Here is a 115,343-nt window from a genome sequence, read left to right on the forward strand (position 1 = left end):
TCATGTAGAGGAACTGCACAACAAAAACCCCATCCTCCCGCAAAGCTTCCCGAATCCCTTCAGTTACAGAATGTAGTTCTTCGAGATGAAAGAAAACTCCAGCCGCGTTAATTACATGAAATTTGCGGTTTAGTCGCTTAACTACATCCAGATTGAAAAAATCGTTTAAAGTTGTAATTCCTGCTTCGTTAGCTATCTTCGCCGTAGTTTTGGAAGACTCTACACCCAAAACATCATAACCTAGTGCTTTAAAATGCTTAAGTTGAGTCCCATCATTAGAACCAATATCAAGCACAGATTTGTTTTGGGTATTCTGAAAAAAGCGGCTATCAACTTCCTCGGCTACATTCCTAAAATGTTCACTTAAGGAGCGAGTCACACCTGATAAATAGGTGTGATCACCAAACATGATTTCTTTTTTCACGGTGTAATCTAGCTGGACTGTACCGCAGTTGTGACAATATAAAACTCGCAGGGGATAGAAAGGTTCTTTACCAATTTCCTCTGGCTTTAGAAAGTGATTACACCAAGGCTGCGAGCCTAAGTCAACCGCAATTTCTAGATTATTAGAGTCACAAACACGACATTGCATTACGGAAAGCACCTTATAGTTCAATTTTCCCAGCGATCGCCGAGAGTATATGCCGAGAGCATATTCAGTATTAGTGAATAGCGATCGCTCCAGTCTCTCACAATTATGCAGTGTTTTTGTCCTTTGTGTAATTGTTTTCCTTCTGAGCTAAAAATTTTCTGTGGAATGAGTCAGTGAAAAATCTAGCTATGATTTTTCTTTTTATACAATTAATTTTATGTAAATTTAATTAAACTTGTAGCAATAAATTATAAAAATTTTATTGACATTTTAGTAAATAACTACAAGATAATACTGGTAAAAATATTTTTCAATCAATTGAATCCAAGTATAGAATAAAGGATTTTTTTATGACTAATCCTGCTTTTGATCTAATTGGTCTGACCCAACTACGTAACGACCCACGGTTTGTAGGTATTGATGGTAGTGGGATGACGGTAGCCGTAATTGATACAGGTTTAGATCGGACTCACTCCCTGTTAAATGATAACTATGTTGCTGGCTGGGATTTCTATTACGGAGATGATAACCCTAACGAGGGAGTAAGTAGACACGGTACTCATGTATCAGGTACAGTTGGGGCAGAAGATCCCAATATCGGAGTTGCACCTGATGTAAACCTCATAGGCTTAAAGGTATTTCCTGATGATGCAAGCGGCTCTCCTTTCACAGTTACTGAAGCTGCTTTACAGTGGGTAATCGCAAATAAAGACCGTTACAACATTGTTGCTGTTAATATGTCGCTGGGAAGCGGATTTTATACGTCTCTATCTCAGGCGGCTGGTTTTATATACTTGGATGAAGTCAGAAGACTGGAAGAATTGGGAGTAGTTGTTGTCTCGGCTGCGGGTAACTCCTTTAAAAATAACGAGTATCAGAATGTAGGCGCACCAGCTATTTTTAGTACCTTATCTGTAGGTGCTGTTTGGCAAGATGGGGTTAATCGCAATTTCCAACTAAGTTCAGGATCAATTGATTACACCACAGGTGCTGATCGCATAACTAGTTTCTCTCAACGCTTAGTTGCGCCAAATACTATATTTGCACCGGGTGCAAGGATTACCAGTACAGTACCAGGGAATCGTATTGAGCAAATGCAAGGAACTAGTATGGCATCTCCTATAGTAGCGGGAGCAGTAGCTCTGATACAGGAAGCTGCTATGCAATTTGGCGGACGGCTTTTGAGTCCATCAGAAGTTGTAGATATCATGCGCTCAACCGCAGATACCATCTTTGATGGTGATGATGAAGACGATAACGTTGCTAATACGAATGTTTCTTACCCTCGTTTAAATATATATAAAGCAGTTCAAGAAATTCAAAGGAGATTCCAGCAAACTGCTCCTAGTGGCGATCCAAATGGCACAATTCAAGGAGCGTTCATTGGGCCGATATTAGATGGTACTACTGCCGTTAATCCTATTTTGGGTAGCATTGGTACTGATAGTGGTTCGACAAATGTCGGCAATAAAGATGTTGACATGATCAAATTTGAAGTGCGATCACGTGGCACGGTCACAATACAACTAAGTTCTCATCCCACAAATCGTGCAGATTTTGATAGTCTTTTACGCCTGTTTAACTCTTCAGGTCAAGAACTAGCTTTTAATGATGACTCAGATAATAATGTATTTTCTACCATTACAACCACCCTCGATCCAGGCACATATTATGTAGGAGTAAGTGGCTACAACAATCGTAACTATAATCCTAATGTTGCCGCTAGCGGTGTAGATGCCGCCACAGGTACTTATTCCCTACAATTTCAACTCAGCAACTCTGACCCGAATGGCATTCTCAGTGGCGCATTTCCCGTTAATCTGGGTACAGATTTAGCACCTTTAACCTTCCCGGGAATTTTAGACTCAGATCCCATTGAAAACTCTGACCAACGAATTACTATTGGCCCAGCAGATGTAGATATTTTTAAACTGATTGTGCCAGATAACGGCATTTTACTAATTGATATTGATACGCCATACGAAAATAGCTTTGTTGATTCACTTTTGAGAGTCTTTGATGCTAGTGGCAATGAGTTGTTTGTCAGTGACGATAACTTAGCTTTCGATAGCACATTAAATTACACAGAGTTTACAGACTCCAGATACCCGAATTTAGTTTTTGAAGATCCTAGCGATCGCGCCTTCTACAATGGACACACTACTGATAGCTTCATTGGCTTAAGAGTAGAACGAGGAGAAACTCTTTATATTGGTGTTTCTGATTATCACAACAACTTCTATAATCCCAACGAGCTAGGTGGACGTTCCGCCACTGGTACAGGCGGTTTGTATCAGTTAATTGTACAATTCTTCAATAATGACCAAAATGGTAGTATTTCTCAGGCATTGGATAGTGCTGTTAGACCGCTTCCCAGCATTAAAGCACCAGGAATAATTGGTGGTGATAGTAACTTTACAACTGGGGAATTTATTCAAGTAGGCGATCGGGATGTAGACTTTATCAAAATCAATTCTCCCACCGCAGGTATTTTAGAAATTGATATTGATTCCTACAGCGATTCCACCATTACAGATAAAGTTGATACAGTCGTGTTTATCTTTGACAAAGACGGCACATTATTAGCTTTTAATGATGACGAAACAGAGTCATCTTTCGATCCTCTTGTACGTTATCAAATAGCAGCAAATACAGATTACTTTGTGGCCATAGCAGGCTATGGCAATGACTCTTTTAATCCTTTTCAACTCGGTAGTGGTTCATCAGGAGATACAGGAGAGTATAAATATACGAGCAGACTCTTACCAGTATCACAGACAGCAATCTTATCCAATAATACATTCACTAGTGGAAGTATACAAAATATCTCCCTTGGCTCAACAATTTTTGCCAATATCGGCTATGACGATGGCTTATTTATGGGAGCTAGTGATATTGATATCTATCGCTTTACTCCTACGACCAGTAGACAAGTAACTATTCAAGCTAGAACAAATGACACTTTTAGTGCTGATACATTTCTACGAATCTTTGATACTAATGGTACGGAAATCGGTTTTAATGATGATGAAAATACTTTCACCAGAGGCAGTGCTGTTCAACTAAATGTAACTGCTGGTACTCAATATTTAATAGGTGTCAATGGTGCAAGTCCTCAAGCCAGAAATTATAATCCCCTCACAGGTGCTGGAGCAGCAAACGGTAGCCAAGGTAACTATTCTTTATCGATTGTTAGTTCCACTGGTGCATGGCAAATCAACGGCACAGGAGATTTCAACCGCGATGGAAATATAGATATCCTGTGGCACAACGCCGCTACCAACCAAAATGGCGCATGGTTAATGAACTCCGGTGGCGCAAACATTGGTTGGCAAGGCATGGCCGGCAACCCCGCAGGTTGGGAAATCAACGGCACAGGAGATTTCAACCGCGATGGAAATATAGATATCCTGTGGCACAACGCCGCTACCAACCAAAATGGCGCATGGTTAATGAACTCCGGTGGCGCAAACATTGGTTGGCAAGGCATGGCCGGCAACCCCGCAGGTTGGGAAATCAACGGCACAGGGGATTTCAACCGCGATGGAAATATAGATATCCTATGGCACAACGCCGCTACCAACCAAAATGGCGCATGGTTAATGAACTCCGGTGGCGCAAATATCGGTTGGCAAGGCATGGCCGGCAACCCCGCAGGTTGGGAAATCAACGGCACAGGAGACTTTAACCGCGATGGTCATATAGATATCCTGTGGCACAACGCCGCTACCAACCAAAATGGCGCATGGTTAATGAACTCCGGTGGTGCAAATATCGGTTGGCAACCTATGGCTGGCAACCCCGCAGGCTGGGAAATCAACGGTACAGGAGACTTTAACCGCGATGGAAATATAGATATCCTGTGGCACAACGCCTCTAGTAACCAAAATGGCGCATGGTTAATGAACTCCGGTGGTGCAAATATCGGTTGGTTGGGTATGTCTCCTAACCCATAAATCTCTCTTCAAATAGTAAAAAGACAAAAGGCAAAAGAAAGAATCTTGATTGTGTAGGATTTCTGACTGTTTTAAACGGTTGCTTTATTTACGCCGTGTTGTACTAAGTCAACCGCAATTTCTTGATTAGTAGAGTCATAAACACTGCATTGTATTACAGAAAGAACCTGATCATTGAATTTTTAAAGAGATCGCCCCCAGCATACTATGACTTTTCACGTTATGTGGAAAAGCTAACATGAAACCTAACCCCCTAACCCCCTTCCCTAGTAGCAGCAGTGTGGTTTCATACAACCAGAGAAAAAAATAAACCTAGCTTTCAAAGCCTCTCCCCCCGTGGGGGAGAGGTTTGGAGAGGGGTCAAAATTTCGGCTACAAAAAGAAAAATCAAAACTTATATATTTTTCTTTTTTCGTATGAAACCACCCTGCCTTTCCCTACTAGGGAAGGGGGAAAAATTAAAGTTTAAAAATACAAAACTTATACGTAAGTATGTGCATTTTGCTGTATAATTATATTACTTGAAAAGCAAATATATAAAATATAAAGGAATCAATTAAAAATGCCAAGTATTGTTAACGCTCGCTACGGTGAAATTGGATTTATTGATTATGCAACTAATCAATTTGCTCAAATAGCAGCCGTAGCCACATCAGTCAGAAATGAAGAAATAACAGATATAGCCGTTCATAGCGATGGAACTATTTTTGCAATTAGTTCTTCTAGGTTATATAAGGTTGATCGTAACGGCGCAACTTCATTAATTGGTACTTTGATCCCTTCAAATTTCCTTGCTCTAGAATTTTCATCAAATGGCAAATTATGGGGTATCAGTGGCAACTCATTTGGCACACTTTATCAAATTAATCCCTTAAACGCCCAAACCGAATTGATATCTAACTTACGTCAGCAATCTGGTTTTTTCGGTGGTAAAGATTTAGCATTTGATGCAGCTAATAATCGTTTCTTTGCTGTAGATGATAACTCTGATCTCCACTCGATTCAGTTATCTGCATCTTTAAATACAGTTACGAGCGTAAACAGAATTGGTCGTGTTGGTTATGTCGTAGAGGGTTTAGCTATAGAAGATGGAGTATTGTATGGATATACTTCACAAAGTCAAGAAATTATAATTAATACTTCTACAGGTGTAGGTAGCTTCAATAAATATATCTATGGGAAAGATATCTATGGGATCTATATTAGAGGGGCTGATAGCTACAGTGGTTGGAAAATCAGCAGTGCAGGAGATTTTAACGGCGATGGTAATCTAGACATTCTTATACATAACGCCTCTACAAACCAAAATGGTGCTTGGCTGATGGACTCCAACAGTACAAATATCGGCTGGCAAAATCTAGCAGGCAACCCCGCAGGTTGGGAAATCAAGGGTACAGGTGATTTCAACCGTGATAATAATATAGATATCCTCTGGCACAACTCTTCCACAAACCAAAATGGGGTTTGGTTGATGAACTCCCAAGGTGCAAATATCGGCTGGCAAGGCATGGCGGGTAATCCTGCTGGTTGGGAAATCGAGGGTACAGGCGACTTCAACCGTGATGGAAATATAGATATCCTCTGGCACAATGCTTCAACTAACCAAAATGGTGCTTGGCTGATCAATTCCCAAGGTGTAAACATCGGCTGGCAAGGCATGGCAGGTAATCCCGCAGGCTGGGAAATCAAGGGTACAGGTGATTTCAACCGCGATGGGAATATAGATATCCTCTGGCACAACTCTTCGACTAATCAAAATGGTGCATGGTTGATGAACTCTGGTGGTGCAAATATCGGCTGGCAAGGCATGGCGAGTAATCCTATTGGTTGGGAAATTATCGGTACAGGCGATTTCAACCGCGATGGTCACATGGACATCCTTTGGAACAACGCTTCCAACGATCAAAATGGGGCTTGGTTAATGAATTCTGGTGGTGCAAATATTGGTTGGCAGAGAATGGGAATTGGTTGATCAACTCCCAAGGTATGAATATCGGTTGGCAAGGTATGTTCCCTAACCCGTAAAATTTCTCTTATTCAACCAACGTGTGTAAACCAGAGAGAACCACCAGATAGCCACACATCAGGAGAACCTTGCCAATTTTGAAGAATCGGTGCTATGGCTTGCTTAAATTCAGAGCTATCTGACATAAATCTAGATGGCATTAATATTTTCACCTTATCTCCTGCTCCTAGCAGGTATGCTGCCAAAATATATTGCTCATTCCAATACCAATCACTAAACATTTCTGAATAATCATAAGGCAACACAATATCATGAAAATGAATGACAACACCAGGCTTGAGTTTTGGTAGTACATCAAGCATAAATACAGTCACATCTGAGTTCATAAATGAGCGATGACTGCCATCCATAAACACAATGTCTCCAGGCTCTAAGGCAAAAAACACAGATAAATCCGTAGTTTCTAGCCCTGCTCTAATTACTTCATCGCAGACAGCATCAACAGCAGATCTGGGTTCTGGGTCAATTGAGACTATGCGTGTGGCTAGGTTATGATCGCGTTTAGCTCGTGCCGCAAACAGTGTAGTGACTCCAGATCCAATTTCTAAATAAGTTCGTGGTTTGAGTTCACTTACGAAGTAATAGAGTAAAGCGGTGTCTATTGCATTGATAGCCCCACCAACCCATCCTGGTTCGCCTGGATGCTCATGGGAAAATTGTGGATTAATTTTTAAGAGAAATGGTTGGAGTTTTACCAGTCTGTGAAATATTTCACAATACTCATGATAATTTTTACTAAAAATGTCTATTAAACCTTGATGTGGCTGATGAGTATAACCCCACCTTGGTCGGTAATCACGGGATGGAGGATAGTCTAATTCCATCAAAAATTTACCGGAATGATCATCAATTTTATAGTAACGATTTTGAGATTCTACTAAACTTTTGGTGAGAGTGGTAATCTGCTGAATTTGCTCTTCTAGCTCTGGTAGGTTTAATGCTCTGCGTAGTCGAGTTTTGATCCAGTTTTTTATCATAAAATGTTAATTATAATTAACTAAATTATTGGCATATTGGGTACGGAATATTAACTTACTTAGGTGTACAATAGAGTGCATGGCCTTCCATTTTCATCTTGTATCCTAGAGCAGATAAAAATGGTTCGACTCCCAACAAAGCAGATTCTCCTGTTTTTACATCCTTGTGAATATCAATACAAAGATAGGGTAAAAACTTTTGCAGTGTATTTTTACCGCCATGCAAAGCATAAAGTTCAAACCCTTCAATGTCTATTTTGATTGCTTTAGGTTTAATTCCTTTAGTAGCGATATATTCATCCAGGGTTGTCACATCTACTGCATAACGTAGATGGTTCATTGTGGGATTAATATTTGGTGATGCTAAAGTGGAAGTATCAGAAGCCCAAGATAAATCATTATCTGAAGTATATTCAATAAACTCTGTAGATCCAGGAAAATCAGCTATTGCTGATTTCACCAAAGTGACATTATGAACATGATTTAGTTCTAAGAGTTTTTGGAGATGATTTTGTGCTGTTCTAGATGGTTCAAAAGAATGAACAGAACCTTGTTCACCAACTGCTTTTGATAAAGCTAAAGTAATGATTCCAAAAGCTGCACCCACATCAAGGGCAACATCACCAGGTTGTAAATGAGAACATAACCATTCAGACTGCTGAGACTCAACCCAATAGTTGAGTTTTTGTGTTGCTTGAGGATTTAAACAGTGAGGGCATAAACGCAATAGTTCAACAGGAGCTAACATATTTATGCCATTGATTTGGCAAGTAAATACTGAACCTGGTTGACTCGTGTCTATCAACTCTAGTAAAAATGAACGTATAGTATCCACTTCTAATGGAAGAATATCGAGATGATCTTCGTTATCTTTTCCACTGCTGGATGAATTTTTTAATTTATGGATTGAGCTTCTTAAAGTCAGTGTGTCTACACGGATCTGACGAATAATTTCTTCTAACTCTGGTAGATTTAAAGCTTTGCGTATTCGAGTTTTGATCCAAGTTTTTATGCCCATAACTGCAATATGTTTGTTAATGTTAACTGATTTTAAATATTAGTAAACCACAAAAATGAGTGCTGTTCGTGACGATTATCATTAAAAATTTTATACATAGGTTCGATCGCTTGATGTCCTTGCTCAATTTCTTTAACCAGACGATTTGTGCTAATAACGGTATTAGCAGGTAAAAGTTTAGAAAGCTGTGGTATCCAGTCTAATGATCTATAAGCATCAAGTAACTTTTTAGTTCCTGGCAAATATTTTATTACTGGGGAATCTGGTACTTGTTGTTGTACAAAACGCCCTACATTGTAGGCGTACTCTACATCTGTACTCCAATGCTGACAGTATGATTTGCGATATCTTAAACAGTGATAAAATAATTCCTCTGCTTCTTTAGGATCATGATTAGCAAAAGCATATTCAACTCCTGCTAGAGTACGATGCAAATACCAAGCGCGTAAATCTTCTATCTCTGCTCTAGGATGTTGTGTAGTACGCTCGTCTGGATAGTTACGAAAAACTCCCAAAGTTTGAGGTATCGCTTTAGTCTTAATAAATGGTAGAATCCGACTCTTAAATTCTGTGTCCCCTGCCGCTCTAAAAGTGGCATCATAGAAGCCAAACCTATCATGAATAGACCGACGATAAAGCGCACCTACCCACGATAAGTAACAGGTTTCTAAATAAACTAAATTTTGTTGATAACCTGTGCGGTCATAAACCATCACATCGCTAACCCATGAGCCATGCTGATCAACATTTGTCACTAAACTGTTCGCTTGTACCCAATCTAGTGTCGGATCTGCATCTAATTCTGCTGCTAAGATTTCTAAACACTCAGGCAGTATGGTTTCATCAACACCCAAAAAAGTCAAATATGGTGAGCGAGCAAGGTCTATTCCACGATTCCAAGCACTTTGTATGGTTTCACGTTCAGCACATCGTGCATAAAGAATAGGAATATCTAGAGATTCCATCACCTGCTCGAACACGCGATATTCATCACCAGGAGAACCGCTATCAACCAGAATTACCTCCGCAACACCAGCTTGAATCAAAGTTTGGAGCTTGAGTGTTTGTAAAAATAAAGGGAGTTTTGCAGCAGCATTATACAGTGAAACGATGATTGAAACCCGGTAGCTGGAGGAAGTCCGCCGATCATCGAGGAATTCGTACTCCCACTTTTTGTTAACTTTATTGTCTGCTAGAGCCTGATTAATTATCCCTCGGCAACGTTCGTGCTGATCTGGATATTTGCCATACATAGCTTCAGCCGCTAGTGCTTCCCGACTAAAGCCATTAGCCTGGAGTATAGATACAACATTTGGCAGATCATTAAAATAATCATAGCCAAGCGATCGCATACATCTTATTTGATAAGTTGCTGCAACAATATCATTACCTCTGAGCATCTCTAATCTGGCTATCTCTTTCCAAACTCGGACACGATCAATCCGATGCTCAGATGATAAATTCCAACAATTACTTATCTTGCCATTTAATTCTTGCTCGCTGCTTTCACCTAAATTAAAGATATACTGATAGTTCTTTAGCAATGTAAAGGCTTTTAGCCCTTGGTCTACAATTTTTAGATTCTCATAATTATCATTACTTAAAACAGAACGGAGTTTTTCTTTGATAAATCCTTGAGGATTTAAACTCAAAGACTTGACTTTTCTAAATGTATGCTTAATTTCTGGTTTAAGTTGTTTCTTGATAACACGTAATACATCATTTTTGATATATTTACTTACAACTATACCTCTGCTTTTACCTGTTTTTTGAAGCTTAATTAACTGAGAGTACCAGCACTCTGTTTCCCGACGTGTAGCTTGATTATATTCTGGCTGACTTTCGTATATTGATTCTACAGATAAGCCAGATATTTCTGGTTTAGCCTGAGATAAATATTCAACTAATTGATATCGATGATCATCGTAGTTATCTAACAGAGAAACAATAGCATTAATAGATGAATAAATATTATTTTTATCTATAGTTATCAAAGGTAAATCAGGATATGTTTCCTTCAAAAATGCTACAACCCCTGCCCCAGTACCTATAACTGTTGGGCAACCAGAGAATAAAGATTCCAAAGCAGTTAAATTAAATGTATCATATTTAGAAGGTAAGAAAGTTACAGATTTGCCAGAAAAAATTTGTTCACATAATTGTTCGTGACTCATGGATGACAATAACCTCATATCATCTTTGAGTCTGTTATTAATCATTTGATAAAGCAGTAGTCCTGAACCTAATTCACCTTTATAATCAAAACTATCAGGCCCAATAATATTGGCTGTCTTAAATTTAGAACGAGGTAGCCACCAAGCTAATTCAACAAAACTATCTGGGCCTTTACGCCTTTCAGTCCGACCAACAAAATTTATATCAGGTAACTCATCGTAATTTTTAGCTAACTTCGGTTTAGGTAGCGATATAACCGACAAAGGATTTAAATAATGAGATTTAAGATTGACAATTTTATACCATTCATTCAAATAAGTTTTACTGATACCATAACGGATATCAACCACACTGTATTGTATTTTCTCTTGCCAAACTAAAGTTTGATCAACTTTTCCACCATAAAACCAGTCCATTTGAATAGATGTGGATATATTACCGTGCATTGACAAAGCAATGATCTCAAAATCTACATTATGGTATTCAAGTGCTGGTCGTAACATAGTACCAAATTGTTCATAGTCTGGTATGTCTACAACATCAAAATGCTGTCCAGCAACTGAAGCCGCTATGTTGCTAGTCATGAGAAAGGATCGATAAATCCATTTTGGTGGTGTTAAATCCAGAAACTCTGCATAATCAGCAACATGATATTTTTCCTGATAAACAATGGGATGTGAATTAATAGGGCGATAGTTTTGTAAATCTTCATCGACTATAAAGTAGTAAAAATCAATATGAGGATTTTTTTCAATAAGACTACGATAGAATGTTTGTCCACCACCTATCTTATTAAATAAGTCGAAGTCAACAATTAAAACTTTCATTGGCTCTTTTGTTTACTTAAGTATATATTTTTTAAGAGAAAATTATTTGTGAACCTGGTGCGTTTGTTTTTGCTATTAAAATTTGGTGATTCGCAAAACATTTTTGTAAATTTCCATGAAATTCTGGTGGGGCAAAAAACAGCATAAATCCACCTGCTCCCGCTCCTAGCAATTTACCACCCCAAGCACCTGCTTCTATACCCATCTGATAAATCTTATCGATTTCTGTATTAGAGATTACCCCATCAAGACTACGTTTAGCTAACCATGCACGATGCAGTAATGCACCAAATTCGGCTAGAGGTCTATTGCTAGTTAAGATATCCCAACCTTCATCAACCATATATCTCATCTCTTTTAATGTTGTTGTGTTATCCCCCATCTTTTGTAACTGCTGTGCTACAACATCAGCAGCTTTACGTCTAATACCTGTAAAAACGATAAAAAGATGTTGCTCAAATTCTTGTAAGCGTTGCTGAGATATAGGTACACGGTTAACTATGATGTCATCTTCTGTTCTAAATTCAACTAAATTAAAACCACCAACTGCTGATAAAACTTGATCTTGACAACCTACTTTGTCTTTGACTAAGTTTCGTTCTACATAAATTGCTTCATAAGCTAACTCCATTGGCTTGATAAATTCACCTTTAAAACTATGGAGAGCCTGTAGCAGAGAAACAGTAAATGCTGAAGATGAACCTAAACCAGTAAAAGCTGGTAAATCAGCTACATTATGTAATTCAATATCTTTGTCTAATCCACAAAACTTTAAACATTCACGATAAACACGGTGTTCAATCTCGTCTAAGGTTTTTACCAGTTCAACTTTCCGGTAAGAAAGCCGAATTGAATAATCAAATAAGCGGCTAAGAAATGGACTAGCAGTAATATAGGAAAACTTATCAATAGCTGTGGCTAATACTGCGCCTCCATGTTGGAGAAAATATTCAGGGTAGTCAGTTCCACCACCAAAAAAACTAATCCTAACAGGGGCGCGAGATATGAGCATTTTTAACTCCTATTGTAGCTCTTAGATGTTGTGATTATAAGATTTTTGTAAATTACTATTCAATTACTCTAATTCTTGAATTTGTTGTTTTTGGATTTTAATCTTTTTTTCTAGCTTGTGGTAAGCAGTATCTAAATCTTGGAAAAAGGTTCTTGGTGGATGCGTAATTAACTGTTTGCGAATATAGTATAATTGGGTCATAAATTATTGATAAAATGATTAAAATTCTGTTTAATAAATGATTCAGCTTGTGGTAAAGATTCGGGAGTGCCTATATCTAAAAAGGGAGCATCAGTAATATATACTTGTAAGCAAAATTTTTTGCTCAGTAATAACGGAAATACTTCATTTTCAAAGCTCGAAGGTAAAATATCTGGAAATTCTCTTAGTAAATTATTTTTTAACAAATACACTCCTGCACTTATTATTCCAGCACCAGGACGCTTTTCTGCAAACTTTTCTAGTTCTCCCCACTGATTACATATTAGAGAACCATATCGTGAAGCATCACTCACAGATAAGCCCATAATTACACCACTAGCTTTCGTATCATAAAAGTGGTTACTCATTAATGCCAAATTGGCAAAAACTAGAGAGTCACCATTGACCACTAGCCAAGTATCAGGGGATTCTCCACTTTGTTGTACAGCGTTTAAAAAACCCCCAGCAGTTCCTAGGGGGGAGGTTTCCCGACAGCAAACAATTTGCATACCATCAACAGGTTTTGTTTGGAAATGTTTTTCTATGACATCTCCCAAATAACCTGTTGAAATAATCACTTTTGTAATGCCTTGCGCTTTTAAATAGTGTACAACCCACTCAACAAAAGGCCTACCTGCAACTGATACCATAGGTTTAGGCACACCATCTAATAAGTGCTTGATGCGTGTGCCGTAACCACCAGCTAAAATTACAGCTATGACCTCGTTTGGGGAAAATGACATTTACTTCCTCTACTAGACGTTAGAATACAAGCTGTTGCGTAAGATTGTATAACCTTTAATTAACTCCTGAATACCTCGACTTAAAGACCAATCTGGTTCAAACCCAGTATTTAAAATCCTAGCGTTCGACACTATGTAATCGCGTTTATCGGGATCTTCTCCAATGGGAGCTTCTAGGTAGACAAAGTTAGGCAAATGTTTTTTAATTTCAGCACATAGTTCTAATTTGGATAAATTCGCATCTTCTAATCCTACATTGTATGGTTTACCCTTCATGGTTTCAAAGTTAACAATACCATGTAAAAAAACTTTAGCTACATCACGGATATGAATATAATTTCTCTTAAAATGTCCCTCAAATACTAGCACTGCTCGGTCATGTACAGCGCGATAAACAAAGTCATTCACTAATAGATCAATTCTCATGCGAGGTGACATACCAAAGACAGTCGCTAGTCTAAAGGTAATGCTATTCTCCCTTTCTAAAACGGCTTTTTCTGCTTCTACTTTAGTGACTCCATACAGAGAAATTGGTCGCAAAGGCGTTTCTTCTGTGCAAAATTTTCCAGGCTCACCAATGCCATAACCACTATTTGTCACTGGCATGAGAATTCGTTGTTCTTTGCTAGCCAGCCGACACAACATTTTGACCGCATCTAAGTTAATTGTTTGAGTGCCAATTGCATCATTTTTGCACAAAGGCGCACCTACTAATGCTGCTAAGGGAATGATTACATCGGCATCTTTTAGCAACAACTTGATAGTATTTTCATCTCTGCAATCACCCCTGACTACTTGAAAACCCTCATATTGACAGCAATCAGCCAAGCTATTTTGGTGAAACATGAAATTATCTAAGACAGTCACCTCATAACCATGAGCTAGTAAAGTTGGTGTCAGCACTGACCCAATATAACCTGCTCCTCCAGTAATTAGTATTTTCATCTTCGTCCTTGATTACTCCGGTTGAGATTGTACATTTAAAGAGCTTTGTAGTAAATTTTTTTTAATTTAAAGTTAGATTATTTAAGCGTTACCATCTCTGACCGCTTGTAAATAATAATCTACAGTTTCTTCAGCATTGCCCATAAACTTGATTTGCCCTTTATGCAACCAAATTGCTCGTTTACAGGAATTTCTAATAAACGCTAAATCATGAGATACTGCCAACACTGTCGCATTCCCATCCCAAAAGTTATCAATTCTCTGTTTACATTTATTTTTAAATTTTTCATCTCCTACGGATAGAACTTCATCTAATATTAAAACATCTGGTTGGACATCTGTAGCGATCGCAAATCCTAGCCGAGCCACCATCCCAGATGATAAACCTTTAACTGGTACTAAGGCATAATCTTCTAATTCTGCAAATTCTAATATTGAAGATGCCCTTTGCAGGATTTCTGCTCTAGAAAAACCTAAGAGAACTCCATACAAAACAATATTATCCATGACAGAAATCTCTGAATCAAACCCTGCACCGAGTTCAATTAAAGGGGCAATTTTTCCTCTAACTCTAACTGTACCGCTTGTTGGCTGTAAAATCGCACAAATTATTTTTAGTAGCGTTGATTTACCTGAACCATTTGCACCAATAATTCCTACTTTTTCGCCTGAATTAACAACCAAATCAATCTGATCAAGGACTAATTTGCGTGCAGGCTGACGATACTTACCTTCAATAATTGATAAAACTGTTTTCTTCAAATCATAAGAAAATTCTTCTTGCGTCCGCCGCCATAGTGAAACTTGATCGAGACGAATAACTTCCATCTATAGTAAATCCATAAACTGATGTCGCCACATATGAAAACAAGCCCATCCCAAGGACAAAATTATTATGCCACTCAGTAAAGCCCCCCAAATTAAACTCAGATCAGGTAAATTTCCAGATAAGGTAATTTGACGTAGACTTTCTATAATTGGTGATAGTGGATTTAATCCTAAAAACTGTTTTACCTGGGGAGGGACAATGGCTGCTGGGTAGAATACAGGGCTACTAATCCAAAGGACAAATACAACTAATTCATAGAAATAAGGTAAATCTCTAAAAAACACATACAGCGCACTAACTAGAAATCCTACTCCAGTACAAACTAAAACCAAAGATAGGAAAGGAAAAAGTAGTGCTAGGACGTTGACAAAACTTTTAGAATTAATGAGAGCGATCGCAGCCAATAATGGAAATGCCCCAACTGCAAACTGAAAGATATTGGCTACTACCATTGAGACTGGAAAAACACTGACAGGCAAGCGAATTTTATTTAATAATGCTCCATTACCTACAACACTGGACAAAGCTTGGTTTGTGGAGGCTGAGAAAAAATTAATTACCACCAAGCCAGTGAAGGCAGCTAGCACGTAGTTCAGTATAGAATTGCCGTAATAAGACGCAAATGTTGCACCGAATATCGCACTGTACAGTCCCGTCATAATTAACGGGTTTAATAGTGACCAATATACGCCTAATAAAGAGCCTCGGTAACGCACCTTCAGATTTCGCATGACCAAGACGTGCAGCAACTCCCAGTAGCGGCGCACTTGTAGCCAACTTAAATTCTTTTGATTTGAAAGGGTCATTCGCAAACACCACCACACACCAGACAGTCCATGCGCGCATTTTCCCGTATTAACTAGTACATTGCTGCATAAGACTAACACTAAAAGCATATTTCTCAAACTTTGACTGAGTATAAGTCACATTGATGCAATTCCTGTCTCCAGTCATTAACATACAATACATCCCAACGACTAGTTTCATCAGTTAGTTCCTTAAAACTATTTGCCGAAATTCAATTATTAATTTCTTTAAACATATAAATTGGTAAAAGTCAACTACAATAGCAAATCTCCTCTGTCTATATAGTTTTACTATAGTTTGTCTGGATCAATTCCTTGAGTACGCAAATACTCAGCTAGTCTATCAGCCCGTTGGCGTTCTTGCTCTGCCCGTTGACGTTCTTGTTCTGCCCGTTGACGTTCTTGCTCTGCCCGTTGATGTTCTTGTTCTGCCCGTTGGCGTTCTTGTTCCACCTGTTGACGTTCTTGTTCTACTTTCTCATTGAACGTTGGTAGCCAACCTGCTGCATTATACCACCGCAACCATAAACCATTTGTCTGCTGATAAATACCCTGCCAAAGCCCTAAACCTAACTCTAACTCTTCCAACCAAAATCGCTTTTCTGTTAAAGGTATGGCTTCATAACGCGTACCATTAAGCTGGAACGCTCGCAAATTATTTTCATAGCGATCATAGACAACATAATAAGGAACGCGCAAAATCTGTTCATAAACTTCCCACTTGCTGGGAGGTTTATTTACTTCTCGTAGTGTTGTCCCTAAATCTTCCTGTTCTGTACCTGGGGAAAGTAATTCCACTATTAAAAATGGCGTAACCCCTTCTTGCCAAATGACGTAACTTAAACGTAAGTTTTGCTGTTGACTAGCATTCGGTACTCCTAAAACCATGTACCAATCAGGACGCTTGTACCACAAGGTATGGCGAGGATCATAGTAAAGGTTTAAGTCACTAGCAAGTAAAATTTCCTCTGGGGAATAGTTAGGAGGCTGACAAGTTTCACTTAGCAAATCTGCTTGTATGCAATGAAATTCGTCTGGCAAGCCTGATTCCCCTACTAATTCACTGGGTAAATCATACATCGTTGGCATAGTTTCTTGTGGCGGACGAGGTGGATTAGTTTGATACATGATTACTACCTCAACGATATCAAGTCCCAGTTTTGAGTTAAGTAGAACAGAGTAAATAATTAAAGGTTTTTAGTGAGAACTTTAGTTCTCAAATCAGGACTAAAGTCCTTACTACGAACTCAATCTTAGTATTTTTACATTACTTAACATAGTTCGTTTTTTTCAACTCGTTTTGACTTGAAAAAGGGGTGTAGGGGTGTAGGGGTGTAAGGGTATAGGGGTGTAAGGGAAAGACTTTTTCATGTGTTCTGGTGTATGTAGTTCATGACGGCTACTTAACTGAAACTATTGATTTAATTTTAAGCTTTTGAGTAATACTCACCTAGGAGTTATTTAATTTTGACCTTTTTCCCCCTGCTCCCTTGCCCCCTGCTCCCCTGCTCCCTTGCTCCCTGCTCAAGAGCTTTTTCATTCCCAATCCCCAAATCCTATAACCGATGAGTACCAGATTCGGCTAAACTAAATCTTGGTTTATTGCGTTTTATGTAGGCATGGAAATCGGACAAAAGGTTAAGGTATTTCGTTTGCGCGATCGCGTTTCTGCTCCCATCGCTAAGAAACTAGGTCAAGTTGGGATTATCGAAGGCTACAAAGTCACTGATGGCCGGGGCATTGGGGTAGTGGTGAAGTTTGATGATAATACTTCTACTTGGTTTTTTGAAGATGAAATCAAGGCAGTATAGTCTCAGCAACTCCAGGTAGAAGCTAAGGTTATCTGCCTAGTGCTAAGTTGGAGTTGAAAAAATCGGCGGTAATTGGAAATCAAGATAATGTCCCAGATATTGACATTTTTGGGGGAAAGCAGTGTTGCTCGGACTAAAATAGCGATCGCTGCTGCTAAGTCATTGGCTACTCAAGGTAAGCGGGTACTTCTAGCAGGATTGGCAGAACCTGTATTATCCACGTTGTTAGATCACCCCCTCACGCCCCACCCCCAAGAAATTGCACCTAATCTAGAAGTAGTACAGTTACAAACTTCTGTACTCCTAGAGCAGAATTGGGAAGAATTGAAAAAACTGGAAGGGCAATACCTCAAAACACCTATCATCCAAGATGTCTACGGTCAAGAACTGGTAGTATTACCAGGCATGGATCATGCTCTGGCTCTCAATGCTATCCGTGAATATTATGCCAGTGGTAAGTATGATGCAGTTATCTACAACGGTACAGGTGACGCATCTACCCTGCGAATGTTGGGTTTACCAGAATCTTTGAGCTGGTATGTCCGACGATTTCGCCAATTAGTAGTCAACTCAGATATAGGTAAAAATATTGCAGAATCAGTCTTGGTTCAACCTCTAATTAACAGCCTATTCAATTTCAACCCAGGAGCAGATAACTTTAGTAACCCTATCAATCAATTTAATAATTTCTTAGATAAGGGAAAAGCGGCTCTAGCTGACCCCCAGCACGTAGCCGCTTTCTTAGTAACAACAGCAGACCCCTTGGCAGTGGCTAGCAGTCGTTATTTGTGGGGCAGCGCGCAACAAGTGGGTTTAACAATTGCTGGTGTGATTCAAATCTCTGCTGAAGCCAACACCAATTTAGCAGCAGAATTTACACCCTTAAATGTTACTGTTGTTCCCGACTTGACAAATGGTAATTGGCAACCACTAATTAATGCTTTACCCAATTTTGTCGAGCAAGCACTACAAGCCCCTGCCCCCGTGACTATCGATGTCCACAACCTCCAGGTACGGTTATTTTTACCTGGATTTGATAAAAAACAAGTCAAACTCACCCAGTATGGGCCAGAAGTCACCGTGGAAGCAGGCGACCAACGTCGCAATATCTTCCTTCCACCTGCACTGAGTGGTAGACCGATAACTGGGGCTAAGTTTCAAAATAATTATTTGATCATTTCTTTTTAGGGGATGGGGCATGGGGCATGGGGCATGGGGAGGGAGTGCGGTCTTGGGGTCTCCCCAAGTGGAGCAACTGCCGTCATGGGGCATATAGAAAGTTACGCCTGATGTGAATTAGAAACGCCTCTTATCCCACAAAGGTTTCAAGACTCGCTCAAAATCACAGTTTTGTAAATATCTACGGAATTACAAGCATTTCAAGACTTAATTCACATTAAACGTAAGTTTTAATTCCCAATGCCCAATTCCCAATGCCCAATTCCCAATTCCCAAATTCATAATTAATTCTTATGTCAGAACTAACTCCCATAACTCCCGATGCTAATTCTGAGGCCAGTGACCGCACTGCTAAAACCCGGCAGTTACTGGGAATGAAAGGTGCAGCACCAGGGGAAACCTCGATTTGGAAAATTCGCTTGCAATTAATGAAGCCAATTACCTGGATTCCCTTAATTTGGGGTGTGGTCTGCGGTGCGGCTTCTTCTGGTAACTACACTTGGAGTTTAGAAAATGTCCTGAAAGCTGCTGCTTGTATGTTGCTGTCTGGGCCATTACTGACGGGTTATACTCAAACCCTGAATGATTTTTATGATCGGGAAATTGATGCTATTAATGAACCCTATCGCCCCATACCCTCCGGCGCAATTTCTGTACCCCAGGTAGTGAGTCAGATTATTTTCTTATTTCTGGCTGGTATTGCCTTAGCTTTTGTGTTGGATTTATGGGCAGGACATGAGTTTCCCAATGTCACAGTTTTGGCAATATTTGGTTCTTTTATCGCCTTTATCTACTCCGCACCACCTTTGAAACTCAAACAAAATGGCTGGTTGGGTAACTATGCTTTGGGTGCTAGCTATATTGCTTTACCTTGGTGGGCAGGTCATGCTTTATTTGGCGAACTCAACTGGAAAATCATCGTTCTCACCTTGATTTACAGCTTGGCAGGATTAGGTATTGCCATTGTCAATGATTTTAAGAGTGTAGAAGGCGATCGCCAACTCGGTCTACAATCTTTACCTGTAATGTTCGGTATTGACAAGGCCGCCTGGATTTGTGTGCTGATGATTGATATTTTTCAAGGCTTGATAGCTGCATATCTCGTCACTATCCATGAAAATTTGTATGCAGCAATTTTAGTACTGTTAATCATTCCCCAAATCACGTTCCAGGATATGTACTTCCTGCGCGACCCCTTAAACAATGATGTCAAATACCAAGCCAGCGCACAACCATTCTTGGTTTTAGGGATGTTAGTAGCTGGTTTAGCATTAGGTCACGCGGGAATTTAAGAAGGGGGCAGGGGGCAGGGGGCAGGGGAGACAAGGGAGACAAGGGAGACAAAGGAGACAAGGTAGACAAGGTAGACAAGGTAGACAAGGTAGAGAATAACTCATGCCCCATTCCCCATTCCCCATGCCCCATTCCCCATTCCCCATTCCCCATTCCCAATAAATTTATACTTCTGTAGCGAGAAGTTAGGTTGAAAGAGTTAGGAGTTAATATACTTCTAGCTCTTCATTTTTGTCAGAAATTGCCGTGTTGGAATTAATATCTTTACTAATTAGAGCCATTCAACCATTTTTAGTACCCATTTGCTTTGTTGGGGCTTGGATGGTCATTTCTCTTGTAATGTGGAGTCTATGGACAGCCGCACGAGACAGTATCACCACAGCTAAACAAATGCACAAAATCCCCTGTCCCGGTTGCCAGTTTTTCACCGATGATTACCGTCTCAAATGTACTGTCCACCCATCGATAGCCAATACAGAAGAGGCTATTCATTGTTGTGATTTTCAAGCTAAAACTAATCCTTACTTGTATTAGGCAACACTCATATCTAACAATACTTTTAAAACTCCTCGCTTTTGGGCTTGTGCAAAAGCCTCTATTCCTTGACTCAGGGGATAAGCTGCATGAATGAGGGGTTTTACGTCTACTTTTGCTGCCGCTAATAAATCCAATGCTGCCGAAAAGGGGCCGCAACGAGAACCAATTAGGGTGATTTCATCTACTACCAAGGCAGAAGCATCAAAACTCAGGTTGCCTGCATAGGTACTTTTGAGTACTAGAGTACCACGAGGACGTAGGGCGCGACGAGCGATCGCAAATCCTTCTGGGTTGCCGGTACACTCTACGGAAATATCAAATGTTCTATCTGTGACTGCATCAACTAAACCCGTTTTGATTCCCCGCGCTTCTAAATTAGCAAGTTTATCTCGGTGACGACCAATAACCAATAGTTGACAACCAGTTAAAGCCAGTGTTTGGGCTACTAACTGCCCTAATTTACCATCTCCTACTACTAGCACACGGTCATCTGCACATATCGTCACTTGCTGTTGAATTTCTAATGCCGCCGCTAAAGGTTCAGTAAAAGTAGCAATATCTGTTGGTACATTTTCCGGTACAGGATGAAGGTTGGCGACTGGTAAACATAGATACTCAGCAAATGCGCCATCACGGTTGACAATACCTAATACTGTGCGGTTCTCACAGTGGGTTGGTTGTCCCCGACGGCAAAAACGGCAATAACCACAAACAGCATTAATTTCACCGACTACGCGCTGATTGACAAGATGTTTTGGCCCCTGTTCAACTAAACCGACAAATTCATGTCCCAAAACACCAGTATAAGGATAGTAGCCCCTAAGTAATTCTAAGTCTGTATTACAAATTCCCGCACGTAAAACCCGTACAAGAGCTTCCCCTGGTGGTGGTTCAGGAATTGGTATATCTGTACGCAGTTGTAATTGGTTATTTTCCAGCCAAAGTCCTTTCATTGTCTTTTCTAATCAAATACTCACAGGCATTTTAACCAGAAACATCAATTTGTTAACTCAGATGTACTGGGTAATTTCGCCTCAAGCTTGCTTAACCAAATGATCAGATCATTGGAATGAACTGCAATCTCACTACCCAAGGTTTTGATATATAAAAGCCCATCACTAATAATTAAGTCTCGAATCGGATACCAGGAATTGCGTGTACGGATCAGTAAATCTAACGGTATACCCAACTGTAATGTATTTTTGCGATATTTCCACCAAGCCCGCCAGAGATTTACTGATTTCGTACAGTGCATACGATATCCTTTTGGCAGTGGGCAGTATTGATAGCGATAGCAATGACGTTCGTCTATTTCCCCGGTGAGAATATAGCTGTAATCTGCCAAAGCTTCATTCATTACTTCCCAGTACGATGAAGTTGATTTAATCGAAAATTCTAGTGTTGTCTGGGTAAGTTGGGCAGTAGCAATTACACCTTCAGCTTTGGCTATGACTTGGTTGGTTTTATAAGCTGTCTGTGCCTGTAAAGAAGTATTGGCTAACAAAACCTCTTTTTTTTGGATAGATTGGTCAACAAACTCTCTTAATAAATCTAAGTTAGATAACATGGCTGTTTTATATGCAATGCACCATTTTTACTGAAGCTATAGCTTATTGTCAGTCAGCAATTACCGTAATATCATCATTACTCAACAATTGCTGTCAACTTAATTATACCCAAACTATTTTTTTTGTTTGTAAATATACGGTGAACTAATTTGAGTCTTCAAAATTGTCTGTTAAAGATAGTAAAGTTTTCATAAACAAGTTTTCTATTTATATATTCAAATGATTTTGCAGAGATTTATTTGCTGGTTTTCTATAGAAAGAATAAAGTTTTTATATTTATTAAGTATAAACACATAAACATTAGCTTGGGTGAGGGAATAGAGGAGCAGCGCGACAAAACTAATTACTATTAAAGATGGAGTCCGTGAGTTTTTTACTATGAATATCTTCTGGAAAACTAGACTCAATTTTGCTCAACCAAAAAACTAAATCATTAGAATCTAATGACATTTCACTGACTAAAGTCTTAATGTAAATTAGACCATCACTAATTGTTAAATCTTTAATGCCATACCATGAGTTCCTAGTTCTGATTAAAATATCTAAGGGAACTTTGATCTGGGAAGCATATTTACGATATTTCCACCAATTTTGCCACAGTCCCACTGATGTAGTACATTGCAGTTTATAACCTTCTGGTATGGAACATTGTTGATATTGGTAGAAGCCTTGTTTATCTACTTCCCCTGTACATATATAGTTATATTCTGCTAATGTTTCGTTGATGATTTCCCAATAGGATGAAGTGGCATAAATCAAAAAATCAGTTGGGGTATGATCCAATTTGGCACTAGCAATCACACCTTGTCTTTTACAACTCAATTGGTTACTTTTATAAACCATTTGTGCTGTTAGATAAGAATTTGCTAATAAAACTTCTTTCTTTTGCATGGATTGGACAATAAATTCTCGCATTAATTCTAAATTTGATAACATAATTTTGATACCCAACAAGCAACTTCTGTTCAACAAGGAAATTCAGTATGTCAGCATTAATTAAGTTGCTATTGACAGTTAAAAATACACAGTCAACAGCGATGGATCTCATTAGTGAATGAAACCATCTAATTACATATACGTGGACAAGCTGTAAGATCCTGAAAAAATACCCAAGTTGCCTGTAAAATTTTTGGCGGTGGCAACTTGGGTTAATCAGAAGTGGTTGGTAACAAAAAAAGCTGAAAAACTGGTTAAATTTTGATCTTTTGAGTAAATGGCGTAAAAAATGGCACTAATTCCGAGCGACTAACAACGAGGGTAGGGAAAGAGCGATCGCTATAATCTTCTCCTGATACCAAGGGAAATGGCTCTGAGTTCAGGGATATCCAACTACCGCCAGCCGCTTGTACAATTACCCAAGCCCCTGCTATATCCCAGACTTTAGGAGTAGCTTCCACACCTCCTAAAACTGCCCCAGCCGCCACAGTGAGAAAATTATAGCTAGCTACACCCAACATCCGAATTTTGCAGGGAAAGCCATTCTGCACTACAGCCAAGCTACGGGAACAAAGATTAAAGAAATGATTGCTACTAGGTGCATCAATACTGGTATGAATGGGATGATGATTGAGAAATGCTCCCGATGGGGTGGTTAACCCAGAAGATCCAGCCCAAAATCCGTGAAAGGCTTGATTTAAAGCTGGAACATAGATATAACCAAAAATTGGTGTGCCTTGATAAAGTAAAGCCAAGGAAATTGACCAAATAGGAATACCCCGTGTAAAGTTGGTTGTACCATCGAGAGGATCAATCACCCAACACCAATCTGTCCCCGGAAACACCCGCTCTCCTTCTTCGCTCAAAATCCCATAACCAGAGAAAGTAGAAGCGATCGCATCCCGAATTTCTTGATCTGCCCATTGATCAGCCTGTGTCACCAAGCTACCATCGGCTTTTTGTAAAGCCTGCACCTGGCCATAATCTTCCATGAGTCGCTTTCCCACCCTGGTAGTAGTGGTTTCGGCGAAATCGAGAACCGTTGTCCAAAAATCATTCATTGATAAATTCTCACCAAAGCCGTTTTAGTCTAAATCACTTTCTAATACAGAAGCGATCGCTTGCTTGGTATTAGTTTGAAATTCTGTGACGTTGACTCTATTCAGCAGGAAAATTGACAGCACCATCCCCACAGCTTCCAACGCAAATACCAGCCCATAGGCTAATTCTAATGTTGGTAGCACTCTCCGGCCTAAATCTAAAACTGCACCCCCAGCTACTACTGCTAGTCCTCTAGAAACAGCCTGTGCTAATCCCCACGCACCAATAAATGTCCCTGCTGTTTCCGCTACTGTCAAATCCAACATCAAACTAACTGCACCTGTGGTTAAAAAACCCGTTGCTAACCCAAATAACACTAAACCGAACTTCAAAAAGTTGGGGTTAGCCGAAAATCCCGACGCACCCAACAACAAAGCTGCAAATGCTACCAACACACAGCCTAAGCGTATAGTTCTACGTTTACCTAAACGCGGTACAATTAAGAACCCAGTCACTGCGTAGGCAATCAAAAGCCCTGTACCATAAAAAACATTCAGTTTAGTACTTTCCGCTAAGGGCATTTTGAACACTTGACCCGCAAAAGGTTCAACAACTGGGTCTTGCATAAATAAGCAGAATGTCATCACTAGTAAAAAAGTGAAAAACAAGGCTGTTTGGGGACTAGCGGTTAAAATTTTCCAGGCTGTACCTAAAGTAATGCTGTCTTCACGGTTAATTAATGTAGAACGGCTACTATATAGTGAATACTTTTTTTCTACACCAAAGGTAGCCAAAATTGACAATCCAAACACAATACTCGGAACTACGATAAATAATCTGTTGATTGCTCCCTGTAAATTAGTGATGTCTGCTTCTGGTGTGATTTGTTGGAGTAAGCCGGAACTAATAACTGCCCCCACAATAATCCCCAGCATCAGCATTGACCAAACCACGCCGACTACTTTAGAACGGTTATCTTCTTCGGAAATATCCACCAATAAAGCGGCGAAAGCTGTACCACTAGCGCAAATTGCTAAACCGTAGATAGCAAAAACTAAACCTAAAATTGCTGTCCAGCCAACGGTAGCTGTTGTCCACACCCAGCCACTAGGATCATTAGCTACACTATTTAACTGCCATATTACTTGTACAGCTAAAAAAGCCGCGATCGCAAATATTGCCGCACCTACCCAAACATAAGCTGTACGGTGATAACCCCACAAGGGTTTGGCATCGGAAATCTGACCAAACCAAATCCGCGAAGGAGAGACAAATGCAGGCAATGCTAGTAGTAATGCTACCAATGTAGCTGGAATTGCGATTTCTTGAATCATGACTCTGTTGAGTACACCCAGAGTCAAAATAGACATCATCGCCAAACCCATTTGAAATAGGCCTAGTCGAAACATTGTCAAGAGATTCACTCTCTTAACTGACTCAGGTTTGATTGAATCAAAATCTCTGGTTGTCATTGATAGTTAACTGAAAACTCTATAGGTTTAGTCGTTCTTTAACTTAAGATAAACCCTGCTCATCCCTAAGCTGTCAATTTTCAATCAGTTTAGGCTAAATCAATAGCAACGGCTGGATGATATTAAAGTTACACTGACAAGGTAAAGTAATGTAAACAACGCAAAATTCACGATCATGGCAACAATTACATTGGGGAAAAATGGCCCATCTGTCACACCCCTTTGCATTGGTACTTGGGCTTGGGGTGATAAATTATTTTGGAGTTATGGCGAAGGTTACGGCAAAGAACAGTTACAAGCCGCATTTACTGCCGCCTTAGAAGCTGGTATTACTTTTTTTGATACTGCCGAAGTGTACGGGCCAGGATTATCAGAACAGTTTTTAGGGGAATTTCTCCAGCAAACACAACAGCCAGTACAAATTGCCACGAAATTTGGCCCTCTACCTTGGCGATTTTCAGGACAATCTGTGAGTGATGCTTTAACTGAGAGTCTCAAACGTCTGCAATTAGAAAGTATTGCCCTATATCAAGTGCATTGGCCTTTTACTTTCTTTTTAAGTCAAGAAACTTTATTAAACACCTTAGCAGAGGAAGTGAAGCGGGGTAGAATTGCTACTGTCGGTGTAAGTAATTACTCAGATGCACAAATGCGGGAGGCTCATCAAATCTTGGCAGCTAAAGGAGTACCCTTGGCAGTTAATCAAGTACGCTACTCTTTACTAAGTCGCCAAGTTGAAAGCAAGGGCATCTTGGCAACTGCCCGTGAGTTGGGTGTAACAATTTTAGCCTATAGTCCTTTAGCACAAGGATTACTCACAGGGAAATATACGCCGGAAAACCAGGAAAATCTTACTGGTGCGAGAAGAATAGACCCCAGATTTAGTAAGGCAGGATTAGAGAAAATTACACCAGTGATTTCTTTATTACGCAGTTTAGGGGAAAAATACGATCGCACTCCTGCCCAAGTTGCTTTAAATTGGTTAATTGCTCAAGGTAATGTGATTCCTATCGCTGGGGTGAAAACTGCTGCACAAGTTAAGCAGAATGCAGGGGCGTTAGGTTGGAGTTTAAGCGATGATGAAGTTGCAGCATTGGAAAAAGTCAGTCGTCCTTGGTTGAATTAATTTCCGGCTTGAAAAATTTGTTGTGCAGTTAAATTCAACTGAGGGAATGTTGGTGATTGGATGTAGTCATCTCCCCGAAATTGGGTAACTTGATACTCATCCTCAACCAACGAATAAATAGAAATAGTAGGTTGCTTAGGATTACCAACAAACTTTTTAGCCCCCAAGCCTAGATAATCAACAATCCAATATTCAGAAATACCAATCCCCAATTATAATTAAAGGTTTGTAGTGAGAACTTTAGTTCTCAAATCAGGACTAAAGCCCTTACTACGAACTCAATCTTAGTTTTTTTACATTACTTAACATAGTTCGTTTTTTTCAAATCGTTCTACTTAGTGATTATTCTGACGGGGTGACAAAGAAGCGGAGAAATTGCGCTTTTAACTTTCAATTTTGTGATTATCTTCTGTTTCCAGCCTAGGCAGAATAAAACCAGTACTTGAATCAGTTATCCGTCCAAGTTTACGGGGACGTACCCAGTTATTGAGTAATCAAATTAAATCCGCAGCGATTTATTCTGAAACATCATCCGATGGTCGCATAACCAGGATATTACCGTCCACCAATTCCATCTGCCATTCTGGATGTTCAGCTTGTAGCTGCTCTAGGAGTGAGATTGTGAACATGATTAATCTATGTTCCTACAAGCTGATCAAAACAGTTAGTTGTTCTTAGTCGCAATTACACAGTCAAATGACTGATGACTAATAAGCTTATTCCTTAGTTGCGGATGAGCCTAACTTTTGATTACCAGAGGAAACAGAAGGCTCACGACGACCTGAGCGTAGTTTGGGCTTGGGTGTACCACGTCTTTCTTCATCGCCGTTGTCGGATCTGTTCCAGTTAGAACGGTTTCTGTCGCCAGAAAATTCACGACGCTTGGCCAATTTGGGTTTAGGAACAGATGCGGTTTCTTCGGGAATTTCAATATCCGAACTTAACCATGCGGGACGAGTTTGATCGTAAGCGATTTGGAGTGCCGCAGCTGCGATCGCCTGTGCGTCGTATTGTTCAATCAGTTCGCTGATAATTGGCAAGAAGGAAGCTAAACGTTCTCCTGCTAGGGCTTCTTTTACTTGTCCTTGTAGTTTTTGGATGTGACGAGCTTCGATTTGCGCCCGTGTGGGAATGGATAGCAATTGCCAATTTTGCCGCACATGACGTTCAAAGATTTGCTGTTTGCGACGCTCAAAGGGTTGTACTAAGGTGATGGCTGTACCTTCTTTGCCGGCGCGACCTGTGCGGCCGATGCGGTGAACGTAGGTTTCAACGCTATCGGGAAGGTCAAAGTTGATCACATGGGAGAGTTGATCAACATCTAAACCCCGTGCTGCAATATCGGTGGCTACTACCCAGCGTACTTGACGGTTACGGAAGCGATTGAGTAATCTTTCCCGTGCTTGTTGGGATAAGTCGCCGTGATATTCATCGACGCTGTGACCAGCAGCTTGCAGTTGGCTGGTGAGTTCGGCGGCTGTACGTCTGGTACGGACGAAGATTAACGCGGTTTCTGGATCTTCCATTTCCAGAATTGGCTGTAAGGCTTTGGCTTTTGTCCAGTGACGGGGAATGAGATAAGCTACCTGATTGATTTTGTTGGGGGTGGCTTTTGGTTGCTCTACTGTGACTGTCACAGGCGATCGCAAAAACTTGTTGACCAACATCCGAATTGATGGTGGCATGGTAGCAGAAAATAAGGCTGTTTGCCGTTCGTCGGGGGCTTGGGAAAGAATCCTCTCGACATCATCAATAAAGCCCATGCTTAACATTTCATCGGCTTCATCTAATACAAACCACTTGACTTGATCTAGTTTCAGGCTACCCCGTTCTAGTAAGTCAATCACTCGTCCCGGAGTACCAACGACAATATGTACTCCTCGCTTGAGTTGTAAAATTTGCCGATCAATTGATTGTCCGCCATAAATCGCTAACACCCGCAAGCCACTGTAACCAATAAATTGGCTCATGGCATCGTGGACTTGAATAGCTAACTCACGGGTGGGTGTTAAAACTACAGCTTGTACGGCTCTTTGCTGAATATCAATCCGTTCTAAAATCGGTAGGGAAAAAGCTGCCGTTTTTCCTGTACCAGTTTGAGATTGTCCTACTACATCCCGACCTGACAATAGTTGTGGAATAGCTTGGGCTTGAATGTTGGTAGGTGCTGTAAAACCAAGTTTTTCTAAGTGGTCAACGCGTTCTTGTGAAATGCCTAGTTCTTGAAAAGAAAGATTCATCAAATCTCCTAGATTGTGTTTTTTTTGCTTTGCGATTTGTAAATTGAAACTTTAATTGGGGCATTGGGCAATTCAATTTTGGATTTTGGATTTTCAATTTTGGATTGGATTTCAATCTAAAATCCAAAATCTAAAATCTAAAATTCTTTTTCCTGCACCCTGCACCCTTGCCTTATGGGACGATTTGGCCAAACAGATCGTACTCATCTGCTCCGTGGATTTTTACGGGTACGATAGTTCCTAACTTGGCCTGGCCACCAACGTAAACTTGACCATCGACTTCTGGCGAAAATCTGCCAGAACGACCGATTAATTTCCCACTTCCAGGGTTTTCTTGCTCAATCAGGACTTCAACGATTTTGCCGATTTCCTGCTGATTTTTTCGCCAAGATATGGGCTGCTGGATGGCCATAATGCGATCGCGGCGTTCATCCATGACAGCTTGTGGCAATTGATTGGCTAGTGTATAGGCTGGTGTTCCCTCTTCTGCTGAAAAGGTGAATACTCCTACATGATCAAATTCATGCCGTTGCACAAATTCTAGTAGATGCTCAAAATGTGCTTCTGTCTCTCCAGGAAAGCCTACTATGAATGTTGTCCGCAAGACTGCACCTGGTATGGCTGTTTTCAACCGCTCAATAATCTCATCATTTACCCGTCCTTGCCAGGGACGGTTCATAGCTCGCAACACTTCTGGGTGAGAATGTTGCAGGGGCAAATCCAAGTAAGGTAAGACGTTAGGTGTCTGTTGAATTGCTGCTATGACATCTGGGGTTAGCCCAGTGGGATAGGCATAGTGCATCCTAATCCACGGTACATCCACTTTCCCCAAAGCCCGCAGCAATTGCGCTAATTTGGGCTTACCGTAAATATCTAACCCGTAGTTAGTGGTGATTTGGGAAATGAGAATGATCTCTTGTACCCCTTGATTCGCTAGTTGCTCGGCTTCAGCCACTATGGATTCTATGGTACGCGATCGCTGATTCCCCCGCAGGTGGGGAATAATGCAAAATGCACAACGGTAATCACACCCTTCGGCAACTCGCAGGTAAGCAACTCCTTCGGTAGTGGTTCGGTAACGTGGTGTGGTTTCATCAGCAATATAGGTTGGTTCAGCACTAACCTGTTTAACCCGCTCTCCTTGCTCTACCCTTTCAATGACATTGACGATTTGATGATAATCTCCAGTGCCAACTACGGCTACGGCTTCCGGCAATTCCTCCAACAGTTGTCCTTGGAAGTGCTGCGCCATACAGCCTGTAATCACTATTTTTTTGTTTGCTTCTGCGAGTTCTACTAATGTTTTAACAGATTCTTCTCTAGCTGCTTCAATAAAACTACACGTATTGACTATCACGTAATCTGCTAATTCTTCATTGGCATCTACACCATATCCTGCTTCTACCAGCAGCCCTAACATATGTTCTGTATCAATTCGATTTTTCTCACAGCCCAAGTGAGAGATTGCTATTGTTGGCTTTTCACCCATATTTTGAAAAAATTTTCCGGTTTTTGCTTGTTGTCAAACACAAACAACGATAATTTCACTGTTTGTGGTTCGCACCCTCACAGTTACCTGATTTCGGTGGCGTATTTCCACTGTCAGTAACTGTCTCAAACCTATGACCTTATTTATATTCAGGTCATGTTATGATGTTTTTATTAGTTGTTTCCCAGGGTAAAACTAAGTGTCTTTGGGTACATTTGACACTTGTAATCTTTTTTAACAAATCGCCTGTTGGTATTTTACACTACCGCAGGGTGTGCGTTGTTAATTTACCCATCGGGAAGCCGCCCAAAGGGCTGTTTATGAGAAGTCGCTACCCTCAGGGAAATCACACTTGCGACTGCGCCCAATGAAGCAGTAATGCTACCCTAATTCTCAGGCTATACTGGCGACTATGCGCTAGCGAGATGCCTAAACTCAGGGAAGCTGCCTTGCGTGTTGTGAGTGGCAAACTCCTCTTGTAGCCAGGTTTTATCTTAACATATCTTATGGTAAGTTTTACCCTAAATTCTGTCTTCAGGCGGAGGCAGTAAAACAACCAAAATAAAACAAATTTAGTGCTAATCAGGGAAACAGGTACTGGGGACTGGGGATTAGGGACTGGGAAGAGGTAAAAAGCAGAGGAAAAAACTAATGCCCCCTGCCCCTCCGCAATTGCTCCACTTGGGCAAAGCCCAAGACCGCATTGCTCTCTGCCCCCCTGCCCCTGCCCTATACCCCATGCCCTCACAATAGTAAAAGACGTGGACTTAGAACAGCTATTTAAAACTCGAACACCAATTATTGGCGTGGTACATCTGCTACCCCTTCCCACTTCAGCCCGTTGGGGAGGTAGCCTCAAAGCAGTGATTGACCGCGCCGAACGAGAAGCAACGGCTCTGGCAAGTGGTGGAGTGGACGGTATTATTGTAGAAAACTTTTTCGACGCGCCGTTTACGAAAAATCATGTTGACCCCGCAGTTGTCAGTGCGATGACTGTGATAGTGCAGCGCATCCAGAATTTGGTGACGTTGCCAGTAGGTATCAATGTTTTACGAAACGATGGTCACAGTGGAATGGCGATCGCCGCTTGTGTAGGAGCGCAATTTATCCGTGTGAATGTGTTAACAGGGGTAATGGCTACCGACCAAGGATTAATTGAGGGAGAAGCTCATCAATTACTCCGGTATCGCCGAGAATTAGGGACTGATGTCAAAATTCTGGCGGATGTTTTAGTTAAACACGCCCGTCCCCTGAGTTCCCCTAATCTGACTGTTGCGGTAAAAGACACAATTGAGCGGGGTTTAGCGGACGCAGTCATTTTATCTGGTTGGGCTACTGGTAGTCCCCCAAATCAAGAAGATTTAGAATTGGCCTGTGGTGCAGCCAATGGCACACCAGTATTTATTGGCAGTGGGGCAAATTGGGAAAATATTGCTACACTGTTGCAGGCCGCTAATGGTGTGATTGTGTCTAGCTCCTTAAAACGCCAAGGTCGGATTGAGCAACCAATCGACCCGATTCGCGTCAGTCAATTTGTAGAAGCTGCCCGTCGGAGTTGGAACTCTAAAGGTGACAGCAAATCAGCAAAACAAGTAAAGTTACATTCTTAGGGCATGGGGCATTGGGCATTGGGCAATTCAATTTTGGATTTTGGATTTTCAATTTTGGATTGGATTTCAATCTAAAATCTAAAATCTAAAATTCTTTTCCCTGCTCCCTGCTCCCTGCCCCCTGCCCCCAATCCCTAATCCCCAATCCCCAATTCTTATGATTCGCCGCCGTTCTACTCCCTGGATTCATCAGTGGTCACGGATAATAATTGCCGCGATCGCTGGACTTGGTGCTTTAAATACTGGCTATTTAACGATTGAAAAATTAAGCGGACGTGCTGTTACTTGCCCTGTCGAGTCTGTTGGTAAAGGTTGTACTGATGTACTAGCTAGCCCTTGGGCAACAGTTTTAGGTCAACCACTGGCCTTATTAGGGTTTTTGGCTTACATCAGTATATTAGTTTTGGCTTTAGCCCCTGTATTCTTGAAAACAGATGGCAACAAAAGCTCTAAACAACTAGAGAACTTGACTTGGTGGCTACTGCTGATTGGCGCGATCGCTATGTCTGTTTTCAGTGGCTATTTAATGTATGTCCTAGCATTTCAACTCAAAGCCGTGTGTCCTTATTGCATTACCTCGGCTTTGTTTTCCCTAAGTCTGTTGGTGATGACTCTGATTGGTCGCACCTGGGACGATATTGGACAAATCTTATTGACTGCGCTGATTGTTGGGATGGTGACAATCATCGGCACTTTGATTGTTTATCAAGATATCCCCAATCCCAATAGCCCCAATACTCAAAACACTATACCACCCGGCAGACTTGCTCCCTTCGTTCCCCAGAGCAATCCTGATCCTAAATTCGGTTGGGAAATCACTACTACCTCTGGTGAGGCAGAAATTGCCCTAGCACGCCACTTAGCTGAAGTCGGTGCTAAGGAATATGTAGCTTATTGGTGTCCTCATTGTCATGAGCAAAAGCAGTTGTTTGGCCAAGAAGCTTACAAGATCCTAGAACAGAATAATGTCAAGGTAGAATGTGCTGCTGATAGTCCCAATAGTAAAGTTGAATTGTGTAAAGCTGCCAAAATCGACGGCTTCCCCACTTGGATTATCAACGGCAAAACCTACAGTGGAGTGCAAAATCTCTCTGAACTAGCTAAGGCCACAGGTTATACAGGCGCAAGTAACTTCAAATACTTTAGATAAGTATAGTCAACATTCTTGAAAACCCCGGTTTCTTTAATAAACCGGGGTTTTGATTTAGCTATTGGCTATAAATCGTTTCTTGACAGTCAACATGAAAATAATTGCTAATAGGTCATAAGAATGAGTCAGAGAATCAGGAAGCGTCTGGTAAAATTAATCTTGGTTTTAAAAGCATCCCTGAGTAAAGTTAACAGAGAATTAATTATTACTGCTGGGGTTGTCATTTTAGTCTTATCTTTACGCTATTTAGGATTATTACAATCCTTAGAGTTAGCAGTATTAGATCAATTTTTTCAGTTACGTCCCTATGAGCCTCCCAATCATCGCATTACTATAGTAGCAATTGATGAAGATTCTTTAAGTAAAGGATTCCCCGTTCCAGATGGTGTGATTGCTAAATTATTGCAAAAACTACAAGCTAATCAACCCCGTGCAATAGGTTTAGATATCTATCGGGATGTACCTACAAATTATGGTCATGAGGATTTAGTAGCAGCATATAAATCAATGCCGAATTTAATTGGTATTGAATTACTATCACCTCATGGTAAACAGACGGTTTTACCTCCAAGAGAATTAAATCCCCAACAAGTAGGCTTTAACAACATCCTATATGACGTTGATGGTAAGGTACGCCGGAGCTTGTTGTATTGGCATATTGGGAATAATCTACACGAAAGTTTTGCGTTAAAACTAGCATTATTGTATTTAAAATCAAAGGAAATTTTTCCTCAAGGCGCAGTTAGTAATCCCAAGTATTTACAGTTGGGCAAAACTGTTTTTAAACGCTTTCAAAGCAATGATGGTGCTTATATCAGAGCCGATGCTAAAGGTTATCAAATTTTGTCAAATTTCCCTAAACCTGGTTGTGATGATAGTCCTCAAAAAAGCTGTGGTTATCACCAAGTTAGCATGGCGGATGTGTTAGCTGATAAAGTCCCAACTAGCTTGATTCAGGATCGCATTGTTTTAATTGGTTCTACGGCTTCTAGTATTCAAGAAGGTGTGTTTATTCCCTATTCTAGTAAGCTGATGGCAGGAGCAAAGCCTGTACCTGGGATTGTTTTACAAGCTTATTTTGTTGATCAATTAATATCCGCAGCTTTAGACGGTAGGCCATTATTAAAAGTTTGGCCAGAATTTTGGGAATATTTGTGGATTTTTGCTTGGTCTTATATGGGAGCAGCAACTACATGGCGAATCCGACAACCTATTCCCAGTATTTTAATTGTCATATTTTGTTGTTCGCTGCTCATACTGGGTGCATATTTGATTTTTTTGTCTGGTTGGTGGATACCACTGATTCCGCCACTACTAACATTTACTGGCTCAGTGATCTGGATTACCTATCATCTAGCTTATATGCAGGAAGAGTTAAAACGCTCTAAAGAGTTTTTGCAGCAAGTAATCAATACGATCGCAGATCCGATTTTCGTGAAAAATGAACAACGTCAGTGGATTGTATTAAATCAAGCTTACTGTCAATTTATTGGTCATCCTGATACTGTACTGATTGACAAGTCTGATGTTGATTTCTTCCCGAAACATGAAGCTGAGGTTTTCCGGCAACAAGATGAGTTAGTTTTATTGACAAAGCTACCCCAGGAAAATGAAGAAGAGTTTACTGACGCTTATGGGAAGAAGCATTTAATTGCTACTAAGCGATCGCTTCATCAAGATGCTGCTGGTAATTTCTTTTTGGTAGGGGTGATTCGAGATATTACTCAGCGCAAGTTGATGGAAGAAGACCTTAGAAGAACTGCGGCGGAGTTATTCCGGTCTAATCACGAATTAAAGCTTAAAGAAGACCGTTTACGTTATTTAGCTTATCATGACTCTTTAACAGGCTTACCTAATCGTAAATTCTTTGCTGAACAACTACAAGAATCGATCAATTGGGCGCACGATAATCATTTATTATTGGGAGTACTGTTTATTGACCTGGATGGGTTTAAGCAAGTTAATGATACCCTCGGTCATGAAATGGGCGATCGCCTGTTAGTAATTATTGGTCAACGATTAAGTAATTCTCTCCGTGCTAGTGATACGGTTTCTCGCTTGGGTGGCGATGAGTTTACAGTGCTTTTACGAGCTATACCTAATCAGCAAGTAGCAGCTACCGTCGCTGAAAAAATTTTAGCCAGTATCACTGAACCAATTGTCTTAGGCGGATATACTACTAAAGTTTCCGCAAGTATTGGCATCAGTATTTACCCTACGAGTGGTCAAGATGCTGATAGATTACTCAAACAAGCAGATACTGCTATGTATCGTGCTAAGAACTTGGGGAAGAATTGCTATCAGTTTTGTTGAGGTTGTAGGGGTGTAGGGGAGCAGGGGGGTGGGGGTGTAGGAGGGCAGGCGGAGACAAGGGAGAAAAATTTACCCCAATGCCCAATGCCCAATGCCCAATGCCCAATGCCCAATGCCCAATCATTTTTAAACTTTCTGCAAGTTTTATTAAGAAAAATTCATGAAAAATTCACAAAATACCTACTCTACTATCCAGAGTCCAGTAATTTTTATAGAAATATACTATCAGTAGTTCAATTTTTCTATGTATTTTTACATATTAAATACTGATTGGGGTGAGTATTTACACAAAAAAATCTTAAGTTTTTGTTAAAAAAATATGGCGCGGATAATTCTTTTGTGGTAATTAATGAACATATATAACTTTAGGCTGAGAATTACTTCTAACTTTAGAGTGATGTTAATTACTCGCTTTCAGTTGTATTTCTTAATTGTCAAGCTTATTGGCACAATTAGATCCGTATCCTGGATTATCCTTGTTAATACTTGTCAGTTAAGTAATTCCTACTTCAGTAAAAGCTGAAAAGCTTTACCATAATTTTCTCTTGGCAAAAGTAATTCAATCTACTGTATTTAACAACACAGGCTCAGTAAATTCACTATATCTTGACTTAACAAACAGCTATGACAACAAAATTGCAAATCATCAGTGCTGTGATGCTATGTCTCAGTGCTTTTTTGGTAATACCAAAAGTGGCTGACGCAACAGCTACTTTCCGTCATTTACCAAATTTTGATTCTCATCATCCTGCCAGTAAATCTACAAAGCCTCTTGAAGATGAAGCGAAAGATTTAGTTAATACTTACGTTCCGCCCAATTACGGAGGCCCAGACAGCGAGTATGGTAGTGGTACTCGCTAAATATTTTTTTTGGACAGATAACTAAACCGCCAAACATGAAAGACTTGTCACAAGATGTATCTTGCGACTTTGTTTCTATGTCTCAACATAAAAACTTTATATGAGCCATAGAGGAGGTTCAGTATTTATACTTGCCCTTTCCAAAAGAGTATAGGCAATGAAATTACTTAGTAGAATATACTTAAGGAAAATTTAAGATTTCATGATTAGGGCTTGACTCCATTGGTACTTTTGTACTATAGTATGGGTTTGCCAATTAGGGTTGGGGTGGGGATAGTCTAGACGATAATGTCCTCCCCTACTTTCGTTTCTAAAGGCAGCACTTTTGAGGATGAGATAAGCTACATCGAGTAAATTACCAGTTTCAGCCCAAAGTCTAACTTGGGGATCAACGTCGGGAAAAGGAAATTGGACAGATTCAGTGGGATGTAAACCGAGGAAGAATTGAGTCAAAGGCAGAGCCTCGAACGCTTGCCGCCAAGATTCCACAGTAGCGATCGCACTTAATAAGCTGGACTCTTCCCGACAAATACCCGCACTTTGCCAAACTAAACGGGGTAATTTTTCTCTAATGGTGGCTAGCTGTGTTTGTTGGTGTTGCCATTGCTGAAGCTCAATATTAAATTTTCGTGGTGGTAATCCTGGTAATTGTGCGGATTGATTGTGGGGAAGTGGGATCTGTGCCAACTGCGCGCCAAAGACAATACATTCTAGTAGGGAATTACTGGCTAGGCGGTTCGCCCCGTGTACTCCTGTACTAGCGGTTTCTCCGACTGCGTATAATCCCGGAATATTAGTACGATTCATCAAATCCGTAGCAATTCCACCCATCCAGTAATGGGCGGCTGGAGCGACAGGGATGGGTTGGTGAAAGACATCAATTCCCCAATGCTGACAAACTTTAACAATATTAGGAAAACGCTGGCGAATTTTTTCAGGGGGGATAGGGCGCATATCTAGCCAGACATTGGCAGTAGCCAAATCAACGGCGGTACGTTGCAGATGGCTAAAAATAGCTCTACTAACTATATCTCTAGGTGCGAGTTCCCCATCTGGGTGATAGTCAAAAGCAAAGCGTCGTCCTTCATTGTCAATTAGGTGTGCGCCTTCCCCACGCACAGCCTCGCTAATGAGGAAGCGTCCGGGTTTGGTTAAAGCGGTGGGGTGAAACTGCACAAATTCTAAATCACGGAGAATTGCCCCCGCCCGCCAAGCGATCGCCACGCCATCCCCAGTACTCACAGCTGGGTTAGTAGTTTGGGCAAATACTTGTCCACCGCCACCTGTAGCTAGTACCACAGCCCTAGCTTTAATCCAGGTAATTTCACCTTGATAAAACAGACTAATACCCTGACAATTACCACTTTCAGGTTCTAGCCACAGACTCAAGGCCAAAGCCTGCTGAATAACTTGAATATTGGGACGACGTAATACTTGGGCGGTGAGGGTAGTTGTGACTTCTCGCCCGGTAGTATCAGCAGCGTGGAGAACCCGGTGACGAGAGTGGGCAGCTTCTAGAGTTAATGCTAAATTTTGCGCTTGCCCGTGACGGTCAAAAGCTACCCCCAAGTTTACCAAAGATTGAATACAACTAGGGGCATTTTGGGCAAGGAACTCTACAGCTGCAACATCACATAAACCTGCACCAGCCTTGAGTGTATCTTCAACATGAAGTTGAGGAGAATCATCCGGCGCGATCGCGGCAGCAATACCACCTTGCGCCCAATCACTGGCTGAGAGAGAAACGGTTTCTTTAGTAATCAAGCCGACACGTAAAGATTCTGGCAGACACAAAGCTGTATAAAGTCCGGCTGCACCTGCACCGACTACTAAAACATCAAATTGGCTAGGTATGTCTATTTTTGGCAAGGTTGGGGAATTGGGTTCAGGGAATAGGGCATAGGGGATGGGGAATGGGGGAAACAATACTCACTCTTAATTACGAATTACGTAGCTTGCTTCCCGTAGGGTATTACGAATTACGAATTACGAATTACGAATTAGTAATTTATTCCTTGACTACATAATAAGACTCCCACCCCCTAGAGTAGAGGGTGGGTGAGTCATCTTGACAGTAACTACATCAAAAGTTATCTGTAGATACCATTGTTAAAGCGATCGTCGCCTTCGTTGAAGACAGCTTCTTGTTCTGTCACAGTGAAGTTATCTAAATTAGCTTGTAGCAGTTGCTTTTGGCGATCGCTCAATCCGGGTAAATCTAATACATCCTCTACTTGAGAGTAAGGAGCATTTTTAATGATTTTTTTCGCCAGAGTGGGATATAAACCCGGATAGCTTTGAAAAGCTCTAACGTTGGTGTTATTTAAATCAATTTTTTTACCAAACTCTGTTGCTAGTTTGTCGTCTGCGCGATTCCTTAGTTCAACTGCTAAAACTGGAACTTGAGGCATAACGAAACTTTGTAAATTGGCAGCTTGGGCAATCTGAGTTGTTCCCAACCATCCCCAACAGCCAAGCAACAAACTAAATACTGTTAATAAACGCACCAATCCTTTCACGATTTTTTACCTCTTTCCATCAAACTGAAATAAAAACGTTAAGCTCACAGCTGCCAACAATCTCTAGTCCATTATCCATAGTTGTGACTATTGACTCTCGATTATTAACTGTTGACTAAAAGCTGATAGCTTCATCTACACACAGCAGCCATCAGAAACTAATATACAGCTTATTAACGCCCACAATCTTTGCTAGTAATTGGTTGGCAAAATAAAAAAGCAGGGAGCAGGGAGCAGGGAGCAGGGAGCAGGGAAGAAAAATTTATATCATCTCTTAGGCTGCTAAAGCTGCTAACAAAAATAGACCATCTACCAAAATTGTACTTAAGACTGCACCACCAAAAGCATACCAGTGTTGCTGTTTTTGGCTTAAAGGGATGACACCACCCACGAGCAATACTACAGCTAGGGTTATTGCCCAGGTTACACCCCAAGGAGTTTGCACTTGTGTAACGGCAGCTTGTAAAATTGGCGACACTTTAGTTGGTTCTACCTGCATAATTTGCCGCCAATAGGGTATCAAGTCTACTAAATAAAAGTAAACATCTGTTAAGACTGTACCGAGTAAAGAACCTAAATAAAACCAGTTACCAACTTTGCCCCAATTACGGGCTAAACACCAACAGGCAAAGGGTAGCCCGATTGATTCTACTGGTAGATGCCATAGAGGCTCATAACGTAACCAACCCCAGTAAATTGAACCTGCTAACCAACTCCAGCTAAAGCCTAAGAGCAAATCACCCCAAAGATAAGTACCAGGGCGTGACATTAATTTAAAACTCAGCCATACCCAAAATCCAGTCATGGCTAAACTGACAACAGGCAGCGATCGCACCAGTGGAGCTTCAATAAATACTGGTACTGTCACTAAAAACACGGCGGCGGCAAATATTAACCAAGTTCTTCCCCTAGTTACAATCAGGGGCAAAGCGGCAGAAGCTTGTAGTGTTGATTCTAATTCCTGAATCTCCCTTGGTTGTGTTTCCCTAGGGAGTAATTCTGTATTTATTGCAGTGGTAGAAGTGGTGTATGAGGACAAAGTATTATTAATCAAAATTTTAATAATTGTTACTAAACTTTATATTACCCAAAATAGCATACGTCAAAATCCCCCCCAGGGGCATTTTTATATTACTACGGTTTTGCGTAAGAGTGGGAATTGGGCATTGGGCATTGGGCATTGGGCATGGGGCATGGGGCATGGGGCATGGGGCATGGGGCATTGGGGTAAATATTTCTCCCTTGTCTCCCTTGCTCCTCTGCTCCCCTGCTCCCCTGCTCCCCTGCTCCCCTGCTCCCCTGCTCCCCTGCTCCCCTGCTCCTCTGCTCCCCTGCCCCCCTACACCCCTATACCCCTATACCCCTACCCCCCTGCGCCCTACACCCCTACCCCCAATCCCTTGCACACCCAACTAGAACATGAGATGCTGTGTTGGGTAATTTTCCTGGCAAGTGATTGAGACAGCTGTTTTTTTAATTATTAGTAATCACAGCGATCGCAGGTAGACTCATGACTTTATTAAAACTTCGGTGGTTCGTGCTGCTTGGTGCAGTTTCTAGTGTTTTGTCAGTGGTAGCTTTTCCCCATCAGGTTTTGAGTACCTCAACGACTGTTACAACGGTTGGGGTAAAAGCGATGAATATTTGGCAAGCAATTGTTTTAGGCTTTGTGCAGGGAATGACTGAGTTTTTGCCCATTAGCAGCACAGCGCATTTAAAAGTAGTACCAGTAGCTTTGGGTTGGGGTGATCCGGGGGTGGCTTTTACTGCCATCATCCAGTTAGGGAGTATAGCGGCTGTGTTGTCATATTTCTGGGGGGATTTAAGCAGAATTATGAAGGGAGCTACTAGAGCGATCGCCCTGAAAGATTACAATGATTATGATTTACGGTTGTTGTTGGGTATTGTCTTGGGAACATTGCCCATTGTGTTTTTTGGACTGTTAATTAAAAGATTTATTCCCGATTTTGATAATTCACCCATTAGAAGCATCGGTGCGATCGCCATTGCCTCAATTGTCATGTCACTATTATTAGGCTTGGCAGAAAAACTTGGTCAGCGTCAGCGAGATTTTGAACACTTGACGATGCAAGATGGCTTACTAATGGGGTTAGCCCAAGCTTTAGCTTTAATTCCTGGGGTATCCCGTTCCGGTTCAACCTTGACTTCCGGTTTATTTATGGGTTTACAACGGGAAACCGCCGCCAGATTTTCATTTTTGTTAGGGATTCCTGCCATTACCTTAGCGGGGTTAGTGTCGTTAAAAGATGTCTTAGATACGAGTTTGGGAGATGGGGCGATGATTCCCCTAGTAGCGGGAGTCATTTCTGCGGCTATATTTTCTTATATAGCGATCGCTGGTTTACTACGCTTCCTGAAAACTCAAAGCACTTGGGTGTTTATTTGGTATCGTTTGGTATTTGGTGTAGTAATTTTAAGTGCAATCAGTGCCGGAGTGTTGAACAATAGTTAATAGTAATGAGTAATGAGTAATGAGTTCTGTTAGCGGTAGCGTGGACTAAAGCCAGAACCGCTAGACTCACTATTGACTAGTCACTACTCACTAGTCACTACTTAGCACTCATTACTCAGCACTCAGCACCGTTTGGACTTATGACTAGTATTCGTCCTGCCAAAATTACTAAGGTATTACCAGGCTCAATTGCAGCTGAAATTGGCTTTGAAGTCGGCGATGCGATCGCTGCTATCAATGGTACACAGCCCCGTGATTTAATTGATTATAAATTTCTCTGTTCAGATGAATTTTTAGAATTAGAAGTTTTAGATACCTCTGGCAAAACTCATTATATTGAAATTGAGAAGGATTATGACGAAGACCTGGGGTTAGAGTTTGAAACTGCCTTATTTGATAACCTGATTCAGTGCAATAATCGTTGTCCGTTTTGCTTTATTGACCAACAACCCCCAGGAAAACGTTCTAGCTTGTATTTAAAAGACGATGATTATCGTCTGAGCTTTTTATATGGTTCTTATCTTACCCTGACTAATTTACCGGCAAGGGAATGGCAACGGATTGAACAGATGCGCTTATCTCCGTTGTATGTTTCTGTTCATGCCACAGAACCGGAAGTCAGAATTAGACTGCTAAAAAATCAGCGTGCAGGAGAAATTCTAGAACAGTTGCGCTGGTTTCAAACCAGACGCTTGCAAATTCATGCTCAAGTCGTTGTCTGTCCCGGAATAAATGATGGTGAACACCTGGAACAAACCCTACGGGATTTAGCGTCATTTTATACTGGTGAAGTTCCTACTGTGGCATCGGTGGCAGTCGTGCCTGTAGGTTTGACAAGATTTCGTCCTGAACAAGATGAACTAGTGCCTGTAACTCCTGAAAAAGCTCAAGAAGTGATTGCTCAAGTGCAATTACTGACACGGGAATTTCGGCAAAAATTTGGTTCTAATGTGGCTTGGTTAGCTGATGAATGGTTTTTAATTGCTGGTGCAGAATTACCCAGTGAATCTGACTATGAAGAATATCCGCAAATAGATAATGGTGTCGGTTCAATTCGCTTATTTATTAAGCAGTTTGAAATGGCGGCGGCGGAATTACTCCCAGCAAAAATTTCATCACCGAGAAAATTAACTTGGGTGGTTGGTAATGCTGTGGAAAAAGCCTTTCAACCAATTTTGCAACGCTTAAATAATGTGGCTGGGTTGCAAGTTGATATGCGGGCATTAAATAGTAATTATTGGGGACAAGCTATTAGTGTTACAGGCTTAATTACAGGTCACGACTTAGTTTTAAACTTAAAAGGGCAAGATTTAGGTGAGGGAATTTTGCTGCCCAGTGTCATGCTTAAACATGGGGAATTAGTGTTTTTAGATGATATGAGTGTGGCAGAAGTATCAGAAGAATTGAATACAAAGATTTTACCAGTATCAGGAGTCAAAGAACTGATTAATACTTGTATTCTGAATTTATGAAAATTTAATTAAGAAATATCAGTTATTCTTCGGAGGTAAAATTTGGTTATTCTACCTCATAAATAGTAAAGAAAGGTTAATTAATCAGTGAGGGGAATGTAGTGAAGAATCAGGTGTTAGGTAATAAAAAAAATATCAAATTGTTATTAAAAAATCACAGATTCTTCATTTTAACAGCTCAGTTGATTATTGTTAACTGTTTAAATATTGTGCCAGTCAAGGCAGGTACAGCAACACCTGTGTTTAGCGTGGTACAAAGCGAAGAAAATACACACCATTGGAAAGGAATTAGCAAACGCTTACAAACCCTGGGTATACCTTATTGTGTACTTCCCCTAGAAACGGTCAAGAGTGAAGCAGATTGGGGCGATCGCCAAGTATTATTTTTACCAAATATTGAAACCCTGACAACAGGGCAAGCGATCGCTCTAGAAAAATGGATGAGCAACGGTGGTAATTTGATTGCTAGTGGCCCCATAGGTAGTCTCTCAGCCCCCGGAGTGCGTCAGCTATTAAAAGACCTCCTGGGGAGCTATTGGGGATTTAGTCTGCCAAATGAACAGCAAATCCAACCCCCAAAAACTCAACTTCCAGCCTGGTTAAACCAAAAAGGGCTTTTTGGTCAAGTACATGGGGGCGTTTTAGTGCCTAATGATGGTGTGAGCAAAGCCGTGGCGGTTTGGAATACTCAAGATAACGCGGCGGCGGTAGTGGCTGCCCAACGTTCTACTTTGTTGGGTTGGCGTTGGGGAGCGGATGCAGCTTCTACGGCTGAATTGGATACGGCCTGGTTGCAAGTCGCCCTCAATCGTCATTTGTCAACACCAGTCAATAGTAATCAAAATCTCACAGCAGCTGCTCCCAATTGTCCTGCACCAGTAGCTCAGGCTAACTCTAGTTCTACGGTTGCCCCAAAAAACCGGATCAATCAACAAGACGAGGCTATAGATCAATTAGAACAAACAGTCCGTTGGGATGTTGTCCCTAATTCTCATAAACCTATTGAGCCTGGCGAAGCCGCCGCCATGCAGCAAGAGCTAGCAAATCTCATTGGTAGAATCGAAAGCGCACATTTAGCAGCCTTAGCTTATTCTCCTAGTCCTGATGTTTCCCAGTCTCTCAAGCAAGAGGACAGACAACTGGCTACTACGAGATTACCTACACTCATCCCCAATCAAGAGCAAGTTTTAGCCCAAGCTAAGGTAATAGCTGACAACTTACCTCGGTTGATAGCCAATAAAAATTATGCTCTGGCGCGGCAACAATGGTTAGTAGCGAGAAATAATTTGTGGAAACAGTTTCCAGTAGATCGCAGATTAGCACCAACGGAAATTCGGGCTGTGTGGTTAGACCGAGGTACAATTGTCCGTGCAGGGGGGGAACAAGGACTAACTAAAGTTTTTGACCGCCTAGCACAAGCAGGTATTAATACTATTTTTTTTGAATCTGTCAATGCTGGTTATCCCATTTATCCCAGCCAAGTTGCGCCCCAGCAAAACCCATTGATTCAAGGTTGGGATCCTTTGGCGGTGGGGGTGAAATTAGCCCATGAGCGCGGCATGGAATTACACGCTTGGGTGTGGACATTTGCGGCAGGAAATCAGCGTCATAATGAACTACTCAACATTAACCCTGATTATCCAGGGCCAGTACTTGCAGCTAATCCTGGTTGGGCTAACTATGATAATCAAGGTCGGGTGATTCCTCTCGGTCAGACTAAGCCCTTTTTCGACCCAGCGAATCCCGAAGTGCGGCAATATTTACTCAAGTTATATGCAGAAATTGTGACACGCTACAAGGTAGATGGACTGCAACTAGACTATATTCGCTATCCTTTCCAAGACCCAGCCGCCGGCCGCATTTATGGATATGGTCAAGCTGCTAGAGAGCAATTTCAAAAACTCACAGGAGTAGACCCAGTTAGTATTAAGCCTAGTCAAATCCAATTGTGGCAACAGTGGACAGCATTTCGGACTCAACAAGTAGATAGCTTTGTTACAGAAGTATCACAAATGTTGCGACAAAAACGGACTAACTTAATTTTGTCCGTGGCTGTTTTTCCCCTACCACAAGCAGAACGGATTCAGAAATTGCAACAACACTGGGAAGTGTGGGCGCGACGAGGAGATATTGATTTAATTATTCCCATGACCTATGCCCAAGATACAGTGCGCTTTCAACAGCTAGCCCAACCTTGGATAGCTTCGACTCAGTTAGGCTCTACGTTATTAATCCCAGGGATTCGTCTGCTGTCTTTACCCACCCTAGGAACATTCGATCAATTGCAATTGGTCAGGGATTTACCCGTTGCAGGTTATGCTTTGTTTGCTGCCGAAAATGTCAACAGTGAACTACATAAATTGTTTGTTAGCACTCAAGGAAAATTGGCATCTGTAGAGAATGAGCCTATCCCTCATCGTCAACCATTACAATCAGCTTTGACTCGATATAATTCTTTACAACGAGAATGGCGTTTAGTGTTAGATTCAGGAAAATTGCAAATATCTCCCAAAAAAATTTCCGAACTTTATAGCCAGGCGGATGTATTACAATATGCTTTAACTCAATTAGTGGCTTCACCTTCCCCTAGAAAATTCCTCGTTGCTAAATCGGCTCTCACACGCTTTAAATCGCAGTTTCGGGTGTGGATGGGTGAACAAAATATCAGCAGTAGTTATCAAGTCAAAGCTTGGGAAAATCGTCTTTCCACTATCGAAAAATTATTGCATTACGCTCAGAAGCGGTTAGAAATAAATTCACAGGAGAAAGCTAATTAACAATTGGGCATAATTTCTCGATTTATGTAGTTTTAACCAAAAACCAGAGCGATCGCCCGATTATCGCCAATCTACTCATCTAGGAATGGGATTTATCTGATTCCCAGCCTGAAATTAGCTAGAGTGGATTGTTGTATTTCTTCATACTAAATTTATAGTATTTATACCAGAGATATTATTATTTATTTAGCAGCAAAATATATACAATACCTAAAGCATATACTTTAGAAATCTATCTTTAGATACTAGCTATATTTACCATCCATGCCCCCATTACCTGAGTTTATCTGGCTAAGATGTTTAGAGTCAATTATTAACTGTTCACCATTGACGGTTGAGCCAGAAACACTAGTGTCAGAGGCAATTTGCCAATTAGAAGAGGGTAGCAATGGTATCGTTGTAGTTGCTGATGCACAGGTAGTAGGTTGGTTATCAATGCCATACTTGGTGAAGCTAGTAGTATCGGGTATTGACTGCACAACAACGAAAGTTTCTGTTGTGATGCAGCAACCGACACTCATCACCATCAAACCTTCAGCTACCCTGAATATCGCTACTGTGCTTTCACAGTTACATGAATATCAATCAAATTGCTTGTTAGTTGTAGATGAAGCAGGGCAACTGATAGGAACAGTTAGCCCTGAAAGTATTTTAGATGTGTTGGAAACCTCAGATGAGAGCAGCACACCAACAGCAGAATTAGAGGTAAGGGAGTCAGCTGTATTTAATATTCAACAGTCGAGTAGCGAGAATGAAAGTTATGAACAGCAAAGCATTGATGTCAATGATCAAAATACAGAAAAATTAAAGTTAGCATTACAGACACATAAAACAATTTATTGGGAACGCAATCTTACTAATAATCAAATTTATTTCCTAGATACTGTTGTGGGTGGTAGTCAACTCCAAGGAATCCGAACAGCTTCTTGGGGTGAAGTGGTGAGTTGGGTGCATCCTGATGATCGGCGAATAGTTGAGGAGGCTAACGAATCAGCGATCGCTAATCTTGATTCATTTGAGATAGAGCATAGATTAATCACATCCCTACAAACATTAGCCTATAAATGGGTTTTAGCCAGGGGAATAGTGCTAACAGATAGCACAGGTAAACCCACTCGCATGATTGGAGTGACGATGAATATTGACGATCACCTAGAAACACAAACCAGCTTAAAACAGGCGAACCAAGAGCTAGAAATGCAATTGGCACAAAGGGCGATCGCACTGCAACAAAAAAATGAGCAACTGTTGGCAGAACAAACAGCCTTAGCTCAAAGCGAAGAGCGTTTTCGGTTTCTGGCAGAATCTATCCCCCAACAAGTATGGATTGCTAGCGCAGACGGCTATTGTGAATACGTCAACCAGCGTACCCTGGACTTTTTCGGCACGACTTTAGAGGAAATATTGGGTTGGCAGTGGGAAAAATTTGTCCATCCCGATGATCGGGAGCGGTATGTAGCCGCTTGGAATCATTCCCTAGCTACAGGTGCTAATTATGAAATCGAACTGCGGCTGTTGTCGGCAGATGCTATTACCTATCGTTGGCACTTAGGACGCGCTTTACCTTTACGAGATCAGCAAGGTAACATAATCAACTGGTTTGGTACTAATACCGATATAGATGATCAAAAACGCATAGAAGAAAGTCTAGCCGAAAGAGTGCGACTAGCAGATTTTCGGGATGAAATTGATCTTGTTCTCTCTCAAAGTTCGACTTTACAAGAGATTATGGGCGGCTGCACTCACACCATAGTAAAACATCTAGATGCCGCTTTGGCTCGAATTTGGATACTCAACAAACCAGATAACATCCTGGAATTACAAGTTAGTTCGGGAATTTATACCCACATTGATGGGGAGCATAGATATATCCCTGTAGGTACAGCCAAAATTGGTTTAATTGCCCAAACAGGTAAACCCCACATTACCAATTCTATACAAACAGATCCGCAAATCATTAATCAAGAGTGGGCTAAACAAGAGGGCATGATTGCCTTTGCCGGGTATCCCTTAGTAATAGAAGGGGAAACCTTGGGAGTAATTGCCATGTTTTCTCGCCAAACACTTAGTGCATCTACCTTAGTTGCCTTGGGGATTGCTGCCCATGAAATAGCCATTGGCATCAAACGCAAACAAGCTGAAGTAGCCCTACAACAAAGTGAAGAACGATTTCGTAATTTGGTGGAAGCTAGCACTGATTGGGTGTGGGAAGTTGATGAAAACATTATCTATACCTATGTCAGTCCGAAAGTCAGAGATATTTTAGGTTACGAACCAGAGGAATTATTAGGTAAAAGTCCCTTAGAACTTCTACCATCGGCAGAAGTAGAGCGTGTATTGAGTATTTTTAAACCTATTGCATCTGCCCAAGAGCCGTTTAAATGTCTAGAAAACATCAATCTGCATAAAGATGGCCATTTAGTAATTCTAGAAACCAGTGGTGTCCCAATATTTAATGCCGAGGGAAAATTTTGTGGCTACCGAGGCATAGATCGAGATATTACTGCTCGTAAACACGCTGAGTCTAAATTAGGGGAAACACAAGCACAACTCCAGGCAATTTTAGATAATTCTCCGGCGGTTATTTACTTAATAGATACTGAAAATAAATATTTACTGATTAACCACCAATACGAAAAACTATTTGATACTACTCAAGAGGAAATTGCAGGTAAAAGCATCTATGATGTTTGGCCTAATGATATTGCTGATGCTTTTGCAGTGAATAACCACTTAATACTGATAGGAGGTAATGCAATTGAAGTAGAAGAAGTAGTGCCGCAAGCCGATGGTTTACACACCTATATTTCTGTCAAGTTTCCCTTAAAAGATAGCAATGGTAGGACTTACGCTTTGTGTGGCATATCTACAGATATTACAGATCGCAAACAAGCTGAAGAAGAAATCCGCCAACGGGAAGAATATTTACGCCTGTTAATAGAAAGTATTCAAGACTATGCAATTTATATGCTTGACCCCCAAGGGCAAGTCATGAGTTGGAACTCTGGGGCAGAATGTATTACAGGATATCAAACTAGAGAAATTGTTGGGCAGAATTTTTGTTGTTTTTTCCCTCCCGAAGAAATTGCTCAAGCTATACCACAGCAACAATTAGAGATAGCAGCCGCCCAGGGTAGGTGTGAATGCGAGAGTGTTTTTATTCGCAAGGATGGCTCAAACTTTTGGGCAAACTGTATTTTAACGGCGTTACGAGATGCAAGCGGCAATTTGCAGGGGTTTGCTAAAGTTACCCGTGACATTACAGAACGCAAATTAGCAGAAGAATCTCTGTTACGTTTTCAAAAAGCTATAGAAAGTACTAGTGATGCTGTTGTAATCACAGATGTTAGGGGTGTAAGTATTTATGTTAACCCAGCATTTGTGAGTTTATACGGTTATGATTTAGAGCAATTAGAAGCGGCTGGGGGGGCTTGGGTGATTTGCCAACAGCCTGAACATACTCAACAAATATTAACGGCTATCCATCGGGGACAGTCTTGGCGCGGTGAAGTGTTGATGCGATCGCGTATAGGGAAAATCTTACAAGTTGATCTCCGCATTGATGCGATTAAAGATGGTAAAGGTAAAATTTATGGCACAGTATCTATTCATACCGACGTTACCAAGCGTCAGCAAATAGAGGAAGGATTACGCCTGCGCGATCGGGCGATCGCCGCTAGTAGTAATGGCATCATCATTGCAGATGCCAGCATCCCCAACGGGCCAATTATCTATGTTAACCCTGCCTTTGAAAGAATCACCGGCTACTTAGGAGAGGAAGTAATTGGGCAGAATTTTCGCTTATTCCATAGTGCACAGATCAATCAACCAGGGCTAGAAGAACTCAATGCCGCAATGGAAGCAGGCAAGGCTGCTACTGTCATCCTCCGCAACTACCGTAAAGATGGCACTTTATTTTGGAGTGAGTTAAATATTTCCCCCGTTTACGATCAGACAAATAAACTCACCCATTACATTGGTATTCAAACAGATATCACTGAACGTCAACAAGCAGCAACAGCACTACTAATTAGCCAACAGCGACTGCAATATTTACTCACATCTAGCCCAGCTGTCATCTATGCCTGCCGAACTAGTGGCGATTTTGGTGCTGTATTCATTAGTGAAAATGTCAGTACCCTACTCGGCTATGAAGCCAGGCAAATTACCGAAGATTCTGCCTTTTGGCTCAGTCATATCCACCCAGAGGACTTACCACAAGTATTAGCTGATCTGGGTAATGTCTTAACACAAGGATACTATAAACTGGAATACCGTGTTTTACACCAAGATGGAACTTACCGTTGGCTTTACGATCAAGGCAAGGTAGTGCAGGATGATACTGGCAACCCTGTAGAACTAGTTGGCTACACAGCAGATATTACAGATCGTAAACAACTAGAAGAAGAATTAAAAATAGCCCTAGAGAAAGAAAAAGAACTTAGCGAACTCAAATCCCGCTTTGTCTCTATGACTTCCCATGAATTTCGTACCCCTTTGAGTATAATTTTATCTTCCTCTGAGTTACTCCAACACTACCACCAAAAATTGACACCCGAAAAACAACTGACACATCTCAACCGGATTCAAACTGCTGTTAAGCGCATGACGGAAATGTTAGATGATGTTTTGATAATTGGTAAGGCAGAAGCGGGAAAACTAGAGTTCGTACCCCAACTCTTTGATTTAGTGGCCTACTGTCGTCATTTAGTAGAAGGAACTCAAGTTCACTTTAGTGATTACAAAATTAACTTTACCAGTAACGAAGAATCTATAGAATGTTGTATGGATGATAAATTACTCGGACACATTCTCACTAATTTACTATCTAATGCCATCAAATATTCACCTACCAATAGTAATGTTAAATTCATCCTAAAAACTTTAGATAGACAAGCTATATTTGAAATTGAAGATGAGGGAATCGGCATTCCCCCAGAAGATATTCCCCTGTTATTTGACTCTTTTCATCGAGCTAGTAATGTAGGTAATGTTATAGGCACCGGATTGGGATTAGCCATTGTAAAAAAATGTGTAGATATTCATAAAGGTGCAATTTCTGTTAAAAGCATACTAGGAGTGGGTACAGTATTTACTGTTAATCTGCCCTTAAATAATCAAAATATAAATTGAGGTAATAATGATCAAGATTTTAGTCATTGAAGATGAAGAGCTAGTACGTGAAAATATTTTAGACTTACTAGAAGCAGAGGAATTTCAAACTGTCGCAGCCCCTAATGGCAGAATCGGCATAAATTTAGCTCTAGCAGAATTTCCTGATTTAATTTTGTGTGACATGATGATGCCAGAAGTTGATGGATATGGGGTACTGACAGCATTACGTCAAGAACCATCAACTGCGGCGATTCCCTTTATTTTTTTGACAGCAAAATCTGCGAAAGCAGATTTTCGTCAAGGCATGGATATGGGTGCAGATGATTATCTGACTAAGCCGTTTACCAGAGCAGAATTATTAAGTGCGGTGATGAACCGTTTAGAAAGACAAGCTACTTTGAAAAAGTACTTTGTTAATCAAAACACAATTAAAAGTACATCGCCTAAAACCCAGTTAGTGGCGATGAGTCTTAATCAAGTCATTACCAAACAAAAGTTTGAAGAATTTGATATACATTATCAACCAATAGTTGATATTAGTTCCGGGAAAATAGTTGCAGCCGAAAGTTTATTACGTTGGCAAAGTCCTGAATTGGGTTTTGTACCGCCGGGAGAATTTATTCCCTTAGCCGAATCTACAGGGTTAATTATTACAATTGGAGAATGGGTAGTAGAAAATGTTTGCCAGCAAATTAGAACTTGGCAGAATAAAGGTATAGATCACCTAACTATTAGTGTCAATCTATCAGCAATAGAATTTAATAGAACCGATTTACTCAAAAAAATAAATCATGCTTTAAAAAACAACAATTTAGAACCAAAATATTTGGAACTAGAACTAACTGAAAGTATGATTATGCAAGATTTGAATAGTGCAGTTTTTACTATTCATGAATTGCAATCTCTAGGAGTGAAGATTGCTATTGATGATTTTGGGACAGGCTACTCTTCTTTAGTTTATTTGAAGAACTTGCCGGTTAATACCCTCAAAATTGACCGTTATTTTATCCATAATGTAGCTCAAGATCCTCAGAAGTCGGCAATTACAAAAGCTTTAATCGAAATGGCACATAATATGAATATGCGAGTCATAGCTGAAGGTGTTGAAACAGAAGCAGAATTATCTTTTTTACGACAAAATGGTTGTGATGCTATGCAAGGATTCTTATTTAGTCGAGGATTGCCATCTGTAGAATTTGAAAATTTTTTAGGGAGTAAAAAACAATTGTCTGTATAACAATACATTTGCTCAGTGTCATACCATTTTAAGAAAAGTCTGATACAGTTGACTTCCTCTGCTTGCTTCAATGTATCAACATTAAACTAAAACGGTATCAGTTAGATGAAACCTAGTGTTATTTGATTTTAGTAATTGGTAATCATGACAATTAACTTAACTAGATGCAATTACCAATTACTCAAGTTTGGATAGTATAGAAAATTTAAATAAAAACATTTTTAGTAAGAAAATTAAAATAATATGAGTAAAGTTTTAGTTATTGAAGATGATATCAATGTCCGCGAAAACATTTTAGAACTGCTGGATAATGAAGGGTTTAACTTACTGGAAGCAGAAAACGGGCAGATTGGTGTGGAATTAGCCCAAGCGCAAATGCCTGATTTAATTCTTTGTGATGTCATGATGCCAGAATTGGATGGTTATGGAGTGTTAAAGGCATTGCGACAAAACCCGACAACAGTGATGATTCCTTTAATATTTCTCACGGCTAAATCTGACAAAACTGACTTTCGCCAAGGGATGGAAATGGGCGCAGATGATTATATTATCAAACCTTTTACCAGGGCGGAATTATTAGCCGCGATCGCGTGTAGATTAGCCAAGCAAACTACTATTCACCAAGCGACTCAGAAAAAACTAGATGATTTGCGTAATAGTATTGCCCTATCCCTACCTCATGAAATGCGAACCCCCCTGAATGGGATATTAGGTTTTTCTCAAATTCTCATGGAAGAAAGTGAGTATCTAGACTCACATTCTATTCAAGAAATGGCAGAATCTATTTATTATTCTGGTGAACGTTTATTGAGATTAATTCAGAACTTTTTAATGTATGCAGAATTAGAAATTATTGCGACAAATCCACACCAATTAAAAGTTCTGCAAAGTAAAACCACAAAATTTCCTACCTTAGAGTTGATTGATATTATTACTGACAAGGCTAAGAGATTAGGAAGAAAAGCTGATTTAAAAATCAATTTTTATCCTTGTGAGGTGAAAATTTCTGCCGATAGAATTGCCAAAATAGTTGAAGAATTGATTGATAACGCCTTGAAATTTTCTCCCCCAGGAACTTTAATTGAAATTAACAGTAAAGTGATCAATAATGTATTAGTTTTATCTTTTACAGATCAAGGGCGGGGAATGACTCCTGCTCAAATTGCGGAACTAGGAGCTTACCGACAATTTGAACGCAAACTTTATGAACAGCAAGGCTCAGGATTAGGATTAACCATTGTCAAACGTTTGGTAGAACTACACGGTGGTAAATTGAAAATCGAGAGTCAACCACAGCACAAAACTCTAGTGCAAGTAAAATTGCCCTGTAGTGAGGAAAACATCTACCATCAAAAATCACTAATGCTTGATCAGGCGCAAGTCAATTAGGTAACTTCTAATGGAGAAGCAGGGAAGGCGGGAGGCAATGGAAACTCTCGCCGAGAATTGCACTTGGTTGTGAACCTGATACCAATTTTGGATTTTGGATTAAGTAGAACGACTTGAAAAAAGCACAGCTATGTAAAGTAATGTAAAAAAATTGCATTTAGTTCGTAGTAAGGACTTTAGTCCTTAGAGAATCAGGACTAAAGTCCTTACTACAAGCCTTTAATTATTTACACCGTTCTACTTAAAAGCCTAGATTCTTAGCCTATTCCAGAATCTTGAAAGAATACTACCTATCCCAATTTGGTATGATTACCTTGCTTCAGTGTTATACAATTTCTGATGTAATACTTATAACCCAAGCCAGTTAAATAAAAGCTTTGGCATTGCTCAATATGCGATAACTCGTTTAGGCAATGCCTGAAGCTAGTTGGGTATGTAGATTTGGCTGACTCAAATACTATTATGTCGAATGGATGTTTGCGATCGCGTTCTGTTTTTGTAGAACTTAGTGTATAAATTGTATGATTTGTATTTTAACCGGGAATTAGATATTGTAGTTTGGTGGCAGGGTAATGGCAAAGCGATCGCTCCAAGCATCGGACGAAGGCATTAAAAAGGCTAAACGTGCCTTCAAGCGCAAAGGCTGGACACAAGAATACTTAGCTGCTGAGGTAGGTTTAGAGACACGCCAACCAATTTGGAAGTTTTTTACTGGTAAACCTGTTGATCGCCATGTGTTCCATGATATCTGCTGCGTCTTGGATCTTGACACCTCGGAAATTGCCCAAAATCCTGCTGTTGATGACTTTACAGATTTAGATACCCCCAATAGCACCCCAGATATTTTAGAGATTGATATTTTAGTAGAAAAGTTGCGTTCTCTTCATCATGAGAGAATACAAGCTCAATGTGGCACTTTATACCTGTTAGATATTGCCAAGCCCATCAACCTCAATGATCTCTATATTGATGTTAATATTTACGAGGAAATTAGTAGCAAAAGATGGTTGCAAATTAGCGATTTACAAAATTTAGATTGTTCTGAAGTTAATTGTACTAGTTTAAGTAGAGTTTGCCAAGACAGAATTTCTGGCTTAGAGGCTGTCAAAAAACACTCTAAAATGCTGTTATTAGGTAAGCCAGGCTCTGGGAAGACTACATTTTTACAATCAATAGCTATCAGTTGCGATCGCGGATTATTTCAACCTAATTGTGTACCAGTTTTTATTAATTTAAAAAATTTTGTTGAAGAAATTAGAGAGTGTAACCAAAACAGCTTATTAACTTATATACATCAATATTTTATTCATTTGGGGATTTCGGAAACAGACTTAACTACAGTCTTATATCATGGCAGAGTTCTACTGTTATTGGATGGTTTAGATGAAGTTCTTGCAGAAGATTTAGAAAATTTAACTAATAAAATTCGTCATTTTATTAACAAATTTTATAAAAATCAGATCATTATTACTTGTCGTCTAACTTCCTATTATCATAATTTATATGGATTCACAGAAGTAGAAATTGCTGATTTTAATAAAACCCAAATTGCTGCTTTTGCTCATCGATGGTTTTTAGCATTTACGAAAAATTCGCCAGTGCAGGCACATATATTAGCACGAAGGTTTATACAAAAACTAGAATTATCCCAAAATGCCCACCTTTTAGAACTAGCTAATACACCAATTTTATTGAATCTGACGTGTTTAGTATTTAAATCTATAGAGGATTTTCCAACTAATCCCTCAGAGCTTTATAAACAAGCCTTAGATTTGTTATTAGTAAGCTGGGATGAAGCCAGAGGTATCAAACGAGATCAAATTTATCGTGACTTATCGCTGCTAGATAAAATTAAGTTGCTGAGTCAAATTGCCGCTATCAGTTTTAAGCAAGGAAATTACTTTATCTCTGCACATCAAATTCAGCAAATTATTGCTAACTATTTATCTAGTTTACCTAATGCAATCACTGACACTGATGCTTTAGAAATAGCTAGTAATGCTGTTTTAAGAGCTATAGAAATTCAACATGGTTTACTCATTGAAAGAGCCAGAGGAATTTATTCTTTTTCCCATTTAAGCTTTCAAGAGTATTTTACAGCTAGAGCAATTGTTGCTAATGCTAATCAAGAAACACTACAAGAATTTGTCAACCACTTGCATGAGCAGCGTTGGCGGGAAGTTTTTTTACTGAGTGTCAGAATGTTAAATTCTGCGGATAATTTACTACAATTAATGCAGTCAAAAATTAATGAATTGGCCAGAAATAGTCAGCAATTATATAAATTTTTAAAATGGTTACAACAAAAATCTTCTCAAGTCAATACTGCTTATCACTGTGCTAGTGTGCGTGCTTTTTACTTGACAATTTCTCTACCTCCAGAACATCCTCTGGCCTGTAATCAAGATTTGGCGATATCCTTAGAGCGTCAACTGACTGGTAGTTTAGATGAAGATTTAGCTATAGATTTAGCTTTAACTCATGCACTGGCTGTCAGTCTCACTATGACGGCTGATATTTTCTTTCAAAGAATGATGGTTTTAAAGTTGTCCCTGGATTTAAAATATTTACTGACTCATCAACCATCTTGGCAACTACATCTACAAGATTTGGCTAATCAACTACCTGATGCAAGTCAAGATAGAGATACACTAAAAATATGGTGGCAAACTTATGGTAAAACTTGGAGTGATAAATTGCGATCGCTAATCATTCAAACTCGCCAAATCGGTTATAACTGGCAGTTCACTGAGCAGGATTGGCATTGTCTACAACAGTATTGGGACGCAAATAAATTAATATTGGAATGTCTCAACACTGCTACTAATGTTAGTCATGATGTAAAATATCTTATAGAAAACAATTTATTCTTACCACCAGAATAGGCATTTTTAAAGATAATGTATTTCCCAATAATTAAATTGAACATGATGTGGCAACCCAAATTTAAATTTCAATTAGCTATTAGTTTAATAGTGGCTTTCTTTGCTACTAATCCAGCCATTGCTCAAGAAATATATATTGATAGTACTTGTAAACAAAATCAGCAATTAGACCAATTCGATAGATTTACAGTTGTTTACAAATACGCATTTACAACTAAAGGACGAACTTATTGGTTTTATTCAGGTCAATATATAGATGGTTCTACAATTATTTGTATTTCTCGTCCAGGATTTAGGCAAGCAAAACCCTTAAATATTTCACAAATCCAATCGGGTTACATCGATAAAATTAGCAAAGATCCACGCAATCAAACAGCCTTTTTTGTAGTTGTGCGTTATGGTAATGGTTCGGATGTACCAACAACCCAATATCGACTCAATTTATCCAGACCAGAGAAACCTATAATTACTAAATTGAGGTCTTGGAAATCATGATAAATAGAACTTGTGAGAGGTGACAAGCCTTCAATTTTAATTCTAAATTGAAAAAATTGCCTATATATTTTTAATTTCATGAAATTCTCTAGCCACTTATTCCTGTCGCTGGGGTTATTCATCCTAGCAGCCTGTAACCAAAGTCCCAGTGTTTTAGATAATTCCATACCGGAAACATCTAGTTCTGAGGTGGAATTAGCACAGAGTTCTACACAGGTAAAAAATGTAATTCCTACAGAAACACTTTCACCCCAACCCATCCGCATTAGCTTACAGAATTTACCAGCACCTTTTGCTACAGACAGTGCATCTAAACCGCCTCAAGTTGTGGCAATTCCTGAAAACCCAGTCTTGAAAGTACCATCAGGTTTTACAGTCAATGTTTTTGCTGATGGTTTAAATGCACCACGTTGGTTAGCATTAACCCCTAGTGGCGATGTATTGGTGACAGAAACTAGACAAAACCGCATTCGTTTGTTGCGAGATACTGACGGGGATGGGGTGGCTGATGTGCGTCAAAATTTTGCTAGTGCCTCCAATGGGCTGAATATTCCCTTTGGGATGGCTTTTAGTGGTGATTCCTTCTTTTTGGGTAATACAGATGCGGTTTTAAGGTTTCCTTATCGTCAAGGACAACAGCAACTAACTGGTAATGGTGAAAAAATCGCTGATCTGCCTGGTGGCGGCTATAATCAGCATTGGACAAGGAATGTAGTAGTTTCACCAGATGGTAACAAACTATATGTTTCCGTGGGTTCGCGTTCTAATGTAGATGAAGAAGAATTACCACGGGCTTCGGTACAGGTGATGAACTTAGATGGTTCTCAGCAGAAGACGTTTGCTTTTGGGTTACGTAACCCCGTTGGTTTAGATTTTCACCCAGTTACTCAAGAACTTTATACCACGGTAAATGAACGGGATGGGCTGGGAGATGATTTAGTTCCCGACTACTTGACACGTATTCGACAAGGGGAGTTTTACGGCTGGCCTTATACTTACTTTCAGCCTGGCAAACTGGATCCTCGTCAAACAGTCAATGGTAAAAGTAAACGTCCAGAGTTAGCAGCCCGTACCCGTAACCCTGATGTCTTATTTCAAGCCCATTCCGCCGCTTTGGGTTTGCAGTTTTATGATGGGAAAACTTTTCCTGCTAGGTATCGTAATGGGGCTTTTGTCGCTTTTCGTGGCTCTTGGAACCGCGATCGCGGTACTGGTTATAAAATTGTATTTGTGCCTTTTAATGCCCAAGGTAGACCGGAAGGCTACTATGAAGAATTTTTGACTGGGTTTTTGCTTAACCCTTCTGTTCCCAGCACTTGGGGACGACCTGTGGGATTATTAGTTTTACCTGATGGTAGTTTATTAGTCACAGAAGAAGCCAATAATCGTATCTATCGGATTCAGTATACAGGTGTTGATAGTTGACAGAATTGAAACTAGTCCCTATTTTCCAGACAGAATTGTCAATACAGTATCTTAAACTTGGTAAAATCCAGGGTGAGAGAGAGGAGAACATTCACACATGGTAGCTACCCGTACAGATTTAAATATTGCTGCTTTAGAAGCAGAATATAGTCAAAAATCACCGAGGGAAATTCTCAAATTTGCCTTGGAAACCTATAACAACCTAGCAATTTCTTTCAGTGGTGCGGAAGATGTTGTTCTCATTGATATTGCTGCCAAAATTACCAACAACTTCCGCGTTTTCACCCTCGATACTGGACGCTTGCACCCGGAAACATATCAATTCTTAGATAAAGTCAGGGAACATTATGGCATCAAATTAGAAGTAATGTTTCCTGATGCGGCAGAAGTTCAAGCCTTGGTAGAAGAGAAGGGACTGTTTAGTTTTTATCAAGATGGTCATAAAGAATGCTGTGGAGTCCGCAAAGTTAGACCTCTGCGCCGTAAACTCAATACTTTAGATGCTTGGGTGACAGGACAGCGCAAAGACCAAAGTCCCAGTACTCGCAACCATATCCCTGTAATTGAAGTTGACAGTGCTTTTTCAACTGAAGATCATCAATTGATTAAGTTTAACCCCTTAGCAAATTGGTCTTCTGCTCAAGTTTGGGAATATATCCGCGCTTTAGATGTACCTTACAATCAATTACACCAACGGGGTTTTGTGAGTATTGGTTGCGAACCCTGCACTAGAGCAGTGTTACCCAACCAGCATGAACGGGAAGGCCGCTGGTGGTGGGAAGAGTCTACTGCTAAGGAGTGCGGTTTGCACGCTGGTAACTTGCAGAAATAGTTGTTACAAGGGTGTGGGGTGTTGATACCCATTTTTATTCATAGAGTTTTGGTTTCAACATCACCAAATTAAATGAGTAATGAGTAATGAGTAATGAGTAATGAGTAATGAGTAAAGACCCATTACTTATTACTTGTCACTTGAAGAACGCGAAAAATGACTTTTCCCATTGCGAATTTTACTCTGTGTGGGGTGTGGGGAGGTGCGTTACGGCTTACGCCTAACACACCCTACTATCAATGCTATATCTTATCGGTAAATGTGCATAAATAAGGAATAACCGCTAGCAGCTAAAATAAAAAATATGATTGTCGAAAATATCACTACATCTCTGACTATAAATAAAATCCAATTTTTTCTCAATTCTTGTTTAAACTTCAGTTCTCGCAATTCGCGCTCAAGTTTGGCATCGGCTGCTAAATCGTGATTTACTCTGAAAATAATAATTGGATTTTCACCTTTTTTGGAAATTACTTGAGATAAATCTTTGATATCTGTCATAGTATTAGATGCCAATGATTTGGGTTTCAAGGTTTTGTTTTTCGTCTGTAATCCAAAGATGTTTACCTGCTGTTTTGGCTTCTACAGCTATTTCTAGGAGTGCAATTGCTTTGAGTAATACTTCAGTAGTATCTTCATTCATTTGTGTTTCCAAGTTTTTGATTGTTTCATAGAGTTCTGGCGACAAATCTAAAATGATTTGAACTCTTGGGGGTTCTTTTGGTGCAATCATTGATGATTAAATATTTCACAACTCAAGAATAAAACTTTCCCGTAAATGAAAGTCAGCCTCTACTCCTTGATGAGTTAATGCCCAGTAAGTTAGATGATGATTTTGTTGTTTAATGACAGTAGTAATTGCTATATCAAGGGCTAGGTTTTCTGGGATGATTTTAGCTAAATCTAACTCTAAGGACAGCATTAAACTATCTGATTGATGGTGCAGATTAAAAGGAAGTTGGCTAAAAGCGGTTTCCTCTACCATTCCTTGACGATAACCATCAAAGTGATAAATATTCCAATTTCCAGCCGGAGAAAGATTAAATTCCCAATAACTTTGAGAGTTCTTGATACTCAGAAAAAACTCAAAGCAGGTATTTCGCCATAGTTCATGTTGGCGGGTTGGTGTCTCTACTGCTGAAGGAATCAGAATTTGTTTTAAGTTACCTGTTAGTTGATAGTTAATTGTCAGTTGATGGCTATCACGGCTGATATTACCTGTAATATTTATATCTGGTAAATCTTCCTGAGTTGGGAATGGTTGGAGAGAAAAGGTTTGTTGCTTCATTTCAAATCTTGAATGATTTGGCGAATCTGAGTTGCTTGAGATTCTATACTTTCAGTTAGTTTAAATTGGACGATCGCTCTTGCTAAGTTATGCTCTGGGTGCTTGACTTTAAAGTAAACATTCCCGGCTAAATAGTCGGTAAAAAATCTTAGTCCCAACTCAAAGGCGATGAGACGGATAGCGTCATAGATATAAGCGTAATCGTTCTCAGTCAAAAATGCTTGAGCAACTGAGAGATAACCTCGTAATATTCCCTGACACAAATCAGTATCAAAATAAACGCTATCCCAATCCGTTGTTTCTTCACCAACGGGATTGCAACCAGAGCGTAAACAGTCGCCAATATCGTAATGTACTAATCCGGGCTTAACAGTATCAAGGTCAATGACACTTACTGCTTTGTGAGTAGCAGTATCAAACATGACATTGTTAATTTTAGGGTCGCCGTGCATTAACCGCAGAGGTAACTTACCCTCAGCTTGAGCATTTTCTAAACTATATGCAAAATTAGTGCGATCGCTAACAAATTGGCAGCAATAATTAACTTCTGGTGATGGTTGCGGTGTAGTGTTCTCTAGAACTTCTTGATACTGGCGCAAGTAAAGCGGGGTAATATGAAAACCTGGGAGGGTATCAGCTAATTTTTCTGGTGGTAAGTCACTCATTAAGTTGTGAAACATTCCTAAAGCATAGCCAATCTCTTGCGCCTGTTGGAGATTTTGCATAGTATCAAAAGATTGCGCTCCAGTAATAAAGCTAATTCCTCGCCAAAAATTCCCAACTTCATCAATATAATAGTCTTGACCCTCTGGAGTTGATAGCACACGCGGCACTTCCCAACGACGATCTAAAGGTGTGTGTTGTAGTCGTTGACGCACATGATCAGTAAAGATACGCATATTCTGCATAATCAATTGGGGTTGGCGAAATACCTGTGTATTGATGCGTTGCAGGATAAAATGCTTTTCCCCAGGAGTATCAAGAGTGACTAAGAAAGTATCATTAATATTACCACTGCCAAAGGGTTGCACATCTGTGAGTGTACCCCAAAGGGTGAATTGTTGAGCGATCGCCACCAGACTTTCGACACCATGCGTCCTGATAACTGTTGTCATATTCTTTTTTCTCCACTCCCCACGTTTAACAATTCAAAATTCAAAATTCAAAATTCAAAATTAAAGACGGTTGGAGTCGGGTATTTAAACCCCAACTCAACTGATACTACGTGTAGACGTAGTGGTCTTAAATTCTTGAATTTACGATAACTTGCACTGAGGCAATAGGAAACTATAGTACCCTAAGTTTCAAATTTAATCTGTATATAAGTGTTGCAAATATTGCGATCGCATTACACACAATTCTTTAACACCAAGTTTGTATAACTCGACCTTGCAATTGTTGTCCTAGCCAGGGAGTATTACTAGAAAGGCTGTGGAGATTTTTTCTTTCTACCTTCCAGGTGGTTTGGGGGTCAAATAAAGTTAGTTCCGGGGGAGAATGGGGAGCAATTCTATGAATTTGTTGTTGTAAACATTCTGCTGGACGACTACTCAAAGCTTGCCATAATTCTAATGCTGTTAATTCTCCAGTCTCAACTAGGTGTTGCCATAGCAAAGGTAAAGCTAATTCTAAACCAATTGCCCCTGGTGGTGCTTCGGCGAAGGCTTGGACTTTTTCTTCGTAGGTGTAGGGTGTATGATCAATAGCGATCGCATCTATCACACCCTGACGCACACCATCCCGTAATGCTTGCATATCACTAGGATTACCCAAGGGCGGATCTAAATGTAGACTGGTGTGATAGCTTTTCACCGCTTTAGTGTCTAACAACAGGTGCATCCAAGTAGTGCTGGCGGTGATGGGTAAACCTTGGGATTTAGCATTGGCAATTAATTCTACACTGCGAGCAGTAGAAACACGCATAATATGTATGGGTGTACCGATACTCGCCACCAATTCAATTAAAGCAGCGATCGCAGTTGTTTCTGCACTCACAGGTACAGGCGGTAAACCAAAGCGCAACGCATCTACACCTTCTCTCATTACACCATTGGATGCGAGTTGGCGATCGCTTGGCCAAAATGCTACAGGTTTACCCAAAGGCTGCACATACTCCAAAAGTCGCCGTAATAATCCTAAATTATCTAAAGGCAAACCATCACTAAACCCTACAACCCCAGCCGTCGCTAAATCTGCCAGTTCCGTGATTTGCTTCCCTGCCACATCTAAGGTAATCGCACCCCAAATATTCAGATGAGGGAAACAAAAAGAAGACCCAGAAGCAACTCCCCCTTGTCTCCCTTGTCCCCCTTGTCCTCCCTGTCCCCCTTGTCCCCCTTGTCTCCCTTGTCCCCCCATCTCCTTCTGCAACTGCGCCACCAAGGCCGGATGATCAATAACTGGTGATGTATCCGGTAAAACGCTGACTCTCGTAAAACCACCAGCCGCCGCCGCCTGTAAAAACGACAACAGCGTTTCTCGTTCCTCAAACCCTGGTTCGCCGGAGTGACTGTATAAATCGACTAACCCCGTCCCCAAAATTAACCCCCGACAATCTCTAATTTGAGTATCAGGACTGATATCAGTCATCTCTGGTGCTACTGCTTGGATTTCATCGTCGGCAATTAAAACATCAGATACTTGGTCAGTTTGAGAAACCGGGTCAATTACCCTTACTTGTTGCAGAAGTTCAGTTGTCATTTGAGCTATTCAGTGCTTCAGCTGTTTATTTATTATTCTTCATCACCTATAATGCCCCAGCTGCTGTTTTATCCAGTACCCCGCCACTTAAATGAGTGGTAATGTTCATCGCTTGTAATACTGGTAAACCATTCAGTCCAGTCGGGTAATCAATGACGCTGACAGCACCATTACCTTGACGGAAATTCCAGAAATTATCCGCAGATAAACCCAGAATATGACACAGTAAGGTTTTGTTAGTAGCGTCGTGAGCTACGATTAATCCGGTTTGGAGTTGATTTTCTAGGGCTGTTTCTACAATTGCTTGCCATGTAGCTGTACTACGTTCCCAGACTTGTTGTAAATTTTCCCCCTCTGGCATTTGTACTTGTGCCGGTATTGTCCGCCAACGGTGCAACTCTCCAGGAAATTCTTGCTCTATTTCTACTTCTAATTTTCCTTCCCAAAGTCCGTGACTAATTTCTCTTAAGCCGTCTTGCAACTCTAAATTGACATCAGGGTGATGTTGCAAAATAATTTCGGCTGTTTCTTTGGGACGTGCCATAGTGCTACTAACAGCAAAGTCAATGGCAACATTTTGCAGAAATTCTCCGGCTTTTTGGGCTTGCTGTCTACCGTTGTCGTTGAGAGGAACATCGATTTGCCCTTGAAATCGAGTTTGACGATTCCACTCAGTTTCTCCATGACGTACCAGTAACAATCTCACACCTTGGTGGCTTGGTCGCAATGAAGGCAGCGTTTCCCCCATGTGTTGCGTCTGGTTCATCGATTCTAATTGTACTGGTTCGCCTAAACCCCCAGAAAAGTTTAAAACACTGATGCAGCAATTAGATTGTTGAATGCAATGATAGCGGCTGGGATGAATACCCAAGGCTGTGCTAATCAGAGCGCGATTGATGCCATTATGCCCAACGATGAGAATAGTGTCACCTTGATGATGAGGTAAGATTTCCTGCCAAAACTGCCGCGCTTGTTCATACAAAGACAGTACAGGGAAATGTTCTCGTGTTTGCTCCCCGTCATTCAGTAACATTTTGAATTGGTCGGGGTGTTCATGCCAAATTCGATAATCTTCGGGAAACTGCTGCTGCACATCGCTAGAGAGCATTTCTGCCCACAATGACAAATCAATTTCCAGTAAAAGTTCAGAAGTTTGCACAACGGCAGACTTGCCAGAATTAGCTGCTAACTGACTATGAATAATCTCTGCCGTCTGTTTAGCTCGCTGGAGTGGACTGCTATAAATCGCATTAAAGGCAATATTAGCGAGGGCTTTGCCTACTTTACTGGCATCACTACGACCTTTCTCCGTTAACGTTGATACGTCAGTGCGCCCTTGAATGCGTCTTTCGGTGTTATATGTGCTTTGTCCGTGGCGCACGATGATGACACGGGTCATCTTTTTGCCCTCCTCTATCTAAAGGATTAATTTTACTGCATCCTGTAGGCAGCATTATCTCTTAGATTGGGCTTTCTCTTGGCGACTTCCAGAAAATTATATTTTTCTTATCCATTTCACCGATACTTGTCTCACCAAATTATCAGGACTGAAGTCCTGACTACAAACTGGCGGGATGTCAACATACAGCCGTAAGATTTAATACTAATTTAATCCATTGTAACGGTTAGTTGAGGAATGCTTTATGTATAATTTACAGCGTTATACTAGCTGATAGTAACTAGTCAATAATACTAGTAACCGAAAAAACGATAACTACCCAAAATCCGTTTCTGGTTGAGAGAGATTGATAGTTTACTCAAAAAATCAAGTTTAATTGCAAAATTGTTGTCGGAATTGCTGTTATTTATGAGTGTTCCTCGTCATGAGGTTAATAAATCACTCCAGAATAATCAAAATCCATAACTCAAGGAGACGCATCTATGTCAGATTCTGCTGTGGAATATCCGAATTTAGAAAAATTTCAATCTACTAATAACACTGTTAAACTCACTGAAGCTGATCCTGAACTTATCAAAGAAATTCAAACTTTACTCCAACAAAAAGGGTTATATAAAAGTAAAATTGATGGTATTGTCGGCGAATTAACCCAAAAAGCATTCGCAGAATTTAAAGAAAGTGTTTGGCTAGATTCTCCTGATTTATTAGGGCCGACTACTGCGGCTACCTTATTAGAGATAGCAGAAAACCATCAAACTAATGAAGAACAAACCCAGCAATTACAACCATTACCTACTTCAAGTGTAGGTACTAAAACAGGTCGTTCTTTAAAATTAGTGACTGGAGAAACCGTTTACGCCAACGAACTGATAGTTGCTGGAATCCCGCTAACTTGGGGAGAAGTCACTAAAGGATGTGATCCTGAAAGAAACCCAGAGTCAAAAACAGTAATTAACAACATTATTAAAGCCGCTAAAGGCTTTGGTAAAATTCGTGATAAATATGGTCTTCCCATTGCCATCAATTCTGCCTATCGTCCTCCTATTGTTAATCGTCGTATAGGCGGCGCACGCTATTCTCAGCATATTAATGGTTTAGCTCTTGATATTGCACCTTCTGATGGCAATTTTGGCAAGCTTTTACAAATCTGTCGTGCTTCTGACTGCACAGGATTAGGTAGAGGAATGCACAGAGGTTTTATTCATGTAGATTGGCGGCCAGGTGGTCGTGTAGTGTTTGACTATCCTTAATATTACTAATTAAAGGTTTATACTAAGGACTTTAGCTCTAAAAGAAGGACTAAAGTTCTTAGCAATAACCGTTAATTTAAGATTGTTTAATATAGTTGCTAGAAACAAATACTAGCCTTGTCATGTTAGGACAGTTACTCGATGGGCGTTACCGAATTATCCAAGTTCTCAGTGCAGGGGGATTTGGAGAAACCTATATTGCTGAAGATACACGGCGCATTGGTAATCCTAAATGTGTTGTTAAGCGTCTTCAGCCTGCTAGTGATGATCCTAACTACCTGAAAATTGCTAGGAGATTATTTTACACTGAGGCGGAAACTTTAGAAAAGTTGGGAGATCATAATCAGATTCCCCGCCCTTTGGCTTACTTTGAAGAGGATAAAGAATTTTACTTAGTACAAGATTTTATAGAAGGAAAACCACTCAGTACTGAAATCAGTCATACTCAACGCTGGAGTGAAAGCCAAGTTGTAGAAATGCTACAAGATGTTTTAAATATTTTAGATTTTGTACATAGTTACGGTGTGATCCATCGAGATATTAAACCTGATAATTTAATTAGACGGCAAAAAGACGATAAATTAGTGCTGATTGATTTTGGTGCTGTGAAGCAAGTGCGATCGCAGATGGTGACAAATCAAAGTCAAATGACTGCTACCGTAGCTATTGGTACTCCTGGTTATATGCCGGCTGAACAAGGACAAGGTAAACCACGCCCGAATAGTGATATTTATGCACTGGGGATGATTGGGATTCAAGCACTAACAGGACTCCATCCCACCCAATTACAGGAAGATCCAAACACGGGAGAAGTTCTTTGGCAAAACTACGCTCAAGTGAGCGATCGCCTAGCTGCTATTCTGAATAAAATGGTGCGCTACGACTATCGCAAAGATCGCTATCAATCAGTAGGTGAGGTATTTCAGGATATTCAGCTATTAGCTCATCCTGTACCATCAACTCAACCTTTCAATTTAGGATACATTCCCAAAGAAAATATTAATAATATCAATACATATCAATCAAAAGTTAACCCTGGGCAACTTCATCTAAAATCTTACCAATCAATCAAAATTGCATCTGTAATTGGGTTAATTCCTTTTGTTGCTCCCATTATTATAGGTTTAATAGCAATTTTATTAAATATTTTTTGATGATTTAACCATGTGATTATTTTAGTTATATGTATAATTTTGTATTTAGTGTCACAAATTTAATTGCTCAAGTTAATTTCGGTACTAACTCCGCATCTATTCTGGGTATTTTTGTATATTTTGGTGGAGCATTGTTGTGTTCTTTAGCCTTATTTAAACCACACCTTGCCCGTTATCATGATATTCTTTTGGCTCAATTTGGTTGGATTTGTGGTGGGATATTAATATTTCAAGGATGGCGACTAGACCCTATCTTACAGTTTGGGCAACTTCTATTAGTTGTAACAGCTACATTTTTTGTAATTGATTGTATTCGCCAACGTAGTTAAATAAAAACTAAAAAGTATCATTGTCAATTATGGTTAATATTTTTAATTCAGTTTACATTTTAGCTCAGGTGAATTTCGGTACTAACTCAGCCAGTATTTTAGGAATTTTCCTAGCTGCGGCGGCATCAGCACTTTATTTTTTGCGTGTCGTGCGTCCAGAACTCTCAAGAGATGAAGATATCTTGTTTGGAGCAGTGGGATTATTATGTGGTTTTATTCTCATTTTTCAGGGATGGCGGCTTGATCCGATTCTACAATTTGGGCAATTGTTATTGGTGATATTTATTATCTTTTACGGTATTGAACGTATTCGATTACGCCAAAATCGTAGGTATTAGTGGGTAATTAATTTTGTATAGTGCTGCTAGTTTATGCACCTGAAAAGCAATGTAAAATATTAAAAATTAACGCCGTGTGCAGCTTTCTGTTAAACCTAACCCCCAACCCCTTCCCTACAAGGGAAGGGGAGCAAGAATCAAAGTAGAGACGTTGCATGCAACGTCTCTACAGTTGCAGAGGAGAGGTACTCTAACGAGTAGCCGCTCCGCGTCTTTGGAGAGGGGTTTGAAAAATAAGTTGCACATCGCGTCAATTAGCTTGATAAAAGCACCAGCGATAATTTTTTATCATTATGGTTTTAGCTACACCCCAACGCCAAACGCCTATAGTGACTTGGGAAAAACTCCCAGACGACTTTATTCTTCCTGACGATCCTGTGGAAAATCTTCAACAGCCTTCTCTTGCGGCTGCATTAACAGATGCTTTAGATGCGGCTCGTCGCATTCAACCAGAAATGCTAGTTGCATCGAATTTTGGTCTTGTCGCCAATATTAACCAAAAAACCGTCGTTAAAGCACCCGATTGGTTATATGTACCCCGTGTTTTACCTGTGGGTACAGGGGTAATTCGTCGCAGCTATACACCTCACATTGAAGGTGAACCTGTAGCTGTGGTGATGGAATTTCTCTCAGACAGCGACAACACAGAGTATTCTATTCGTCCCACCTTTCCTTATGGGAAACTCTACTTTTATGAAAAAATATTACAAGTTCCTGTCTATGTAATTTTTAATCCTTATGAGGTGACTTTAGAAGTTCGCCGTCTGGAAAATGGTCAGTATAATTTACAAACACCATCAGAATTAGGACGTTTCTGGATTCCTGAGTTAGATTTATTTTTGGGAATTTGGCAGGGAACTCACTTAGGGTTAAATATAAATTGGTTGCGATGGTGGGATGCAGCAGGTAATTTATTACTGTGGAGTTCTGAGCAAGTAGAACAAGAACGCCAACGGGCAGAGCAAGAACACCAACGGGCAGAGCAAGAACGCCAACGGGCAGAGCAAGAACGCCAACGGGCTGATGATGCTATGTCACAACTAGAAATTGAACGTCAGCGTCAAGCTGCACTTGCTGCGAAATTACGGGAGTTAGGTATTGATCCTGATGCTGATTAAACTGAATAAAAGTTCTATGTGCAAGGGTTTCCAGACTTCAGTTTTCAGGTTTAGGGATAGTAAACTCAGGACTGGGCATAGTGGGTACAACAATAGGCATCGGTGTAGCTGCGTCTAATTGCGCTTGAGCTTCATTGAGGGCATTGATTGCAGCTTGATCATTGGGCTTGTATTTAATAGCTTGATTGTAAGATGCGATCGCCTCTTTATAACGTTGCAAACTAAACAGGGCATTCCCTCGGCTATACCAACTCTCATAATGATTTTGTTTGTAACGTAATGCTTGAGTATAAGATGCGATCGCATCCTCGTATTTTTCTAAATTATATTGAGAATTGCCCAAGCTATACCAAACTTGATAATTTCTTGGTTGAATTTTAGCCGCTTGCTTATAAATTTCTATCGCTTCTGCATAATTTTGATTTTGGTGTAATGACCAAGCTTTACCATACAATGCTTGATAGTTATTGGGATTATTTTTCAGGACTTGATTAAATGCCTCAATTGCTTCTGTATAACGTCGTAAAATAATTAGTATATTCCCTTTAGATAAGGATGCTACATCATAATTTGGATTGTATTTTATGGCTTGATTATAAGCTTTAATCGCATCTTCATAACGGTTTAAATTTACGAGAGAATTACCTAAATTATACCATGCTCCCACATAATTAGGTTTGATTTCTACAGCTTTTCGATATGCTGCGATCGCTTCCTCATATTGTTTTAAATTTTGTAGTGCTAAACCCTTATTATATAAAGCCAAATAATCATCACCTTTTAACTTTAGAGCTTGATTATAAGCATTAATTGCATTATCATATTGTTTTAATTTACTGAAAACTTCGCCTTTATTATTCCAGATTTCTGGGGAGTTATTATTAAGTTTTAAAGCCTTGTCAAAAGAGGCGATCGCTTCCTGATATCGCTGCAATTTTTGTAGAGCCGAACCCCTACCAATCCAAGCTTCCAGATAATCTGGCTGGAGTTGAATTGCTCTATCATAAGCTGTCAATGCTTTTTCATATTGCTGTAATTGCGCCAAACTTTTGCCCTGTCCATACCAAGCCACAGGGTAATCTGGTCTAATATTTATAGCTTGCCGATAAGATTTTAGTGCATCTTCATAACGTTGTAATTCAAACAAAGTATTGCCTTTTTTAGATAATTGGGTAGCATTATTCTCATTAACACTATTAATAATAAATACTGCTGCCACAGCAGTTACACCCATTAATAAGATTACTAATAAAAGCTTGAGTAAGATACCTCTTTTATTTTGCAGAAATTTAGGTTTTTGTGGTGGTAAAGTGGGGGTAACACCTAAAGTCTGAGATGACGGCTGAGTTAATTCTCGTAGTCCGGCTAAAGCGTTGGTAGCTGTAGAGTAACGTTGCCGAAAATCATAACACACCATCTTATCGATAAAATCAGCCAATTGTGGTGAAACTGTGGCATGATTACGCCAGATAATTTCATTAGTTTGGCTATCTTGTTCTATTTCACTAGTCAATAAACCAGTTAGAGCTTGAATAGCAATTATCCCCACCGCATAAATATCACTGCTAAATTTAGGGTTGCCTTGTGCTTGTTCACCGGGGATATAACCAGGTGTACCAATTACTACAGTAGATTTAGCTTGCCCTGCGGTAGTAGAAATCTGTGTTGTGACTTGTTTAACCGCACCGAAATCAATCAAAACTAACTTACCATCTTCACGCCGCAGAATATTACGGGGATTAATATCACGGTGAATGACATTTTGCTGTTGTACAAATTCCAGGATAGAGAGAATTTCCTGTAACAGTGTCGTTACTTCTTCTTCAGAGTAAGTTTTTCCCGGTGTAATTTCTTGACTGAGGTTATAACCGGGAACAAATTCCTGAACTAGATAAAATTGAGCATCTTCCTCAAAGTAAGCCAAAAGTTGAGGAATGCGATCGTGTGTGCCTAATTTATATAATACTTGAGCTTCCGTATCAAATAACCGCCGTGCAATCTCTAAAGTACCAGGATCTTGAGACTGGGGTTGCAACTTTTTGACAACACACTTAGGCGAACCGGGTAAATGAGTATCAAATGCAACAAAAGTTTCACCAAATCCCCCCCCTCCCAAGTGGCTAATAATCTGGTATCGTCCAACAAGTGTATTTCCCAGCATCCAGTGTACCTATTTGAGTGCATTGCAATCTGATTCCAATCTTGCCATAGGTTTGAGGAAGTGTTGATTGAGAACAAGACAAGGAAGGGCAGGGGGCGGGGAGCAGGGGAGCAGGGGGCAGGGGGCAGGGGGCAGGGGGCAGGTAGACAAGGTAGACAAGGTAGACAAGGGATAGAATTTTAGATTTTAGATTTTGCGGAAAGTCTGAGCGGAGGTTTCCTCCGTACAGAACTTTCCAAGACGGATTTTAGATTGAAATCCAATCCAAAATTTAAAATCCAACATCCAAAATTGAATTGTTCAATGCCCCATGCCCCATGCCCCATGCCCCATGCCCAATTCCCAATTCCCAACCCCAAATGATTCCTATTAGTGATAACTTACGCACTTACAAACGCCCAATTGTCAACTATTGGTTGATTGGTATCAATATTTTTATATTTTTCTGGCAAATTCAACTAGAACTTAACGGACAATTAGCTGCTTTTGTTTACAACTTTGGTGTAGTTCCAGGACAAATTACTTCAGCACTCACTAATGCTATATTTGTCAATTCGGCGGCTTGGGTTGTGGTGGTGAAAAGTGTATTTTCTTTGGTAATTGCTATTTTCTTGCACGGCAGTTTTAGCCAAATATTGGGAAATATGCTATTTTTGTGGGTATTTGGCAAAACTGTAGAAAATCTTTTAGGGCGTGGTCGCTATTTAGCATTGTATTTAATTGCAGGGGTTTTAACGGGGTTAGTCCAGATTTTAGTAGAGCCGAGTTTAACAGTACCACTGATTGGGGCTAATGGAGCGATCGCAGCAATTTTGGGTGCATTTGTAATGAGGTTTCCCAAAGCCAAAATAGATACTGTTTTACCGCTAATTCTTATCTATATTCCTATGCGATTACCTGCTTATTTTTATTTATTTTGGTGGTTTATTCAACAGTTATTTTATGGTGTTGGCAGTCTCACTATTCCCCCATCCGGTGTCAACCAATTTACTCCAGCTTACTGGATGCAGTTAACAGGAATGATTCTAGGTGTTGCTTATATCCGTTTTCGCCACCATCGGTGAGGGATTCTTTGGAGGAGGCAGGGGGCAGGGGGCAGGGGGCAGGGAGCAGGGAGCAGGGAGCAGGGAGCAGGGAAGACAAGGGAGACAAGGGAAAATTTACTTCCCCTACACCCTTACACCCTTACACCCCTACACCCTTACACCCCTACACTAGGCTGTTGACTTTGTTGAAATTTGGGCGGTTTTTAGTAATTTTGTACGCGATGTTTAATTTGTGCCTCAAAGCCTTCTCAAAACACAGTTTCAGCCATCGTAACTACGCACATTTTTTGCATGGACAAAATCCCAAAAAAGGTACAGAGTCAACAGCCTACCCCTACACCCCTACACCCCTACACCCCTACACCCCTACACCCTTAAACCCTTACACCCCTACTCAAGACTTTCTGGAAGTGCTTGAGGAATACTAAAAATGCTTCCCCGGCTAGTTGACAAAAATTTACATTTTCTGAGGAAATAAAAATAAATCTTCAGTAATTCCAGGTAAAGACGATGAAAGAAATCACCCGTCGCCGATTTCTGGCTACTGCTACCCTTGCTACAGGTTTCGCTTTAGCTGTACAACCTATTTCTGCCCAAGTTATTACTACCGATAAGCAAGGACTAGTTGCCGGTGCGGTGAAAATTCCTGTCTCAGATGGTGAAATTCCAGCTTATAGAGCCTTACCTGCCACTGGTAAGAATTTTCCGATTGTGTTGGTAATTCAGGAAATCTTTGGTGTACATGAACACATTCAAGATATCTGTCGTCGCTTTGCTAAGTTGGGATATTTAGCGATCGCACCAGAATTATTTGCTCGTCAAGGTAATGTTTCTCAGTTAAGCAATATCGATGAAATTCGTCAAGTAGTAGGAAAAGTACCAGATGCCCAGGTTTTATCTGACCTGGATGCTACTGTAGATTGGGCTGTTAAGTCAGCCAAAGGTAATGCTGAGAAATTAGCGATTACAGGCTTTTGTTGGGGTGGCCGTATGACTTGGTTATACTCAGCCCACAATCCCAAGGTAAAAGCTGGTGTAGCTTGGTATGGTCGATTAGTCGGTAATTATACTGAACTAACACTAAAGCATCCCGTTGATATCGCCTCTAGTTTAAAAGTTCCAGTGTTGGGATTATATGGAGGCAAAGATACAGGTATTCCTTTAGATACAGTAGAGCAAATGCGTACTCGGTTGCAGTCTAGTAGCAGCAAGTCGGAAATTATCGTTTATCCCGATGCACCCCATGCCTTTTTTGCTGATTATCGCCCTTCTTACCGAGAGAAAGCAGCCCAAGATGGCTGGAAACGACTTCTAGCATGGTTTAAACAGCATGGAGTCTAGTCTGCGTTAAGACTGCAAGGGGGCAGGGTGCAGGGGGAAGAAAGAGTTTTTTGTTTCTGTACTGGTGACAGAATATAAAGAGGTGATTTTTAATGGGGAAGAAGAAATCAGCGATTCTTGAAGCAGTTTATGAAACAGCAAAAGACCTACACGAAACTGGCCTAATTAATCAAACTACATTGCGTGAATTTGAACACCTATGTCTACCTCCTATTGAGCCTCTAGAACCATTACAAATTAAAGAAATAAGGGAATCATAGTGCATGGTTAGAATGCTCAAAAAACTGCGTCGCCAAGATTCCACTAAATCACGGAGAGATGAATTTTATCATTACCCTGGAACTCCCCCAGGAACGATTATTATAGATGCGGACGCGCCACCACCGACAATATGTTTGATTGACTACAACCAAACTAATGTTATTCGTCAACAGGTAGCCACCCCAGAAGAATGTATTACCTATCTCGATCAAGAATCTGTTTCTTGGGTAGATGTCCAGGGTTTAGGTAATCAGGACATTTTAGAACGAATGGGGCAAGTATTTGAATTATCGCCTCTGGTGTTAGAAGACGTGGTAAATGTATCTGAGCGTCCTAAAGTGGAAGACTATGATGACCAACTACTATTTATTGCCCGAATGGTAGTCCCAAAAGAAAGAACCTATGGTTTTTATAGTGAACAAGTCAGTTTAATTTTAGGGAAACACTACCTCCTGACAGTCCAGGAAGAACCAGAACATGATTGTTTTGAAGGAGTCAGACTCAGAATTGAGAAAGGAAAAGGGATAATTCGCCGACAGGGAACAGATTATTTAGCTTACGCTTTATTAGATGCCATTATTGACGGTTTTTTCCCAGTTTTAGAGCGTTACGGGGAACAACTAGAAGACTTAGAGGAAGAAGTCATAGCCAAACCTACCCGCAAAACCCTACAGAAAATTTATCAACTACGACGAGAATTATTGCAACTACGCCGTGCTATCTGGCCGCAACGGGACGCAATTAATGCTTTAATACGCGATCGCAGTGAATTAATTAGTGAAGAAGTACAAATTTATTTAAGAGATTGCTACGACCATGCCGTCCAAGTCATGGATATGGTAGAAACTTACCGAGAGCTAGCATCTGGCTTGATGGATGTCTATCTTTCAGCTGTCGGTAACAAAATGAATGAAGTCATGAAGTTGCTGACGGTAGTTTCCTCTATCTTTATTCCCCTAACTTTTATTGCAGGTATCTATGGCATGAATTTCAATACGGAAAAATCACCGTATAATATGCCCGAACTCAATTGGTATTGGGGGTATCCACTTTGTCTAGCAGCTATGGCATTTATCGGGCTTAGTTTATTATTTTTATTTTGGCAACGGGGTTGGTTAGAAAATTCTACCAGTATCAAGCGTGACTGAGGGATTGGGGATTGGGAGGGATTGGGGATTGGGAGGGAGACAAGGTAGACAAGGTAGACAAGGTAGACAAGGTAGAATTTACTTCCTCTACCCCTACACCCCTACACCCCTACACCCCTACACCCCACACCCCCACACCCCCACACCCCCACACCCCCACACCCCTACACCCCCACACCCTTATTTACATAACAAAAATCTTATAGAGATTCTGGACGCTCAATTATGGCAACGACTAATGACCAAAATTTAGTGGTATTAACTATTTATATTATCGGCGTTGCTTACGTCTTTAATATGATGGTGGAATCCATCGACGATCGCATTAAATATGAATTTAAAAAAGGAGTGGTTGATGACACCCTCAAAGAACAAGGTTTAGCGGACAAAATTGGCGTTAACTTTAAATTTAAATCCTCAGATCCGATGGACGAACTCAAGGAACTATCCATGAGTATCGATAATAAATCTGATAATCTCGCTATCTATGTAGATTGGGATAATAGCTCTTTAATTCTTAACAATAAATCCTGTCGAGTTATCAGAAAATCACCCGATTTAACCCGTGACTTAGCTTTACCCCAAAGCCCTAGCTTGATTGTGCCTAAAAGGTCTTTATCAGAGTCAATTACCGCCGAAGATTTATTTGGACGGGATAAAGAAACTGGGATTTACACAGTCAAAAAACCCATAGTTGATATTGGCGGCTTAAAAAAAGGAGGGCCACCCCAGAAAAAGTTGTATGGCGACTTTATGAATAGAGGTAAAGAAATAGAATTTTCTCTACAACTAGTATTACGCCTCTCAGAAATCAGAGCAGGTATCGCTCCTGGTTCAGAATACCCCCCCATTTGCATTATTGATTGTCCCTTCACCGTCAAAAAACTACCGTGGACTTACGCCCTACCTTGGAATAAAAAGAAATAATCAAACAGCACATTATGATATCATCGGGGACTAAACTGGAGTTAGGGAGAGAGTAGGCGTAGGCGGTTGCAGATCAGTGAATGCTGGTTTGAGGAAAGTCCGGACTCCCCAAAGACCAGACTTGCTGGATAACGTCCAGTGCGAGCGATCGTGAGGATAGTGCCACAGAAAGATACCGCCAAAACAATTCAAAATTCAAAATTCAAAATTCAAAATTAATAATTTTGGATGATGGGTTTGAGATTTTGAACTCTATTTTGGTAAGGGTGCAAAGGTGCGGTAAGAGCGCACCAGCAACGTCGAGAGGCGTTGGCTCGGTAAACCCCGGTTGGGAGCAAGGCCGGAGGAACTATGGTTGGTCTTTTACCAGTTCCGCCAACAAAGAGCCGCTAGAGGCGTTTGGTAACAAACGTCCCAGATAGATAACCGCCTTCTTGTAGAGCAATCTACATAGAAAACAGAACCCGGCTTACTACCAACTCTCTCCTCCTTTAGTCAATAGTCCATAGTCAGCCAATTTTAGATTTTGGATTTTAGATTTTAGATTGACTGCACCAATCAATCAATTTTAGATTTGGGATTTTAAATTTTAGATTCAATCCCAAATCCGTCTTGTAAAGTTCTGTTCGGAGGAAACCTCCGCTCAGACTTTCCGCAAAATTTAAAATCTAAAATTCGGAGAGTCAAATTTAACGACTATCAACTGTTGATTAATAGCTAATAACTAATTGCCACTGTTCAGGACTTACGCAACTCTAACGTATCTTCGTAATTGCGACGGTAGAGAAGCAATCTCAATACCTTAATTTTCGTAGTGATTGCTTAATATCAATTCTCCAAAGTTAAGTAACAGATGCAAAGCTTGAAAACCAGATGGTATCTGACTTTCTTAATAGCTGTCTTTGTACCACTTTCTGGAAGCAAGCTACGCGCAGCGTCTCGGAAGAAGTCCATTACGAATTACGTAGCTTGCTTCCCCGTAGCGGAATTACGAATTACGAATTACGAATTACGAATTACGAATTACGAATTACGAATTACGAATTACGAATTGCTATAAGTCCTACTAATGATCAATATTTAATAACTAATGAGCCTTGTTTATCCACGTCGTCAGCGACAGCTTGAAAGCTTAGTAAGAAAGTTAGGTTTGCCAACTACTGCACCGATTAAATGGCAATTACTAGACTTAGCTTTGACTCATTCTACAGTTTCCGATTCCGCTAATTATGAACAACTAGAGTTTGTTGGTGATGCAGTGGTACGATTAGCGGCGGCTGTGATTTTATGGGAAACTTATCCAGATTGCCCTGTGGGAGATTTTGCGGCTATTCGTTCAGTCTTGGTGAGCGATCGCATTCTCGCCCAATTAGCCAGAGAATATGGTTTAGAGTTACATTTACTCGTGGCTGGCAGTGCCACCAGTGATAAAGTTGGGCAAGAATCACGGCTAGCAGATGCTTTTGAGGCTGTTTTAGGCGCGTTTTACCTCAGCACTAATAATTTAGAATTAATTCGCCCGTGGTTAGATCCCCATTTTCGCCAGCTAGCCGCAGAAATTCGCCTCGATCCCGCTAGACTCAACTATAAAGCTGCCCTACAAGAGTGGACACAAGCCCAATTCAAAGTTTTACCAGAATATCGGGTTGTAGAAGTCAATCAAGCCAACCGCGCTCAAGAACGCTTTATGGCAGAAGTCTGGTTGTATGATAAAAAACTAGGTGAAGGCAAAGGACGCTCTATTAAAGCCGCCGAACAAGCAGCCGCTAAAGTGGCGTTTTTAGCAGTTAATCCCCAGGAAGATACTGATTAAGTTAATGTTGTAGGGGAGTTAAATCAGTAAACAGTTATCAAGTGGTTAATAACTAATGATTAACATTGCTGTGATTGGGGTTGGACGTTGGGGAGTGCATCTACTGCGGAATTTTTTAGCACTGCCGCAAGTAAATGTAGTAGCTGTAGTAGATCCACTTCCAGAAAGATTGGCGGTAATTAAGCAGCAATTTAACTTAGATGAAAATGTTGTTTTAACTACTCAGTGGCAAGACTTAGAGGAATTACCAGGATTAACAGCAATAGCGATCGCCACTCCTGCAACTACCCATTATGCTTTAGTAAAAGACGCTCTCAACTGGGGTTGTCACGTTTTAGCCGAAAAGCCTTTAACTCTTGATCCCGCAGAATGTCAAGAATTGTGTGACTTGGCAAAGCAGCAACAATTAATACTCATGGTTGATCACACCTATTTATTCCATCCAGCCGTTGAGGGAGGGAAGGCTGTAGTACAAGCGGGTAAATTAGGTGATTTGCGTTACGGTTATGCAGCCCGTACCCATTTAGGCCCTGTCCGCCAAGATGTTGATGCACTATGGGATTTAGCCATCCATGATATTGCCATCTTCAATAACTGGTTAGGTCAAGTCCCCATCAGCGTACAAGCTACAGGTAGAGTTTGGCTACAGCAACAGACGACTAAAGAAATTCACACCTCCCCACCCGGTTTAGCAGATTTAGTCTGGGTAACACTCACATACCCAGATGGGTTTCAAGCTTATATTCATCTGTGCTGGTTAAACCCTGACAAACAAAGACGGTTAGCAGTCGTAGGTAGCCTTGGTACTTTAGTATTTGATGAAATGTCACCATCATCACCCTTAACCCTTTTACACGGTGAATTTCAACGCCAAGAACATCTATTTTTACCAATAAATCAAAGCCAAGAAACACTCGAATTACAAACAGGAGAACCCTTAAAAAGAGTTTGCAGCACCTTTATCACCTCCATCCTCCAAAACACCCCACCCCAAATCTCATCAGGTGAAGTAGGCACACAATTAGTCAAAATTCTCTCAGCACTTACCACATCCCTGAATCAAAATGGTAAATTAATCACCCTCAACAATTCCTAACAAACTCTCTGCGTACCTACCCTTCGGGTTCCGCCCTTGGCGGTATGCGCCAACCTCTGCGATTCTTTGCGTTCAAAATTTCACTTCTGCACCGGCTGACGAATTAATTCAGGATGAGAAGCATACACCCCATTGTCCTTGAGAGGTGTTTCTTCTGGATGAAGAACATAAACACTTTCATGATTAACTTCCAGATTTTGAGAACTTTCCTCTTCTCCTGAAATCAATTTTGCTTTCTCCATCAAAGGTAAAGTAATCTTTACCGTAGTCCCTTGATTTAGACCAGCACTTTCTAATGTGATTGTACCGCCCATAAGTTCAATTAAGTTACGGGAAATTGCTAAACCCAAGCCTGTACCTTCACATTTTCGTGCATTATTAGCATCCACCATGACATAGGGACGAAATAGTTTTTGCTGTTGGGATGGTTCGATTCCTAAGCCTGTATCTGTGATAGTGACGGTAACTTGAGATTTACCATTACTGTTATGCAAAGATGTGGAAACATTAATTCCACCTTCATCAGTAAACTTAGTAGCGTTGCCAATGATATTAATTAAAACTTGTCTAAGTTTCGCTGCATCTCCCTTAATTGGTAGAGGTTCAGTCCCTAAATTAGCTTTGAGTTGTAAACCTTTATGTTGAACATTAACTGATTGTACATTAATGACTTCTAGTAGAATTTGTCTTAAATCTAGTGGCTCTGTCACTACAGAGAGTTTACCAGCTTCAATTCTAGAAATATCTAGCAAATCATTAATAATTCCTAGCAAATGAATAGCCGTTTCATCAGCCCGTTCTAAAAACTCTAGTTCCTCTTCCCGGCTATCACACATATCATCTTTCACAAACCGGATAGAGTTGATAATAATGTTGAGTGGATTACGTAATTCGTGGGAAGTTGTCGCTAAAAATTGACTTTTAATTTGATTAGCAGTTTTGGCTTCTTTCCAAGCAATTTCTATTTCTTCCGCCCATGCTTTGAGGCGATCAACCATTTGGTCTAATGCTTGGGATAGCTGATTAAACTCCCGAATTTGAAAGTTATGGGGGACTGGATTAGCTGCGTGGTGACTGTGAATATTTAAGGCGTAGTCGCGTAATGCTTCTACAGGTCTAGCTAAGTAGGGAGCTAAATATAAAGATGCTAATAAACTAGCACCAATTAAGCCCACGGTTAAAACAATCAAAATCAATTTGATTTCTTCTAACCCTAATAGGGCATTATCTACGGTTGTGACTGCCAGCACTACCCATTTTTGTGGTTTGTGTGTGGTGATGGGATCATTGATGGCTGTATAACCTGCGACTAATTCTCTGCCATCTCGAAAATGTAAATTGATGGACTCTTTTTTACCTGCGATCGCATTTTTGACAATACTTTTGAGTTGAGGCGCATCTGGGTGTTCTCTGATATTAGTTCCCACCAATTCTGCTAAGGGGTGCGCTAATATCGTTCCGTCTTCAGCAATGACTAGAGTTGAACCAGTCAGCGATCCTGGTTTATTTTTAGTTTGTTCGTATAAGGCTGATTGCAAACTCAAAGCATACCGCAATTGCCCAGAGCCATTGTAAACAGGTGCTAACAGCACTAATTCTAACTGTTGTTGGGGTTTTCTTTGACCGGTAGTTCCTGGCTTGGGCGGTGGCACAGTTCTAATATCTACCGCCTCACCAGGTAAAGGTAGGGTAATCTTGGCAATGCCTGGATGACTACAACTACTGGCCACAACATGGTGATTTTGTAAATTAGTTAACTGTAAACACTCGACGTAGTTGGGTAGTTGTTGTGTTAGTTCAGTCAGAAACTCTTGAATTTCCTGTGGTGTTCCTGACTGAATTACCGTCGTGCGACTAGCGAGTAATACATTAGTTTTAAGATTAGCGATCGCATTTAAAATCTTCTCCCCCTTGATCACAGCACTATCTGTTAAATTTTGACGAGCTGTTTTCAATAAGCTAGAACGTGCCTTATTCAAAGCTGCTATTTGCCCAAGAAATAAAACAGGCACAAACAGCAACAAAATTCTTGTTACTAAAATACGTCTAAAGGATGATTGACGGGGATTAGCCATCGAGCGTCTCACTTCACAACTGCAAAACCACAACAGCCGAGATATATAAATAAACAAGCTAGAGCAGATATTTTATGAATTTATCCGCACTTTCTAATCAGCCCCCAAAGTTATCAAAGATTTCATCAACAAAAAGCAATGTCCTATACCAGAAATTGTAGTGGGTAGATGTGAGATGGACTTGTGGTACATATTTATCAAGTATCGTTGGGCAGAATTACAACAGAATTTTAATTAACTTTTTAATGATGTCGTAGCTTGCTACTCATTGAGTAAAAGGGATTTTGATCACAAACCAGAGGCAAAAGACAGCACTAGAGAAACCCCATTCTTTTGATGTGGCTTTTCTTCCTTGCCCCCTGCTTGTTAATTTCTGCCATCATGTACTAGTAAGTTAAATAACCCGACCAGCAACCCAACCCAATGGTGCAACATCGTCCGCATACGACAGTAGTTTTAGCAATGAGTGCAGATGGCAAAATAGCAGATTTTAGGCGATCGCCTGCTCGATTTGGCTCAAATGTTGACAAAACCCATTTAGAACAACAGATTGCTGCCGCCGATGCGGTGTTATTGGGTGCAGGCACTCTCCGCGCCTACGGTACAACACTGACAATATCACAGCCGATGCTTTTAGAACATCGACAACAAGAGGGTAAACCTCAACAGCCGATTCATATAGTTATTACACATTCAGGTGAGCTTAATCCGGAAATTAAGTTTTTTCAACAGTCAATTAAACGTTGGTTATTCACCACGACAGCAGGCGCACAATTTTGGCAAGGAAGAAGCGAATTTGACCAGATTTTAGTTTTTGAAACCTCAACAGGTCAAATAGATCCTATTGCTGCTTGCCAATATTTGGACTCTTTACATATAACACGCTTGGCAGTATTGGGTGGTGGAGCATTGGTAGCTTCTATGCTGGAATTAGATTTAATAGATGAATTATGGCTGACTGTCTGCCCATTGATTTTAGGTGGTCAAACCGCACCAACACCTGTAGACGGTCAAGGATTTCTGTCAAAATTAGCTCCTCGGTTACAACTTCTAGAAGTGAAAACCATTGACCAAGAAGTTTTTCTCCATTATCGTCTACAACGATCAGTAGATTAGATTAGGCTATTGATTGGGCATTGGGCATTGGGCATTGGGCATTGGGCATTGGGCATTGGGCATTGGGCATTGGGCATTGGGCATTGGGCATTGGGCATTGGGGTAAATATTTCTCCCCTGCCTCCCCTGCCTCCCTGCTCCCTGCCCCCTGCCCCCTGCCTCCCTTGTCTCCCCCTGCCCCCTGCCCCCTGCTCCCATTCCCCAGTCCCCATTCCCCATACCATTCCCTAACAATGGAACAACTCAAACCGCGTTATTCTAGCGTTTGGATCAATAAAGTCGCCGAAGTCCCCAAAGCAGCTTGGGATGCTTTAGCTTTACCCCTCAAAACTCCTTTTTTAGAGTGGGATTGGCTGCATAATCTGGAACATTCTCAAAGTGCTACCGCCAAAACTGGTTGGCTACCCAATCACTTGACACTGTGGCGAGATAAAACCCTAATTGGTGCTGCTGTTTTGTATCTCAAAGGTCATAGTTATGGCGAATTTGTCTTTGATCATCAGTGGGCAGAGTTAGCAGAACGTATCGGTGTCCAATATTACCCAAAAATGCTGGGTATGACTCCTTTTACCCCAGCCGAAGGCTATCGGTTTTTAATTGCGCCAGGGGAAGATGAGCAAGAAATTACAGCGATGATGGTACATGAAATTGATGCTTTTTGTATCAAAAATCGCATTTCAGGCTGTCATTTTCTCTATGTTGATCCCGCATGGCGACCAGTGTTGACACAAACGGGGTTTACCCCTTGGTTACACCATAGTTACATTTGGGAAAATTTAGGCTTTCAGAATTTCGAGGATTATTTGGCTGTATTTAATGCTAACCAGCGTCGCAATATTAAGCGAGAACGCAAAGCAGTAGAAAAAGTAGGGTTAAAACTACAACCTGTTACTGGTGATGATATTCCTAAATCTTTGTTTCCATTAATGTATCAATTTTATGCTGATACTTGCGATAAGTTCGGTTGGTGGGGCAGTAAATATTTAACCAAACAATTTTTTGAGGATTTACATCATAATTATCGCCACCGAGTAGTATTTTTTGCTGCCTATAGCGAACAAGATGAACGTCACCCTGTGGGTATGTCTTTTTGTTTGTTTAAAGAGGATAGATTATATGGACGCTATTGGGGTAGCTTTCAAGAAATCGATTGCTTACATTTTGATGCTTGCTATTATGCACCGATTGATTGGGCGATCGCTAACGGCATCCAATCATTTGATCCCGGTGCAGGCGGGAGACATAAAAAACGTCGTGGTTTCCCTGCTAAACCTAATTACAGTTTGCATAGATTTTATCATGGTCGTCTAGCACAAATCTTACTTCCCTACATTAATGAAGTAAATCAACTAGAACAGCAGGAAATCGACGCGATTAATGCAGAGTTACCTTTTAGTAAACAAAATCCATAAAAGGCTTTTAAATGCTGACTGTCATCTGGCAACTGCCAACAGTCAAAACCGTGGGTGTAATTTCAAAGCTGAGTTGTTAATTGGTAACTATTAGCTAAGAAAGATTTACACTTGTTATGTAGTGTAAAAACTCTAAATACATAAATTTAGTTTTGAGACCGATTATGGATTTGATCCTAGAAGATTTAGCAGCAATTGATGATAAACTTTCCCAGCGTCACATTGACCTTGATCCCTATGGATATTTCATTATCTATTTGGATAGGGCAGAGGGTTTAATTTACGCCAAACATTTTACAAACGTCATTGATGACCGTGGTTTAGCTGTAGATCCAGAAACAGGAAAAGTAATTCCTGCGAAGGGGAAAGTACAACGCACCCACACAACAGTATATAGCGGTAGAACAGCCAAGGAACTATGTGTCCGTGTTTTTGAAGAAACTCAGCCCTGTCCTGTTAGTCAGCTAGACCACGCAGCTTACTTAGGGCGTGAATTTGTCCGCGCTGAAGTGGCTTTAGTCACAGGGCAAGAGTATATTCAAGATTAGGGCATTGGGCATTGGGCATTGGGTATTGGGAATGGCGCAGGGTGTGCTTGGTGTGCTTGGTGTGGGAGGTGTGGGATGGTGGAAAACAAATCTTTCCCCCCACACTCCCCTCTCTCCCCACACTCCCCCCTCCCTTGTCTACCTTGTCTCCCCCTACACCCCCTGCTCCCTGCCCCCTGCCCCCTCCCCAGTCCCCAGTCCCCATTCCCTAATTAACCTTCCGATGATGGTTGTACTGCTAAATAGATATAGTAGGTGGCCATGGGAATAATTGTGGCAGCGATTAATAGTCCTACTACCCAAGCTGTAGCGTTACCTTGATCAGTTTCTTCGGCTTTTTTAAATGTGCCTTCTACTTGTATATTGTCAGTGATTTGGGGAGGGCCAGGATCAGGTTCACCGGAGAGAACTGCAACTAGGCGATCGCTAGCATCCAAAAATGCCTGATTATATTTGTTACCATCCCGTAACGGTGCAGCTAATGTTTCTTCAGCGACGCTCTTAGCAATCTCATCTGTCAGCAGAGATTTGACTTGATCCCCAGAAATAATTGCTGTGCCGTTAGTCACTGTATCCAACACTAACAAAGTTTGATTAGCTTGGGCTTCTGGAGTCGGAAACCATTTCTCAAACAGTGCTTGAGCAAAGGTTTCTGGAGTTTCTCCGTAATCGAAGCGGCGAATAGTCACAAATCTGACTTCGTTACCAGTTTTCTTGGCTAAGTCATCGAAGCTACTGCTAATTTGACCTTCATTGATGCGGCTGATAACTTCACCTTGGTCTACAACCCAGGTAGGATCGCCATCTGTCAAGTTGGGGATTTGATAAACACCCGTAGCTAATGCAGAGGTGGCAAATAATGAAGAAGCTAAAATCACCGCCAGCAAAGGTAAAATTAGCCGGATGAGGACTTGCTTCATCCTAAAAACTTGGTTGAGGAGCTGTTTCATTTGATGATCCTATAATACCGACTAGCACCAAAAATACTATATAACTTATGTCAAAATCACCTCTTCCACGGATTAATCTGACAATTGGTTAGTCAGTTAACCTGCTGCTCCCAAGATTAGATTATATTTAAGGAGATACCCCTTGACCTCATTTGGTGAATATAAAAGCAGGGCTTCTCAATACATTACTTTTATTGACTCCCCATTCTATCCCGACTATCTTGATGAAGCCAAAACTATTTATAGCAGTGTTATAGATCAGTTTACAGAGTTAGCTTATCTGGCTAACAGCTCGGCTGATTTGCTGATAAGTATTGCTGAGAAACCAAATCCATCCCGAACTCAGCTATTAAGGATTTTTCGCAAATATGTATCACCAGACACGTCTGTTGAGATGTTAAAGGTTAAGAAGAAAATCCCAAACGTTATTGCAGACTATGGACATAGATTTAGAAACATAGAGGAAGTTAGAGCTAACTTGGCAAGCCGTCCCAATCCTGATGAAGCACTCATGGCTATTCTTATGGAGTATAAAAGCCGAGGACAGAAAGGATACGAACTAACGGAAGCGTTCTTTTTATGGTTTGAGTCCAATTTTAGTTCGGATTACTCGATTCAAGGCCCAGTGCGTGCTGGTAGAGATGTAATGCTGAATGAAGTTTTGCCAGATTGGGATGCAAAAACACCAGCAGACATTGTTATTTCTCGTCATGATGGAACGCCACTAGTTATAGGCTTTGCCCGTTATGATTCAGATCGAGGAGGAGCGCAAGAGGATGATCGTATAGGTGGCAACCGAGATAAAGTGACGGACATTCTGAGATATGCTGATACTTATGATTTACCTCTAAAAGTATTTTTTCTCAATGATGGGCCGGGACTTACACTCGGTTCTATGTGGAATGACTATGCTGCTTTAGAAAACTATGGCAAAGGAAGAGTTATGGTATGTACTCTCAAAATGCTAGATGAAAGGTTTACCAAAGATTGGCTTGAAAGTTAAGTTTACTATGCCACTCCTGAATAGAGGTTTCTGGAATACTTTGTAAATCTGGGGCTATCTCCACATATAAATCAAGTCCACTGCGTAAAACTCTATTAGTATCTAATAAGGATTGTTGTTTGATCTGAGTGCTATTGCTATTAATAAAGTCGCCCATAACTTCAGTACCTTGAGCTAGGCGATGAACTGTAGTTTCTATTGCCAATAGGGAATTATCTATACCTATCCATTGCCTTTCTAGCTCTTCTGCAACTGCAATTGTTGTACCACTTCCAGCAAAAGCATCTAATACAATATCTCCTGGATGAGAAGAGGCAAGAATAATCCGCTTGAGCATTTCTGAGTTCTTTTCAGTTGGATACCCTGTAATCTTGATATTTTGATTATGGGCATCTTTGAAATCCAACCAAATATCCTGAACTGGAATGCCTTTACTATTATCGAGATAAACTTTTCTTCTGGGATTACCTGTAGGAGACCAATAAATTTCACCTCTAGCATCCATTTCATCTAGGGTTTCAGGTGTATACTGCCAGTGTTTACCAGGAGGGGGAAGCATTCCTCGCCACGGTTTGCCAGTAGCACCATTTCTTGTTCCTGGTGCATGAATAGGAACTTTTTTATAACGTCTTCCTGTTTCTGCTTCTATGTATTGGTATTCTTTCTTAGCAGTACCGTCTGTCCAAGCTTCAAAGGCTTGATTCCACACATAACTTTCGCTTTTTGTATAAAACAAAATATAGTCTGAAATATTGCCGTATTGCTTCCGTGTATAGTTCTTGGGATTACATTTCTTCCTTGTGATCCAATTGCGGAAATTCTTATATCCAAAAATTTCATCCATCAATACCTTGACAGGGAAAGCCATATTATCATCTAGATGGACGTAGATAGAACCATCCTCGGACATTAACTCTCTCAGCAAAATTAGCCGTTGACGCAAAAATTCTAAATAATTAGCCCCATTCATGACATCATGATAAGCATGATTCTGTTTTCTAGATTCAAAATCAGCACCCGTGGCATAAGGTGGATCAATGTAGATTAACTTAACATTTCCAGCAATATTAACGTCATCTAATAAGGTTCTTAAAACTCTTAAATTTTCGCCGTAAATTAATCGATTTCTGGGCTGTTTCTCTACACTAGCAACACAACACAACTGTGCTGGAGAAATATTCAAAATATCTTCAACTGGTAGTTTTCCTTCATACTCTAACCTGAAGGAGAGACTATTATTTTTTTTTAAAAGACTGTTGCGTTTGAGTTTACTAGGTATTCCTGTAGCCATCTAAATTTTTGTTTCTTCTTGGTGATCTTGATTTTGACCTGCGAGGAACTCATCAAAATCTTGCCTACGAACTCTCAAGATTTTTGGCCCTACTTTTGTTGCTTTTAACCTATTGGCAGAGATCCATCTTTGCACCGTTCTCTGATGCACTCGCAGAATCTCGGCTATTTCGTTAGTGGTTAAAAACTGTTCTTGTTCCCCACTACTAACCTCTTGTTTCTGTCGCTTATGTCGCATAAATCGCTTTTGTCGTATTTTACATCTAAGATGCTTGTGTCGCAACTGTCACTTTGTATGATTTTAAAATACCCAGAGTAATGAACTGCAATCAAAAAGAAGCGCGATCGCTCATCATCTTCTGAGATCCTCTTTCTGATATCTTGACTAAATAGTTGTGAGTTTATATTAAATTTTATTGTGCTAAATACACAAACCTATGGCAAAAAAACAATTCTCCGGGTTGAAAACAGAGTTTTATGAGCATCCATTTGACCACAAAGCCTTGGTGGCTTTAGAGAAAACGCCAGTATTACCTTTATTGTTGAAAAAGGTCAATGAGTATGGCATTGATAAATTACTGCGGATGCAAATCACTGGCGGTGAATTTAAAGTTACGCCTCGTAACTTTCCCAGTCTTTATGATGCTTTTGTAGAAACCTGTAAGATCCTTGATATTACTCCCATTCCCGAACTGTTCCTGTTTCGTGGTACGGGATACATTAAAGCCTATGCTGTGGGAGTAGAAAAGCCAGTAGTAGGGATTAATCTGGAAGGAATGGAATGGCTTTCCCATGATGAATTGTTATTTGTGTTTGGACACGAAGTTGCACGCATTAAAGGTAAATACTTGGCATACCAGCAAATGGCTCATGTGATGCCGGTGGTGAAGAACTTAATTAGTAGTACAACATTGGGGATGGGTGGATTAGCTGCTAATGGTATAGAAATTGCTTTATACAACTGGATAATCATGGCCAAATTTACCGCCGATCGCGCTGGTTTATTGGCGTGTCAAAATCTAGATGTGGCAATTACTGCTTTGATGAAATTGGGTGGCTTACCTCAAGAATATTTAAATGAAGATACAATTAATGACTTTGTAACCCAAGCTCGTGCTTTTGAATTTAATAATCTTGATAGTTTAGGTCAATTTGCTAAGACTTTTAGCTTTATGGAACATCTCCTACCCTGGACAGTCATGAGAGCCTCGGAACTTTTGAAATGGGTAGAATCAGGCGACTATGAAAATTTATTGCAAGGAAAAGAACTTAGTAATCAATATAGTGAAAGTCAAGAAGAAGATGAAGACTGGGACTTTCTAACTGCATGGGACAGCACTGAACAAAGTTAGTGTAGCAGGTTACAGGTGATTTCCTAATATATCGGCCGGCTACTGTATCTATCCTTTTAATTAATTACGAATTACGAATTATTATTATGTCCATAATTTTAACTAACGATGACGGTATTGATGCTCCAGGAATTAAAGCTTTAGCTCAGGCTGTCAATGGTAAAAAAGTTATTATTGCTGCACCCAAGCATCATCAATCTGGTTGTGGTCATCAAGTGACTACCACTCGTCCAATTAACCTGCAAAAGCGTTCTGAGTTTGAGTATGCGATCGCAGGTACTCCGGCTGATTGTGTCAGAATTGCTTTAACGCAGTTGTGTGTAGATACCAAATTTGTCTTATCGGGAATCAACGCTGGCGGTAACTTAGGGGTTGATGCTTACATTTCCGGGACTGTGGCCGCTGTGAGAGAAGCTGCTATGCACGGTATCCCCGGTATTGCTATTTCTCACTATCGTAAAGCGAAGCGAAATTTTGATTGGGAGTTTGCAGCTCAGTTAACTATCGAAGTGTTAGCTGATTTACTCCATCGTCCCCTAGAAGCGGGATGTTTTTGGAATGTGAATTTACCCCATCTCCAACCAGGAGAACCAGAACCGGAGATAGTATTTTGTCAACCTTGTAATAAACCTTTACCAGTCAACTATCGTATTGATGGTGATGATTTTTATTATGTCGGCGAATATGGCAAACGCGATCGCACTCCGGGAAGTGATGTAGATGTTTGTTTCTCCGGTAATATTGCCGTCACGCAATTAAAGGTTTAATTTTTGGGCATTGGGCATTATTGTATTTTTTTCTCCCTTGTCCCCCTTCCCTTGTCCCCCTTGTCTCCCTTGTCTCCCCCTGCTGCCCTGCTCCCCTGCTCCCCTGCTCCCCTGCTCCCCTGCTCCCCTGCCTCCCTACGCTTCTTCATCTAATCCCTGAATTAATGAAGTTAACTTATCTAAAGTTTGGGTGAGTTGAGTTAATCTTTGTAACGAATCATCCTGTGATTCCGCGAGACTTTGGATAGCATCACACAATGCAAAAATTTGATATCCTTGCTGCTGTAATTGTTTGCCTTGGGCTTCAACTTGACAACTTAGATTGTCCAATCTATCTGCTAGGCGTTCAATTGTTTCAGTTGTAGAGAGTACAGCTTCTCCAATTTGCTCAACAATGGATTCTAGGCGGTTAATTTTGACTTCTATCCCAGTTGAAATCATGTTTTGAGTACCCTGATTGTGAGAGAGCATTTTAGTAATTAAACTTCCATAATAAGTAAGTAATTTAATTTGCTAAATACAGCTTAATATTATGGCTGTAGTAATAATATTTCTGCTTTGTTTGTTGTTCTTCTGGCGGAAGATAGACGCATTTTGGCAATTTAATTTATAGATTTTGTAGTTGGCTTTAATTTTTTATTTTCTGTAATTTAACTAGAGAACTCCTATTTATTTGTAAAGATACAGCCGGGATAAATTTAAAAATATCTCGATTATTAACAATAAGCTGACTGAACTTACTGTCTCCACTCTGTTACAGGTGGGTTGCTTAAGAATTTCGCATACCTCAACTAACTGCTTCAAGTTGTCTCTAAGTACTTTCAATCTAGATAAGTGACGCTACAAGGAACTTACTTACGCATCAAAATTAACTTTTTAGCTGGCACTAGCAGCAATTTTGCGCTTGAGTGAATTGTTTTACACATATTAATCTGTGCTAATCATCCTCGATGAGATATATTTATCTCTCTTTATCTTAAATTCATATAACTTTATGATCCCCTGAACTTAGATGAAGATTAAGTAAATATACCTTAAAATATGGGGTTTGACGTGGTGTGATGTTTATCTCTTGAGAGAAAATCAGTAATACTACCATATGTTCCTAAACATTCGGCTAGAGAATGTACTATGTATCAAACACCTGTACAAAGAATCTCAGAACCTCATACTTATAAAGAGTGGGTATTAGACTTTGCAGAACACCCATCAGTACAGTCAAGGTTCAAACGTTGTCTAGATATTGTAGGCAGTCTGGTAGGACTGATGATTTTTGCTATCATGTTTGTGCCGATCGCCATCGCCATTAAACTTGATAGTCCCGGTGCGATTCTGTTCTCTCAAGAACGCTATGGAGTGTATGGCCGTCCCTTTCGGATTTGGAAATTCCGTTCGATGGTTAACGATGCGGAGAACCTGAAATCTTTAGTAGATAACGAAGCTAATGGACTGATCTTTAAAAACAAGAATGATTTCCGCGTTACCAAAGTAGGACGGTTTTTGCGTAGCACCAGTTTAGACGAACTACCCCAGTTTTGGAATGTTCTCATGGGTGATATGAGTCTAGTGGGAACACGTCCACCCACAGCTGATGAAGTAGCAAAGTATAACAGCCGCCATTGGCAACGTTTAAACGTCAAGCCAGGATTAACCGGTGAATGGCAAGTAAATGGGCGATCGCAAGTTAAAGATTTTGAGCAAATAGTGGAACTAGACCTACGTTATCAAAACAATTGGCATCCACTATACGATTTACATCTAATTCTCAAGACCATCTATGTCATTGTAGGTAGAATTGGAGCTTTTTAACATTTAGTTTTGATAACTGATAAAAACCGGATGACTTAAGCATATTTCAGGTGTATATCCTTGATAGTGCTTAATTACCCCGGTTTTTTAATGCAATCCCAAACATTAGCCTTTCTCCTCAATTAACGGCAAAATTATATGTAAGGCTACGTGAATTTTTACGTTATGTGCAGAAGCTAACGTGAAACCTAACCCCCTAACCCCCTTCCCTACCAGGGAATGGGGAAAAAGTGAGATAAGGCTACTTAATCGAAAAATTTAAAAATTACGAATTACGTTAGCGGAGCGGGGCGCAGCCCATTACGAATTACGAATTACTTACGATGGTTAAACCAAATTCTTGGACAAATCGCCTAACTAGTGTCTGGAGCAAGACAACAACAGGCCTAATGCAACGCTTACCTGTAGACCAAGTTGCACAGAACCTAGTGCAGTGGTTTAGCGTTAGTGAAACTGAAGTTACAGAGATTTTAGAGAGAGTCCGCAAGGAACTACCAACGACAGAAGCTTTATTAATTGGTAAACCCCAAGCTGGGAAAAGTTCCATTGTCCGAGGACTAACAGGGGTTTCGGCGGAAATTGTCGGACAGGGATATCGTCCCCACACACAACACACTGAACGCTATGCTTACCCTTCTCCTGAACTACCCTTGCTGATTTTTACGGATACAGTGGGATTAGGAGATATCAACCAAGAAACTGAGGGGATTATTCAAGAATTACTGGGAGATTTACAACAGGCAACTACACGCGCCAGAGTCTTAATTTTGACAGTAAAAATTAATGACTTTGCCACTGATACCCTGCGTCAAATTGCTCAACAATTACGGCAAAAATATCCAGAAATTCCCTGTTTATTGGCAGTTACTTGTTTACATGAAATTTATCCGCCTAGTATTGTTGACCATCCAGTTTATCCCCCCGACTATGAGGAGGTAAATCGGGCTTTTACGGCGATGCAAGCAGCATTTGCGGGACTATACGATCGCTCGGTGCTGATTGACTTTACCTTAGAGGAAGATGGGTATAATCCTGTATTTTACGGCTTGGATGCACTGCGGGATAGTCTAGCCGAATTACTTCCTGAAGCAGAAGCACAGGCAATTTATCAGTTATTAGATAAACAAGCGGCGGAAAAACTAGGGAATATTTACCGCGATGTCGGTAGACGTTACACCTTATCATTTGCAGTCATGGCGGCGACTGTAGCTGCTGTACCATTACCCTTTGCTACTATGCCTGTATTGACGGCTTTGCAAGTGTCTATGGTGACGCTGTTGGGCAAACTTTATGGGCAGAACTTGTCACCATCCCAAGCTGGTGGTATGGTAAGTGCGATCGCTGGTGGTTTTTTAGCCCAGGCCATTGGTAGGGAGTTAGTTAAATTTATACCAGGTTTCGGGAGTGCGATCGCAGCTTCTTGGGCAGCCGCTTACACTTGGTCATTAGGGGAGACAGCCTGTGTTTACTTTGGTGATTTAATGGGTGGGAATAAACCTGATCCCCAAAAAATTCAAACAGTCATGGAAGAAGCCTTTGAGAAAGCCAAGGAACGGTTTAAGGGCATCAAGAATTAATTGATTCAGCCACAGCAAATTCTGTGTACTGGCGCATTTGCGGTTCGTGAAATGCTAGGACTATGTCTTCTTTAGGGACACCCACACGAACCAACTCGTTAGCAATACCATCTTCTGTCCAGTCTTCTTCTATCCAGAATTTGCCATTCCGAATACGAACGTAGACGGTTATCCCCGTTACTCGTTCTCCATTCTGCCAACCAAGATTCATCCAGATATAGTGTCCATGTTGCTCATCAGTAATTAAGAAAGTTTCTATATCGCGCTTAGACTGATGATTACACAATTCTACATACTCATTCAATATTTGCTTGATTAATTTGGGATACTCTATTAGTTTATCCATTGCACAATCTCCTCTTTTTCTGTGTCTACCACAATTAGGGGAAGTTGATGTCTATTTAATATTAATTAGACTTCTTGCATAAATACTTTGGTGTTGCTAACAAGATTGTTTAAAAGCTCACGCATTCGCCCTTGGCGTTCCGCTTGCGGTAGGCGCAAAGACGCAAAGAAGAACGCAGGAAAATAACTCTTGAAGTTATGTATTAGGATTGTTCAATTATTCGTGCAAGAGGTCTATTGAATTACGTCTTGAATAAAAAAGGCTTTGTAAGCGATCGCACTCACCGCCAGATATAATTTATGGTGTGGGGCAGTTGCCTCCAGGAGATAACGGTACATATCGTATTGACCAAGAGCTTCTTTAAAATTTTGTAATTTAGAAGTCCCAATAAAACTTTTCACTTCGACTACAATCTTATTTCCATCACGTTCAGCCACCATAGTTCTTTCCGCACCTAAATCAGCATAAAGCTTTATTTTTCCATACTCAATAATGTAAGGGTCGTCAGTAATTGTCCAGCCATCATTAATCAGTGCGCTTTTGACGGCATTATGAATAATATCTAGTTTAGGCATAATCATCCAATCTATAATAATTTATACCAAATTATATAATCATAAAAATGAAATTAATTTTGATGATTTTTTTCATCTTTTCCTGTTTATGTGGATGGACTAATCATGCTATAGCAGGCGAATTATCCGAACGCTTGGCGAACTTTCCGCAGTGGGAAAAATTAACCTCTGTAAAACCAGCAAAAGGAGATTTAATTTACCCACAATGGATGGCGGGAACGTGGGAAGTTAAAAGCACATTGGTAGATTTAGCTGCACCTTTAGCACCAGAAATTGTTACACCTGGATTTGAAAGCAATCGTCAACAACTCAACCAAACTATCAGTTTTTTAGTCCGGTTTATTCCCGAAACTCAACCTAATTCTGCCTTAAAATTTATCCCTATTATCAGTAAAAATCAGCAAAATATCATTGCAGATAGAGCCTTTAATAGCTTAAATTTAGCCAGGGCATATTTAGGAGATGACACAGTATTATCAGTCAAAACTGACCCCGATTCTCCTAATCGTCAAATTACATTTTTAAATTCAGAACGTCAACTAATTTCAATTGTCACGGCACGCGCTACAGAAAATACGGCAGATGGTAAATTCATTACTACAGAAGTATTTCAACAACTATTTAAAGGTAGTTCTGTACCTTATTTAAATTCAGTTGAATCTACTACAGCTTATCATCAATTAGCTACAAACAATCCAGCAATTGAGGCAGATCAAGTTACTGCTGTTTATCTGTCACCCCAAGATCCAGATTATTTTAAAGCAGGTTCTCAACCTGTAGCTTTGTATCGCTATCGCCTACAATTCTACCCCAGAAATAATAGCTAAAAGCAATTGCAAATTTAGGGTTCAATTGTGGCGATCGCTTGTCTATTCCCAACTTACGATAGACTTGTATTACCATGTCAGTCACTCCTTATCAACCCAAGAAATTATGATATCTGCTGACAAAACTTCTCAACTTTTGACAATCCCACCTTTAGAAAGTGGTGACAAGCTTACCCGCTATGAATTTGAGCGTCGCTACCATGCCATGCCGCATCTTAAAAAAGCAGAATTAATTGAAGGAGTTGTTTACGTGGCATCACCTGTACGAGCTAAACAACACGGTAAACCCCATAGTCAAATTATGACTTGGTTAGGTACATACGAAGCAAGTACACCAGGTGTAGAAACACTCGATAATACTACTGTTCTCCTAGATGCAGATAATGAACCCCAACCAGATGCCATTCTCAGAATAGAAAACGGTGGACAGTCGCGCATTAATGCAGATGATTATGTAGAAGGCGCACCAGAATTAATTGTAGAAATTGCCGCTTCTAGTGCTTCCTATGATTTGCATGAAAAACTCAAAGTTTATCGTCGTAATCAAGTGCAGGAATATTTAGTATGGCGAGTTTATGACAGTCAGTTTGATTGGTTTAAATTAAGGGAAGGTGAATATATTCAACTGGAAGCAAATACAGATAATATAATTTGTTCACAAGTATTTCCTGGTTTGTGGTTAGCTAAATCAGCATTATTATCGGGGGATTTAGCTCAAGTTTTAACTACTTTACAACAGGGATTATCTACAGTACAGCATCAACAATTTATGCAAAAACTAGCGAATTTATCAGATAGATCAAAAGATTAAATTAGTGAATAGTAAACAGTTACAGCAGATTCGATGTTTATGAACTACAGCAAATGATTGAAAAAATTAATTGAGTAATGAGTAAATTTCTTACTCATTACTCATTACTCATTACTCATTACTTATTACTCATAGTGTACCTCCCTTACTTCAAAAGTGCTGTATCACTCCTGGTTGATGACTATTGATCCTACATTCCTCATGTCTCTCATCCATTTGGGTGATTTTTGAAGTTAGCTCTTGACTACGATTGTAGTATGTATGTAATATTATAACTCCAAGCGAACACTCGCACTCTTGGGCAGTGTGCATCATGGCTAAATTTCGAGATATTGTCAATTACTTTCGTGCTGACTGGAAATTGAGTATTTTCAGTATCATAGCTTCTAGTATTTACGAAATCGTTGATTTGGTTGTTCCTTACGCCATTGGACAGATTTTAAACGTTCTGTCGAATCAGCCTTTAGATCAACCATTGCAAAACGCGATAAGCTACGCTGGCCGTTTCATCAATCCAATTTTTTCTGACATTACTAATTATCCAGCCAATAAGACTTTATCATTAAGTGTATTGCTAGGGATAATTTTTATTGTCACTGTTGTCAAAGCACCGACACAACCTTGGTTAACTAGTTGGTTTCATTGGGACATCGCCTTAAGAGCGCGTCGAGATAAAACCGAAATCGCTATTCAGAAAATTCTCACACTACCTCTAGAATTTTATGATGAAAACAACGCCGGACGGATAGCTGGTAGAGTTGCTAGAGGTCTTGGTAATCACACTTGGACATATCCAGAAATTGCCGGACAGTTAATTCCTAAACTGTTTCGAGTAATTGGAATTTTTGTATTTATCTTGTTGATTGAATGGCGAATTGCGCTGTTATATCTAATTTCTTTTGTAGTTATCCTTGGGTTCACATTGAAGGAATTAAAACGGATAATTTGGCATGAGAGCAAATTAGATAAATACATGGAAGATACTGAAAGTAGAACTTCTGAGCTAATCACTAATATCAAAACTGTCAAAGCTTTTGCCACTGAAGCTAAAGAATTAAAACGGCAAAAGCAACGATTAGACAGAGAATTTACAGTTGTCGATTATCGTATCCACAAAGGATATGTAAATCTGATAACTTGGCAAAAGACTGTGATTCAGTTTTGTGTATTTAGCATTTTAGGTTTAACCTTAGCAGCTACAGTTAATGGTAGAGTTTCTCTCGGTCATTTTATCATGACTTTAACTCTTTCTAGTATGGCTTATGCTGAGTTAGAACCGATTAGCAACCTAGCAGAAGTTTTTGCACGGCGTTATTCTTCGATGTTGCGGTTTCATGAATTTCTACAAGAACCAATTGGTAATGAATCCGTTGGTATTTTAGGTGAAGAAAAAGAAACAACATCACCCTATAAATTCACTGGTAAAGTTGAATTTGCTCATGTCGGTTTTGGTTATGATGCTAGCCGTCAAGTGTTGCAAGATATCAACTTACTCATTGAACCATACCAAACAGTTGCCTTAGTTGGGCGTTCTGGTTCTGGTAAATCTACCTTGGTAAAACTACTATTGCGCTATTTTGAACCCCAACAGGGACAAATTCTCATTGATGGTCAAGATATCCGCACCTTGAATATAGGACAGTATAGACGCAGATTGGCGATCGTTCACCAAGAAGTAGACGTGTTTAACGGGACTATCTTAGACAATCTCACCTACGGTAGACCAAATGCTACTTTTGAGGAAGTTCAAGCAGCTTGTAGAATTGGTAGAGTTGATGAAGTAGTCCAGCAACTACCCCAAGGTTATTACACCGTCGTTGGAGAACGTGGTGTCAGGTTATCTGGGGGACAAAGACAGCGTTTGGGTATTGCTAGAGCTTTGCTGGTACAACCTGACATCTTGATTTTTGACGAAGCCACCTCTAGTCTAGATTACGAGTCTGAGCGTTCCATTCAATTAGCAATGCGATCGATTCAGGGAACTTGTACAACTATTGTCATTGCTCACCGTTTGAGTACAGTCCGGGAAGCAGATAAAATTGTTGTTCTAGACCAAGGAAAAATTGTAGAAGTCGGTAGCCATGATGAACTTTTGCGTCATGAAGGCATTTATCGCCGCTTGCATTCTCTGCAAGAAACCGGAGAACTTCTAGAGTAGACAGGTTTGTAGTAAGCACTTTAGTGCTGAAAGTCAATCAGGACTAAAGTCCTTACTACGAACTAAAAAATTTTTCTCCAACCCTTGCCATTCCCAAAATCTGCTGCTAATATAGTAAATCGTGGGACATACGGGTCGGTGTCCGAGTGGTTAATGGAGACGGACTGTAAATCCGTTGGTTTACGCCTACGCTGGTTCAAATCCAGCCCGGCCCACCTTCAATTTTAGATTTTGAGTTTGTATCAAAGTCAAAATCTAAAATTCGCCCAAAGTTCGCCCGTGTGGCTCAGTGGTAGAGCACACCCTTGGTAAGGGTGAGGTCACGAGTTCAATCCTCGTCACGGGCTTTTTGTTAAATACCCTACTAATCAACTATACCATATTGTTGAACCTGCATATTCCAGAGTGCGGTATATTCACCGCCGTGCTGCAAAAGTTCCTGATGTGTGCCATCTTCAATTAATCGACCATCTTTGAGGACTAGTATTCGGTGAGCCATTCGCACAGAAGCTAGTCTATGGGTAATTAAAATAGTAGTTTTACCTGCCGCTAATTCCACAAAGCGCAGATATAACTCATACTCGCTGCGGGGGTCGAGTGCGGCTGTGGGTTCGTCCAGAAGTAGTATTTGCGCTTGCTGACGGACAAAAGCACGAGCTAAAGCTAACTTTTGCCACTGACCACCAGAAAGTTCTGTACCGCTAAACTGTTTACCTAGGGGGGTGTCTTCCCCTGTAGGAAACTGTGCTACTAGTTTTGCTACATCGGCTTTTAAAAGAGCATATCTGAGCAAATCACGATTCTCTAAAGCTTTGAGGTTGCCTAAAGCAATATTTTCTCCTATAGTCAGGGAATAGCGACCAAAATCTTGAAAAACTCCGGCTATTTGTTGTCGCCACTGTTCTAAATTTAAATTTTTCAGGTCTACACCATCAACTAAGATTCTGCCTTTGTTGGGGTCGTATAATCTAGTAAGTAACTTCACCAGAGTTGTTTTACCTGCGCCATTTTCACCGACAATGGCGACAGTTTCCCCGGGATGGAGGGTAAAAGAAATATTTTTGACTGCCCATCCCTTACCATCAGGGTAGCGAAAGTAAACTTTTTCAAAGGTGATACCCTGACGAATGGGATTTGGGATTTTCTCTCCAGGTACACTTAAGAGCATTGGACTTGTACTGTCGAGAAAAGTGAAAAACTGCTCCATATACAGCACATTTTCAAATAGTTCTAGCCCATTGCCGACAAATTCGCCTAAATTTTGTTGAAAGTAAGTTAAGGACTGGACAAATAACAGTACGCTACCTACACTTAATTGTCCTTGAAATGCTTTTTGGACTACCCAATAGAAAGCAAAACCATTGCCTAGGGTACTTAGAATAGCTAAACTAGATGACCAGAAAGCTTGTTTACCCCGTAAATGGCGCATGGAGTTATGTAGAGACTGGAATGCTTGCAGATATCGCTCAATAAAGAATGAACCAAGCTGAAATAATCGAGTTTCTTTGGCGTAGCTATCGCTTAACATGACTGAAGTGTAATACTTCATTCTGCGCGCCTGGGGACTATTTTCAAATAGAGTCAGCCAAATAGCTTTACCATATTGAGCCGAAACGACTACTTGGGGTATAGTAGCGATCGCAATTACTAAGGGAATCCAAAAAGTCAGGGGAATTAATAACGCTACCATCACCACCAAAGTCACCAAAGAACGGCCTAATTCCACCAAATTCTCTAGTAAATTCAACGGCTGATAGTTAATCTGTTCTTGTAAAACCTGTAATTCATCATAGAATTGAGCATCTTCAAAACGACTCAAGTCCGGTAAAGTATCAGCTTTACGCATTAATTTTAAGCTCATATGAGCCATTAATTTATCATTGAGATTACCCTGAAGTGCTGTTCGCCAAGGATCAAGTAGTGTTTCTAACAATAAAGCACCTACCCATCCCCCAACTAAAGGTAACAAAATTGCCCAGCCTAATACTCTACCAGCAGATAACTCTGTTGCTACTGTATCTACTACTACCTTAGTAATCCATACACTCACAGCAGGTAAAAATCCTTGCAATAAAGTTAGGATAATTAATACAAAAAGCTCTTTTGGTGCTGCTGTCCATACTAAGGGTAGAGAACGAAATAAAGTTTTAATATATACCTCAAACCAAACTCTTAAATCGCTCATTGATATCAGCCTAATATTTGTAATTTGATTTATTATTAAGTATTTTTTTGATACCAGATATATTCATGGTTTGCTATTAATCACCATGTTTTCGCATACTAAAATTATTTTTCTCAGGAATATGATTGTTTAATTATGCTATCTGATACTTTAATATCATTGAAAATAAAAACTATACTACTTAAGATAGAATAAGATTACTGTTAAAATAAAGAACTATCTTACTTCAGCAGGAATAAAAACCAAGATAAGAAGATAAAGTATAGGTTGTAGGAGTTACTTAATCGTACAAAAAGCCTGTTTAACATAAAAAACAACTAAAGGTTGTTGCAAGCCAATATTTCGTAAAAAATCAATTTTATTAGGGATATTTCCTTAATAACAGCGTTGGGTGTTAGGTAAAATAACGCTGGCGAAACACCACACCATACGTCTGATAACTGATAACTGTTTTAATGGCACAGTGATGTCAACTTCTCAGCAAATATTTACACTTGTTTATCCGTCTGATTGGGTTTGATTTCAGCAAACCCATTAAGGGATAAAAATAGATAATTCACTGTTGTCATATTTTGCGAAATAACTGGTGGACAGCCTAATTAGTTGTGAAAAAATTTGACCCGGAAACACCATAACTATAACTGTTTTACAACTCTCATTTAAGTTGAAATCCAGGTAGTTAAAAGGAGTAAATAACAATGCTTACTCAAGAAACCTTGACCACACAAACATTAGAAATGTATTTGGTAGATACCGAAGATAAGTTAGAACAAAGTTTGCTGTCTAAAGAAGAAATAGCAGCTTTAGAAAGATTAGTTTTAGCAGGAACATTAGACACTGAAACTAGCCAAAGATGGGTTAGTCGATGCGGTGGATACTGTGGTGGATACTGTCGTCCTCGTTGCGGTGGATACTGTCGCTGTCGTTGCTGGCATAGATGTCGTCACTGTGGGGGTAGATGTGGTTTCGGTAGTGTGGGATCAGTATCAGATGTGATAGAAGACGATTTCGATATCGAATTTGGCAACTAACATTTTTTGTAGTAAGGACTTCAGTCCTTATACCAATTCTCTATGAAGTTGCGCCAAATAAATGATGTAGAGACGTTGCATGCAACGTCTCTACAGAATAAAGTGCATCTTCATTAAGAAACGTTATTACTACAAACCTAATCGATTACGTAGATAAGTGCGGTGTGTTAGCAGCGAGAGTACGGCATCTCCCCCAAAACTTGCGGTGCGTTACGGCTTACGCCTAACACACCCTACTTCTACTGTATTTAATTTTGAATTTTGAATTGATTCATACCCAATTCTTCGATAAAAGCAAATCTATGCAATTAAATGATAGTAAACGGCTGCGGTTACTAGAACACCTCGTCATTCGCGTTATACCTTCAAATGGTAATGATGGGGAAAAGATGATATTTAATACAACACGGCGGACATTAGAAGTTAAAGGTCAATCTTTACAAGATGTAGATAGAGTTGTTTTTCCTTTACTTGATGGTAGCCGCACAATAGCAGAAATACGTCATACTGTCCAAGAAAAGTTGACTAATGCTTCTCTAGATCAATGTTTACAATTCTTGATTGAGAATCGTTTAGTAGAAGATTTCGAGGAAAATGGAATTGATTTAAATACTCGTACTCAATTACTACCTCAACTGAGTTTTTACCATGAATTAGGCTTTCAAGCTCAGGATGTTCAAAAGCAATTAGCTAATGCGCGAATAGCTATATTTGGGCTGGGAGGCTCAGGAGTAGTAGCTGCAATGTCATTGGCTGCTGCTGGTATTGGTTTTTTGCGTCTGTGTGATGATGCTTGCACAGTTGCGGCTGATGCCATGATGATGTCGGGTGGGGAACTCAGTCAAGTTGGTGCTGGGCGAGCAGTGGAAGCGGCGCAACGAATTGAGGCGATGGGAGGAATTACCCAAACGGAGATTGTGACAGATCCTTTATATGATGATGAAACAGTTGGTACATCATTGCAAGATGTTGACTTGGTTATTGTTGCTACTGATGCAGTCTCAGTTAATTTAGCATATCGCCTGAATAGATTATGTTTGCAGATGAAACGCCCATTTTTACCAGGTGGAGCGGCGGGAGTAGAGGGGACTATAGGCCCGTTAGTCTTTTCGGAGGATGGCCCTTGTTACCTCTGCTATCGGATGCGCTCTATGGCTTGTGCGAAGCTGCCAGAGGCAAAATTGGCTCTTGAGCAGTTTCTCAACCGAGAAAGGCGTTCTCAACCCCGTCTGAGAGAAAATTTACCGATGGGTTATACCTTAGTTGGTAGTTATTTAGCCCTGGACGCATTAAAGATGTTGCTAGGTTTGCCAATTGCTACTGATGGTAAGTTATTGCATCTGGATTTGATTAGTACACAGTTGACTCATCATGTTGTACTGAAAAAACCTGGTTGTCCCCATTGTTCCGCACATTAGGAGAGAACGCTATGAATCCAGTAGTGAGTAGTTCTCGGTGGCGTGATTTAGTCAGTCCCCATACTGGCATTATCCGAGCAATGGAGAGAATCAGCAAGCCGTATACAGAGTGTGAACTGCCAGTTATTTGGCAGGCGGAATTAGGGTACTACCAAATCCGCAAACAGATAGAAAATTTACACTTTGGTGTCGGCAAGGGTATGACTGATGAGCAGGCGATGTTAGGTGCTATTGGTGAAGCTTTGGAACGCTATTGTGGGGGAATTGTTGACCGACGGCGAATAGTAGTGAGCAGCTTTGCAGAATTAGGCGATCGCTCTCTCCCTCCCCCAACATTTTACTCTTTTTCGGAACAACAATACTCTGACCCCAATTTTCCTTTTCCAAAATTTGATCCTACATTGCAGACTTCTTGGATTGCTGCCCAGGTACTTGGTACCAACGATGAAGTGTTTGTTCCTATGTCTTTAACTTATCTTGATTGGTGCGGGGAACAACCAGGGGATGATATTGTACCAGCAAGTTCTAATGGTATGGCTAGCGGCTCTTCTGTAGAGTTTGCGGCTTACGGTGGTTTGTGTGAGTTGATTGAGCGAGATGCTTTAATTGTGACTTGGTTAAATCGCTTACCTGCACCGCGCATAGATTTTCAACATCAGCCGGGAATATTAAGGGAAATTGCCCGGAATTATGCCAGATTTGACATTGAGTTAATCGCCTTCGATTTTACCACTGATATTAAAGTACCTGTAGTTGTGGCGATCGCTATTGATCATTCCGGTCAAGGGCCTGCCGTTGTCACTGGTCTGGGATGCCATCTAGATGCTCAAACAGCCCTTCGTAAAGCTATTTTTGAAATTTCTCAAGCCCGCCCCGGTGATCTCGAACGTATGGCTAATGGGGGTGGTGTTAATCTCCAGAAATATGAAGATATCCAAAATATGGATGATCACAGTGCTTTTTTCTACTCCTCAGCACAATTAGGAGAATGGGACTTTTTACTTCAACATGACCAATCACTTAAAGTTGAAGACTTACCCACCTACACATCTGACTCAGAACTAGAGAAATTACAAACAGTTGTCAGCAGATTAAAATCAGCAGGAATTGAATCATACTTAGTAGATATTACCACCCCTGACATTGCATCGGTAGGTTTTCACGTAGTACGGACTTTAGCCACTGAATTAGTACCGATTTATTTTGGAGTTGGACAAGAGCCATTAGGTAGTAAGCGTTTATTTGAAGTACCAGAACGCCTAGGTTACGGTCGTCGGACTGAAGCAGACTTGAATCCTTGCCCTCATCCGATTGCTTAATTGGGGATTGGGGATTGGGGACAAGGTAGACAAGGGGGACAAGGTAGACAAGGGGGACAAGGGAGATTTTTAACCCACGGACTAATTACGAATTACGTAGGCGTTAGCCTACTCTCCGAGAACGCTACGCGAACCCGTAGGGTATTACGAATTACGAATTACGAATTACGAATTACGAATTATAACGGAGTTGCTCAATGTACAAAGTTAATGAACCTCTGGAATTAACTCTTCTTTATCACTGGAACTCACCGCCGCCAACAGGTTATGTTAAGCAAGTTCCGGCTACTGAAATACGGTATATGCCGGAGGCTGGGGTGATTGAATTACCGGCAGTACCACAGGATAACTACCTCACCGATTTATTGAGACAACGCCATTCTGTGCGGGATTTTAAAGATACCGAGATGCCCTTGATTTCCCTGGGGCAGTTACTCGATGCTGCTTGTGGTATCAATGGGTTACGTAATATAGAAGGCCACATCTTTGAAGGGCGGAACTCTCCTTCTGCTGGTGGATTGTATCCGATTGAAATGTTTGTATCTATACAGAGAGTCACAGGATTATCTCCGGGATTATATCATTACGAACCCCGTGGACACGGATTGCATTGGGTGAATGAGTCAGTACCGAGTGACTTTGTAGAACCTCTATTGCAGCAGGATTATGTTGCCAATGCCAATGCCTTATTTATTATGACTGGGGTTTTTATGCGATCGCTCCATAAATATAGTACACGGGGCTACCGTTTTATCCTCTTAGAAGCTGGTCATCAAGCTCAAAATCTCTGCCTGATGGCTGTAGAATTAGGGCTTGGTAGTCTTTGTCTAGGCGGATTTCACGATGCAACTGTCAATAATATTTTAGGCATTGACGGTCAACGTCATGCAGCACTGTACTGTGTTGCCGTAGGAAGCGAAGGTAATTCGTAATTCGTAATTCGTAATTCGTAATACCCTACGGGTTCGCGTAGCGTTCTCGGAGAGTAGCAAGCTACGTAATTCCGCTACGCGGAAGCAAGCTACGTAATTCGTAAAGTCTACCTTGTCTACCTTGTCTCCCCCTGCCCCCTGCTCCCCTGCCCCCTGCCCCCTGTCCCCAGTCCCCACTCACTGCGGCAAAACTTGGATTAATTTGTAGTTTTGTATCGAGCCGATGATGCGGTGTTGTTTGGATATGCGAGAAGTTGGTTGTTTGTAAACCCAAGCGTAGCTATAGGGGGGTACTTGGGTGATAGTTTCTACTTTTTTGCCGTGAATGGGGGTATAAAACCTCAGTAGTACGGCATTTTTACCACCTAATTCTACAAAATATATCGGGTGGGTTTGTAAAATAGAGGCGATCGCGGGTTTTTGTAAAAAGGTTCTGTAAGCAGGGTTATAATCACTCAATAAACCAAAGCCACCTGCAACGGCTAAAGCTAACCAACAGGGTATTAACCAACCAGCTATCCAATAACGCGCGGTGACGAACTTCCAACCGAACTGGTAACGACTTATCCAGACTACAGGCAAAATTAACCAAGCCAAACCCAAAATTAAACCAATAGTTGCATATGTGCGTTCTTCCCAAGCAAAGGCAACGATCGAGGCGAGTATTAATAAAATACCTAATAACCCACAACCATAACTCAGAGTCCGGGGAATATTGCCTTTTTGTAATAGAGGTTTTCTCTTGACATATCCCAACTGGTAAATTCTCCCCAACCAATCTAAACCTACTGCTGCTAATAAGGCGATAAAGGGATAAAGGCTGAGGCTGTAGTGAGATAAACGGGTAGAGAAAATACTCAATTCTGTAAATAAAACAACCGGAAAACCAATGAGGAGCAGTTGATAGCGAGGTATAGGACGACGGATAATTAAAATTAATCCCAAGATGCTAAAAAATGACCAAGGAAAAGCATTTATGGGAATATTCCATAAATAAAATATTATGCCATTTCCAGGACGCTCCTCAGAACCTAACTGGACAACAAACCCAAATAAAGCTGCAAAACTATCATTCCCGTAGCGTTGCCAATTAAACCATAACCAAACTAATGTCGGAATAAAACCTACAACTAAACCAATGTATAGTAATGGGTTTAGTAAATGACGATGACGGCGATGGTGAACAATTAAATAGGGTAATAAAGCTACAGTTGGCAAAAAAATCATGAAGCTTCTCATTAAGAAGCCTAAGCTTAAACTTAACCCAGCAATAAAGCTCCAAATATATTTATATTTAGGCGATAATTCTGCTTGGAGAAAAGCATAAATAGCTGAAAGTATTAAAAAAACTGTTGGGATATCAGGAGTACCTAAGCGGCAGTATTGTAACCATAAAAAGGTCACACTTAAAATAGTCGCAGCTAGCCAGCCTAACTTTTTGGATAGCATAATTTTGCCAAGTTCGTATGTTAAGAACAGGCAAAAAACCCCAAATATCATGTTAGGTAGTCTGGTGCTAAATTCACTGATTCCCAATAGCTTATAGAATGTGCCAATTAACCAATATGCCCCAGGTGTTTTATGATGAGCATTACCCCAAGGTGCAATCCAGTCATCAGCATCAAACATCTGACGCGCTCTCCAGGCATACAGCCCTTCATCATGCGCCATGACGCTATTCTCCCCAGAACTGAATAGTAATAAGGGGATTGTCCAAACTAGTAAACTCACATAAGGGAGTGTTGCTGATAGGCTGATTTGCCGCCAAATTGGTTGTAACCAAGGTAGTTTATACAACATTGAATGCTGTGTAAATTTGTTTTACAGATTTAACTATTATTAAAATATGTTAAAGAAAGCTTGTCTAAAAGAATACCTGAATTTGCACAACTTTAGTCAAAAATTTTTCTAAACAGAGATTATGTTGCTTAAACCAGATCAAAGATTGAAATTAGATGACACCGATGATCAGCTATTTTATGCTTATCCCCGCTTTGTCACCCATGTTGATGAAGGTTTTATCCAGCAGTTAACAGATTTATATCGAGAAAAATTGCAACCCAACACTCGCATTTTAGATATGATGAGCAGTTGGGTATCTCATTTACCAGATGAAATGCAATTTGCCCATGTTGAAGGACACGGACTGAACGCGGAAGAATTAGCCAAAAATCCCCGCTTAAATCACTATTTTGTCCAAAATCTCAACGAAAATCCGGCTATACCACTACCAGATCAAGATTTTGACGCTGTAATTAATTGTGTTTCCGTACAATACCTACAATATCCAGAAGCTATCTTTAGTGAAGTTCACCGTATCCTGAAACCCGGTGGTGTGGCAATTTTCAGCTTTTCTAATCGGATGTTCTTCCAAAAAGCGATTCAAGCTTGGCGGGATGCTTCGGAAATAGGGCGAGTGGAATTAGTCAAACGCTATTTCGCTTCCGTACCAGGATTTACCACCCCAGAAATCATTGCTCGTCAATCTACACTACCCAATTTCTTACAGTGGTTGGGCGTACCTGGTGGAGATCCATTTTATGCTGCGATCGCGTATCGGCACAAGTGATTATAGGGGTGTAGGGGTGTAGGGGTGTAGGGGCAGGGGGTGTAGGGGCAGGGGGAGACAAGGTAGACAAGGTAGACAAGGTAGAAATATTTACCCCAATGCCCAATGCCCAATGCCCAATGCCCAATGCCCAATGCCCCATTCCCTCAATTCAATACTTATCAAAAAGTAAAGTTTCTGAGTGGAAACTGACGGCAGCGCAGATAATTGCCTCAAAGCTCAAGCATCAGGAGAACCTAGAGATGATTTTTTCCCGTTCACGTAGGGTTTTAGCTGCTGTGTTGCTGTCAGTTCTCTTACTGACTACAGCTTGTACTGCTAAAGCACCCAGCCGTTTTGATCAGGTGCAACAAGACAGTAGCCGTCAAAAAAGTGGCCAAGCGGTTGCTAAAAATGCAACTCAGGGCAGTAAATTAAACAAATTTTTCCCCACTGAGACAGATGGTTATCAGCGTGTATTTACCCAAGAGAAAAAAGGCTTTGCTGAGGCGAAATTGAAAAAAGACGGTAAAGACGTAGCAATGCTGTCTATTTCTGATACTACCAGCACGCCGGGCGCAGCCACGAAGTTCTCGAATAGTACGCAGGAAATTGGTGGTTATCCGGCGGTATTGGTGGGTAATACCCAAACTGCGGTTCTGGTGGGTAAATACCAGGTAAAAGTATTATCTCGTTCACCGTCATTTAAAGCTAGCGATCGCGCCGATTGGCTAGAAAAATTTAATTTGGATGGACTAGCAAAACTCAAATAGTTTGCAGCCGTGAAATTAAGCATAACAAACACTAAATCAGGAGATTTTTGTGAGCAAACCCATTTTTGAGTTAGTTGATGAATTACCAACTGGTGGCTTGACTATTTCGATGTTAAATGCTTTGGATTTTGTTGCTCCTGGTGAGTGGCAAAACACAGTTGGTTTTGTGAATACTATTAAGACTGTCACCGGTGAAACCGACGAAGATTTAATTCAACAAATTGGTGAACGGGCGATTTATCTTTATAATGATCGCTCTCAAGGATATCAAACAGCTTTGTGGCTCTATCAAACTGTGGATGGTACAGATAAAGCTCTCGGTGCAGCAGCTTTAGCCAATAAAGTTAGTGAGAAAATTCCCCTTTTGGGTTTTTTGAACTCAGTTACTCCCAAACCTGACAAAGCCCAAACTATTGATTTATCCCTCAAATTAGTGGCTGAATTAGTCGCTTTTTGCCAAATTAATGGCATACCTGGGGATAGTATTGGGGATTTTGTCGCATCTTTAGGCGAATACAGTGGAGAGTCTTTAATTCGCATGGTTGCATTAGTTTGCGTTGATGGTTTGATCCCCTTGGGGCCAGATTTCATTAGTAAAGCCTTATCTGGATTGAACCAAACCAATCCCCAGGAATTGGATCAAAACTCTACTTTCCAAAGTATTAAAGATGTAATTCCTGGTAATAATGCTGCTAGTAAACTCAATTTTATTGGCGAAAGTTTTGATTCAGTTAAAGGCTGGATGAATGGGATTGTAAATGCTAATAATTTAACTCCTCAAAAAGTTGTTGGCAACTTACAAAGTTTCATTCAATTCAGTGATGATAAGTTAGATTACCTTGCCGCATTTCTCGATGTAGCTACCAATTATTACGAACACACAGGTACTCAAACTCTGGCACGTCGTTTAATTGAGCGCGCTGTCGCAGAAATTTAACCGCATCGCCGTAATACCATTTCTCTAAATCCCGGCTACAGATAATTCTTCCTAACTTTTCACGGGATCTGGAAAACCCCTCTCCAAACCTCTCCCTGCAAGGAGAGAGGCTTTGATTCTTGCTCCCCTTCCCTTGTAGGGAAGGGGTTGGGGGTTAGGTTTCACGTTAACTTTTCCAAATAACGTGAAAACTCAGATAATTCTTCCCCTGCCCCCTGCTGTCTATGTGTAGCTTTATTTTGGAGAATTGGTATAAGTCCGTGGGGTGTAAAAATACTATTTCTGAAAGCAACTTAGTATAAAATGCTTATCAGGATTAAATCCGCATTTCTCACAAACAGTAGGGGCGGGTTCACCTATATCCTTGCTTTTAGATGATAATCCTAATAAACTTGCCCCTACTAACAATGCAGTTTTCCCTACACCCTACCCTACACCCCTTTTTTAACTCATCCACCATTCCATCAGCATCGCACGACATTGGAGACAAATCAGATTCTCCAGTAAATTATGCACACCGCTAGAGGTGGCCGGGTAACTTGCGCCAACAAACTCCGGCGCAACTATGGGAGTAGGTTGGAGATGAGCCACAAAGCCGTAAAGTCTCTGATTAGAAAAAGAACTGTTCACAGCCCAACCTTGGGTATTCAGGGGTATAATTTGGGCAATTGTTGGCAATTCTACCCCTAATTCTCTTTGTAAAATTCCTGGTACTGCTGCATCAGGGTTTTGTCCTGGGATGGCACGACCACCGGGAAAGTCTAAAGTCAGTTCTCCTACCCCTGGTCGATAGCTGGGAGGTGGTAAAATCAGGTAATTAGACTGAATTGGTATAATTACCACAGAGTCGGCTTTTTCAATGCGCCAGTATTCTAACATTTGACCTTGATGGTCTTGTAAGTGTTCACCAATCAAAGTCAGCCAATTTGAACGCAGTTCTAAAAACCGATCATGAGTCTTCCAGGCTGGTTGGGATAATTTTTTCATAGTAATTCTTAATTTGTAATAAGTCTCACTTTCTTAATTTTGAATTTTGTAGGCGCAAGCCTTCCCGCAGGGTATTTTGAATTTTGAATTGATATAGTGGAGACAATCAGAATAAATTCTCGTCAGAAACCCCACGGCTAAAGCCGGGGGCTTGAAAAAGCCCTAATCTGACCAGACTAAGTTCTTAACTGAACTACGTTAGAATGAAAAAAAGAATTTGGCTTGCTGTGTTGGTATTGGTAGCAATTGTAATTATCGGTGGTAGAGAAAGTACATTTTGGCTAGAAAATTCCTCTGTAGATATTGTGGAAACTAGGCCATTAATTACACCTCAACCACAACCAACCTCTGAGAAAGTTAATCAAGCTCCTCAAGTATCTGCTGATACATTATTAGGGCATATTCAAAAATTAAATTTTCAACGTTATACAGCAAAAGAGCGATCGCTAACTCGTAGTTATATTATCAATGAATTACAGAAATTAGGCTGGAAACCGCAATTACAAAAGTTTCCTGGGGGTGTGAATGTGTTTGCTGAACGTGAGGGAACTGACACCACAACCGGAGCAATTTTAGTGGCTGCCCATTATGATACAGTGGCTGAGTCTCCTGGCTCTGATGATAATGCTAGCGGTGTGGCGGTATTACTGGAATTAGCTAGAGTGTTTCATTCACTACCTACACCCCGGAATTTACAGTTAGCGTTTTTTGACTTAGAGGAAGCGGGACTATTGGGAAGTAAAGCCTTTGTGGCTCAAGAAAACCGTTTAAAAAACCTCCAGGGTGTGATTGTTATGGATATGGTAGGTTATGCTTGCTACACAAGTGGGTGTCAGCAATATCTCACCGGTTTACCTGTGACTCCACCCAGCGATAAAGGTGATTTTTTAGTAGCTATAGGTGATACGGAAAATTTACCATTACTGAAAGCTTTTCACGATTCTGGGAGCAAGACTTTACCAGATGTTCTCAAGTTACCAATTCCCCTCAAAGGTTTGCTCACCCCAGATACTCTGCGTAGTGATCACGCCCCATTTTGGTATCAAGGTATAGGTGCAGTTTTGGTGACAGATACAGCAAATCTGCGTACACCCCACTATCATCAACCTACTGATACACCTGAAAATATCGAGCGATCGTTTTTTATCGGCTCTGCACAAATTGTAGTTAATGCCACTAGTAATTTGTTAAATCAATCAATTACACTAAAATCCCCGCACTCAGGAAGTACGGGGAATATTTAATAATGAGGTTTTAACAGTGCTGGGTGTTGGGTAAACAGTTATCAGTGATCTATTTATCCCTGGCGAAACACCACACCAATTGGTGGAATGCGTTGGTGGCGGGTCTAAACCTACGCCGATACGCCTGATAACTGGTAACTGATAACTGATAACTGATTTAAGCTGACCAAGGTTCTCGGAAGTCTGCATACAGTGTCAAACCACCATCAATAAATAGGGTTTGTCCGGTGATGTATGCGGCTTCATCAGAAGCTAAAAAAGCTACGGCTGCGGCTATTTCTTGGGAAGTTCCTGCTCTACCCATCGGGATGTGACTTTCTACAACAGCTTTCTTTTCAGGGTCATTAACCCAATCTTCATTCATAGGGGTGATAGTTGCACCAGGCGCGATCGCATTTACACGAATATCTCGGTTTGCATACTCCAACGCTAGGGTTTTGGTCATGTTTTCCATGCCCCCTTTGCTAATAGAGTAGCTGACATACATCGGCCGGGGAATAATTTCATGCACACTGGAAATATTAATGATGTTTCCCGGTTGATTTTCTCCGAGGTAGTGTTTAATAGTTTCACGGGCGCACAGATAAGCACCTCGTAAATTTATCCCTATCACCCGGTCAAAGTCTGCGGTCTTGACTTCGTGGGATGGGCATTCAATTTGAATCCCGGCATTGTTGACTAGAATATCAAGACTGCCCAACTTATCAACTACAGTCTTAATCATGTTGACAATGTCTGATTCTTGAGAAACATCACCCTGTATCAGTACAGACTGAACACCACAATTTTCGACTTCTGTACAGGCTTTCTGCATTGCCATTTCTTCAGTGTTTTCCGCAGCTTCAGGACTTTTGTGGTAATTAATAGCAATATTACAACCTTCTTGAGCAAGACGAATAGCGATCGCCTGTCCGATACCCGAACTTGCACCTGTAATCAGAGCATTTTTACCTTTTAATCCTTTCATAGCATTTCCTGTATGTGTCGGTTTCCTATTGAGCCGTTGGCGGTAGCAGCACTTTGTCAATGATATGAATAACACCATTTTTAGCTTTAATATCAGGCTGTGTTACACGAGCATCATTAACTCTCACTTGACCTTGCTCAACTTGAATCTTTAGCGGTTTATTATCAAGAGTTGTTAGCTCTTGTGACCGAAGTTGATCAGCAGTCAGATTCCCTGGAACAACGTGATAAGTTAAAACTTGTCTGAGAAGTTCACGGTTTTCTGGCTTTAATAGTCGCTGTCTCGTCTCTTCTGGAACTGCGGCAAAAGCCTCGTCTGAAGGGGCAAATAAGGTATAAGGCCCTGCACCAGCTAATTGATCTCTTAAACCTGCTTGGTCAATTAGACTAGCCAACGTTTTTAATGAGGGATTAGCCTGTACAACCTCTGGAATATTCTCATTCGCTGTGGCATCAGGGGTGACATCAGCAACTGGGGGTGCAGTCACAACAGGAGTGGAGTCTACTTGAGCCGTATCATTGGGCGCGCAAGCTGCAAAAGCTGGTAGTAACAGAAGACTTGCGGTAAAGGTAGCCAACTTTTTCATAGTTGTAGTACAAGTTTGAGGCTTGATATTCTTGACCATGATTATTAAGAAAGCCAAATGTTGGTTTAAAGCAAATGTGAACAGAATATGACAGTGGCTTTGTTAAAGTTCAAAATTGTTTTAAACTCAACAAATTGAGTTAGCACACTAATAAATAACATCTTGCATCTGACAAAAAACTCCATCCCCTTGTGGGTGGAGTTTGTGGAAATGAAGTTAAACACATATGACAGATGTCAAGTCGCTACGCTCCAATTCAAAATTCAAAATTCAAAATTCAAAATTAAATACCCCACGGATAAATCAAGGGGCTTGAAGTAATGCTGTTTCACTTTTTTTCTTCTCCATAAATAAATTTAGGAGCTTGTATACTGTTTTCTTTGGTCAACAGTACCCAAGTTGAATTTATTTATTAGGTAAGTGGTGCAATGAGTCCCAACAGAATAGAATTAATGATTGCCAAGGCAAATGAGCCAATTAAAGCACTCCAAAAGCCGTACCTTAATCTAAATCCAGGAACTAGAGCGGCTGATAAACCGAAGATAATTGAATTGAGAATTAAGAAAAATAAGCCTAAAGTCAGAATAATCAATGGTAAAGTGAATAATGTTAAAACCGGGAGTAAAAGAGCATTCAAAATCCCAAAAACTGCGGCAGTAATTAATGCTTTACCAAAACTGTCTATTTCTACTCCTATCGGTAGCTTAGAAATAATCAAAAAGCTGATGGCCGTTACCAACCAAGTAATTATCAGCCCAACCATAAGACATACTCCTCATTACTGAAATTTCGATTTAAGTGTATTTACGTCTGATGTGAATTAGAATCTAGTGAATCTTTAGATATTTTTAGGCGCAGGTTCACCCAGGGAAAGCGGTTCAGTTCGCAATGACATACCATAACTAATTTAGCAGACATGATTTAACAGTCTGCCAGGTAATAACATCTTGAATTAATAATATTATCCAATTAACTCAGCCACCCTGATGGCAGAGGTGATTGCTCCTTCATGCAATCCATCTCCAAGGTAAGCTCCTGCATGATAGGTATTGTTCTCACCATTGGTGTTAATAACTTCATTCCTATACCTGAAGGATTCGACAGTATATAAAGGAGTATGATGTTCTTGAATATGAAGGATCTTGTCTTGAGCTATCAGATCATCTAAATTAAAAGCCAGACTATATTGAACAGACGATGATACTCCACAGAGTCGATTTAGATAGGCATTATATCCCCATCCCTTATTTGTGTGGAAGAAATCAAATTCTGAAGATTGTTTAATACCCTGCTGTTTATACATAGAAATATCTGTATGTATCACAGTCTTGACTTGATTTTTCTCCCATCTAGAAAATCGTTTAATTTCTTGATTAGTTGGTGTAGATAATAACTTGATCACCTGATCTGGTGGTGTTGCAAAAACCACTTTATCAAATTGATATCTTACCCCATCAGACAGTAAAATTGTAACAGAGTCAGGTTGTCTACAAATTTCTGCAACCTCTACGTTAAGATAAATTTCACCTTGGAAGCGTTCTAGAATTTTTTCAATATAAGAATAAACTCCTCCTTTAATTCTTACCCAATTAACAAATATATAATCTCTTAACACAGGAATACTCATTTCTCCTGGAAAGTTATCAATTAGGTCAAATGCCATTGAATAACTATACATCGTCAATAATTTTAACCAGTCATTACGGATACACTGACTGTTTAAGAATTGACACATTGACTGATTATATAACTGCTGTATTTGAGTAAAGTATGTTTTTAATAAAAGTCCAGCAGAACTTGCATAGAGAGTATTAAGTTTCAGATATTCAATAAAACGCCGAATCCCTGTAAAATTGTGCTGAATTGCCACCGATGAAAGAAGATGATGCCCATCTGGTAAAAACAATGCTGAACCAATATCAACAGGTTCTAATTCTACTGACAATTCTTGCATTAATTTGAGAAAATTATGAAACTTAATAGGAAACTCAAGTACACCACTTTCTAAAATATGTTCACAATCCGAATGATTTGGTTTAACATTTTTATTTACTGTGCGAATATGTCCACCTAAAATATGTTGTTTCTCAAAAATTGTCACATCATGCCCATTTTTATCAAGCAGGTATGCCGTTACTATACCGCTTGCTCCGCCTCCAATAATTGCGATTTTCATATTTCACTACCAATCTCATAGAATGGTTTCACAAATATTTTTCAGGGCTTTGATAAAATTACATCTCCCGATAATCTTTGATAGAGTAATGCGCCAGTCCAAAATGTAGGCGCAAAGCCTGGATATCCAGAGGAAGCATTACAAAAATAAAAGTTTTTTAAAGATGTTTCGTGATTTAATCTGCCAATACCCATGTTTTGAGGTGTGAGATTAGAACCGTAAGAATTTCCTTGAGGACACCAACAAAATCTTTCATTAGTCGTAGGGCTACCAGTTATTTTAAAAACAAGATATTTTCTGAAGTCAGGAATATAATTCTTTTCTACTACATCTAGAATTGAATTTAATATCTCTGATTTTTTTTGCCTGTAAGCTTTTTTATTAGTTTTTTGTAAATTTTGAAAATAATCATAATTAGCAACTGTCAAAAACTCAATAATTTGACATCCTTCGGGACAGTCACGTTGATGATTTGTCATTAAAGTAGGTGTAGTAATGGCAAAGCTAGGATTAGAAAAATCATGCCTTTCATACATTTGATAGAATGCTTCATTTAAATTCTGATGACCAGTATGAAAAGTATTCCATTTACCAAATCCGTAATCGCGCAAATCAATATCTTTGACGACACAGTAAGCCATATAGTTAGAAGGAGAATATTCGTAGTTGAGCTTTTTACGGAGCTTAGTTGAGAAGTTTTCTAGTCCTATCATTTGTGCAGCTTTTTGAGGATCTATATTGCAGATGATAGTTTCACCAGTGAATTGATATTTTTGATGATTAATTTTATTAGTTGCTTTAACTCCAGTGATAGTTTTTTTATTGAGGATAAAATCAGTAATTTCTAAATTTAGGAGAACTTCGCCGCCATTGCTTTCAATCACATCAACTAAAGAATTAATT

General features: G+C 40.3%; 103 protein-coding genes, 2 tRNA genes, 1 other RNA gene and 2 pseudogenes (2 of these 108 cut by a window edge). 60 read left to right on the forward strand and 48 right to left on the reverse strand.

All coding sequences use genetic code 11. The features are described from left to right. On the reverse strand, positions 1-592 hold the 5' end (the start) of the coding sequence (locus tag ACPZ3T_RS12940; RefSeq protein ID WP_490276765.1) for a methyltransferase domain-containing protein. The gene continues 611 nt to the left of window position 1, outside the view; 592 of the gene's 1,203 nt are visible here — the first part of the coding sequence; the start codon lies at positions 590-592; the stop codon falls past the left edge of the window. 350 nt (positions 593-942) lie between these two features. On the opposite strand from ACPZ3T_RS12940, the gene ACPZ3T_RS12945 reads away from it, so the two are divergent. Both ACPZ3T_RS12945 and ACPZ3T_RS12950 read left to right on the forward strand, forming a co-directional pair. Next, complete coding sequence (locus ACPZ3T_RS12945) at positions 943-4,548, forward strand: DVUA0089 family protein (protein WP_490276766.1); 3,606 nt, start codon at positions 943-945, stop codon at positions 4,546-4,548. Between the two features lie 562 nt (positions 4,549-5,110). Further along, on the forward strand, positions 5,111-6,520 hold the full coding sequence (locus ACPZ3T_RS12950; RefSeq protein ID WP_490276767.1) for an FG-GAP repeat domain-containing protein: 1,410 nt from the start codon (positions 5,111-5,113) through the stop codon (positions 6,518-6,520). A gap of 65 nt (positions 6,521-6,585) precedes the next feature. On the opposite strand, the gene ACPZ3T_RS12955 is transcribed toward ACPZ3T_RS12950, so the two are convergent. The 10 genes from ACPZ3T_RS12955 to ACPZ3T_RS13000 all read right to left on the reverse strand — a co-directional run bounded on the left by ACPZ3T_RS12955 (position 6,586) and on the right by ACPZ3T_RS13000 (position 17,235). After that, a complete protein-coding gene (locus tag ACPZ3T_RS12955; RefSeq protein ID WP_490276768.1) occupies positions 6,586-7,551 on the reverse strand; it encodes a class I SAM-dependent methyltransferase in 966 nt (321 codons plus the stop codon). Positions 7,552-7,606: 55 nt separating this feature from the next. After that, a complete protein-coding gene (locus ACPZ3T_RS12960; protein ID WP_490276769.1) occupies positions 7,607-8,569 on the reverse strand; it encodes an FkbM family methyltransferase in 963 nt (320 codons plus the stop codon). Between the two features lie 32 nt (positions 8,570-8,601). After that, on the reverse strand, positions 8,602-11,571 hold the full coding sequence (locus ACPZ3T_RS12965; RefSeq protein ID WP_490276770.1) for a glycosyltransferase: 2,970 nt from the start codon (positions 11,569-11,571) through the stop codon (positions 8,602-8,604). Between the two features lie 31 nt (positions 11,572-11,602). Beyond that, complete coding sequence (locus ACPZ3T_RS12970) at positions 11,603-12,583, reverse strand: GHMP family kinase ATP-binding protein (protein ID WP_490276771.1); 981 nt, start codon at positions 12,581-12,583, stop codon at positions 11,603-11,605. Positions 12,584-12,646: 63 nt separating this feature from the next. Further along, positions 12,647-12,784 (reverse strand): hypothetical protein, encoded by a 138-nt coding sequence (locus ACPZ3T_RS12975; protein WP_490276772.1) that lies wholly within the window; start codon positions 12,782-12,784, stop codon positions 12,647-12,649. Next, positions 12,781-13,527 carry a sugar phosphate nucleotidyltransferase gene (locus ACPZ3T_RS12980; protein ID WP_490276773.1) on the reverse strand — a complete coding sequence of 249 codons (747 nt, stop codon included), beginning with the start codon at positions 13,525-13,527 and terminating at the stop codon, positions 12,781-12,783. Before ACPZ3T_RS12980 ends, ACPZ3T_RS12975 begins: the two co-directional genes overlap by 4 nt. 12 nt (positions 13,528-13,539) lie before the next feature. Then, a complete protein-coding gene (locus ACPZ3T_RS12985; protein ID WP_490276774.1) occupies positions 13,540-14,472 on the reverse strand; it encodes an NAD-dependent epimerase/dehydratase family protein in 933 nt (310 codons plus the stop codon). Between the two features lie 81 nt (positions 14,473-14,553). Then, positions 14,554-15,300, reverse strand: a complete 747-nt coding sequence (locus tag ACPZ3T_RS12990) for an ABC transporter ATP-binding protein (protein WP_490276775.1) — start codon at positions 15,298-15,300, stop codon at positions 14,554-14,556. Then, positions 15,301-16,107, reverse strand: a complete 807-nt coding sequence (locus ACPZ3T_RS12995; protein ID WP_490276776.1) for an ABC transporter permease — start codon at positions 16,105-16,107, stop codon at positions 15,301-15,303. A 291-nt stretch (positions 16,108-16,398) separates the two neighbouring features. Next, complete coding sequence (locus ACPZ3T_RS13000; RefSeq protein WP_490276777.1) at positions 16,399-17,235, reverse strand: Uma2 family endonuclease; 837 nt, start codon at positions 17,233-17,235, stop codon at positions 16,399-16,401. Between the two features lie 491 nt (positions 17,236-17,726). On the opposite strand from ACPZ3T_RS13000, the gene petP reads away from it, so the two are divergent. The 4 genes from petP (at position 17,727) to ACPZ3T_RS13020 (ending at position 20,924) form a co-directional block, all read left to right on the forward strand. Beyond that, positions 17,727-17,918, forward strand: a complete 192-nt coding sequence (gene petP, locus ACPZ3T_RS13005) for a cytochrome b6f subunit PetP (protein ID WP_490276778.1) — start codon at positions 17,727-17,729, stop codon at positions 17,916-17,918. Between the two features lie 87 nt (positions 17,919-18,005). Then, complete coding sequence (locus ACPZ3T_RS13010) at positions 18,006-19,106, forward strand: Get3/ArsA fold putative tail anchor-mediating ATPase NosAFP (protein ID WP_490276779.1); 1,101 nt, start codon at positions 18,006-18,008, stop codon at positions 19,104-19,106. A gap of 284 nt (positions 19,107-19,390) precedes the next feature. Beyond that, entirely contained in the window at positions 19,391-20,389 is a 999-nt protein-coding gene (gene chlG / locus ACPZ3T_RS13015; RefSeq protein ID WP_490276780.1) for a chlorophyll synthase ChlG, read from the forward strand. A gap of 247 nt (positions 20,390-20,636) precedes the next feature. Next, the gene (locus ACPZ3T_RS13020) at positions 20,637-20,924 is read left to right on the forward strand and encodes a hypothetical protein (protein ID WP_490276781.1); all 288 of its coding nucleotides are present in this window, start codon (positions 20,637-20,639) and stop codon (positions 20,922-20,924) included. Here ACPZ3T_RS13020 and ACPZ3T_RS13025 read toward each other — a convergent pair. The 5 genes from ACPZ3T_RS13025 to ACPZ3T_RS13045 all read right to left on the reverse strand — a co-directional run bounded on the left by ACPZ3T_RS13025 (position 20,921) and on the right by ACPZ3T_RS13045 (position 25,944). Next, positions 20,921-21,880, reverse strand: coding sequence for an MDR/zinc-dependent alcohol dehydrogenase-like family protein (locus tag ACPZ3T_RS13025; protein ID WP_490276782.1), 960 nt, complete (start codon positions 21,878-21,880; stop codon positions 20,921-20,923). The two genes, ACPZ3T_RS13020 and ACPZ3T_RS13025, sit on opposite strands and share 4 nt — an antisense overlap. Positions 21,881-21,924: 44 nt before the next feature. Next, positions 21,925-22,494 carry a hypothetical protein gene (locus ACPZ3T_RS13030; protein ID WP_490276783.1) on the reverse strand — a complete coding sequence of 190 codons (570 nt, stop codon included), beginning with the start codon at positions 22,492-22,494 and terminating at the stop codon, positions 21,925-21,927. 340 nt (positions 22,495-22,834) lie between these two features. Then, positions 22,835-23,431 carry a hypothetical protein gene (locus tag ACPZ3T_RS13035; RefSeq protein WP_490276784.1) on the reverse strand — a complete coding sequence of 199 codons (597 nt, stop codon included), beginning with the start codon at positions 23,429-23,431 and terminating at the stop codon, positions 22,835-22,837. Positions 23,432-23,685: 254 nt separating this feature from the next. Continuing rightward, on the reverse strand, positions 23,686-24,492 hold the full coding sequence (locus tag ACPZ3T_RS13040) for an inositol monophosphatase family protein (RefSeq protein ID WP_490276785.1): 807 nt from the start codon (positions 24,490-24,492) through the stop codon (positions 23,686-23,688). A gap of 24 nt (positions 24,493-24,516) precedes the next feature. Beyond that, positions 24,517-25,944 carry a BCD family MFS transporter gene (locus ACPZ3T_RS13045; protein WP_490276786.1) on the reverse strand — a complete coding sequence of 476 codons (1,428 nt, stop codon included), beginning with the start codon at positions 25,942-25,944 and terminating at the stop codon, positions 24,517-24,519. 175 nt (positions 25,945-26,119) lie between these two features. On the opposite strand from ACPZ3T_RS13045, the gene ACPZ3T_RS13050 reads away from it, so the two are divergent. After that, the gene (locus tag ACPZ3T_RS13050; RefSeq protein WP_490276787.1) at positions 26,120-27,070 is read left to right on the forward strand and encodes an aldo/keto reductase; all 951 of its coding nucleotides are present in this window, start codon (positions 26,120-26,122) and stop codon (positions 27,068-27,070) included. On the opposite strand, the pseudogene ACPZ3T_RS13055 reads toward ACPZ3T_RS13050, so the two are convergent. From ACPZ3T_RS13055 to rimO, 3 genes and pseudogenes are all read right to left on the reverse strand, one after another. Further along, a pseudogene (locus ACPZ3T_RS13055) lies at positions 27,067-27,276 on the reverse strand (Uma2 family endonuclease); the annotation flags it as partial. The gene ACPZ3T_RS13050 and the pseudogene ACPZ3T_RS13055 sit on opposite strands and share 4 nt — an antisense overlap. A gap of 510 nt (positions 27,277-27,786) precedes the next feature. Next, on the reverse strand, positions 27,787-29,310 hold the full coding sequence (locus tag ACPZ3T_RS13060; RefSeq protein WP_490276788.1) for a DEAD/DEAH box helicase: 1,524 nt from the start codon (positions 29,308-29,310) through the stop codon (positions 27,787-27,789). A gap of 172 nt (positions 29,311-29,482) precedes the next feature. Then, positions 29,483-30,799 carry a 30S ribosomal protein S12 methylthiotransferase RimO gene (gene rimO, locus ACPZ3T_RS13065; RefSeq protein ID WP_490276789.1) on the reverse strand — a complete coding sequence of 439 codons (1,317 nt, stop codon included), beginning with the start codon at positions 30,797-30,799 and terminating at the stop codon, positions 29,483-29,485. 761 nt (positions 30,800-31,560) lie between these two features. Between rimO and btpA the strand changes: the two genes are divergently transcribed. From btpA to ACPZ3T_RS13090, 5 genes are all read left to right on the forward strand, one after another. Then, entirely contained in the window at positions 31,561-32,409 is an 849-nt protein-coding gene (gene btpA / locus ACPZ3T_RS13070) for a photosystem I biogenesis protein BtpA (protein ID WP_490276790.1), read from the forward strand. Positions 32,410-32,566: 157 nt separating this feature from the next. Next, positions 32,567-33,559: a vitamin K epoxide reductase family protein gene (locus ACPZ3T_RS13075; protein ID WP_490276791.1), complete on the forward strand. Its 993-nt coding sequence runs from the start codon at positions 32,567-32,569 to the stop codon at positions 33,557-33,559. Between the two features lie 120 nt (positions 33,560-33,679). Then, positions 33,680-35,872: a CHASE2 domain-containing protein gene (locus ACPZ3T_RS13080; RefSeq protein ID WP_490276792.1), complete on the forward strand. Its 2,193-nt coding sequence runs from the start codon at positions 33,680-33,682 to the stop codon at positions 35,870-35,872. A gap of 84 nt (positions 35,873-35,956) precedes the next feature. Next, entirely contained in the window at positions 35,957-36,142 is a 186-nt protein-coding gene (locus tag ACPZ3T_RS13085; RefSeq protein ID WP_490276793.1) for a hypothetical protein, read from the forward strand. Between the two features lie 354 nt (positions 36,143-36,496). After that, positions 36,497-36,733, forward strand: coding sequence for a hypothetical protein (locus ACPZ3T_RS13090; protein WP_490276794.1), 237 nt, complete (start codon positions 36,497-36,499; stop codon positions 36,731-36,733). 192 nt (positions 36,734-36,925) lie between these two features. Here ACPZ3T_RS13090 and nadB read toward each other — a convergent pair whose 3' ends face one another. From nadB to ACPZ3T_RS13110, 4 genes are all read right to left on the reverse strand, one after another. Beyond that, positions 36,926-38,602 (reverse strand): L-aspartate oxidase, encoded by a 1,677-nt coding sequence (gene nadB / locus ACPZ3T_RS13095; RefSeq protein ID WP_490277210.1) that lies wholly within the window; start codon positions 38,600-38,602, stop codon positions 36,926-36,928. 221 nt (positions 38,603-38,823) lie between these two features. Then, complete coding sequence (gene psbU, locus ACPZ3T_RS13100) at positions 38,824-39,252, reverse strand: photosystem II complex extrinsic protein PsbU (RefSeq protein WP_490276795.1); 429 nt, start codon at positions 39,250-39,252, stop codon at positions 38,824-38,826. Positions 39,253-39,526: 274 nt separating this feature from the next. Further along, complete coding sequence (locus ACPZ3T_RS13105; protein WP_490276796.1) at positions 39,527-40,306, reverse strand: DUF3120 domain-containing protein; 780 nt, start codon at positions 40,304-40,306, stop codon at positions 39,527-39,529. Between the two features lie 4 nt (positions 40,307-40,310). Beyond that, positions 40,311-40,475: a hypothetical protein gene (locus ACPZ3T_RS13110; RefSeq protein ID WP_490276797.1), complete on the reverse strand. Its 165-nt coding sequence runs from the start codon at positions 40,473-40,475 to the stop codon at positions 40,311-40,313. Between the two features lie 287 nt (positions 40,476-40,762). Between ACPZ3T_RS13110 and ACPZ3T_RS13115 the strand changes: the two genes are divergently transcribed. The 10 genes from ACPZ3T_RS13115 to ACPZ3T_RS13160 all read left to right on the forward strand — a co-directional run bounded on the left by ACPZ3T_RS13115 (position 40,763) and on the right by ACPZ3T_RS13160 (position 59,352). After that, entirely contained in the window at positions 40,763-41,725 is a 963-nt protein-coding gene (locus ACPZ3T_RS13115; protein ID WP_490276798.1) for an undecaprenyl-diphosphate phosphatase, read from the forward strand. A 140-nt stretch (positions 41,726-41,865) separates the two neighbouring features. Beyond that, entirely contained in the window at positions 41,866-43,197 is a 1,332-nt protein-coding gene (locus tag ACPZ3T_RS13120; RefSeq protein ID WP_490276799.1) for a TIGR03279 family radical SAM protein, read from the forward strand. 101 nt (positions 43,198-43,298) lie between these two features. Next, complete coding sequence (locus ACPZ3T_RS13125) at positions 43,299-45,974, forward strand: glycoside hydrolase family 10-like protein (protein ID WP_490276800.1); 2,676 nt, start codon at positions 43,299-43,301, stop codon at positions 45,972-45,974. A 264-nt stretch (positions 45,975-46,238) separates the two neighbouring features. Continuing rightward, on the forward strand, positions 46,239-51,107 hold the full coding sequence (locus tag ACPZ3T_RS13130; RefSeq protein ID WP_490276801.1) for a PAS domain S-box protein: 4,869 nt from the start codon (positions 46,239-46,241) through the stop codon (positions 51,105-51,107). A 7-nt stretch (positions 51,108-51,114) separates the two neighbouring features. Next, the gene (locus tag ACPZ3T_RS13135) at positions 51,115-52,326 is read left to right on the forward strand and encodes an EAL domain-containing response regulator (protein WP_490276802.1); all 1,212 of its coding nucleotides are present in this window, start codon (positions 51,115-51,117) and stop codon (positions 52,324-52,326) included. Between the two features lie 243 nt (positions 52,327-52,569). Then, entirely contained in the window at positions 52,570-53,715 is a 1,146-nt protein-coding gene (locus tag ACPZ3T_RS13140; RefSeq protein ID WP_490276803.1) for a hybrid sensor histidine kinase/response regulator, read from the forward strand. A gap of 572 nt (positions 53,716-54,287) precedes the next feature. After that, complete coding sequence (locus tag ACPZ3T_RS13145) at positions 54,288-56,600, forward strand: NACHT domain-containing protein (RefSeq protein ID WP_490276804.1); 2,313 nt, start codon at positions 54,288-54,290, stop codon at positions 56,598-56,600. Positions 56,601-56,642: 42 nt separating this feature from the next. Then, complete coding sequence (locus ACPZ3T_RS13150) at positions 56,643-57,095, forward strand: hypothetical protein (RefSeq protein ID WP_490276805.1); 453 nt, start codon at positions 56,643-56,645, stop codon at positions 57,093-57,095. Positions 57,096-57,173: 78 nt separating this feature from the next. Next, positions 57,174-58,520, forward strand: a complete 1,347-nt coding sequence (locus tag ACPZ3T_RS13155; protein WP_490276806.1) for a PQQ-dependent sugar dehydrogenase — start codon at positions 57,174-57,176, stop codon at positions 58,518-58,520. 97 nt (positions 58,521-58,617) lie between these two features. Beyond that, positions 58,618-59,352, forward strand: a complete 735-nt coding sequence (locus ACPZ3T_RS13160) for a phosphoadenylyl-sulfate reductase (protein WP_490276807.1) — start codon at positions 58,618-58,620, stop codon at positions 59,350-59,352. A gap of 249 nt (positions 59,353-59,601) precedes the next feature. Here ACPZ3T_RS13160 and ACPZ3T_RS13165 read toward each other — a convergent pair whose 3' ends face one another. From ACPZ3T_RS13165 to ACPZ3T_RS13190, 6 genes are all read right to left on the reverse strand, one after another. Continuing rightward, a complete protein-coding gene (locus tag ACPZ3T_RS13165; protein WP_490276808.1) occupies positions 59,602-59,853 on the reverse strand; it encodes a hypothetical protein in 252 nt (83 codons plus the stop codon). A 4-nt stretch (positions 59,854-59,857) separates the two neighbouring features. Then, a complete protein-coding gene (locus tag ACPZ3T_RS13170) occupies positions 59,858-60,085 on the reverse strand; it encodes a DNA-binding protein (RefSeq protein WP_490276809.1) in 228 nt (75 codons plus the stop codon). A gap of 15 nt (positions 60,086-60,100) precedes the next feature. Continuing rightward, positions 60,101-60,640 carry a DOMON-like domain-containing protein gene (locus ACPZ3T_RS13175; protein ID WP_490276810.1) on the reverse strand — a complete coding sequence of 180 codons (540 nt, stop codon included), beginning with the start codon at positions 60,638-60,640 and terminating at the stop codon, positions 60,101-60,103. Continuing rightward, positions 60,637-61,755 (reverse strand): phosphotransferase enzyme family protein, encoded by a 1,119-nt coding sequence (locus tag ACPZ3T_RS13180; RefSeq protein ID WP_490276811.1) that lies wholly within the window; start codon positions 61,753-61,755, stop codon positions 60,637-60,639. Before ACPZ3T_RS13180 ends, ACPZ3T_RS13175 begins: the two co-directional genes overlap by 4 nt. A gap of 247 nt (positions 61,756-62,002) precedes the next feature. Beyond that, positions 62,003-63,340 carry a dihydroorotase gene (locus tag ACPZ3T_RS13185; RefSeq protein WP_490276812.1) on the reverse strand — a complete coding sequence of 446 codons (1,338 nt, stop codon included), beginning with the start codon at positions 63,338-63,340 and terminating at the stop codon, positions 62,003-62,005. Positions 63,341-63,386: 46 nt separating this feature from the next. Then, positions 63,387-64,739, reverse strand: a complete 1,353-nt coding sequence (locus ACPZ3T_RS13190) for a histidine phosphatase family protein (RefSeq protein WP_490276813.1) — start codon at positions 64,737-64,739, stop codon at positions 63,387-63,389. Between the two features lie 482 nt (positions 64,740-65,221). On the opposite strand from ACPZ3T_RS13190, the gene ACPZ3T_RS13195 reads away from it, so the two are divergent. From ACPZ3T_RS13195 to ACPZ3T_RS13215, 5 genes and pseudogenes are all read left to right on the forward strand, one after another. Then, positions 65,222-65,989: a D-Ala-D-Ala carboxypeptidase family metallohydrolase gene (locus ACPZ3T_RS13195; protein WP_490276814.1), complete on the forward strand. Its 768-nt coding sequence runs from the start codon at positions 65,222-65,224 to the stop codon at positions 65,987-65,989. 95 nt (positions 65,990-66,084) lie between these two features. Next, complete coding sequence (locus ACPZ3T_RS13200) at positions 66,085-67,143, forward strand: protein kinase domain-containing protein (protein WP_490276815.1); 1,059 nt, start codon at positions 66,085-66,087, stop codon at positions 67,141-67,143. A 29-nt stretch (positions 67,144-67,172) separates the two neighbouring features. After that, positions 67,173-67,472 carry a Ycf66 family protein gene (locus tag ACPZ3T_RS13205; RefSeq protein ID WP_490276816.1) on the forward strand — a complete coding sequence of 100 codons (300 nt, stop codon included), beginning with the start codon at positions 67,173-67,175 and terminating at the stop codon, positions 67,470-67,472. A gap of 29 nt (positions 67,473-67,501) precedes the next feature. Further along, positions 67,502-67,792 (forward strand): annotated as a pseudogene (locus ACPZ3T_RS13210) (Ycf66 family protein); the annotation flags it as partial. A 311-nt stretch (positions 67,793-68,103) separates the two neighbouring features. Continuing rightward, on the forward strand, positions 68,104-68,928 hold the full coding sequence (locus ACPZ3T_RS13215; RefSeq protein ID WP_490276817.1) for a Uma2 family endonuclease: 825 nt from the start codon (positions 68,104-68,106) through the stop codon (positions 68,926-68,928). 37 nt (positions 68,929-68,965) lie between these two features. Here the strand turns inward: ACPZ3T_RS13215 and ACPZ3T_RS13220 are convergent, their stop codons facing one another. Continuing rightward, complete coding sequence (locus tag ACPZ3T_RS13220) at positions 68,966-71,089, reverse strand: tetratricopeptide repeat protein (RefSeq protein WP_490276818.1); 2,124 nt, start codon at positions 71,087-71,089, stop codon at positions 68,966-68,968. 359 nt (positions 71,090-71,448) lie between these two features. Between ACPZ3T_RS13220 and ACPZ3T_RS13225 the strand changes: the two genes are divergently transcribed. From ACPZ3T_RS13225 to ACPZ3T_RS13275, 11 genes are all read left to right on the forward strand, one after another. Continuing rightward, a complete protein-coding gene (locus ACPZ3T_RS13225; protein WP_490277211.1) occupies positions 71,449-72,153 on the forward strand; it encodes a rhomboid family intramembrane serine protease in 705 nt (234 codons plus the stop codon). Further along, the gene (locus tag ACPZ3T_RS13230) at positions 72,150-72,563 is read left to right on the forward strand and encodes a hypothetical protein (protein ID WP_490276819.1); all 414 of its coding nucleotides are present in this window, start codon (positions 72,150-72,152) and stop codon (positions 72,561-72,563) included. Before ACPZ3T_RS13225 ends, ACPZ3T_RS13230 begins: the two co-directional genes overlap by 4 nt. Before the next feature lie 82 nt (positions 72,564-72,645). After that, positions 72,646-73,476: a dienelactone hydrolase family protein gene (locus tag ACPZ3T_RS13235; RefSeq protein WP_490276820.1), complete on the forward strand. Its 831-nt coding sequence runs from the start codon at positions 72,646-72,648 to the stop codon at positions 73,474-73,476. Between the two features lie 92 nt (positions 73,477-73,568). After that, positions 73,569-73,736 carry a hypothetical protein gene (locus tag ACPZ3T_RS13240; protein WP_490276821.1) on the forward strand — a complete coding sequence of 56 codons (168 nt, stop codon included), beginning with the start codon at positions 73,569-73,571 and terminating at the stop codon, positions 73,734-73,736. A gap of 12 nt (positions 73,737-73,748) precedes the next feature. Beyond that, positions 73,749-74,885: a magnesium/cobalt transporter CorA gene (gene corA, locus ACPZ3T_RS13245; RefSeq protein ID WP_490277212.1), complete on the forward strand. Its 1,137-nt coding sequence runs from the start codon at positions 73,749-73,751 to the stop codon at positions 74,883-74,885. Between the two features lie 4 nt (positions 74,886-74,889). Then, positions 74,890-75,138, forward strand: coding sequence for a hypothetical protein (locus ACPZ3T_RS13250; RefSeq protein ID WP_490276822.1), 249 nt, complete (start codon positions 74,890-74,892; stop codon positions 75,136-75,138). After that, entirely contained in the window at positions 75,111-75,812 is a 702-nt protein-coding gene (locus ACPZ3T_RS13255; RefSeq protein ID WP_490276823.1) for a hypothetical protein, read from the forward strand. The genes ACPZ3T_RS13250 and ACPZ3T_RS13255 overlap by 28 nt, the downstream gene beginning before the upstream one ends. Before the next feature lie 48 nt (positions 75,813-75,860). Next, positions 75,861-76,300: RNase P RNA component class A (gene rnpB, locus ACPZ3T_RS13260), an RNA gene on the forward strand. Positions 76,301-76,665: 365 nt separating this feature from the next. Continuing rightward, a complete protein-coding gene (locus tag ACPZ3T_RS13265) occupies positions 76,666-76,872 on the forward strand; it encodes a hypothetical protein (RefSeq protein WP_490276824.1) in 207 nt (68 codons plus the stop codon). A gap of 30 nt (positions 76,873-76,902) precedes the next feature. Beyond that, the gene (gene rnc / locus ACPZ3T_RS13270; RefSeq protein ID WP_490276825.1) at positions 76,903-77,625 is read left to right on the forward strand and encodes a ribonuclease III; all 723 of its coding nucleotides are present in this window, start codon (positions 76,903-76,905) and stop codon (positions 77,623-77,625) included. A 55-nt stretch (positions 77,626-77,680) separates the two neighbouring features. After that, entirely contained in the window at positions 77,681-78,721 is a 1,041-nt protein-coding gene (locus ACPZ3T_RS13275) for a Gfo/Idh/MocA family protein (protein WP_490276826.1), read from the forward strand. Positions 78,722-78,801: 80 nt separating this feature from the next. Here ACPZ3T_RS13275 and ACPZ3T_RS13280 read toward each other — a convergent pair whose 3' ends face one another. Beyond that, positions 78,802-80,796, reverse strand: a complete 1,995-nt coding sequence (locus ACPZ3T_RS13280) for a sensor histidine kinase (protein ID WP_490276827.1) — start codon at positions 80,794-80,796, stop codon at positions 78,802-78,804. Between the two features lie 423 nt (positions 80,797-81,219). Here ACPZ3T_RS13280 and ACPZ3T_RS13285 point away from each other — a divergent pair, with 423 nt between their 5' ends. Further along, positions 81,220-81,912, forward strand: coding sequence for a RibD family protein (locus tag ACPZ3T_RS13285; protein ID WP_490276828.1), 693 nt, complete (start codon positions 81,220-81,222; stop codon positions 81,910-81,912). On the opposite strand, the gene ACPZ3T_RS13290 is transcribed toward ACPZ3T_RS13285, so the two are convergent. After that, positions 81,909-82,124: a hypothetical protein gene (locus tag ACPZ3T_RS13290; protein WP_490276829.1), complete on the reverse strand. Its 216-nt coding sequence runs from the start codon at positions 82,122-82,124 to the stop codon at positions 81,909-81,911. The genes ACPZ3T_RS13285 and ACPZ3T_RS13290 overlap by 4 nt on opposite strands. 21 nt (positions 82,125-82,145) lie before the next feature. Between ACPZ3T_RS13290 and ACPZ3T_RS13295 the strand changes: the two genes are divergently transcribed. Then, positions 82,146-83,324 carry a GNAT family N-acetyltransferase gene (locus ACPZ3T_RS13295; protein WP_490276830.1) on the forward strand — a complete coding sequence of 393 codons (1,179 nt, stop codon included), beginning with the start codon at positions 82,146-82,148 and terminating at the stop codon, positions 83,322-83,324. Positions 83,325-83,488: 164 nt separating this feature from the next. After that, the gene (locus ACPZ3T_RS13300; protein WP_490276831.1) at positions 83,489-83,872 is read left to right on the forward strand and encodes a DUF4346 domain-containing protein; all 384 of its coding nucleotides are present in this window, start codon (positions 83,489-83,491) and stop codon (positions 83,870-83,872) included. Here ACPZ3T_RS13300 and ACPZ3T_RS13305 read toward each other — a convergent pair. Together ACPZ3T_RS13305 and psb32 are read right to left on the reverse strand one after the other, a co-directional pair. Then, entirely contained in the window at positions 83,844-84,077 is a 234-nt protein-coding gene (locus tag ACPZ3T_RS13305) for a hypothetical protein (RefSeq protein WP_490276832.1), read from the reverse strand. The two genes, ACPZ3T_RS13300 and ACPZ3T_RS13305, sit on opposite strands and share 29 nt — an antisense overlap. Positions 84,078-84,084: 7 nt before the next feature. Beyond that, on the reverse strand, positions 84,085-84,822 hold the full coding sequence (gene psb32, locus ACPZ3T_RS13310) for a photosystem II repair protein Psb32 (RefSeq protein WP_490276833.1): 738 nt from the start codon (positions 84,820-84,822) through the stop codon (positions 84,085-84,087). A 142-nt stretch (positions 84,823-84,964) separates the two neighbouring features. On the opposite strand from psb32, the gene ACPZ3T_RS13315 reads away from it, so the two are divergent. Further along, on the forward strand, positions 84,965-85,825 hold the full coding sequence (locus ACPZ3T_RS13315) for a hypothetical protein (RefSeq protein ID WP_490276834.1): 861 nt from the start codon (positions 84,965-84,967) through the stop codon (positions 85,823-85,825). On the opposite strand, the gene ACPZ3T_RS13320 is transcribed toward ACPZ3T_RS13315, so the two are convergent. Beyond that, positions 85,800-87,116: a site-specific DNA-methyltransferase gene (locus tag ACPZ3T_RS13320; protein WP_490276835.1), complete on the reverse strand. Its 1,317-nt coding sequence runs from the start codon at positions 87,114-87,116 to the stop codon at positions 85,800-85,802. The two genes, ACPZ3T_RS13315 and ACPZ3T_RS13320, sit on opposite strands and share 26 nt — an antisense overlap. Next, complete coding sequence (locus ACPZ3T_RS13325; RefSeq protein ID WP_490276836.1) at positions 87,117-87,353, reverse strand: helix-turn-helix domain-containing protein; 237 nt, start codon at positions 87,351-87,353, stop codon at positions 87,117-87,119. Positions 87,354-87,552: 199 nt separating this feature from the next. On the opposite strand from ACPZ3T_RS13325, the gene ACPZ3T_RS13330 reads away from it, so the two are divergent. Both ACPZ3T_RS13330 and surE read left to right on the forward strand, forming a co-directional pair. Then, entirely contained in the window at positions 87,553-88,467 is a 915-nt protein-coding gene (locus tag ACPZ3T_RS13330; protein ID WP_490276837.1) for a M48 family metallopeptidase, read from the forward strand. Between the two features lie 86 nt (positions 88,468-88,553). Further along, a complete protein-coding gene (surE, locus tag ACPZ3T_RS13335) occupies positions 88,554-89,234 on the forward strand; it encodes a 5'/3'-nucleotidase SurE (protein ID WP_490276838.1) in 681 nt (226 codons plus the stop codon). A 17-nt stretch (positions 89,235-89,251) separates the two neighbouring features. Here surE and ACPZ3T_RS13340 read toward each other — a convergent pair whose 3' ends face one another. Both ACPZ3T_RS13340 and ACPZ3T_RS13345 read right to left on the reverse strand, forming a co-directional pair. Next, a complete protein-coding gene (locus tag ACPZ3T_RS13340) occupies positions 89,252-89,383 on the reverse strand; it encodes a hypothetical protein (RefSeq protein ID WP_490276839.1) in 132 nt (43 codons plus the stop codon). Continuing rightward, on the reverse strand, positions 89,370-89,675 hold the full coding sequence (locus tag ACPZ3T_RS13345) for a hypothetical protein (protein WP_490276840.1): 306 nt from the start codon (positions 89,673-89,675) through the stop codon (positions 89,370-89,372). The genes ACPZ3T_RS13340 and ACPZ3T_RS13345 overlap by 14 nt, the downstream gene beginning before the upstream one ends. A gap of 690 nt (positions 89,676-90,365) precedes the next feature. Here ACPZ3T_RS13345 and ACPZ3T_RS13350 point away from each other — a divergent pair. After that, positions 90,366-91,043, forward strand: coding sequence for a sugar transferase (locus ACPZ3T_RS13350; protein WP_490276841.1), 678 nt, complete (start codon positions 90,366-90,368; stop codon positions 91,041-91,043). A gap of 323 nt (positions 91,044-91,366) precedes the next feature. After that, the gene (locus ACPZ3T_RS13355; protein ID WP_490276842.1) at positions 91,367-92,620 is read left to right on the forward strand and encodes a GTPase family protein; all 1,254 of its coding nucleotides are present in this window, start codon (positions 91,367-91,369) and stop codon (positions 92,618-92,620) included. Here the strand turns inward: ACPZ3T_RS13355 and ACPZ3T_RS13360 are convergent. Together ACPZ3T_RS13360 and ACPZ3T_RS13365 are read right to left on the reverse strand one after the other, a co-directional pair. Further along, the gene (locus tag ACPZ3T_RS13360; RefSeq protein ID WP_490276843.1) at positions 92,610-92,966 is read right to left on the reverse strand and encodes a XisI protein; all 357 of its coding nucleotides are present in this window, start codon (positions 92,964-92,966) and stop codon (positions 92,610-92,612) included. The two genes, ACPZ3T_RS13355 and ACPZ3T_RS13360, sit on opposite strands and share 11 nt — an antisense overlap. Before the next feature lie 233 nt (positions 92,967-93,199). Further along, positions 93,200-93,541 carry an element excision factor XisH family protein gene (locus ACPZ3T_RS13365; protein ID WP_490276844.1) on the reverse strand — a complete coding sequence of 114 codons (342 nt, stop codon included), beginning with the start codon at positions 93,539-93,541 and terminating at the stop codon, positions 93,200-93,202. A 62-nt stretch (positions 93,542-93,603) separates the two neighbouring features. Here ACPZ3T_RS13365 and ACPZ3T_RS13370 point away from each other — a divergent pair, with 62 nt between their 5' ends. From ACPZ3T_RS13370 to ACPZ3T_RS13390, 5 genes are all read left to right on the forward strand, one after another. Then, on the forward strand, positions 93,604-94,368 hold the full coding sequence (locus ACPZ3T_RS13370) for a DUF6816 family protein (protein ID WP_490276845.1): 765 nt from the start codon (positions 93,604-93,606) through the stop codon (positions 94,366-94,368). 106 nt (positions 94,369-94,474) lie between these two features. Further along, positions 94,475-95,179, forward strand: a complete 705-nt coding sequence (locus ACPZ3T_RS13375) for a Uma2 family endonuclease (RefSeq protein WP_490276846.1) — start codon at positions 94,475-94,477, stop codon at positions 95,177-95,179. 313 nt (positions 95,180-95,492) lie between these two features. Then, on the forward strand, positions 95,493-97,337 hold the full coding sequence (locus ACPZ3T_RS13380; protein WP_490276847.1) for an ABC transporter ATP-binding protein: 1,845 nt from the start codon (positions 95,493-95,495) through the stop codon (positions 97,335-97,337). A 132-nt stretch (positions 97,338-97,469) separates the two neighbouring features. After that, a tRNA-Tyr gene (locus ACPZ3T_RS13385) sits at positions 97,470-97,552 on the forward strand. A 60-nt stretch (positions 97,553-97,612) separates the two neighbouring features. Next, positions 97,613-97,684, forward strand: a tRNA-Thr gene (locus ACPZ3T_RS13390). 17 nt (positions 97,685-97,701) lie between these two features. Here ACPZ3T_RS13390 and ACPZ3T_RS13395 read toward each other — a convergent pair. Continuing rightward, the gene (locus ACPZ3T_RS13395) at positions 97,702-99,522 is read right to left on the reverse strand and encodes an ABC transporter ATP-binding protein (RefSeq protein ID WP_490276848.1); all 1,821 of its coding nucleotides are present in this window, start codon (positions 99,520-99,522) and stop codon (positions 97,702-97,704) included. Between the two features lie 698 nt (positions 99,523-100,220). On the opposite strand from ACPZ3T_RS13395, the gene ACPZ3T_RS13400 reads away from it, so the two are divergent. From ACPZ3T_RS13400 to ACPZ3T_RS13420, 5 genes are all read left to right on the forward strand, one after another. Next, a complete protein-coding gene (locus tag ACPZ3T_RS13400; protein WP_490276849.1) occupies positions 100,221-100,553 on the forward strand; it encodes a hypothetical protein in 333 nt (110 codons plus the stop codon). Positions 100,554-100,855: 302 nt separating this feature from the next. Next, entirely contained in the window at positions 100,856-101,971 is a 1,116-nt protein-coding gene (locus ACPZ3T_RS13405) for a TOMM precursor leader peptide-binding protein (RefSeq protein ID WP_490276850.1), read from the forward strand. A gap of 11 nt (positions 101,972-101,982) precedes the next feature. Further along, positions 101,983-103,290, forward strand: a complete 1,308-nt coding sequence (locus ACPZ3T_RS13410; protein WP_490276851.1) for a YcaO-like family protein — start codon at positions 101,983-101,985, stop codon at positions 103,288-103,290. Next, the gene (locus ACPZ3T_RS13415) at positions 103,291-103,518 is read left to right on the forward strand and encodes a hypothetical protein (RefSeq protein ID WP_490276852.1); all 228 of its coding nucleotides are present in this window, start codon (positions 103,291-103,293) and stop codon (positions 103,516-103,518) included. Beyond that, complete coding sequence (locus ACPZ3T_RS13420) at positions 103,488-104,222, forward strand: SagB/ThcOx family dehydrogenase (RefSeq protein ID WP_490276853.1); 735 nt, start codon at positions 103,488-103,490, stop codon at positions 104,220-104,222. The genes ACPZ3T_RS13415 and ACPZ3T_RS13420 overlap by 31 nt, the downstream gene beginning before the upstream one ends. A gap of 177 nt (positions 104,223-104,399) precedes the next feature. Here the strand turns inward: ACPZ3T_RS13420 and ACPZ3T_RS13425 are convergent, their stop codons facing one another. Next, complete coding sequence (locus ACPZ3T_RS13425) at positions 104,400-106,022, reverse strand: ArnT family glycosyltransferase (protein ID WP_490276854.1); 1,623 nt, start codon at positions 106,020-106,022, stop codon at positions 104,400-104,402. A gap of 121 nt (positions 106,023-106,143) precedes the next feature. On the opposite strand from ACPZ3T_RS13425, the gene ACPZ3T_RS13430 reads away from it, so the two are divergent. The 3 genes from ACPZ3T_RS13430 (at position 106,144) to ACPZ3T_RS13440 (ending at position 108,480) form a co-directional block, all read left to right on the forward strand. Then, complete coding sequence (locus ACPZ3T_RS13430; protein ID WP_490276855.1) at positions 106,144-106,791, forward strand: class I SAM-dependent methyltransferase; 648 nt, start codon at positions 106,144-106,146, stop codon at positions 106,789-106,791. A 242-nt stretch (positions 106,792-107,033) separates the two neighbouring features. Beyond that, complete coding sequence (locus ACPZ3T_RS13435; protein ID WP_490277213.1) at positions 107,034-107,543, forward strand: hypothetical protein; 510 nt, start codon at positions 107,034-107,036, stop codon at positions 107,541-107,543. Between the two features lie 49 nt (positions 107,544-107,592). Further along, entirely contained in the window at positions 107,593-108,480 is an 888-nt protein-coding gene (locus ACPZ3T_RS13440) for a hypothetical protein (protein ID WP_490276856.1), read from the forward strand. Between the two features lie 444 nt (positions 108,481-108,924). Here the strand turns inward: ACPZ3T_RS13440 and ACPZ3T_RS13445 are convergent, their stop codons facing one another. After that, positions 108,925-109,467 carry an NUDIX hydrolase gene (locus tag ACPZ3T_RS13445; protein WP_490276857.1) on the reverse strand — a complete coding sequence of 181 codons (543 nt, stop codon included), beginning with the start codon at positions 109,465-109,467 and terminating at the stop codon, positions 108,925-108,927. 203 nt (positions 109,468-109,670) lie between these two features. Between ACPZ3T_RS13445 and ACPZ3T_RS13450 the strand changes: the two genes are divergently transcribed. Beyond that, positions 109,671-110,711 carry a M28 family peptidase gene (locus tag ACPZ3T_RS13450; protein WP_490276858.1) on the forward strand — a complete coding sequence of 347 codons (1,041 nt, stop codon included), beginning with the start codon at positions 109,671-109,673 and terminating at the stop codon, positions 110,709-110,711. Positions 110,712-110,868: 157 nt separating this feature from the next. Here ACPZ3T_RS13450 and ACPZ3T_RS13455 read toward each other — a convergent pair whose 3' ends face one another. The 5 genes from ACPZ3T_RS13455 to ACPZ3T_RS13475 all read right to left on the reverse strand — a co-directional run. Further along, positions 110,869-111,678, reverse strand: coding sequence for a glucose 1-dehydrogenase (locus ACPZ3T_RS13455; protein ID WP_490276859.1), 810 nt, complete (start codon positions 111,676-111,678; stop codon positions 110,869-110,871). Positions 111,679-111,703: 25 nt separating this feature from the next. After that, positions 111,704-112,303: a fasciclin domain-containing protein gene (locus ACPZ3T_RS13460; protein ID WP_490276860.1), complete on the reverse strand. Its 600-nt coding sequence runs from the start codon at positions 112,301-112,303 to the stop codon at positions 111,704-111,706. A 373-nt stretch (positions 112,304-112,676) separates the two neighbouring features. Beyond that, complete coding sequence (locus tag ACPZ3T_RS13465) at positions 112,677-113,027, reverse strand: phage holin family protein (protein ID WP_490276861.1); 351 nt, start codon at positions 113,025-113,027, stop codon at positions 112,677-112,679. 198 nt (positions 113,028-113,225) lie between these two features. Further along, positions 113,226-114,440, reverse strand: coding sequence for an FAD-dependent oxidoreductase (locus ACPZ3T_RS13470; RefSeq protein WP_490276862.1), 1,215 nt, complete (start codon positions 114,438-114,440; stop codon positions 113,226-113,228). 41 nt (positions 114,441-114,481) lie between these two features. Continuing rightward, positions 114,482-115,343 carry the 3' portion of a phytoene desaturase family protein gene (locus tag ACPZ3T_RS13475; RefSeq protein ID WP_490276863.1) on the reverse strand. It continues 677 nt past the right edge of the window, so the window shows 862 of its 1,539 coding nt (coding positions 678-1,539); the start codon falls outside the window, past its right edge; it ends in the stop codon at positions 114,482-114,484.

The sequence above is a fragment of the Aliinostoc maniaoense genome, from assembly GCF_058172895.1.

Bases quoted from the DNA above. Each gene is read 5' to 3' on its own strand.
- ACPZ3T_RS12945 (WP_490276766.1), top strand. From the start codon at position 943: ATGACTAATCCTGCTTTTGATCTAATTGGTCTGACCCAACTACGTAAC.
- ACPZ3T_RS12950 (WP_490276767.1), top strand. From the start codon at position 5,111: ATGCCAAGTATTGTTAACGCTCGCTACGGTGAAATTGGATTTATTGAT.
- ACPZ3T_RS12955 (WP_490276768.1), bottom strand. From the start codon at position 7,551: ATGATAAAAAACTGGATCAAAACTCGACTACGCAGAGCATTAAACCTA.
- ACPZ3T_RS12960 (WP_490276769.1), bottom strand. From the start codon at position 8,569: ATGGGCATAAAAACTTGGATCAAAACTCGAATACGCAAAGCTTTAAAT.
- ACPZ3T_RS12965 (WP_490276770.1), bottom strand. From the start codon at position 11,571: ATGAAAGTTTTAATTGTTGACTTCGACTTATTTAATAAGATAGGTGGT.
- ACPZ3T_RS12970 (WP_490276771.1), bottom strand. From the start codon at position 12,583: ATGCTCATATCTCGCGCCCCTGTTAGGATTAGTTTTTTTGGTGGTGGA.
- ACPZ3T_RS12975 (WP_490276772.1), bottom strand. From the start codon at position 12,784: ATGACCCAATTATACTATATTCGCAAACAGTTAATTACGCATCCACCA.
- ACPZ3T_RS12980 (WP_490276773.1), bottom strand. From the start codon at position 13,527: ATGTCATTTTCCCCAAACGAGGTCATAGCTGTAATTTTAGCTGGTGGT.
- ACPZ3T_RS12985 (WP_490276774.1), bottom strand. From the start codon at position 14,472: ATGAAAATACTAATTACTGGAGGAGCAGGTTATATTGGGTCAGTGCTG.
- ACPZ3T_RS12990 (WP_490276775.1), bottom strand. From the start codon at position 15,300: ATGGAAGTTATTCGTCTCGATCAAGTTTCACTATGGCGGCGGACGCAA.
- ACPZ3T_RS12995 (WP_490276776.1), bottom strand. From the start codon at position 16,107: ATGACCCTTTCAAATCAAAAGAATTTAAGTTGGCTACAAGTGCGCCGC.
- ACPZ3T_RS13000 (WP_490276777.1), bottom strand. From the start codon at position 17,235: ATGTATCAAACTAATCCACCTCGTCCGCCACAAGAAACTATGCCAACG.
- petP (WP_490276778.1), top strand. From the start codon at position 17,727: ATGGAAATCGGACAAAAGGTTAAGGTATTTCGTTTGCGCGATCGCGTT.
- ACPZ3T_RS13010 (WP_490276779.1), top strand. From the start codon at position 18,006: ATGTCCCAGATATTGACATTTTTGGGGGAAAGCAGTGTTGCTCGGACT.
- chlG (WP_490276780.1), top strand. From the start codon at position 19,391: ATGTCAGAACTAACTCCCATAACTCCCGATGCTAATTCTGAGGCCAGT.
- ACPZ3T_RS13025 (WP_490276782.1), bottom strand. From the start codon at position 21,880: ATGAAAGGACTTTGGCTGGAAAATAACCAATTACAACTGCGTACAGAT.
- ACPZ3T_RS13030 (WP_490276783.1), bottom strand. From the start codon at position 22,494: ATGTTATCTAACTTAGATTTATTAAGAGAGTTTGTTGACCAATCTATC.
- ACPZ3T_RS13035 (WP_490276784.1), bottom strand. From the start codon at position 23,431: ATGTTATCAAATTTAGAATTAATGCGAGAATTTATTGTCCAATCCATG.
- ACPZ3T_RS13040 (WP_490276785.1), bottom strand. From the start codon at position 24,492: ATGAATGATTTTTGGACAACGGTTCTCGATTTCGCCGAAACCACTACT.
- ACPZ3T_RS13045 (WP_490276786.1), bottom strand. From the start codon at position 25,944: ATGACAACCAGAGATTTTGATTCAATCAAACCTGAGTCAGTTAAGAGA.
- ACPZ3T_RS13050 (WP_490276787.1), top strand. From the start codon at position 26,120: ATGGCAACAATTACATTGGGGAAAAATGGCCCATCTGTCACACCCCTT.
- ACPZ3T_RS13060 (WP_490276788.1), bottom strand. From the start codon at position 29,310: ATGAATCTTTCTTTTCAAGAACTAGGCATTTCACAAGAACGCGTTGAC.
- rimO (WP_490276789.1), bottom strand. From the start codon at position 30,799: ATGGGTGAAAAGCCAACAATAGCAATCTCTCACTTGGGCTGTGAGAAA.
- ACPZ3T_RS13075 (WP_490276791.1), top strand. From the start codon at position 32,567: ATGATTCGCCGCCGTTCTACTCCCTGGATTCATCAGTGGTCACGGATA.
- ACPZ3T_RS13080 (WP_490276792.1), top strand. From the start codon at position 33,680: ATGAGTCAGAGAATCAGGAAGCGTCTGGTAAAATTAATCTTGGTTTTA.
- ACPZ3T_RS13085 (WP_490276793.1), top strand. From the start codon at position 35,957: ATGCCCAATGCCCAATGCCCAATGCCCAATGCCCAATCATTTTTAAAC.
- ACPZ3T_RS13090 (WP_490276794.1), top strand. From the start codon at position 36,497: ATGACAACAAAATTGCAAATCATCAGTGCTGTGATGCTATGTCTCAGT.
- ACPZ3T_RS13110 (WP_490276797.1), bottom strand. From the start codon at position 40,475: ATGCCCCATGCCCCATGCCCCATGCCCCATGCCCCATGCCCAATGCCC.
- ACPZ3T_RS13115 (WP_490276798.1), top strand. From the start codon at position 40,763: ATGACTTTATTAAAACTTCGGTGGTTCGTGCTGCTTGGTGCAGTTTCT.
- ACPZ3T_RS13120 (WP_490276799.1), top strand. From the start codon at position 41,866: ATGACTAGTATTCGTCCTGCCAAAATTACTAAGGTATTACCAGGCTCA.
- ACPZ3T_RS13130 (WP_490276801.1), top strand. From the start codon at position 46,239: ATGCCCCCATTACCTGAGTTTATCTGGCTAAGATGTTTAGAGTCAATT.
- ACPZ3T_RS13135 (WP_490276802.1), top strand. From the start codon at position 51,115: ATGATCAAGATTTTAGTCATTGAAGATGAAGAGCTAGTACGTGAAAAT.
- ACPZ3T_RS13140 (WP_490276803.1), top strand. From the start codon at position 52,570: ATGAGTAAAGTTTTAGTTATTGAAGATGATATCAATGTCCGCGAAAAC.
- ACPZ3T_RS13145 (WP_490276804.1), top strand. From the start codon at position 54,288: ATGGCAAAGCGATCGCTCCAAGCATCGGACGAAGGCATTAAAAAGGCT.
- ACPZ3T_RS13150 (WP_490276805.1), top strand. From the start codon at position 56,643: ATGATGTGGCAACCCAAATTTAAATTTCAATTAGCTATTAGTTTAATA.
- ACPZ3T_RS13155 (WP_490276806.1), top strand. From the start codon at position 57,174: ATGAAATTCTCTAGCCACTTATTCCTGTCGCTGGGGTTATTCATCCTA.
- ACPZ3T_RS13160 (WP_490276807.1), top strand. From the start codon at position 58,618: ATGGTAGCTACCCGTACAGATTTAAATATTGCTGCTTTAGAAGCAGAA.
- ACPZ3T_RS13165 (WP_490276808.1), bottom strand. From the start codon at position 59,853: ATGACAGATATCAAAGATTTATCTCAAGTAATTTCCAAAAAAGGTGAA.
- ACPZ3T_RS13170 (WP_490276809.1), bottom strand. From the start codon at position 60,085: ATGATTGCACCAAAAGAACCCCCAAGAGTTCAAATCATTTTAGATTTG.
- ACPZ3T_RS13175 (WP_490276810.1), bottom strand. From the start codon at position 60,640: ATGAAGCAACAAACCTTTTCTCTCCAACCATTCCCAACTCAGGAAGAT.
- ACPZ3T_RS13180 (WP_490276811.1), bottom strand. From the start codon at position 61,755: ATGACAACAGTTATCAGGACGCATGGTGTCGAAAGTCTGGTGGCGATC.
- ACPZ3T_RS13185 (WP_490276812.1), bottom strand. From the start codon at position 63,340: ATGACAACTGAACTTCTGCAACAAGTAAGGGTAATTGACCCGGTTTCT.
- ACPZ3T_RS13190 (WP_490276813.1), bottom strand. From the start codon at position 64,739: ATGACCCGTGTCATCATCGTGCGCCACGGACAAAGCACATATAACACC.
- ACPZ3T_RS13195 (WP_490276814.1), top strand. From the start codon at position 65,222: ATGTCAGATTCTGCTGTGGAATATCCGAATTTAGAAAAATTTCAATCT.
- ACPZ3T_RS13205 (WP_490276816.1), top strand. From the start codon at position 67,173: ATGTATAATTTTGTATTTAGTGTCACAAATTTAATTGCTCAAGTTAAT.
- ACPZ3T_RS13215 (WP_490276817.1), top strand. From the start codon at position 68,104: ATGGTTTTAGCTACACCCCAACGCCAAACGCCTATAGTGACTTGGGAA.
- ACPZ3T_RS13220 (WP_490276818.1), bottom strand. From the start codon at position 71,089: ATGCTGGGAAATACACTTGTTGGACGATACCAGATTATTAGCCACTTG.
- ACPZ3T_RS13225 (WP_490277211.1), top strand. From the start codon at position 71,449: ATGATTCCTATTAGTGATAACTTACGCACTTACAAACGCCCAATTGTC.
- ACPZ3T_RS13235 (WP_490276820.1), top strand. From the start codon at position 72,646: ATGAAAGAAATCACCCGTCGCCGATTTCTGGCTACTGCTACCCTTGCT.
- ACPZ3T_RS13240 (WP_490276821.1), top strand. From the start codon at position 73,569: ATGGGGAAGAAGAAATCAGCGATTCTTGAAGCAGTTTATGAAACAGCA.
- corA (WP_490277212.1), top strand. From the start codon at position 73,749: ATGCTCAAAAAACTGCGTCGCCAAGATTCCACTAAATCACGGAGAGAT.
- ACPZ3T_RS13255 (WP_490276823.1), top strand. From the start codon at position 75,111: ATGGCAACGACTAATGACCAAAATTTAGTGGTATTAACTATTTATATT.
- ACPZ3T_RS13265 (WP_490276824.1), top strand. From the start codon at position 76,666: ATGCAAAGCTTGAAAACCAGATGGTATCTGACTTTCTTAATAGCTGTC.
- rnc (WP_490276825.1), top strand. From the start codon at position 76,903: ATGAGCCTTGTTTATCCACGTCGTCAGCGACAGCTTGAAAGCTTAGTA.
- ACPZ3T_RS13275 (WP_490276826.1), top strand. From the start codon at position 77,681: ATGATTAACATTGCTGTGATTGGGGTTGGACGTTGGGGAGTGCATCTA.
- ACPZ3T_RS13280 (WP_490276827.1), bottom strand. From the start codon at position 80,796: ATGGCTAATCCCCGTCAATCATCCTTTAGACGTATTTTAGTAACAAGA.
- ACPZ3T_RS13285 (WP_490276828.1), top strand. From the start codon at position 81,220: ATGGTGCAACATCGTCCGCATACGACAGTAGTTTTAGCAATGAGTGCA.
- ACPZ3T_RS13290 (WP_490276829.1), bottom strand. From the start codon at position 82,124: ATGGGGACTGGGGAATGGGAGCAGGGGGCAGGGGGCAGGGGGAGACAA.
- ACPZ3T_RS13295 (WP_490276830.1), top strand. From the start codon at position 82,146: ATGGAACAACTCAAACCGCGTTATTCTAGCGTTTGGATCAATAAAGTC.
- ACPZ3T_RS13300 (WP_490276831.1), top strand. From the start codon at position 83,489: ATGGATTTGATCCTAGAAGATTTAGCAGCAATTGATGATAAACTTTCC.
- ACPZ3T_RS13305 (WP_490276832.1), bottom strand. From the start codon at position 84,077: ATGGGGACTGGGGACTGGGGAGGGGGCAGGGGGCAGGGAGCAGGGGGT.
- psb32 (WP_490276833.1), bottom strand. From the start codon at position 84,822: ATGAAACAGCTCCTCAACCAAGTTTTTAGGATGAAGCAAGTCCTCATC.
- ACPZ3T_RS13320 (WP_490276835.1), bottom strand. From the start codon at position 87,116: ATGGCTACAGGAATACCTAGTAAACTCAAACGCAACAGTCTTTTAAAA.
- ACPZ3T_RS13325 (WP_490276836.1), bottom strand. From the start codon at position 87,353: ATGCGACATAAGCGACAGAAACAAGAGGTTAGTAGTGGGGAACAAGAA.
- ACPZ3T_RS13330 (WP_490276837.1), top strand. From the start codon at position 87,553: ATGGCAAAAAAACAATTCTCCGGGTTGAAAACAGAGTTTTATGAGCAT.
- surE (WP_490276838.1), top strand. From the start codon at position 88,554: ATGTCCATAATTTTAACTAACGATGACGGTATTGATGCTCCAGGAATT.
- ACPZ3T_RS13340 (WP_490276839.1), bottom strand. From the start codon at position 89,383: ATGAAGAAGCGTAGGGAGGCAGGGGAGCAGGGGAGCAGGGGAGCAGGG.
- ACPZ3T_RS13345 (WP_490276840.1), bottom strand. From the start codon at position 89,675: ATGATTTCAACTGGGATAGAAGTCAAAATTAACCGCCTAGAATCCATT.
- ACPZ3T_RS13350 (WP_490276841.1), top strand. From the start codon at position 90,366: ATGTATCAAACACCTGTACAAAGAATCTCAGAACCTCATACTTATAAA.
- ACPZ3T_RS13355 (WP_490276842.1), top strand. From the start codon at position 91,367: ATGGTTAAACCAAATTCTTGGACAAATCGCCTAACTAGTGTCTGGAGC.
- ACPZ3T_RS13360 (WP_490276843.1), bottom strand. From the start codon at position 92,966: ATGGATAAACTAATAGAGTATCCCAAATTAATCAAGCAAATATTGAAT.
- ACPZ3T_RS13365 (WP_490276844.1), bottom strand. From the start codon at position 93,541: ATGCCTAAACTAGATATTATTCATAATGCCGTCAAAAGCGCACTGATT.
- ACPZ3T_RS13370 (WP_490276845.1), top strand. From the start codon at position 93,604: ATGATTTTTTTCATCTTTTCCTGTTTATGTGGATGGACTAATCATGCT.
- ACPZ3T_RS13375 (WP_490276846.1), top strand. From the start codon at position 94,475: ATGATATCTGCTGACAAAACTTCTCAACTTTTGACAATCCCACCTTTA.
- ACPZ3T_RS13380 (WP_490276847.1), top strand. From the start codon at position 95,493: ATGGCTAAATTTCGAGATATTGTCAATTACTTTCGTGCTGACTGGAAA.
- ACPZ3T_RS13395 (WP_490276848.1), bottom strand. From the start codon at position 99,522: ATGAGCGATTTAAGAGTTTGGTTTGAGGTATATATTAAAACTTTATTT.
- ACPZ3T_RS13400 (WP_490276849.1), top strand. From the start codon at position 100,221: ATGCTTACTCAAGAAACCTTGACCACACAAACATTAGAAATGTATTTG.
- ACPZ3T_RS13405 (WP_490276850.1), top strand. From the start codon at position 100,856: ATGCAATTAAATGATAGTAAACGGCTGCGGTTACTAGAACACCTCGTC.
- ACPZ3T_RS13410 (WP_490276851.1), top strand. From the start codon at position 101,983: ATGAATCCAGTAGTGAGTAGTTCTCGGTGGCGTGATTTAGTCAGTCCC.
- ACPZ3T_RS13420 (WP_490276853.1), top strand. From the start codon at position 103,488: ATGTACAAAGTTAATGAACCTCTGGAATTAACTCTTCTTTATCACTGG.
- ACPZ3T_RS13425 (WP_490276854.1), bottom strand. From the start codon at position 106,022: ATGTTGTATAAACTACCTTGGTTACAACCAATTTGGCGGCAAATCAGC.
- ACPZ3T_RS13430 (WP_490276855.1), top strand. From the start codon at position 106,144: ATGTTGCTTAAACCAGATCAAAGATTGAAATTAGATGACACCGATGAT.
- ACPZ3T_RS13435 (WP_490277213.1), top strand. From the start codon at position 107,034: ATGATTTTTTCCCGTTCACGTAGGGTTTTAGCTGCTGTGTTGCTGTCA.
- ACPZ3T_RS13445 (WP_490276857.1), bottom strand. From the start codon at position 109,467: ATGAAAAAATTATCCCAACCAGCCTGGAAGACTCATGATCGGTTTTTA.
- ACPZ3T_RS13450 (WP_490276858.1), top strand. From the start codon at position 109,671: ATGAAAAAAAGAATTTGGCTTGCTGTGTTGGTATTGGTAGCAATTGTA.
- ACPZ3T_RS13455 (WP_490276859.1), bottom strand. From the start codon at position 111,678: ATGAAAGGATTAAAAGGTAAAAATGCTCTGATTACAGGTGCAAGTTCG.
- ACPZ3T_RS13460 (WP_490276860.1), bottom strand. From the start codon at position 112,303: ATGGTCAAGAATATCAAGCCTCAAACTTGTACTACAACTATGAAAAAG.
- ACPZ3T_RS13465 (WP_490276861.1), bottom strand. From the start codon at position 113,027: ATGGTTGGGCTGATAATTACTTGGTTGGTAACGGCCATCAGCTTTTTG.
- ACPZ3T_RS13470 (WP_490276862.1), bottom strand. From the start codon at position 114,440: ATGAAAATCGCAATTATTGGAGGCGGAGCAAGCGGTATAGTAACGGCA.